General features: G+C 59.1%; 101 protein-coding genes and 4 tRNA genes (2 of these 105 cut by a window edge). 65 read left to right on the forward strand and 40 right to left on the reverse strand.

The features are described 5' to 3' along the window. The 6 genes in view from ACJ8KE_RS20940 to rbsK are tightly spaced (at most 31 nt apart) and all read left to right on the forward strand, a layout consistent with a single transcriptional unit that may run on beyond the window. Positions 1-1265 carry the 3' portion of a sugar ABC transporter ATP-binding protein gene (locus tag ACJ8KE_RS20940; RefSeq protein WP_097101427.1) on the forward strand. The gene continues 253 nt to the left of window position 1, outside the view, so only the last 1265 of its 1518 coding nucleotides appear in the window; its start codon lies beyond the left edge, outside the window; the stop codon is at positions 1263-1265. After that, positions 1258-2244 (forward strand): ABC transporter permease, encoded by a 987-nt coding sequence (locus tag ACJ8KE_RS20945; RefSeq protein ID WP_016929986.1) that lies wholly within the window; start codon positions 1258-1260, stop codon positions 2242-2244. The genes ACJ8KE_RS20940 and ACJ8KE_RS20945 overlap by 8 nt, the downstream gene beginning before the upstream one ends. Before the next feature lie 10 nt (positions 2245-2254). Next, positions 2255-3289, forward strand: a complete 1035-nt coding sequence (locus tag ACJ8KE_RS20950; RefSeq protein WP_097101428.1) for an ABC transporter permease — start codon at positions 2255-2257, stop codon at positions 3287-3289. 31 nt (positions 3290-3320) lie between these two features. Beyond that, the gene (gene alsE, locus ACJ8KE_RS20955; protein WP_097101430.1) at positions 3321-3992 is read left to right on the forward strand and encodes a D-allulose 6-phosphate 3-epimerase; all 672 of its coding nucleotides are present in this window, start codon (positions 3321-3323) and stop codon (positions 3990-3992) included. Positions 3993-4002: 10 nt separating this feature from the next. Continuing rightward, the gene (gene alsK, locus ACJ8KE_RS20960) at positions 4003-4911 is read left to right on the forward strand and encodes an allose kinase (RefSeq protein ID WP_016929983.1); all 909 of its coding nucleotides are present in this window, start codon (positions 4003-4005) and stop codon (positions 4909-4911) included. Next, positions 4908-5834, forward strand: coding sequence for a ribokinase (gene rbsK, locus ACJ8KE_RS20965; protein WP_033639466.1), 927 nt, complete (start codon positions 4908-4910; stop codon positions 5832-5834). Before alsK ends, rbsK begins: the two co-directional genes overlap by 4 nt. A gap of 323 nt (positions 5835-6157) precedes the next feature. Here rbsK and ACJ8KE_RS20970 read toward each other — a convergent pair whose 3' ends face one another. Together ACJ8KE_RS20970 and ACJ8KE_RS20975 are read right to left on the reverse strand one after the other, a co-directional pair. Next, on the reverse strand, positions 6158-9310 hold the full coding sequence (locus ACJ8KE_RS20970) for a DUF4214 domain-containing protein (RefSeq protein WP_097101432.1): 3153 nt from the start codon (positions 9308-9310) through the stop codon (positions 6158-6160). Between the two features lie 216 nt (positions 9311-9526). Next, positions 9527-10135 (reverse strand): HD domain-containing protein, encoded by a 609-nt coding sequence (locus ACJ8KE_RS20975; protein ID WP_028127691.1) that lies wholly within the window; start codon positions 10133-10135, stop codon positions 9527-9529. 183 nt (positions 10136-10318) lie between these two features. Between ACJ8KE_RS20975 and trhA the strand changes: the two genes are divergently transcribed. Both trhA and ACJ8KE_RS20985 read left to right on the forward strand, forming a co-directional pair. Continuing rightward, complete coding sequence (trhA, locus tag ACJ8KE_RS20980) at positions 10319-10993, forward strand: PAQR family membrane homeostasis protein TrhA (RefSeq protein WP_028127690.1); 675 nt, start codon at positions 10319-10321, stop codon at positions 10991-10993. Positions 10994-11143: 150 nt separating this feature from the next. Continuing rightward, a complete protein-coding gene (locus ACJ8KE_RS20985; protein ID WP_079452406.1) occupies positions 11144-11641 on the forward strand; it encodes a DUF2165 family protein in 498 nt (165 codons plus the stop codon). A 38-nt stretch (positions 11642-11679) separates the two neighbouring features. On the opposite strand, the gene ygfZ is transcribed toward ACJ8KE_RS20985, so the two are convergent. After that, the gene (gene ygfZ, locus ACJ8KE_RS20990; RefSeq protein WP_016929977.1) at positions 11680-12672 is read right to left on the reverse strand and encodes a tRNA-modifying protein YgfZ; all 993 of its coding nucleotides are present in this window, start codon (positions 12670-12672) and stop codon (positions 11680-11682) included. A gap of 320 nt (positions 12673-12992) precedes the next feature. On the opposite strand from ygfZ, the gene sdhE reads away from it, so the two are divergent. The 5 genes from sdhE (at position 12993) to creD (ending at position 17220) form a co-directional block, all read left to right on the forward strand. After that, positions 12993-13259, forward strand: a complete 267-nt coding sequence (gene sdhE / locus ACJ8KE_RS20995; protein WP_004931679.1) for an FAD assembly factor SdhE — start codon at positions 12993-12995, stop codon at positions 13257-13259. Then, positions 13240-13662 carry a protein YgfX gene (locus ACJ8KE_RS21000; RefSeq protein WP_016929976.1) on the forward strand — a complete coding sequence of 141 codons (423 nt, stop codon included), beginning with the start codon at positions 13240-13242 and terminating at the stop codon, positions 13660-13662. The genes sdhE and ACJ8KE_RS21000 overlap by 20 nt, the downstream gene beginning before the upstream one ends. Beyond that, positions 13662-14360, forward strand: coding sequence for a two-component system response regulator CreB (gene creB / locus ACJ8KE_RS21005; protein ID WP_016929975.1), 699 nt, complete (start codon positions 13662-13664; stop codon positions 14358-14360). Before ACJ8KE_RS21000 ends, creB begins: the two co-directional genes overlap by 1 nt. Beyond that, a complete protein-coding gene (gene creC / locus ACJ8KE_RS21010; RefSeq protein WP_016929974.1) occupies positions 14357-15775 on the forward strand; it encodes a two-component system sensor histidine kinase CreC in 1419 nt (472 codons plus the stop codon). The genes creB and creC overlap by 4 nt, the downstream gene beginning before the upstream one ends. Before the next feature lie 80 nt (positions 15776-15855). Further along, on the forward strand, positions 15856-17220 hold the full coding sequence (creD, locus tag ACJ8KE_RS21015) for a cell envelope integrity protein CreD (protein ID WP_016929973.1): 1365 nt from the start codon (positions 15856-15858) through the stop codon (positions 17218-17220). 37 nt (positions 17221-17257) lie between these two features. Here the strand turns inward: creD and fldB are convergent, their stop codons facing one another. Next, on the reverse strand, positions 17258-17776 hold the full coding sequence (gene fldB, locus ACJ8KE_RS21020) for a flavodoxin FldB (protein ID WP_004931683.1): 519 nt from the start codon (positions 17774-17776) through the stop codon (positions 17258-17260). Between the two features lie 106 nt (positions 17777-17882). Between fldB and xerD the strand changes: the two genes are divergently transcribed. The 6 genes from xerD to ACJ8KE_RS21050 all read left to right on the forward strand — a co-directional run bounded on the left by xerD (position 17883) and on the right by ACJ8KE_RS21050 (position 24278). After that, on the forward strand, positions 17883-18782 hold the full coding sequence (xerD, locus tag ACJ8KE_RS21025; RefSeq protein ID WP_004931685.1) for a site-specific tyrosine recombinase XerD: 900 nt from the start codon (positions 17883-17885) through the stop codon (positions 18780-18782). Between the two features lie 26 nt (positions 18783-18808). Beyond that, entirely contained in the window at positions 18809-19525 is a 717-nt protein-coding gene (gene dsbC, locus ACJ8KE_RS21030; RefSeq protein WP_004931688.1) for a bifunctional protein-disulfide isomerase/oxidoreductase DsbC, read from the forward strand. A gap of 6 nt (positions 19526-19531) precedes the next feature. Next, the gene (gene recJ, locus ACJ8KE_RS21035) at positions 19532-21265 is read left to right on the forward strand and encodes a single-stranded-DNA-specific exonuclease RecJ (protein WP_016929971.1); all 1734 of its coding nucleotides are present in this window, start codon (positions 19532-19534) and stop codon (positions 21263-21265) included. Positions 21266-21431: 166 nt separating this feature from the next. Further along, a protein-coding gene (prfB, locus tag ACJ8KE_RS21040) for a peptide chain release factor 2 (RefSeq protein WP_096242572.1) occupies positions 21432-22530 on the forward strand; the annotation gives its coding sequence in 2 pieces (ribosomal slippage) (positions 21432-21506 and positions 21508-22530; 1098 coding nt in all). A gap of 9 nt (positions 22531-22539) precedes the next feature. After that, positions 22540-24057: a lysine--tRNA ligase gene (lysS, locus tag ACJ8KE_RS21045; protein WP_004931697.1), complete on the forward strand. Its 1518-nt coding sequence runs from the start codon at positions 22540-22542 to the stop codon at positions 24055-24057. Between the two features lie 147 nt (positions 24058-24204). Further along, positions 24205-24278: transfer RNA gene (locus tag ACJ8KE_RS21050), tRNA-Gly, on the forward strand. Between the two features lie 445 nt (positions 24279-24723). Here the strand turns inward: ACJ8KE_RS21050 and ACJ8KE_RS21055 are convergent. After that, complete coding sequence (locus tag ACJ8KE_RS21055) at positions 24724-25545, reverse strand: DUF4393 domain-containing protein (RefSeq protein ID WP_306376939.1); 822 nt, start codon at positions 25543-25545, stop codon at positions 24724-24726. A gap of 585 nt (positions 25546-26130) precedes the next feature. On the opposite strand from ACJ8KE_RS21055, the gene ACJ8KE_RS21060 reads away from it, so the two are divergent. Beyond that, positions 26131-26625: a hypothetical protein gene (locus tag ACJ8KE_RS21060; RefSeq protein WP_261420330.1), complete on the forward strand. Its 495-nt coding sequence runs from the start codon at positions 26131-26133 to the stop codon at positions 26623-26625. On the opposite strand, the gene ACJ8KE_RS21065 is transcribed toward ACJ8KE_RS21060, so the two are convergent. The 5 genes from ACJ8KE_RS21065 to ACJ8KE_RS21085 form a co-directional block, all read right to left on the reverse strand. Then, a complete protein-coding gene (locus tag ACJ8KE_RS21065; RefSeq protein ID WP_261420331.1) occupies positions 26564-27415 on the reverse strand; it encodes a hypothetical protein in 852 nt (283 codons plus the stop codon). The genes ACJ8KE_RS21060 and ACJ8KE_RS21065 overlap by 62 nt on opposite strands. Before the next feature lie 3 nt (positions 27416-27418). Then, complete coding sequence (locus ACJ8KE_RS21070) at positions 27419-27640, reverse strand: hypothetical protein (protein WP_110147358.1); 222 nt, start codon at positions 27638-27640, stop codon at positions 27419-27421. Between the two features lie 322 nt (positions 27641-27962). Beyond that, the gene (locus tag ACJ8KE_RS21075; RefSeq protein ID WP_261420334.1) at positions 27963-28202 is read right to left on the reverse strand and encodes a helix-turn-helix transcriptional regulator; all 240 of its coding nucleotides are present in this window, start codon (positions 28200-28202) and stop codon (positions 27963-27965) included. A gap of 332 nt (positions 28203-28534) precedes the next feature. Continuing rightward, positions 28535-29845 carry an MFS transporter gene (locus ACJ8KE_RS21080; RefSeq protein WP_261420365.1) on the reverse strand — a complete coding sequence of 437 codons (1311 nt, stop codon included), beginning with the start codon at positions 29843-29845 and terminating at the stop codon, positions 28535-28537. An 84-nt stretch (positions 29846-29929) separates the two neighbouring features. Next, complete coding sequence (locus tag ACJ8KE_RS21085; protein ID WP_048795295.1) at positions 29930-30880, reverse strand: 2-hydroxyacid dehydrogenase; 951 nt, start codon at positions 30878-30880, stop codon at positions 29930-29932. 571 nt (positions 30881-31451) lie between these two features. Here ACJ8KE_RS21085 and ACJ8KE_RS21090 point away from each other — a divergent pair. The 4 genes from ACJ8KE_RS21090 (at position 31452) to ACJ8KE_RS21105 (ending at position 35928) form a co-directional block, all read left to right on the forward strand. Continuing rightward, on the forward strand, positions 31452-31922 hold the full coding sequence (locus tag ACJ8KE_RS21090) for a YhcH/YjgK/YiaL family protein (protein ID WP_016929962.1): 471 nt from the start codon (positions 31452-31454) through the stop codon (positions 31920-31922). Positions 31923-32297: 375 nt separating this feature from the next. Then, a complete protein-coding gene (locus ACJ8KE_RS21095; RefSeq protein ID WP_004931706.1) occupies positions 32298-32885 on the forward strand; it encodes a sugar dehydrogenase complex small subunit in 588 nt (195 codons plus the stop codon). Next, positions 32882-34534 carry a GMC family oxidoreductase gene (locus tag ACJ8KE_RS21100; protein ID WP_049300378.1) on the forward strand — a complete coding sequence of 551 codons (1653 nt, stop codon included), beginning with the start codon at positions 32882-32884 and terminating at the stop codon, positions 34532-34534. Before ACJ8KE_RS21095 ends, ACJ8KE_RS21100 begins: the two co-directional genes overlap by 4 nt. Further along, complete coding sequence (locus ACJ8KE_RS21105; RefSeq protein ID WP_016929959.1) at positions 34531-35928, forward strand: c-type cytochrome; 1398 nt, start codon at positions 34531-34533, stop codon at positions 35926-35928. The genes ACJ8KE_RS21100 and ACJ8KE_RS21105 overlap by 4 nt, the downstream gene beginning before the upstream one ends. Positions 35929-36047: 119 nt before the next feature. Here ACJ8KE_RS21105 and ACJ8KE_RS21110 read toward each other — a convergent pair whose 3' ends face one another. The 3 genes from ACJ8KE_RS21110 to ACJ8KE_RS21120 form a co-directional block, all read right to left on the reverse strand. Then, on the reverse strand, positions 36048-37040 hold the full coding sequence (locus ACJ8KE_RS21110; protein ID WP_004931713.1) for a LacI family DNA-binding transcriptional regulator: 993 nt from the start codon (positions 37038-37040) through the stop codon (positions 36048-36050). Between the two features lie 287 nt (positions 37041-37327). After that, positions 37328-38560, reverse strand: a complete 1233-nt coding sequence (locus ACJ8KE_RS21115; RefSeq protein WP_033639485.1) for a cysteine desulfurase-like protein — start codon at positions 38558-38560, stop codon at positions 37328-37330. Further along, entirely contained in the window at positions 38557-39171 is a 615-nt protein-coding gene (locus ACJ8KE_RS21120; protein ID WP_227944643.1) for a 2OG-Fe dioxygenase family protein, read from the reverse strand. The genes ACJ8KE_RS21115 and ACJ8KE_RS21120 overlap by 4 nt, the downstream gene beginning before the upstream one ends. 387 nt (positions 39172-39558) lie before the next feature. Here ACJ8KE_RS21120 and ACJ8KE_RS21125 point away from each other — a divergent pair, with 387 nt between their 5' ends. Together ACJ8KE_RS21125 and ACJ8KE_RS21130 are read left to right on the forward strand one after the other, a co-directional pair. After that, complete coding sequence (locus ACJ8KE_RS21125) at positions 39559-40035, forward strand: hypothetical protein (protein WP_004931717.1); 477 nt, start codon at positions 39559-39561, stop codon at positions 40033-40035. A gap of 3 nt (positions 40036-40038) precedes the next feature. Then, a complete protein-coding gene (locus ACJ8KE_RS21130; protein WP_016929955.1) occupies positions 40039-40647 on the forward strand; it encodes an OmpA family protein in 609 nt (202 codons plus the stop codon). Positions 40648-40835: 188 nt separating this feature from the next. On the opposite strand, the gene ACJ8KE_RS21135 is transcribed toward ACJ8KE_RS21130, so the two are convergent. The 3 genes from ACJ8KE_RS21135 to ACJ8KE_RS21145 form a co-directional block, all read right to left on the reverse strand. Further along, positions 40836-41174, reverse strand: coding sequence for a hypothetical protein (locus tag ACJ8KE_RS21135; RefSeq protein WP_015378954.1), 339 nt, complete (start codon positions 41172-41174; stop codon positions 40836-40838). A gap of 135 nt (positions 41175-41309) precedes the next feature. Continuing rightward, positions 41310-41879 carry an HdeD family acid-resistance protein gene (locus ACJ8KE_RS21140; protein WP_004931723.1) on the reverse strand — a complete coding sequence of 190 codons (570 nt, stop codon included), beginning with the start codon at positions 41877-41879 and terminating at the stop codon, positions 41310-41312. A 127-nt stretch (positions 41880-42006) separates the two neighbouring features. Beyond that, positions 42007-42897 (reverse strand): LysR substrate-binding domain-containing protein, encoded by an 891-nt coding sequence (locus ACJ8KE_RS21145; RefSeq protein ID WP_016929954.1) that lies wholly within the window; start codon positions 42895-42897, stop codon positions 42007-42009. A gap of 165 nt (positions 42898-43062) precedes the next feature. On the opposite strand from ACJ8KE_RS21145, the gene ycaC reads away from it, so the two are divergent. Both ycaC and actS read left to right on the forward strand, forming a co-directional pair. Beyond that, on the forward strand, positions 43063-43692 hold the full coding sequence (ycaC, locus tag ACJ8KE_RS21150) for an isochorismate family cysteine hydrolase YcaC (RefSeq protein ID WP_016929953.1): 630 nt from the start codon (positions 43063-43065) through the stop codon (positions 43690-43692). 187 nt (positions 43693-43879) lie between these two features. After that, positions 43880-44629: an amidase activator ActS gene (actS, locus tag ACJ8KE_RS21155; RefSeq protein WP_028127683.1), complete on the forward strand. Its 750-nt coding sequence runs from the start codon at positions 43880-43882 to the stop codon at positions 44627-44629. A 34-nt stretch (positions 44630-44663) separates the two neighbouring features. Here the strand turns inward: actS and ACJ8KE_RS21160 are convergent, their stop codons facing one another. After that, the gene (locus ACJ8KE_RS21160) at positions 44664-45521 is read right to left on the reverse strand and encodes an AraC family transcriptional regulator (protein WP_016929951.1); all 858 of its coding nucleotides are present in this window, start codon (positions 45519-45521) and stop codon (positions 44664-44666) included. Positions 45522-45700: 179 nt separating this feature from the next. Between ACJ8KE_RS21160 and ACJ8KE_RS21165 the strand changes: the two genes are divergently transcribed. Further along, positions 45701-47470 (forward strand): ABCB family ABC transporter ATP-binding protein/permease, encoded by a 1770-nt coding sequence (locus ACJ8KE_RS21165; protein ID WP_028127682.1) that lies wholly within the window; start codon positions 45701-45703, stop codon positions 47468-47470. A gap of 18 nt (positions 47471-47488) precedes the next feature. Here ACJ8KE_RS21165 and betI read toward each other — a convergent pair whose 3' ends face one another. Beyond that, positions 47489-48085, reverse strand: a complete 597-nt coding sequence (gene betI, locus ACJ8KE_RS21170; RefSeq protein ID WP_033639489.1) for a transcriptional regulator BetI — start codon at positions 48083-48085, stop codon at positions 47489-47491. A gap of 158 nt (positions 48086-48243) precedes the next feature. On the opposite strand from betI, the gene ACJ8KE_RS21175 reads away from it, so the two are divergent. Then, positions 48244-49788 carry a BCCT family transporter gene (locus tag ACJ8KE_RS21175; protein WP_442517366.1) on the forward strand — a complete coding sequence of 515 codons (1545 nt, stop codon included), beginning with the start codon at positions 48244-48246 and terminating at the stop codon, positions 49786-49788. A gap of 6 nt (positions 49789-49794) precedes the next feature. Here ACJ8KE_RS21175 and ACJ8KE_RS21180 read toward each other — a convergent pair whose 3' ends face one another. Both ACJ8KE_RS21180 and ACJ8KE_RS21185 read right to left on the reverse strand, forming a co-directional pair. Next, complete coding sequence (locus tag ACJ8KE_RS21180) at positions 49795-50226, reverse strand: VOC family protein (protein ID WP_016929947.1); 432 nt, start codon at positions 50224-50226, stop codon at positions 49795-49797. A gap of 158 nt (positions 50227-50384) precedes the next feature. Next, positions 50385-51302 carry a TIGR03571 family LLM class oxidoreductase gene (locus ACJ8KE_RS21185; protein WP_004931740.1) on the reverse strand — a complete coding sequence of 306 codons (918 nt, stop codon included), beginning with the start codon at positions 51300-51302 and terminating at the stop codon, positions 50385-50387. A 669-nt stretch (positions 51303-51971) separates the two neighbouring features. Between ACJ8KE_RS21185 and ACJ8KE_RS21190 the strand changes: the two genes are divergently transcribed. Continuing rightward, complete coding sequence (locus ACJ8KE_RS21190) at positions 51972-53237, forward strand: MFS transporter (RefSeq protein ID WP_170913155.1); 1266 nt, start codon at positions 51972-51974, stop codon at positions 53235-53237. Between the two features lie 36 nt (positions 53238-53273). Then, the gene (locus ACJ8KE_RS21195; RefSeq protein ID WP_016929945.1) at positions 53274-54083 is read left to right on the forward strand and encodes a MoaF C-terminal domain-containing protein; all 810 of its coding nucleotides are present in this window, start codon (positions 53274-53276) and stop codon (positions 54081-54083) included. Position 54084: 1 nt separating this feature from the next. On the opposite strand, the gene lldD is transcribed toward ACJ8KE_RS21195, so the two are convergent. The 3 genes from lldD to ACJ8KE_RS21210 form a co-directional block, all read right to left on the reverse strand. Next, entirely contained in the window at positions 54085-55224 is a 1140-nt protein-coding gene (lldD, locus tag ACJ8KE_RS21200) for an FMN-dependent L-lactate dehydrogenase LldD (RefSeq protein WP_033632193.1), read from the reverse strand. A gap of 42 nt (positions 55225-55266) precedes the next feature. Next, positions 55267-56850 carry an L-lactate permease gene (locus ACJ8KE_RS21205; RefSeq protein WP_049300384.1) on the reverse strand — a complete coding sequence of 528 codons (1584 nt, stop codon included), beginning with the start codon at positions 56848-56850 and terminating at the stop codon, positions 55267-55269. A gap of 323 nt (positions 56851-57173) precedes the next feature. Continuing rightward, a complete protein-coding gene (locus tag ACJ8KE_RS21210; RefSeq protein ID WP_016929942.1) occupies positions 57174-58094 on the reverse strand; it encodes a LysR family transcriptional regulator in 921 nt (306 codons plus the stop codon). A 178-nt stretch (positions 58095-58272) separates the two neighbouring features. On the opposite strand from ACJ8KE_RS21210, the gene ACJ8KE_RS21215 reads away from it, so the two are divergent. Together ACJ8KE_RS21215 and ACJ8KE_RS21220 are read left to right on the forward strand one after the other, a co-directional pair. Beyond that, a complete protein-coding gene (locus tag ACJ8KE_RS21215; RefSeq protein WP_028127677.1) occupies positions 58273-59925 on the forward strand; it encodes a multidrug ABC transporter permease/ATP-binding protein in 1653 nt (550 codons plus the stop codon). Between the two features lie 388 nt (positions 59926-60313). Beyond that, a complete protein-coding gene (locus tag ACJ8KE_RS21220; protein ID WP_049232362.1) occupies positions 60314-60427 on the forward strand; it encodes a YmiA family putative membrane protein in 114 nt (37 codons plus the stop codon). Between the two features lie 183 nt (positions 60428-60610). Here ACJ8KE_RS21220 and ACJ8KE_RS21225 read toward each other — a convergent pair whose 3' ends face one another. Beyond that, a complete protein-coding gene (locus tag ACJ8KE_RS21225) occupies positions 60611-61831 on the reverse strand; it encodes a CynX/NimT family MFS transporter (RefSeq protein ID WP_079450544.1) in 1221 nt (406 codons plus the stop codon). A 502-nt stretch (positions 61832-62333) separates the two neighbouring features. Here ACJ8KE_RS21225 and agaR point away from each other — a divergent pair. From agaR to agaF, 6 genes are read left to right on the forward strand one after another with little or no spacing between them, the layout of a single operon-like run. Further along, a complete protein-coding gene (gene agaR, locus ACJ8KE_RS21230) occupies positions 62334-63107 on the forward strand; it encodes a transcriptional repressor AgaR (RefSeq protein WP_004931804.1) in 774 nt (257 codons plus the stop codon). 23 nt (positions 63108-63130) lie between these two features. Then, entirely contained in the window at positions 63131-64414 is a 1284-nt protein-coding gene (locus tag ACJ8KE_RS21235) for a D-tagatose-bisphosphate aldolase, class II, non-catalytic subunit (protein WP_016929938.1), read from the forward strand. A 1-nt stretch (position 64415) separates the two neighbouring features. Next, a complete protein-coding gene (gene agaV / locus ACJ8KE_RS21240; RefSeq protein ID WP_004931808.1) occupies positions 64416-64892 on the forward strand; it encodes a PTS N-acetylgalactosamine transporter subunit IIB in 477 nt (158 codons plus the stop codon). Positions 64893-64906: 14 nt separating this feature from the next. Further along, positions 64907-65686 (forward strand): PTS N-acetylgalactosamine transporter subunit IIC, encoded by a 780-nt coding sequence (gene agaW / locus ACJ8KE_RS21245; protein ID WP_306376935.1) that lies wholly within the window; start codon positions 64907-64909, stop codon positions 65684-65686. Continuing rightward, positions 65676-66569: a PTS system mannose/fructose/sorbose family transporter subunit IID gene (locus ACJ8KE_RS21250; RefSeq protein WP_016929936.1), complete on the forward strand. Its 894-nt coding sequence runs from the start codon at positions 65676-65678 to the stop codon at positions 66567-66569. Before agaW ends, ACJ8KE_RS21250 begins: the two co-directional genes overlap by 11 nt. A gap of 10 nt (positions 66570-66579) precedes the next feature. Further along, entirely contained in the window at positions 66580-67014 is a 435-nt protein-coding gene (agaF, locus tag ACJ8KE_RS21255; protein ID WP_016929935.1) for a PTS galactosamine/N-acetylgalactosamine transporter subunit IIA, read from the forward strand. Between the two features lie 36 nt (positions 67015-67050). Here the strand turns inward: agaF and ACJ8KE_RS21260 are convergent, their stop codons facing one another. Beyond that, entirely contained in the window at positions 67051-68778 is a 1728-nt protein-coding gene (locus ACJ8KE_RS21260; protein ID WP_028127675.1) for an ABC transporter ATP-binding protein/permease, read from the reverse strand. Between the two features lie 205 nt (positions 68779-68983). Here ACJ8KE_RS21260 and ACJ8KE_RS21265 point away from each other — a divergent pair, with 205 nt between their 5' ends. After that, positions 68984-69691, forward strand: a complete 708-nt coding sequence (locus ACJ8KE_RS21265; RefSeq protein WP_033639498.1) for a hypothetical protein — start codon at positions 68984-68986, stop codon at positions 69689-69691. Between the two features lie 28 nt (positions 69692-69719). Here the strand turns inward: ACJ8KE_RS21265 and ACJ8KE_RS21270 are convergent, their stop codons facing one another. Together ACJ8KE_RS21270 and ACJ8KE_RS21275 are read right to left on the reverse strand one after the other, a co-directional pair. After that, positions 69720-70367 carry a DsbA family protein gene (locus tag ACJ8KE_RS21270; protein WP_048324783.1) on the reverse strand — a complete coding sequence of 216 codons (648 nt, stop codon included), beginning with the start codon at positions 70365-70367 and terminating at the stop codon, positions 69720-69722. A 68-nt stretch (positions 70368-70435) separates the two neighbouring features. Continuing rightward, entirely contained in the window at positions 70436-71320 is an 885-nt protein-coding gene (locus ACJ8KE_RS21275) for an MBL fold metallo-hydrolase (protein ID WP_016929931.1), read from the reverse strand. Positions 71321-71428: 108 nt separating this feature from the next. Between ACJ8KE_RS21275 and ACJ8KE_RS21280 the strand changes: the two genes are divergently transcribed. After that, positions 71429-72337: a LysR family transcriptional regulator gene (locus ACJ8KE_RS21280; protein ID WP_015378928.1), complete on the forward strand. Its 909-nt coding sequence runs from the start codon at positions 71429-71431 to the stop codon at positions 72335-72337. Between the two features lie 27 nt (positions 72338-72364). Here ACJ8KE_RS21280 and ACJ8KE_RS21285 read toward each other — a convergent pair whose 3' ends face one another. Beyond that, entirely contained in the window at positions 72365-73288 is a 924-nt protein-coding gene (locus ACJ8KE_RS21285) for a LysR family transcriptional regulator (protein WP_016929930.1), read from the reverse strand. A gap of 133 nt (positions 73289-73421) precedes the next feature. Here ACJ8KE_RS21285 and lysA point away from each other — a divergent pair, with 133 nt between their 5' ends. Further along, complete coding sequence (gene lysA / locus ACJ8KE_RS21290) at positions 73422-74684, forward strand: diaminopimelate decarboxylase (RefSeq protein ID WP_016929929.1); 1263 nt, start codon at positions 73422-73424, stop codon at positions 74682-74684. Between the two features lie 51 nt (positions 74685-74735). Here the strand turns inward: lysA and galR are convergent, their stop codons facing one another. Then, entirely contained in the window at positions 74736-75755 is a 1020-nt protein-coding gene (galR, locus tag ACJ8KE_RS21295) for an HTH-type transcriptional regulator GalR (protein ID WP_028127674.1), read from the reverse strand. Between the two features lie 220 nt (positions 75756-75975). Between galR and ACJ8KE_RS21300 the strand changes: the two genes are divergently transcribed. The 3 genes from ACJ8KE_RS21300 (at position 75976) to lplT (ending at position 81915) form a co-directional block, all read left to right on the forward strand. Beyond that, positions 75976-78234 carry a molybdopterin guanine dinucleotide-containing S/N-oxide reductase gene (locus ACJ8KE_RS21300; RefSeq protein WP_274985065.1) on the forward strand — a complete coding sequence of 753 codons (2259 nt, stop codon included), beginning with the start codon at positions 75976-75978 and terminating at the stop codon, positions 78232-78234. 343 nt (positions 78235-78577) lie between these two features. Beyond that, positions 78578-80731, forward strand: a complete 2154-nt coding sequence (gene aas, locus ACJ8KE_RS21305) for a bifunctional acyl-ACP--phospholipid O-acyltransferase/long-chain-fatty-acid--ACP ligase (RefSeq protein ID WP_016929926.1) — start codon at positions 78578-78580, stop codon at positions 80729-80731. Beyond that, entirely contained in the window at positions 80731-81915 is a 1185-nt protein-coding gene (gene lplT, locus ACJ8KE_RS21310; RefSeq protein WP_079452396.1) for a lysophospholipid transporter LplT, read from the forward strand. The genes aas and lplT overlap by 1 nt, the downstream gene beginning before the upstream one ends. 34 nt (positions 81916-81949) lie before the next feature. Here the strand turns inward: lplT and ACJ8KE_RS21315 are convergent, their stop codons facing one another. The 4 genes from ACJ8KE_RS21315 to mutH all read right to left on the reverse strand — a co-directional run bounded on the left by ACJ8KE_RS21315 (position 81950) and on the right by mutH (position 85066). Beyond that, positions 81950-82990: an NADP(H)-dependent aldo-keto reductase gene (locus tag ACJ8KE_RS21315; RefSeq protein ID WP_016929924.1), complete on the reverse strand. Its 1041-nt coding sequence runs from the start codon at positions 82988-82990 to the stop codon at positions 81950-81952. A gap of 205 nt (positions 82991-83195) precedes the next feature. Beyond that, positions 83196-83414 (reverse strand): YgdI/YgdR family lipoprotein, encoded by a 219-nt coding sequence (locus ACJ8KE_RS21320; RefSeq protein WP_016929923.1) that lies wholly within the window; start codon positions 83412-83414, stop codon positions 83196-83198. Between the two features lie 155 nt (positions 83415-83569). After that, entirely contained in the window at positions 83570-84286 is a 717-nt protein-coding gene (locus ACJ8KE_RS21325; RefSeq protein ID WP_016929922.1) for a TerC family protein, read from the reverse strand. A gap of 93 nt (positions 84287-84379) precedes the next feature. Next, positions 84380-85066, reverse strand: a complete 687-nt coding sequence (gene mutH, locus ACJ8KE_RS21330) for a DNA mismatch repair endonuclease MutH (protein WP_033632226.1) — start codon at positions 85064-85066, stop codon at positions 84380-84382. 696 nt (positions 85067-85762) lie between these two features. Here mutH and rppH point away from each other — a divergent pair. From rppH to recD, 12 genes are all read left to right on the forward strand, one after another. After that, on the forward strand, positions 85763-86290 hold the full coding sequence (gene rppH / locus ACJ8KE_RS21335) for an RNA pyrophosphohydrolase (RefSeq protein ID WP_004931849.1): 528 nt from the start codon (positions 85763-85765) through the stop codon (positions 86288-86290). A 12-nt stretch (positions 86291-86302) separates the two neighbouring features. After that, entirely contained in the window at positions 86303-88549 is a 2247-nt protein-coding gene (gene ptsP, locus ACJ8KE_RS21340; RefSeq protein ID WP_016929920.1) for a phosphoenolpyruvate--protein phosphotransferase, read from the forward strand. Positions 88550-88771: 222 nt separating this feature from the next. After that, positions 88772-89644 carry a prolipoprotein diacylglyceryl transferase gene (gene lgt, locus ACJ8KE_RS21345; RefSeq protein ID WP_016929919.1) on the forward strand — a complete coding sequence of 291 codons (873 nt, stop codon included), beginning with the start codon at positions 88772-88774 and terminating at the stop codon, positions 89642-89644. A gap of 7 nt (positions 89645-89651) precedes the next feature. Further along, the gene (gene thyA, locus ACJ8KE_RS21350; RefSeq protein WP_016929918.1) at positions 89652-90446 is read left to right on the forward strand and encodes a thymidylate synthase; all 795 of its coding nucleotides are present in this window, start codon (positions 89652-89654) and stop codon (positions 90444-90446) included. A 174-nt stretch (positions 90447-90620) separates the two neighbouring features. After that, the gene (locus ACJ8KE_RS21355) at positions 90621-91124 is read left to right on the forward strand and encodes a prepilin peptidase-dependent protein (protein ID WP_016929917.1); all 504 of its coding nucleotides are present in this window, start codon (positions 90621-90623) and stop codon (positions 91122-91124) included. Continuing rightward, positions 91118-91696, forward strand: a complete 579-nt coding sequence (locus tag ACJ8KE_RS21360) for a prepilin peptidase-dependent protein (RefSeq protein ID WP_016929916.1) — start codon at positions 91118-91120, stop codon at positions 91694-91696. The genes ACJ8KE_RS21355 and ACJ8KE_RS21360 overlap by 7 nt, the downstream gene beginning before the upstream one ends. Then, positions 91693-92139 carry a YgdB family protein gene (locus ACJ8KE_RS21365; RefSeq protein ID WP_028127672.1) on the forward strand — a complete coding sequence of 149 codons (447 nt, stop codon included), beginning with the start codon at positions 91693-91695 and terminating at the stop codon, positions 92137-92139. The genes ACJ8KE_RS21360 and ACJ8KE_RS21365 overlap by 4 nt, the downstream gene beginning before the upstream one ends. Continuing rightward, positions 92129-92485: a prepilin-type N-terminal cleavage/methylation domain-containing protein gene (locus tag ACJ8KE_RS21370; protein ID WP_049300394.1), complete on the forward strand. Its 357-nt coding sequence runs from the start codon at positions 92129-92131 to the stop codon at positions 92483-92485. Before ACJ8KE_RS21365 ends, ACJ8KE_RS21370 begins: the two co-directional genes overlap by 11 nt. Positions 92486-92516: 31 nt before the next feature. Further along, a complete protein-coding gene (gene recC / locus ACJ8KE_RS21375; RefSeq protein WP_117287467.1) occupies positions 92517-95888 on the forward strand; it encodes an exodeoxyribonuclease V subunit gamma in 3372 nt (1123 codons plus the stop codon). 232 nt (positions 95889-96120) lie between these two features. Continuing rightward, positions 96121-99009, forward strand: a complete 2889-nt coding sequence (gene ptrA / locus ACJ8KE_RS21380) for a pitrilysin (RefSeq protein ID WP_060445384.1) — start codon at positions 96121-96123, stop codon at positions 99007-99009. Further along, the gene (gene recB / locus ACJ8KE_RS21385; RefSeq protein ID WP_421086112.1) at positions 99006-102557 is read left to right on the forward strand and encodes an exodeoxyribonuclease V subunit beta; all 3552 of its coding nucleotides are present in this window, start codon (positions 99006-99008) and stop codon (positions 102555-102557) included. Before ptrA ends, recB begins: the two co-directional genes overlap by 4 nt. Next, on the forward strand, positions 102554-104404 hold the full coding sequence (recD, locus tag ACJ8KE_RS21390; protein ID WP_079452392.1) for an exodeoxyribonuclease V subunit alpha: 1851 nt from the start codon (positions 102554-102556) through the stop codon (positions 104402-104404). The genes recB and recD overlap by 4 nt, the downstream gene beginning before the upstream one ends. A gap of 38 nt (positions 104405-104442) precedes the next feature. Here the strand turns inward: recD and argA are convergent, their stop codons facing one another. Further along, a complete protein-coding gene (gene argA / locus ACJ8KE_RS21395) occupies positions 104443-105768 on the reverse strand; it encodes an amino-acid N-acetyltransferase (RefSeq protein ID WP_004931881.1) in 1326 nt (441 codons plus the stop codon). Positions 105769-106007: 239 nt separating this feature from the next. On the opposite strand from argA, the gene amiC reads away from it, so the two are divergent. Beyond that, a complete protein-coding gene (gene amiC / locus ACJ8KE_RS21400) occupies positions 106008-107261 on the forward strand; it encodes an N-acetylmuramoyl-L-alanine amidase AmiC (RefSeq protein WP_004931882.1) in 1254 nt (417 codons plus the stop codon). A gap of 90 nt (positions 107262-107351) precedes the next feature. Here the strand turns inward: amiC and ACJ8KE_RS21405 are convergent. The 3 genes from ACJ8KE_RS21405 to ACJ8KE_RS21415 form a co-directional block, all read right to left on the reverse strand. Further along, positions 107352-107428 (reverse strand) — tRNA-Met (locus ACJ8KE_RS21405). Between the two features lie 65 nt (positions 107429-107493). Continuing rightward, a tRNA-Met gene (locus tag ACJ8KE_RS21410) sits at positions 107494-107570 on the reverse strand. 57 nt (positions 107571-107627) lie between these two features. Continuing rightward, a tRNA-Met gene (locus ACJ8KE_RS21415) sits at positions 107628-107704 on the reverse strand. A 216-nt stretch (positions 107705-107920) separates the two neighbouring features. Between ACJ8KE_RS21415 and mltA the strand changes: the two genes are divergently transcribed. Further along, positions 107921-109057 carry a murein transglycosylase A gene (mltA, locus tag ACJ8KE_RS21420; RefSeq protein WP_016929908.1) on the forward strand — a complete coding sequence of 379 codons (1137 nt, stop codon included), beginning with the start codon at positions 107921-107923 and terminating at the stop codon, positions 109055-109057. Positions 109058-109141: 84 nt separating this feature from the next. After that, on the forward strand, positions 109142-109948 hold the full coding sequence (tcdA, locus tag ACJ8KE_RS21425) for a tRNA cyclic N6-threonylcarbamoyladenosine(37) synthase TcdA (protein WP_442517367.1): 807 nt from the start codon (positions 109142-109144) through the stop codon (positions 109946-109948). On the opposite strand, the gene csdE is transcribed toward tcdA, so the two are convergent. Then, complete coding sequence (csdE, locus tag ACJ8KE_RS21430) at positions 109939-110373, reverse strand: cysteine desulfurase sulfur acceptor subunit CsdE (protein WP_016929906.1); 435 nt, start codon at positions 110371-110373, stop codon at positions 109939-109941. The two genes, tcdA and csdE, sit on opposite strands and share 10 nt — an antisense overlap. 19 nt (positions 110374-110392) lie before the next feature. Next, positions 110393-111598: a cysteine desulfurase CsdA gene (gene csdA, locus ACJ8KE_RS21435; RefSeq protein ID WP_305179607.1), complete on the reverse strand. Its 1206-nt coding sequence runs from the start codon at positions 111596-111598 to the stop codon at positions 110393-110395. A 196-nt stretch (positions 111599-111794) separates the two neighbouring features. On the opposite strand from csdA, the gene ACJ8KE_RS21440 reads away from it, so the two are divergent. The 4 genes from ACJ8KE_RS21440 to rlmM all read left to right on the forward strand — a co-directional run bounded on the left by ACJ8KE_RS21440 (position 111795) and on the right by rlmM (position 114865). Then, the gene (locus ACJ8KE_RS21440; RefSeq protein ID WP_028127531.1) at positions 111795-112019 is read left to right on the forward strand and encodes a YgdI/YgdR family lipoprotein; all 225 of its coding nucleotides are present in this window, start codon (positions 111795-111797) and stop codon (positions 112017-112019) included. Positions 112020-112404: 385 nt separating this feature from the next. Continuing rightward, positions 112405-113322: a transcriptional regulator GcvA gene (locus ACJ8KE_RS21445; RefSeq protein WP_004931894.1), complete on the forward strand. Its 918-nt coding sequence runs from the start codon at positions 112405-112407 to the stop codon at positions 113320-113322. Positions 113323-113373: 51 nt separating this feature from the next. After that, positions 113374-113769 (forward strand): DUF423 domain-containing protein, encoded by a 396-nt coding sequence (locus tag ACJ8KE_RS21450; RefSeq protein WP_004931896.1) that lies wholly within the window; start codon positions 113374-113376, stop codon positions 113767-113769. Next, positions 113762-114865, forward strand: coding sequence for a 23S rRNA (cytidine(2498)-2'-O)-methyltransferase RlmM (rlmM, locus tag ACJ8KE_RS21455; RefSeq protein WP_004931897.1), 1104 nt, complete (start codon positions 113762-113764; stop codon positions 114863-114865). Before ACJ8KE_RS21450 ends, rlmM begins: the two co-directional genes overlap by 8 nt. Positions 114866-114905: 40 nt before the next feature. Here rlmM and xni read toward each other — a convergent pair whose 3' ends face one another. Next, positions 114906-114989, reverse strand: partial view of a flap endonuclease Xni gene (xni, locus tag ACJ8KE_RS21460; RefSeq protein ID WP_033639517.1) — the 3' end only. It continues 675 nt past the right edge of the window; only the last 84 of its 759 coding nucleotides appear in the window; the start codon falls outside the window, past its right edge — the gene reads right to left on this strand; it ends in the stop codon at positions 114906-114908.

Raw genomic sequence — 114989 nt, forward strand, 5'->3', positions numbered from 1 at the left:
ATCAGGCGCGCGCCTTCGGCATTCAGGTGATCTATCAGGATCTGTCGCTGTTTCCCAACCTGACGGTGGCGGAAAACATCGCCTTTGAGCACAACCTGCGCGGGCTGTTGGGGTGGCACCGCCCGACCAGGCTGCGGCGCGCCGCCGAGCGCCTGCTGCAGGCGCTGAGTTTTAATCTGGATCTCGACAAACGGGTGGCGGAGTTGCCGATCGCCCAGCGCCAGCAGGTGGCGATCTGCCGCGCGCTGGTGGCGGAAGCGCGGCTGGTGATCATGGATGAACCGACAGCCTCGCTGACCCGCACCGAAGTCAACCAGCTGCTGCGTACGGTGGACTATCTGAAAGCGCAGGGCATCTGCGTGGTGTTCGTCAGCCACCGGCTGGACGAAGTGCTGGAGATCTCGGATCGCGTCACGGTGATCCGCGACGGTAACAAAGTCGGCACCTGGCCGGCGGCGGAGATCACCGGCGATCGTCTGACCGAGCTGATGACCGGCTTGAAGCTGGATTATCGCCTGAAGTCACCGAGCATGAATAAGGATCGGGTGATGCTGGAGGCGGATCGTCTCAGCCGCGCCGGGCAGTATCAGGATGTGAGCTTCCGGCTGCATCAGGGGGAGGTGCTCGGGCTGTGCGGGTTGCTCGGCTCCGGGCGCACCGAGCTGGCGCTGAGCCTGTTCGGCATGACCCGGCCGGACAGCGGCAAGCTTTACCTCGACAGTAAACCGGTGCGCTTTCGCGGCCATGAGGACGCGATCAAGGCCGGCATCGGCTACGTCTCGGAGGATCGCCTGACGCTGGGGCTGGTGCAGCAACAGTCGGTGGCGGATAACGCGGTGCTGACCATTCTCGATAAGCTGCGCGGGCGCTTTCGCCTGATCGACGACTACCGCAAGAATCGCATCGTCGCGGAGTGGATCGCCAAGCTCGGCGTGCGGGTGGCGGATCCGGATCAGGCGGTTTCGACGCTGTCCGGCGGCAATCAGCAAAAGATCGTGCTGGCCAAGTGGGTGCTGACCCAGCCGCGGATCCTGATCCTCGATTCGCCGACCGTCGGCGTCGACGTCGGCGCCAAGGCCAGCATCTACCAACTGATCCATCTGCTGGCGCAGGAGGGGATCGCCATTTTGCTGATCTCCGACGAGGTGCCGGAGGTGTATTACAACTGCGATCGGGTGCTGCACTTCAGCGGCGGCAGCGTGATCGGCGAATACCTGCCGGGGCAGGTGAGCCAGCAACAGCTGGCGGAGGCGGTCAATGCGTAGATTCAGTTTGAAACCGCGCGGCAACGAAGGCTATCTGGCCTGGGTACTGCTGCTGACGGTCATCGTCTTTTCACTGCTTAGCGATCGTTTTTTGACGGTGCAAAACCTGCTCGATCTCAGCGAAAGCTACGCGGTGAGCGGCATATTCGCCCTCGGCCTGTTTGTGGTGCTGGTGACCGGCGGCATCGATATCTCCTTCGCCGCGGTCGCCTCGGTGGTGCAGTACCTGATCGCCACGCTGGCGACGCACTACGGCCTGGCCAACCCAGCGGGCAGCATTTTGCTGGCGTTGGCGTTCGGCGCCGCGCTCGGCATGGTCAACGCGCTGCTGATCTACTGCCTGCGTATCGTCTCGATCATTGTCACCATCAGCATGCAGGCGTTGTTGTTCGGCATGCTGATGTGGTTGACCAACGGCCGCAGCCTGTACGCATTGCCGGACTGGTGGACGTTGCCGCGCAGCGTGCTGCCGTTCCAACTGGGTGAACAGAGCTATCAGCTCGGTTTGCCGACGCTGGTGATGCTGGCGGTGGCGCTGTTGACCTGGCTGCTGCTGAACAAAACGCACCTCGGGCGCCAGCTGTTTGCCGTGGGCGGTGATGCGGAGTCGGCGCGGCGCATCGGCATCCGCGTTGGCCTGCTGCATCTGTTCGCCTATGGCTATCTGGGGGCGATGGCGGCGATCGGCGGCCTGGTGCAGGTGTATCGCATGGGGGAAGTGGTGCCCAACGCGCTGGTGGGCGGGGAGCTCGACGTGCTGGCGGCGGCGGTGCTGGGCGGCGCCAGCCTGAATGGCGGCAAGGGCAGCGTGGTCGGCACGCTGATGGGCGTCTTCCTGATCGGCGTGCTGAAAAACGGCCTCAACCTGATCGGCGTGTCCAGCTACTTCATGAACGTGGTGATCGGTCTGGTGATCGTCGCGGCGATCACCGTCACTCACTACAAGAAACGCAAAGAAACCGACGTTGGTTTCGCCTGAGGAGCGCCTGATGGGCAACAACCTGAAATTTCGTCCGGACGGGGTCGCCGTCGGTCTGCTGGCATTGCTGCTGGCGGTGGTGCTGGCCTTTAGCCTGCTGATGCCGGGGCGCTTCTTAAGCGGCGCCACCTTCACCAGCGTGGCCTTCCAGCTGCCGGAGCTGGGCCTGCTGACGCTGGCGATGTTCATTCCGATCCTCAGCGGCGGCCTGAACCTGTGCATTATCGCCAGCGCCAACCTGACCAGCCTGCTGATGGCCTGGCTGTTCATCAGCTATCTGCCGGCGGACGCCGGGCTGGGCTTGCAGGCGCTGTGGCTGGCGTTGGCGCTGGCGGCGGCGATGCTGCTGGCCGGGCTTATCGGCGCGGCGACCGGCGCACTGGTGGCGTACGTCGGCGCGCATCCGATTCTGGTGACGCTGGCCACCATGACCACGATCAACGGCATCGGCATCTACCTGACGCGCGGCGCGGCCCTGAGCGGCATGCCGGAGATCGTGCGGTTTATCGGCGCTGAGCGCGTGCTGGGCGTGCCGGTACCGCTGTGGATCTTCCTGGCGGTCGCCGCCTTGCTGGCGCTGTTCTTGCAGAAAACCCGGCTCGGCAAATGCATCTACATGAGCGGCAGCAACATCAACGCCACCCACTTCAGCGGCGTGAATACCCATCGGGTGCTGATCGCTATTTACACCCTCTCCAGCCTGCTGTGCGTCATTGCCGGGCTGGTGATGATGGCGCGCTTCAACTCGGCGCGCATGGGCTACGGCGACTCCTACCTGCTGCTCACGGTGCTGGCGATCATTCTGGGCGGCACCGATCCGTTCGGCGGCTTTGGCCGGGTCAGCGGCGTGGTGTTGGCGCTGATCGTGCTGCAGGTGATCGCGACCGGTTTGAACCTGATGAACGTCAGCCCGCATTTCAGTCTGGCGATGTGGGGCGCGGTGCTGATTGCGGTGCTGGCGATGAAGTTTTTCCGGCATCGCTATCGGCAGCGGCGGGCGATGCGCCGCAGCGCGGCCCAGGCCAGAACCGCGGCGGGCCACTGATCCCTTTTCCCTTTTGCGCAGGATAACGCTAATGAAATACCAGATTTCACCTTCACTGATGTGCATGAACCTGATGGATATCCGCCAGCAATTGGCGGTGCTGAATCGCCGCGCCGATATGCTGCATATCGACATCATGGACGGGCACTACGTTAAAAACATCACGCTGTCGCCGTTCTTTATCGAACAGATCCGCCCGCACACCTCGTTGTTGCTGGATGTGCATCTGATGGTGGAGAACCCGACCGATTTCATCGACCCGATCGCCCGCGCCGGCGCGGACTTTATCTGCCCGCACGCCGAAACCATCAACCGCGACGCGTTTCGGGTGATCAATCAAATCCGCGCGCTGGGCAAAAAAGTGGGGGTGGTGCTGAACCCGGCCACGCCGGTGGAGTTTATCCGCCACTACCTTCACCTGCTGGACAAGGTCACGGTGATGACCGTCGATCCCGGCTATGCCGGGCAGCCGTTCATTCCCGAAATGCTGGACAAGATCCGCCAGTTGCGCGATCTGAAAAGCCAACAAAATCTGCGCTATCTGATCGAGATCGACGGATCCTGCAATCAGCGCACCTACCGCGATCTGATGGGCGCTGGCGCGGAGGTGTTGATCGTCGGCAGCTCTGGGTTGTTCAACCTCGATCCGGATCTGGAGACGGCATGGGAAAAAATGCTGGAACAGATGCGGCAGGCGGCCTGAGGCGGGGGATATGATGCGGCATTTTCTTGGCGTTGACGTTGGCGGCACCAATACCCGCCTGCTGTTGATGGATGATGACGGCGAGTTTAGCGCTTACCGCAAGATAGCGACCGCCGACTGGGCGCGGCAGGCCGATCCGCTGGCGGCGTTGGGCCGCCTGATCGCCGGGCATAGCCAGGATCGTCAGGTGGCGCAGGTGATGCTTGGGTTGCCGGGGATCCTCAGCCGCGATCGCTCGCGGGTGCTGTCGCTGCCGTTCATTCCGGCGCTGGACGCCCAGCCGGTGGCGGCGCTGTTGGCCGATTTGCTGGCGCTGCCGGTGCGAATGGACAAGGACGTCAACCATCTGCTGTGGTGGGATTTGCAGCAGTTGCCGGCGCTGCCGCAGGTGGCGGTGGGGCTGTATCTGGGCACCGGCATGGGCAACAGCCTGTGGCTTAACGGCGACTTTTACCACGGGGCGCACGGCGCCGCCGGCGAGTTGGGGCACATTCCCTGGCCGGGCCATCTGGGCGAGTGCCCGTGCGGCAAACGGGGCTGCGTCGAGAGTTTGACCTCCGGCCATTGGCTGACCGGCTGGGCGCGCGCCAACGCGGCGCAAACGCCGTTCGACCGGCTGTTCGAGCGCCACGGCGATCATCCGGATTTGCAGCGTTTCGTCGAACGATTGGCGCAGACCATCGCCATCGAAATGAACGTGATCGACCCCCAACGGCTGATCCTGGGCGGCGGCGTGATCGCCATGCGCGGTTTTCCGTTGGCGCGGCTGGAGCAAGAGATCCGCCGTCATCTGCGCGGGCCGCAGCCGGCACAGGGGCTGGCGATCTCCATCAGCCGCCTGACCGATGAAACCGGCAGCAAAGGCGCCTGTCTGGCCGCACGGCGCCACTTCCAATTAAGCAGGGAGTACCAGCAATGAAAGGCAAAGTCTGCGTGTTCGGTTCGTTCAACCTGGATATCGTCGCCGGCATGGCGCGGTTTCCGCAGCCCGGCGAATCGCTGATCGCCCGTAACAGCATGATGGGCGCGGGCGGCAAGGGCGCCAACCAGGCCACCGCCGCCCTGCGCGCCGGGGCGCGGGTACATTATATCGGCAAGGTGGGGCGCGACGACTTCGGCACCTTCGCCCGGCGCCATCTCGCCGCGGCCGGTTTCGATGCGGTGACGCTGTTCTCGACCGGCGATTGCCCGACCGGCAATGCGCTTATCTACGTTGCCGGCGAGGATGCGGAGAACATGATCGCCGTCGATCCCGGTGCCAACCTGACGGTCAGCGAGGACGAGGTGCGCCAGTGCCGCCCGGCGATCGCCGCGGCGGATATTCTGTTGACCCAACTGGAGAACAACCTGCCGGCGATCGAACAAGTGATCGCCATCGCCCGCGAGGCGCGGACGTTCATCATTCTCAACCCGGCGCCGTTTCAACCGGTGCCGGACAGCCTGTTGGCGCAGGTCGATCTGCTGACGCCCAACGCCACCGAATGCACATTGCTGACCGGCGTGCCGGTGCGGGATGTGGCTTCGGCGCGGCAGGCGGCGCAGGTGCTGCACGCCAAGGGCATTCGTTTGCTGATCGTGACCTTGGGCACGCAGGGGGCGTTGTTCTCTGATGGGGAACACAGTGAGCTGATCCCGGCGTTTCCGGCGCAGCCGAAAGACACCACCGGCGCGGGGGATGCGTTTAACGGCGCCCTGGCGGCGCAGTTGGCGAATCAGGTGCCGTTAGCCGATGCGGTGCGCTTCGCCGCCGCCTACGCGGCGGTCTGCGTGGAACGCGCCGGGGCGGCGGGGTCGATGCCGAGCTATGAGGAAGCGTTGGAACGCCAGCAGGCGTTCGCGTGACAAAGACGGGCTGCGGCCAAGAGGCGGCAGCCCGGTTCCCTTACTTCAACCAGCCTTTGCGCTGCGCGTCCCGCAGATGTTGCTCCGTGTTCCTGCCATAAAGCGGTGAAATACTCATACAGTGCGCCTGGCAGCATGCCCAATAGATGGCGCGCCACCGCTACTCATCACTGAACCGTTTCTGTCCCGGGTACGTTATGCCGGGCCGTCGCTGGCCTGCATTCGGGGGGCGGTGATTGCCGCGAAGGAGAGGGCGCACAAACCGTAGTAACTTTCACGCCGGGTTAAAGCCCGGCGTGAAAGTTACGCATGATAAATAACAGCTATGCAGCGACGGCATCGTGAGTAAAACTGCCAATGCCATTAACTTCCAGAACAGGTGAATCGTAATGGGCCATTTTGAAGGCATTGTCGTTTGTGAGACCAAAAATAATGTCATCGTTGTCCAAACTGTGATTCAGGTTCTTATCCACCATCACAAAATAGGATCCATTCAACGATAAGGCGCTGACTTCGCTCAATGTATTCTGACTGTGGCCTTGAGTGACTTTAGAGACCAATTCAATGAACAACTGTTGCGGAGTCGTATTCGTCTGAACATTCATTCCGGAGAGTAGCACTGTCAGGTCATTCAGGGATAAACTGCCGACGAGATCGATAGTCTTGCTGCCACCTGCGGAAAAGAGCCACTGCCGATCGACATCACCGACGACAATGTTGTCGCCTTCGACCCATGATGCATTTTGCGCGCTGCTGTTTTCGTAATCGTTAAAGGTGACCATGTTATCAATGGTACTGTGGCTGAATACCACCGTATCCGCGCCTTGGCCGGTTGCCAGACTCGTATTGCCCATTACGTTGTAGAGATGATTAGCCTGGATGCCGTTGGTCGTGGGGGCGTCGTTAGCGATCGACAGTTGGTAACCGGCCATTTGGGACATGATGGTAGCGTATCCCGTCAGTCCGTCTAATTGTTTTAGCACCTGATAGAACAACCCGCCGCCGGTCCCCCCTTGTTCCAGGGTCAAATTCAGTGGTGTGCTATTAGCCATGTGACTGGTGATAGATTTCAATTCTTCGCTGAAATTGTTTTTGATAGTGAGGTTAAGCGCCTTATCGCCAGTAATGTTAATTTCACTGATATGGTTGTCATGGCCCTCAAGGCGTAGGGTATTTTCCGCATCCCCTTTAGATGATATTTCCAAAAACTCTCTGACCTCCGGAATGTCAGAGTCAATATAGACAGTATCGGTTTTGAACGATAAGGTACCGGCATCAGCGTGAGTGATATTCTTTGCATCAAAAGTGATGGTCATCACTGGCGAAAAGTTTTTATAGCGGTAATCGGGAGCGTACTCAAAGGTAATATGGCTGTTTTCACCGGCATTACCGGTGATTTCCAGGGCGCGTTGGCTAAAAGGGGCATCCATAAATGAATCTACCGGCACATTAATCACCGTAACGTTATCGGCAAAGCCAGACAGCGTAAAACCGTATGAACCCGTAAAGCCGTTTGGCATTCCCCACGCAGGATCCCAAAGTTCGGGGGCTTTCAGGTCGGTGACATGCGTATAATCCTTGTTGTGTATATTAGCGATAGAGGGATCGGCCAAGAGACCTATATCAAATACGTGCCTGCCCTCGTTGCCGACTAATTGTCCGTCAACGTAGATAGAACCCGTACCTCGATAGCCCGCCAAATCGAGCTGGGGAAAAAGCGTAAAGTTACCTACATTGGTGGCAATCGTGCCGGAAAGCGCACCATCGACACCCGTAGTGAGATAAACATTCTTGGTGATAAGGTTAGCCGCTAATACCGAGCCTTGGTCATACCCCTTAATTTTGAACGTATCGCTGACGCTATTGGCGCCGTCATTGATGCTATTGCCTTGCCATTGCACATTGATATTTTTTGCAAAATTGAATCGAAGCTCACCGGTGGCATGCGCCATATCTGCATCTGCTGTGATGATGATATTTTGATTGTTTCCAGTAATAGGGTTTACCAAGGTGACATTCGGGTTTTTCAGGAATATATCAATATTATTGAGCGCTTGAGCGAACAACTTCAGCAAAACACTTTCAGTACCGTCGATGGTAAGAGTATGCCACCCATTCAATTGACTAATATCGATAGTGCCTGATGTTACGACGTTCAACGTAATGTCATTCAGCATGGATAACTCAGCGTTGGAGATAATATGTTCGACGCCATGATTATTTATTATCCCCGTTAACTCTCCGTTTTCACCACTTTTTGTCAGTACGCCCTGTTTGACATAGTTTAAGTTGGCCCCGATCTTTTGTTCGAATTGTTGGACTGCATAACTGCCTGGTGCTCCGCCATTGCCTGCAATAATACTCTCATTAGCACGGAAGTGCGCCAATACAGCCAGTGTCGCCTTCAGTGCATCGTTGCCACTTTCGTTCATAATTGCGACAGACTCGGCTGTCGTCATGGGTCTTCCCCATAGGTTATTGAATATTATCTGGTACGAGGCGGCTTTGGCGAAAGCAGGTTGCTTAGAGAACATGGCGAGGATGTCACTCTCGGATCGCCCAGCGGCTAATTGCTTACTGTAGGTATCCAATGCATTGGCATCAATATAATAACCGGCAATGCTCAAGTATATTGCAGTGATGGCTTCCTGATACTCCGGTGCGGGTAACTCTCCAGCAGCATAAACATGCGTGTTAGCCAAAAAAATTGCTTTGGCATCAGCATGAACGCTGGTTTCATCATTGCGGATATCATTAATCATGCGTACTATGACATCACCACGGCTTTCTGTATTGGTATTTAACCCGGTAGTATATTTTTGTAGTTGGTCGTTATCGGGGGCTGATCCAAAAATATTTTCATAGATTTTGAGGACGAAATCCTTGTCGCTAAGGTTCGACAATGTTTTTTTACCTTCGACAAACTTTTGTGCAATCAAATTCAACTTTTCAGGGTGACTATTTATCACATTACCCCAATAGTTTATCCCATCGGACGTCATCGTGGATTTCACTGCATAATAAAAACCTTGCACCCATTCAGCCCCGTCTGATACTGAGCTGTTAAAAGAGGGAAATAGCGTTTGATTAACGGTTTCAATCAACGCAGCTTGTTGTTCTTGCAAGAGGGCATCTTGCCCGGAGTAGTGCAGAAGATCGTTGCTCATGTAAGCGGCAAGGCTACCGAGATCACCGCTCTTCTCCAATCGACTGAGAAGATAAGTGAGAGTTTCTTCCGATGCGTCGGCACCATGAATATTGTGGTAAATAAACTGTATTTTCTCACGTTCATTTAACTCTGACAGGCGTGCTTGACCTAATTCAGAATTGATTAATTTATTTGCTAATGTAGAAAAGGAGAAATTTTCTTGCGTTGATTTTTTTGAAAAATAATCAATGTCCTTGATGTCGGCTTTTTTCCCTATGATGGCATAAAATAATGCGGCGACATCGCGTTGAACGAAGATTGAGCTCATGACTTTTCCCAGAGAAATAGATTCGCAAAAGGTAAGTAAAGAAGAGAATTTGGGCTTAAGCAAGTATGAGACAGGCTACGTGTCTGGCTAGGGAGCAGTGGCTTTGCCTTGAACTGACCGCTACGATGGCGGCTAAAAGCAAGCTATGGCGCCTCTGGAGATGAGGCGGCACTGTGAAATCAATAGGCTGCAGTGTACTCACTGCAGCAGATACAATTACTTCAACCAGCCTTTGCGCTGCGCGTCCCGCAGATGTTGCTCCATATGGTGCCACAGCTCGGGGTGTACGTCGGCGATCGACGCATTGCGCGCCAGCACCTGCTCCAGGCTGATGCCGTTTTCCACCCAGCTCTGGCCTTCGTTGTGCAGATTCATCAGCATCGGCATGGTGCGATCCAGCAGCAAGGCGAAGCGCGCATCGGCGCTTTCGCCATCTTCATACTCCTGCCATAAAGCGGTGAAATACTCGCGCTGAGCCTCCGGCAACATGCCGAACAGACGGCGAGCCGCCGCCACTTCCTGATCGTGGATCGCCGCGCGGGCCGCCAGATCGTAGACCAGCACGTCGCCGGCGTCGATTTCCACGATGTCATGCAGCAGCGCCATCTGGATCACGCGCTGAATGTCTACGTCATCACCGGCGTAGGGCGCCAGGCTCATGGCGGCGATGGCGAAGTGCCAGCTGTGTTCGGCGGAGTTTTCCTGGCGTTGGGTGCCCAGTACCTTGGTGCGGCGTTGTACGCCTTTCAACTTATCGATTTCCATCAGGAACTGGATGGTCTGGGTCATTGAACCGAAATCTAACGCGGGTACAGCGGATGACATGGTGTAAACCTCAAGATGGGTGGGTTGAAGCCTGACGATTGTAGACCAGCGGGCGGGGGATTTCGATGGTTACACGCGTTCACATTTTTATTTTAGCGTACACGTGTACACTGGAATTATTCTCAGTTAAGCTGCTTTGCGTTAATTTCGCACAAAGCAGGGCATTTTGAGGGGTTGCGCGTTATGGGGAAAACGGACGTAGTGAAAGCCGGAAGCAATAAGATGGTCGCCGCGGCTTATCCGTGGGCGGAAGAGATCGCCAACAGCATCAGTCACGGTATCGGGCTGGTGTTCGGCATCGTCGGCCTGGTATTGCTGTTGGTGCAGGCGGTGAATACCGGCGCCGATGCGACGGCCATCACCAGTTACAGCCTGTACGGCGGCAGCATGATCCTGCTGTTTCTCGCTTCCACGCTCTACCATGCGATCCCGCATCAGAAGGCCAAGCATTGGCTGAAAAAATTTGACCACTGCGCCATTTATCTCCTGATTGCCGGCACTTACACCCCATTTTTACTCGTGGGACTGGATTCGCCGCTGGCGAAGGGCCTGATGGCGGTAATCTGGGGATTGGCGCTGCTCGGCGTGCTGTTCAAACTGGCCTTCGCCCACCGTTTTGAAGCCCTGTCGTTGGTGACCTACCTGACGATGGGCTGGCTGTCGCTGATCGTGATTTATCAGCTGGTTACGCGGCTGGAGGCCGGCGGCGTCACGCTGCTGGCGATCGGCGGGGTGGTCTATACCCTGGGCGTGATTTTCTACGCCTCCAAGCGCATTCGCTTTGGCCACGCCATTTGGCACGCCTTCGTGCTCGGCGGCAGCGCCTGCCATTTCATGGCGATCTACCTCTACGTCTAAGCGTTCACGCTACGTCTGAATGCGTATTGAACTGGCGCCTCTTTTGTTTTAAAAAAGAGGCGCTTGCTTCTTTCGGGTATCCAGCAAGCCCGTTCCTTCATTTCTGAGCCCGCATACCGTTTCTTTAACCTCTGTTCAGGACTCACCAAGATGATCGTTCGCTTATCCAAAGCGCTGCTGGTCTGCGCTATCGCCTTGTTCGCTTCGCTGGTCGCCTTCGGCAACATCACCGACTACGGTTCCAACTTCGCCTTCGTGCGCCACGTCTTTATGATGGACACGATTTTCCCCGACGCCACCATCGGCTACCGCTCGATACAGACGCCGTGGCTGCATCACGCCGGTTATATTTTCATCATTGCGCTGGAGAGCCTGACCGCGCTGCTGTGCTGGATTGGCGGCCTGCGCCTGCTGTGTGGCCTGAAACTGCCTGCGCACGCCTTTAACGGCCGGAAAAAGCTGGCGGTAGTGGGGCTGACGCTGGGCTTCCTCACCTGGCAGGTCGGCTTTATGTCGATTGGGGGCGAGTGGTTTGGCATGTGGATGTCGAAGCAGTGGAACGGCGTGCCGGATGCGTTTCGCTTCTTCGTCACCATCATTCTGGTGCTGATTTATCTGGTGCAGCGCGACGGGGAATTGGACGAGTAATGAAGATGGCCGCAGGCAGGGGGCCTGCGGCCGACGGATTATTTCTCTTCGGCCAGCGAGTAGGGCAACGGTTTGATCGCCAACTGGCTGGCGGCATCGTCGCGCACCCGCAGCTGGCTGTCGGCATCCAGATCGTTGTTCATCACCACCTGCACCCACAGCGTGCCGTCGGCCAACTGACTCGACGCCAGTACGGTGCCGGTGCGGCGCCAGTTTTCCCCCAGCTGCAGCTCCAGATCCTCCGCCGCCTGCGGGGCGCGGGCCGCTTTACCTTCCAGCCAGTAGAGCGCACGCTTGTTGGCGCCGCGGAATTTGGCGCGCGCCACCATCTCCTGACCGGTATAGCAACCCTTGCTGAAGCTGATGCCTTCCAGCGCCTGCAGGTTGGTGGCCTGCGGGATCAGCTGCGCGCTGTTGGCGGCGTCGATAACCGGATAACCGGCTTCGATCTCCAGCGCCAGCCATTGGCTGCTGTCATTCAGTTCCGCCTGGTCATGCAGTTTGCCGATCAGCTGTTCGGCTACGGCGGGGCGGGTCACCAGCAGAAAACGTTCCGCCGGCGCAGCGAAGTGCAGAATCGTGGTCTCGCCGTCCTGCACCACCGGGTGCTCGGCGCTCGGCAGCGTGGCGAACAGGCCCGTCAGCGCGGCGCGCGCCTGGAAACCGGCGACGCCCAGCAATACCGCGTCATTATCGGCGGCGATAGTGACTTTGGAGAACACCGCGTATTTTTTGATTTCCGCCAGTTGGCTGTCCAGCACGCTGCGACGTTCCAGATAGGCGAAGCCTTCGCCTCGGTGGAACAGACGCAGGTTGCTCCACATTTTGCCCTTGGCGTCGCAGTGGGCGCACAGCACGTGTTGATCGGCCGCAAGCGCGTCGATGTCCGCCGTCACCTGGCCCTGGAGATATTTCACCGTGTCCGGCCCGTTCAGCGTCACCAGCGCCCAATCTTCCAGCGAGATCAGCGTCAGGGGAAGATGGGTGGAAGCGGAGGGCTGACGGGGTGGGAATGGAATGTTATGCGCCATAGTAAGTTCCTGCTCAACGTTTAGCTTACCTGAAGGGTATTGAGCCCATGGTAAAAGAGGCGGCGGGCTTTGCAAACTGTTATTCGCGCCGTGGCGCCGGGGTGCGCTTTTTTTGGCATTTTGCGCTTTATTGCGTTTTCCGCAGCAAAGCGCCTTCCCGGCGTGTATGTCAAATTGTTACTCTATAGGCTTGCGGCCAGGGTACCCTTGCAGACAGATCCCCGGCTGATGGAATTATATTGCGACGGCGTTGCCATACAGTGTGTCATTTGAACCCTGCGCTGGCGCTGCCGCGCTGAAAAGAGGTGAGTCATAACAACATGGATATTAACAACAAAGCACGTATTCACTGGGCTTGCCGTCGTGGCATGCGCGAGCTGGACATCTCCATCATGCCGTTCTTCGAATACGAATACGACAGCCTGAATGACGCGGACAAGGCGCTGTTTATCCGCCTGCTGGAGTGTGACGATCCCGATTTGTTCAACTGGCTGATGAATCATGGCGCGCCGCAGGACGGCGAGCTGCAGAGAATGGTGACCCTGATCCAAACGCGAAATAAAGACCGTGGCCCAGTGGCGATGTGATATCCGCATTTCCTGGCGCACCCAGCTGTTTTCACTGTTGACCCACGGCGTTCTGATCCTGCTGATCCTGATTTCGCCCTGGCCGGAGGGCTTTGGCCCGCTCTGGCTGGTGCTGCTGACGCTGGTGGTGTTTCAGTGCATTCGCAGCCAGAAGCGCATCGCCGCGGTGCAGGGCGAGCTGCGGCTGCTGGCGGACAGGCGTTTCAGCTGGCACGGCCGCGAGTGGCGGCTGGCGAAAAAACCGTGGATGCCGGGTTACGGCATGCTGTTGACGCTGCAGCCGATGGAGGGCAAAAAGCGCCGCCGGCTGTGGCTGGCTTCCGACTGCATGAGCAAAGAGGAGTGGCGCCACCTGCGGCAGCTGTTGCTGCATCCGCCGGCGGGTAACGGCGAGGAACCCTGATGAAACCCGTACTCTGGTTGGTGGAGGATGAACCCAGCATTGCCGATACGCTGGTTTACACGCTGGAGAGCGAAGGCTTCGAAGTACGCTGGTTCGAACGCGCGGAGCCGGCGTTGCAGGCGCTGGCGCAAGAAGGCGCGCCAGCGCTCGCTATCCTCGATGTCGGTTTGCCGGATATCAACGGCTTTGAATTGTGTCGCCGCCTGCTGGCTCAGGCGGCCGACCTGCCGATTCTGTTTCTTACCGCCCGCAGTGATGAAGTGGATCGCCTGATCGGGCTGGAGATCGGCGCCGACGACTATGTCGCCAAGCCGTTCTCCCCTCGCGAGGTCAGCGCCCGGGTGCGCACCATTTTGCGCCGCCTGCATAAGCAGCAGCGCCTGCAACAGAGCGCGCGCTACCATTTCGGCGCTTTCGCCCTCGACGAAGACGCGGCCACCATCTCCTACCATCAGCGGCCGCTGCCGCTGACCCGTTACGAATACCTGCTGCTGAAGACGCTGTTGTTGGCGCCTGGACGGGTGTTCTCGCGGCAGCAACTGATGGAAAGCGTTTGGGCGCAGGCGGAAGAAAGCCTGGATCGCACCGTCGATACCCACATCAAAACCCTGCGCGCCAAACTGCGTGCGGTGGATCCCGGTGAGCCGCCGATCCACACCCACCGCGGATTGGGCTACAGCGTGAGCCGCCAGCCATGAAAATTGGCCTGCGCCTGCTGCTGGGATATTTTCTGATCGTGGCGGTGGCCGGGTACTTCGTGCTGAGCATTTTCGTCCAGGAAGTGAAGCCCGGCGTGCGGCGCGCTACCGAAGGCACACTGGTGGACACCGCCAACCTGCTGGCGCAGATCGCCCGTCAGGACATGCAGCGCGGCGATGCGGCGCATGGCCAACTGGCGCAGGCGTTTACGCAGCTGAACCAGCGGCCGATCGGCGCCAATATCTCCGGCATCCGCAAGGATCGCAGCGAATACCACGTCTATCTTACCGATGCGCGAGGCAAGGTCATCTTCGATTCCGCCGGCCGCGCGCAGGGGCAGGATTATTCGCGCTGGAATGACGTTTATCGGACGCTGCGCGGCCAGTACGGCGCCCGCAGCACCCGCAGCGACCCGCAGGATGAAAACAGTTCGGTGATGTATGTGGCCGCGCCGGTGATAGAACAAGGGCGCATTATCGGCGTGCTTACCGTGGGCAAACCCAACAGCACCATGGCGCCGGTGATCAAACGCAGCGAACGGCGCATTTTGTGGGCCGGCGCATTGCTGCTGGGGATCGCGCTGCTGATCGGGGCGGCGTTCGTCTGGTGGATCAACCGTTCCATAGGCCGTCTGGTGCGTTATGCCGACGGGGTGGCGCAGGGAGAAAACGCGCCGTTGCCCAAAGTGGGCGGCCGGGAATTGACGCAGCTGGCGCAGGCGTTGGAGAGCATGCGTCTGAAGCTGGAAGGCAAAGCTTATATCGAACAGTATGCTCATACCCTGACGCATGAGCTGAAAAGCCCGCTGGCGGCGATCCGGGGGGCGGCGGAACTGTTGCAGGAGCTGCCACCGCCGGAGACCGCCCGGCGTTTTCTCACCAATATCGAACAGCAAAGCGCACGCATCCAGCAACTGGTGGATAAACTGCTGGTGCAGGCGCGGCTGGAGAGTCGGCCAGAAATGGAGACCGCGCCCATCGCGATCGCGGCGCTGATCGGCCAGACGATGGCGGGCAAAGAGGCGCAGGCGACGCAGCGCGGCGTCAGATTGCAACTGGAGGCGTTGGCGGAGGTGACGCTGAACGGCGATGCATTGCTGATCAGCCAGGCGCTGACCAACCTGCTGGACAACGCGATCGACTTTACCCCGCCGGGCGGTTGCGTCAGCGTGCGAGGCGAACGGCGGGAACAGCATTACTGCATCAGTGTCTGTGACGACGGCAGCGGCATTCCGGACTATGCGCTCGATAAGGTGTTCGAGCGTTTTTATTCGCTGCCGCGCGCCGAACGGCCTAAAAGCAGCGGGCTGGGCCTGAACTTCGTGCAGGAGGTCGCCCGTCTGCATCATGGCGGCATTCGCCTGCGCAACCGCCGGCCGCACGGGGTGGAAGCGACTTTCATGTTATCGCTGTGACTTCACCTTCCCTTCACATAACCACATTCTGATTTCACCTGCGGGTTTTATCGTGGCCTCATTACCTACGAGGAGCGAGCATGATGAAATCGGTACTTTTCTGGAAAATAACCACGTTGCTGGGATTGATGGTGGTGATGTTGATCCCCATCGCCCAACTGATGAGCGTGATCGACGAACGCAGCGGCTATCGGCAAAGCGTGGTCGGGCAGGTGAGCGAAAGCACCAGCGGGGCGCAGCGCGTGCTCGGCCCGTTGATTGTCATTCCCTATATCGAACGCGAAGAGAAGAAAGACGAGAAAGGGCAAACGGTGGTGCAGCGGGTGCAGCATTACCGCTATTTGCTGCCGGAGTCGCTTCAGGTGCAGGGCGCGCCGAAGGTGGAAGTGCGCAAGCTGGGCATCTATCAGACGCAGGTTTATCAGGGGCCGCTGAACTTCAAGGTGCGTTTCGGCCAGCCGGAGCTGACGGATTTGCAGCGCGCCAACGTGGCCGTCGGCCAGCCGTTCCTGCTGGTGGCGCTGAGCGACTCTCGCGGCATCAAGCGCATTTCCCCGCTGGCAACACCGCAGCCGGTGGCGTTTGAGCCGGGCACCGGCGTGGGTTCGTTGCGCCAGGGGATCCACGCACCGCTGACGCTGGCGGCGTTGCAACAAAAAGAGGGGCTGAACGCTGACTTCACCCTGACGCTGGCGGGCACCAGCAGCCTATCGCTGGTGCCGCTGGGGCGCAGCAGCGAGCTGCAACTGCAAAGCAACTGGCCACACCCGAATTTTCTCGGCAACTTCCTGCCGGACGAACGTAAGGTGACGGATCAAGGGTTTAGCGCTCGCTGGCGCAGCACCTGGTTCGCCAACAACATTAACAGTGCGTTCCATTACGACGATGGCATTATCGACGAGGACAAGCTGCCGGCCTTCAGCGCCAGCCTGGTCGAACCGGTCGATCACTATCAGCTGACCGAGCGTGCGGTCAAATACGCGCTGCTGTTTATCGGGCTGACGTTTATGGCGTTTTTCCTGTTCGAAACCCTGACCGGGCTGCGGGTGCACCCGATTCAGTACCTGCTGGTCGGTGCGGCGCTGGTGTTGTTCTACCTGATTCTGCTGGCCTTCTCCGAACACCTGGGATTCGCTCTCGCTTACCTGGCGGCCAGCATCGCCTGCAGCGGACTGATCGGCTTCTATCTGAGCGCCGTGCTGCGCGGCAAGCTGCGCGGTGCGCTGTTCGCCGCGAGCCTATTGCTGTTGTACGGCGTGCTCTATTTGCTGTTGCAGTCGGAGGACAATGCGTTGGTGCTGGGGGCGGGGCTGCTGTTCGCCATTCTGGCGGGCATTATGCTATTGACGCGCAAGCTGGACTGGTATCAGGTGGCCGATCCGGCGCGTTTGACCAAGGAAACGCCGGCCGGGGAAGACGAGCCACGCTTTCGTCTGTGGAAATAAGTGAGGGAAATCGGGCGCGTTACGCGCCCGATAGCGGCTACAGCAGCGGCTCCATCTCCAACAGGATCTGTTCGCACCATTGCTGCAGGCGCTCTTCGCTCAGATCGTATTGGTTGACCTCATCGAGCGCCAGGCCGACGAAATGTTTGCCGTCGGCGCTCAGCGGTTTGGGGCTGGTGAACTCGAAGCCCTCAGTTGGCCAGAAGCCGATGAACTGTACGCCCAGCGGCGCGATGTGATCGTGCAGCATGCCCAGCGCGTCGAGGAACCACTCACCGTAACCGAGCTGATCGCCCATGCCGTACATGGCGACGATTTTGCCTTTCAGATCCAGCGCCGCCAGCTGCGGCCAGATCGCTTCCCAGTCTTCCTGCAGTTCGCCGAAATCCCAGGTCGGGATGCCGAGGATCAGAATGGAATAGTCCTCCATCAGCTTGGGCGAGACGTCTTTCAGGTTGTGCAGGTCGACCAGGTCTTCACCCAGAATCTCACGGATTTTTTCTGCCGCCATTTCGGTGTAGCAGGTGCTGGAGCCGTAAAACAGACCAATCTTCATGTGTAAACCGTTACGTTGCTGTTTAGAGAATTGCAGCGAGTATACCTGATTTGCTCCGGCTTAAGGCATAATGGCGCGGGTGGAAATGCAACAAAGAGAGGACCGCGTGCAACAGCAAGACAATGCGCTGATTGAACAATTCCTGGATGCGCTGTGGCTTGAGCGCAATCTGGCGGAAAATACGCTGGCCTCCTACCGGCTGGATTTGCAGGCCCTGGGCGCCTGGCTTGGCCAGCAGAAGACCGATTTGCTGCAGGCGCAGGCGTTGGATCTGCAGGCGTTTCTCGCCGAGCGGGTGGATGGCGGTTACAAGGCCACCAGCTCCGCGCGTTTGCTGAGCGCCATGAGGCGCCTGTTTCAATATCTGTACCGCGAAAAGCTGCGCGCCGACGATCCCACCGCGCAGCTGGCGTCCCCCAAACTGCCGCAGCGCTTGCCGAAGGATCTGAGCGAGGCGCAGGTCGATGCGTTGCTGCAGGCGCCCTGCGTCGATCAGCCGCTGGAGCTGCGCGACAAGGCGATGCTCGAAGTGTTGTACGCCACCGGGCTGCGGGTTTCCGAGCTGGTGGGGCTGAACATCAGCGACGTCAGCCTGCGTCAGGGCGTGGTGCGGGTGATCGGCAAGGGCAACAAGGAGCGGCTGGTGCCGCTGGGCGAAGAGGCGGTCTACTGGATCGAAAATTATCTGGAGCACGGCCGCCCATGGCTTGTCAACGGTCAGACGCTGGATGTGCTGTTCCCCAGCACCCGCTGCCAGCAAATGACCCGACAGACGTTCTGGCATCGCATCAAACACTATGCCATCCTTGCGGGCATCGACAGCGAGCGTCTGTCGCCGCACGTGTTGCGGCACGCGTTCGCTACTCATTTGCTGAACCATGGAGCCGATCTCCGTGTCGTACAGATGTTGTTAGGGCACAGCGATCTCTCGACCACGCAAATTTATACACATGTAGCGACCGAACGACTGAAACAGCTACATCAACAGCATCACCCGCGCGCCTGAGCGGCGGGTTCGAAAGGATTGGAACAATGAAAAAAGGTTTAATGCTGCTCTCTCTGCTGGTGGCTTCGGTGGCCGGCGCCGCCCATGCCGATGACGCGGCGATCAAAAAAGCGCTCGCCAGCCTGGGCATCCAGCAGGCGGACGTGCAGCCTTCGCCGGTCAACGGCCTGAAAACCGTGCTGACCGACAGCGGCGTGCTGTACGCCTCCGAAGACGGCAAGCATATCCTGCAGGGCCCGCTGTTCGACGTCAGCGGCAAAGAGCCGGTCAACGTGACCAACCAACTGCTGAGCAGCAAGATGGACGCGCTGAAAGATCAGATGATCGTTTACAAAGCGCCGAAAGAGAAACACGTGATCACCGTGTTCACCGATATCACCTGCGGTTACTGCCACAAACTGCATCAGCAGATGAAAGAGTACAACGATCTGGGTATTACCGTGCGTTATCTGGCATTCCCGCGCCAGGGGCTGGCTTCCCAGGCTGAAAAAGACATGCAGTCGATCTGGTGCACCGCCGACAAGGCCAAGGCGTTTGACGCCGCCATGAAGGGCGACGCCGTTTCTCCGGCGACCTGCAAAACCGACATCAGCAAGCATTACGAGCTGGGCGTGCAGTTCGGCATTCAGGGCACGCCGGCCATCATCCTGGAGAACGGCATGATGATCCCGGGCTATCAGGGGCCGAAAGAGATGGCCGCCATGCTGGATGCGCACCAGGCCGCCACCAAAGCCGGTGGTTAATCGCCGGTGAGTATCAAAACGCAACTACGCCGCCGCCCGGCGGCGGACGACACGCATCTGCCCGCCAGTTTGCCGCCGCTGCTGCGTCGGCTTTACGCCCTGCGCGGCGTGCAGGCTGAGCAAGAGCTGGAACGCGGCGTCAAAGGCATGCTGCCCTGGCAACAGCTGGACGGCATCGACGACGCCGTCGGCCTGCTGCAGCAGGCGCTGGCCGACGGCCGCCGCATCATGGTGGTGGGCGATTTCGACGCCGATGGCGCCACCAGCACCGCGCTGACGGTGTTGGCGCTGCGCAGCATGGGCGGCGCAGCCGTCGATTATCTGGTGCCTAACCGTTTCGAAGACGGTTATGGCCTGAGCCCCGAAGTGGTGGAGCAGGCGGCGGCGCGCGGCGCAGAACTCATTGTCACCGTCGATAACGGCATCTCCTCCCACGCCGGCGTCGACGTGGCGCACGCCAAGGGCATGCAGGTGCTGGTGACCGATCACCACCTGCCGGGCGAGACCCTGCCGGCGGCCGAAGCGATCGTTAACCCCAACCTGCGCGGCTGCGCCTTCCCGTCCAAATCGCTGGCGGGGGTAGGCGTCGCGTTCTACCTGATGCTGGCGCTGCGCGCCCGCCTGCGGGACAGCGGCTGGTTCGAGCAGCGCGCGCTGGCGATGCCCAATCTGGCGGAGCTGCTGGACCTGGTGGCGCTCGGCACCGTGGCCGACGTGGTGCCGCTGGACGCCAACAACCGCATTTTGGTGTATCAGGGATTAAACCGCATCCGCGCCGGCAAATGCCGACCGGGCATCCGCGCGCTGCTTGAGGTGGCCAACCGCGACGCCCGTCAACTGGCGGCCAACGATCTCGGTTTTGCGCTCGGGCCGCGGCTCAACGCCGCCGGCCGGCTGGACGACATGTCGATCGGCGTGGCGCTGCTGCTGAGCGACGACATCGCGCAGGCGCGCATGCTGGCCAACGATCTCGATGCGCTGAACCAGACGCGACGCGAGATAGAGCAGGGCATGCAGGTGGAAGCCCTGCAGCTGTGCGATCAGCTGGAGCGCACCAGCACCGAGCTGCCTTACGGATTGGCGATGTATCACCCGGAATGGCACCAGGGCGTGGTGGGCATCCTCGCTTCGCGCATCAAAGAGCGTTTCCACCGCCCGGTGATCGCGTTCGCGCCGGCGGGTGACGGCATCCTGAAAGGCTCCGGCCGTTCGGTGCCCGGCCTGCACATGCGCGACGCGCTGGAGCGGCTGGATATGCTGAACCCCGGGCTGATGATGAAGTTCGGCGGCCACGCGATGGCGGCCGGGCTGTCGCTGGAAGAAGCCAAATTCGACGAGTTCCGCCAGCGTTTCGGCGAGCTGGTGGGCGAATGGCTCGATCCGGCGATGCTGGAAGGGGTGATCTGGTCCGACGGCGAACTGGCGATGCAGGAGCTGTCGCTGACCACGGCGGAGCTGCTGCGCGAGGGCGGCCCGTGGGGCCAGGCGTTCCCTGAACCGACCTTCGACGGCAAGTTCCGCATCCTGCAGCAGCGGCTGGTGGGCGAGAAACACCTGAAGCTGATGGTGGAGCCGCTCGGCGGCGGCCCGCTGCTCGACGGCATCGCGTTCAACGTGGATACCACGCTGTGGCCGGACAGCAGCGTGCGCGAAGTGGAACTGGCCTACAAGCTCGACGTCAACGAGTTTCGCGGCAACCGCAACGTGCAGCTGCTGATCCAGCATCTTTGGCCGCGCTGAGGCGAAATTGAACACAATTCGGGGATTGGGCTCTCCAATCCCCGGCATCCTTCTCGATCGCCACAAAAACTGACCAACTCGCTATAAACTGCCGCCCGGATCCGTTAGAATTAGCGGTTCCAATGGCATTCCGCCATCGACGACATCAACGTAAAAGAACGAAACCATGTTTGAAATTAACCCGGTAAAAAACCGAATTCAGGACCTGTCCGAGCGGACTGCGGTTCTTAGGGGGTATCTTTGACTATGATGCCAAGAAGGAACGCCTAGAAGAAGTCAACGCCGAGCTGGAGCAGCCGGACGTTTGGAACGAGCCGGAGCGCGCACAGGCGCTCGGTAAAGAGCGCGCCGCGCTGGAAGCCATCGTTGAAACCATCGATCAGCTGGAGCAGGGCGGCGAAGACGTCGGCGGGCTGCTGGAACTGGCGGTGGAAGCCGACGATGAAGAGACCTTCAACGAAGCGGTCGCCGAGCTGGATCAACTGATGAGCAAACTGGATCAGTTGGAATTCCGCCGCATGTTCTCCGGCGAATACGACAGCGCCGACTGCTACCTGGATATCCAGGCCGGTTCCGGCGGCACTGAAGCGCAGGACTGGGCCAGCATGCTGCTGCGCATGTACCTGCGCTGGGCCGAAGCCAAGGGCTTCAAGACCGAAGTGATCGAAGAGTCCGACGGCGACGTCGCGGGCCTGAAATCGGCCACCATCAAGATCATCGGCGACTACGCGTTCGGCTGGTTGCGCACTGAAACCGGCGTGCATCGCCTGGTGCGCAAGAGCCCGTTCGACTCCGGCGGCCGTCGCCACACCTCGTTCAGCTCGGTGTTCATCTACCCGGAAGTGGACGACGATATCGATATCGAAATCAACCCGGCGGATCTGCGTATCGACGTGTACCGCGCCTCCGGTGCGGGCGGTCAGCACGTCAACAAAACCGAATCCGCCGTACGTATTACTCACCTGCCAACCAACATCGTGGTGCAGTGCCAGAACGATCGTTCTCAGCATAAGAACAAGGATCAAGCGTTTAAACAGCTGCGAGCCAAGCTGTACGAGTTTGAGATGCAAAAGAAAAATGCTGATAAGCAGACGATGGAAGACAACAAGTCCGACATCGGCTGGGGCAGCCAAATCCGTTCTTACGTGCTGGATGACTCCCGCATCAAGGATTTGCGCACCAACGTCGAAACGCGTAACACGCAGGCCGTACTGGATGGCGACCTGGATAAATTCATTGAGGCAAGTTTGAAAGCCGGGTTATGAGGAATAGAAATGTCTGAACAACAAGTACAGGGCGCCGATCAGGCGCTGGATCTCAATAACGAACTGCAGTCCCGCCGCGAGAAACTGGCCGGCCTGCGTGAGAACGGCATTGCGTTCCCGAACGACTTCCGTCGCGATTCCACCTCCGACAAACTGCACGCTGCGTACGGCGATAAAGACAACGAAGAGCTGGAAGCGCTGGGCGTAGAAGTGACCGTCGCCGGCCGCATGATGACCCGCCGCATTATGGGCAAGGCATCCTTCGTCACGCTGCAGGACGTGGGCGGCCGCATTCAGCTGTACGTCGCGCGCGACGATCTGGCTGAAGGCGTGTACAACGAGCAGTTCAAGAAGTGGGACCTGGGCGATATCCTCGGCGCGCGCGGCAAGCTGTTCAAAACCAAGACCGGCGAACTGTCGATCCACTGCACCGAACTGCGTCTGTTGACCAAAGCGCTGCGTCCGCTGCCGGATAAATTCCACGGCCTGGCGGATCAGGAAACCCGTTACCGCCAGCGTTACCTGGATCTGATCGCCAACGAAGAATCGCGCAACACTTTCAAAGTGCGTTCGCAGGTGATGTCGGCTATCCGCAACTTCATGGTGGAACGCGGCTTCATGGAAGTCGAAACCCCGATGATGCAGGTGATCCCGGGCGGCGCGTCCGCGCGTCCATTCATCACTCACCACAATGCGCTGGATATCGACATGTACCTGCGCATCGCGCCGGAACTGTATCTGAAGCGTCTGGTGGTCGGCGGCTTTGAGCGCGTGTTCGAAATCAACCGCAACTTCCGCAACGAAGGCGTTTCTCCGCGTCATAACCCAGAGTTCACCATGATGGAACTCTACATGGCTTACGCGGATTACAAAGACCTGATCGAGCTGACCGAGACCCTGTTCCGCACCCTGACCGAGAAAGTGCTGGGCACCTCTCAGGTGCAGTACGGCGATGAAGTGTTCGACTTCGGCAAGCCGTTCGAGAAGCTGACCATGACCGAGGCGATCAAGAAATACCGTCCGGAAACCGATCTGGCTGACCTGGCCGACATGGGCAAAGCGGTGGCCATCGCCGAATCCATCGGCATCAAGGTTGAGAAGAGCTGGGGCCTGGGCCGCGTCGTGACCGAGATCTTCGAAGAAGTGGCGGAAAGCCATCTGATTCAGCCGACCTTCATCACCGAGTACCCGGCTGAAGTGTCGCCGCTGGCGCGCCGCAACGACGTGAACCCGGAAATCACCGACCGCTTCGAGTTCTTCATCGGCGGCCGTGAAATCGGCAACGGCTTCTCCGAGCTGAACGACGCCGAAGACCAGGCGCAGCGCTTCGCCGATCAGGTGAATGCTAAAGACGCCGGCGACGACGAAGCGATGTTCTACGACGAAGACTACGTCACCGCGCTGGAGCACGGCCTGCCGCCGACCGCCGGTCTGGGCATCGGCATCGACCGCATGGTGATGCTGTTCACCAACAGTCACACCATCCGCGACGTGATTCTGTTCCCGGCGATGCGCCCACAGAAATAATTCCGTTTAGCGTGAAACAACCGGTGCAGGCAACTGCGCCGGTTTTTTTTCGCCCACTGAACTTAACCGCTTAAAACATCGGCAGTTACGCGCCATCTCCGCTTGCCCGCCGCCGATAACCGGTTATAATGCCTGTCGCACACCGATGCGGGTGTAGTTCAATGGTAGAACGGCAGCTTCCCAAGCTGCATACGAGGGTTCGATTCCCTTCACCCGCTCCAATCCTTTCTGTTAGTACCTTCTCGGTAAAAATCAGCAAGTTAAGAAGTGGTTGAATGTTCAGGTACCTACAAAGGTATCCCAAGGAATTGCCCATCGCTGTTGCGGCTTGGTGTGTGGCTCTGGGAGCATATCAAACCGCTGGCGGTCGTTCTACTGTCTTACCGCGATAGCTCAACAAGAACAGCATGCCGTGCCATCGGCTCTAAACTCTCCCAAAACATAGTACATCGCAGCATTCAGCCCCGATGCCCCTTCACAGGGATAAACAGGCTAAAGTGATACGCACCGGCAGCGAAAGACCCGGCTCTATCTCCGGCTGGCCCACGGTTCCGTTTGGATGCACGGGCGACCTGATAACGATGATGCGCTATGATAATCTGATGATGTCGCTGACGCTCCGTTGCTTAGGTATCACTAACCGGGGCTTTATGGCTAGTATTGTGTTTATTTTTCTTCGTTGATACCAACAGCCTTTGCAAATTGAGCACCAAAAGATGTTCTATAAAGCGCCCCTTTTTGGATGCTTACAACCCTTCCCGAATTTTCCTCTTCTTCCTGAGCTTGAAGAAATTCAGGTCTTTCTATAAAACTATTATAAACATCATCTCCACGAAGACTTTTCTCATAATTAACACCCACTAAACCTAATCTAATCCAGTTATCTACATATGAGGATATTTTACTGTCAACATGTACTTCATCCCCTTTGTAAAGGTTTAATAAATTCCTATATAGTGTTCTAACACCACCATTTTCTGACTTTGATGTAATATTTACTATAGCAGCATTCAAACTATGTTTAATGTACAAATTTAAAATTGGAACTTCATCCGCAGATAGTTGTTTTATGATCTCGACAAAGGCTGGATGTGTTTCTTTTTCCATTGACTTGTTCATCGACGAAGCAATTAGTTGCAAATATAGCTCTTTTAAATCATCCTCATCATGACTAAATGCTAATCCTTGTAGCGCTGGGCCAACAATAGATGCCTTTGGTTCAATTATATCGTCTTTAGAGATGTTTTCCGTTTTCTTTGATATATCAGTTTGGAATTTTTCTGAAAAATAACATCTTGCCTTTTCAAATCCAAAGTTTAGTGCGGCAAGAGGTAGCAAACAGTTCTTAACCGTGCTTGTTACAATTAACGCAGATTCACCAAGATTTTTAGCAGATCTCTTGACGCTATCATCATCACCTGCAAGCCGCATTAGCTCACCAATGACGTGAACACCTTGCGATGCCTTACTATTATCTTGCTCACTCATCTTTAATCCTTCGAAGTCGTAATCTATGTTGAATTAAACCGAAAAGTTAAATAAATCAACGTGAGTTTAACATACGCTCGATTTTTTTTTCACCTATGCAATTCCCTCCCTCCACCGACTCACGCTTATCAGCCCCCGTACCCTCTCGATATCCTTCTGAGAACTTAGGGGGGGAGGGAGGGGGCATTTCATCACATCTCAAGCATCCTGTACTAACCTGTAAGCCTCTCAATATTTTGTAATGGTATGAAATCTAAAGGCGAAACAATCGAATAATACCGGAAGCTAAACCCCAGACAATGATCGAAGATACAAAAATAACTCCGACAGTATACTGAATGTAGACCCCTACATACTTACTGCTGAAAAGTAAAACCATCAAGCCAATAAAAGCTAGCAAAGATGTAAGTGCTGCCTTCTCTTTTAGTTCATACCAAAACATAAAGACACCTAAAATATCTCATTAAGTTAGATGGCTATTCTCTTTCAAAGTAAGCGAAGAATAAAGATAATTTAGAGGAATTTTTATAATTCAAGTGGTTGTGTGCGACTAAACGACAATTTTCTATGTGAACGGCGTTAATTGTGTTGTCTCATTTGAGCATACAGCCATCCTACAGTGAGGCATTCACCGCTTCATTATCATCTGGATGGCATGATAGGGCTTTAGTTTCATACTTTAGAAATTTAAAGTTAGATGGGGTAGCAGCAAAAAGTAGCTCTGAATTTATTGACAAAAGTATAGCTGACCAAGCTTTTATGAACTATGGGGTTGGCCATGTTAATGCACCAGAACATGGCATTAAGAAAGATGTTTTTAATGCAATTATAGATGATAGAATATCACAAATTTATAATGAAAAAATTCTTTGTGGTGTTGTAGATGGAATTCCGATATCCTATCTATCTGCTACAGCTGGATTTATATCATTCCCTGTGACTTTGATTGTAATCATACTAATTGCATTAATTTTATTAAGGGTGAAAAGTAATAAAAAAGCTCCAAAACCAAGCCCCGCTAGGGGGTTATTTTTTTGTACTTCGGCAATCCAAGTCCTATTTGCTTTTCTGGCTTTTTGACCGCTGACCCATTCGTTTCCATGAATAAATCAAAATCGAACCAAGATATACTTGATACTTCCTCGGATGAAATTATCAAATCCATATCATTTATCTGTGTTTTCTTCATCGTTCTTGTTGAAGGTGCAGAGCGAGTTTTAAATTCAGTAGGGTAGTTGTTTGTGAACTCTATTGATAACGTTGAGTTATCTCGGTAACCAGACATAATCGGGAACAGTGATATGTATTGATTTGGCTTTTCACTTTCAGTTGGCTCGTCAAGGCCATTAACTATACCGACATAAACCTTTCTGGACGATAAGCTTATCAGTACCGGTCGCTTAGGTGTTTCTTCCATTGCGTCAAGCAGCATGGCATCGAAGGTTCCATGGTTAACTGTCTTTCTTAGAACCCGCAGTTTCATTGCATGCATTATGCTGTAATGACACTCCTTCTCATACATAAATCCTTTAAGTAGATTCTTTATGAAAACGAAAGAAATCCATGCGATAGATATTGCAATTGCCCCAACAGACAACATAATTAGCCATGCATATATTCTATCTGTATCTTTTTTTTTTGTTACTTGGAAGCTTCCTGCAACGTCTGTGATTAGGTGGAAGTCAGGAAAAAAGTATTTTATTACTGCAGCTGAAATTGCTGCACCTATAACACAAAAAGCACCATATGTGGCGACTTTTAAATAAAGAAGCTGCCCATCATATCTATGCAGTTTGTAATAATGAAATAAATCAGCGGTTACAATAATGTAACCGCTGACTAAAATTGGAATTAATAGCAGAGCAATCAATCGTCATTTCCTAGCGGCAGCAGCCTTACTGTTGACTATCATTGCAGCCATTCGCTGCATTTCTTTCACTTCAGGAAGTTGTGCGATCTCCTCGGATGGTATGTAGGCAGCTCCGCGACCAACAATGCGCATCTGAGCGACTTGGCGCTCATCGTTTTTGGACGAAGCTTTTTCCTGTCCATAGCGCTTTGGCTTGACTCTTAAGTCACCCCAGAACCATTTCATACACCCTCCTTTCGATTACCAAACTGGTAATCAGCACAGTCAGTATACAACTTCTCCCACTTTTTTATCAAATGTGAGCATCGTTTTTAGATGCAAAACAGAACCGAAATTTTTTCGTTTTTTTATCGGATTTTTCAATGTGTAAATATTCTTTTTTAAATCATTAACATAATTCAATGGGGTGGGGCTTGCGCCCCGTTTTTTCACATCTTCCCGATTGCGTGGTCGATGATTAGTGCACCTTCATCTGCTGCGCGATGCATGCTGCGTGCGTGGCGATCGCCGCCATGTTCTTGGCGCACTGTAGGATGTAGTAGTCAACTTAGCGTACTGGCCTGCGTTTGCGCTGGCGGACGTCAGGGGAATAATCCAGCGTGCGTCCGGTGTTCTCGGCCTGTTGCTTATCGAGCCACGCTTCTACTTCATCCAGGTTCCAGGCCACGGTGCGGTTGGTCAGTGCGAAACGTTGCGGAAACTCCCCTGCCTTTTCCAGTTTGGTTATCTGCGACTCCGACATGGGAACCATCGCCAGGAGTTGAGTTTTTCGAATTGCTGCTTTCATTGTGCTATCTCCTCACTTGCGGTTAATTCCGCAGTGGTATAGACAGCGGCAAGTTACAGTATTCTGATGAATTGACGGGCCTTATGGTATCGCTTGAGTGAAACGTTGCATGGGCACTGAACCCGCTCCAAAATCTCCCTATGCATCACCCCCATTGAGTTATAACCGTTTTCAGAAAAGCTGATTCTCAACGATGCATCACCGTTTGGTGCGGGTTGACGTGTGAGTCGCTCAAGCCATTGGCCTGGCATTTAACCGCGATAACACAACGCGCCGCCCAATCCTGATGCGGGTGTGAGCCGCCGTCGCTGCCCACACCGCGTTATTGCCGCTTAACTCCATTTCTGTTTGGCCCCGGATGGCAGGCGGTTATCCGTTTCTTCGCAGGTGCGATCGCATTCTTTCGGCAGCAGGAAGGTGATACTTCCCGCCAGCAGCAGCGATGCCGCCAGCGCGCAAACCGCGACGTTCTGTCCGTACAGATAAATCATGACGCCGACCAGATAGGGGCCGCAAAACCCACCGAGGTTGCCCAGCCCGTTGATCACCCCGCGTGCGCTGCCCGCCACTTCTGCCGCCGCAATGCGTCCGGGAATTGACCAGAAGGGGCTGGTCGCCGCTTTAAGGAAGAAGCCGCACACCACCAACGCGATATAGGCGGCCACCACGTGCTCATGCAGGATCACCGAGGCTATCAGCGCCGCCGCAAAACAGTACAGGGAAATCCTGACCCACAAACGGCGTTTACCGCTGCGATCGCTGAACATCGAAATCACATAAATTCCCGCCAGAGTGGCAACAAACGGCAGGATCGCCAATACCCCAACATTGGCCATGCTGCCACCGGTCAGGTTTTTCAAGATGGTGGGTAGCCACAACGTATACCCATAGTCCCCGGTCTGGTAAAAGAAATTCAGCACGACCAGGCGCATCAATCCCTTGTTGCGAAACACCGCTTTTAACGGCGCTTTGGCCGCCGGCGCCATCCCTTCCCGCGCTTTGCGCTCCCGGGCCAGTTCGGTCAATAAATAGTCGCGTTCCTTCGCCGGCAGCCAACGCGCTTCTTCCGGACGGTCACTGATCACCAGCCACCAAATGGTCAACACCACGACCGACAACAAGCCTTCGATAATGAACAGCCAGCGCCAGTCGAGAGTGGCAATAATCGCGCCGGAAACCGGGGCGGTCAGCATCCCTCCTAGTGGGGCAAACATCATGACAAAGGCATTGGCCCGGCCCAGTTCTTTTTCCGGGAACCAATTGCTGACCATGGTCAGCACGACGGGCAACATTCCCCCTTCGGAGATCCCGAGAATAAAACGCAGCACGAGCAGTTGATATTCATGGGTGACGAACCCGGTGGCGATAGAGACAACCGCCCAGGCCACGAGCGACCAGGCGATAAAACGTTTCCCGCTACCGTAAACCGCAAGTCGTCCGCCAGGGATTTGCAGAAATAAATAACCAATAAAAAAGATACCGCTGGCCACGCCAGCCATCTGGCTGGTAATGCCTAAATCCTGTTCCATGCCGCCCGGCAGAGCAAAGCTGATATTAACGCGATCCATAAATGAAATAATGCAGGTGATAAGGATCGGCGCGATAACCCGCAGCCAGCGAGTTCCTGGTATTTTATCGGTCATAATAGCGTCTCGATGATATCCGCCATTCACAAAGGATATTGTGTCGGCGGATAAAATGATCATTCGTAACTCATACGATCATTTTTATTTAATTAACCCAGGAATATCCTGATGTGAAAAATAACCTGCCAGATTATCCAAAACGGATTGGCTCATTCCCTGACGAGTTTCTACGGTAGCGCTGGCCACATGGGGTTGAAGCAGAACATTCTCGAGCGCAAAGAACGCTGTCGGGACATGGGGTTCGTTTTCAAAGACGTCCAGAGCGGCCCCGGCGATAACATGATTTTGTAACGCCTTTATCAGCGCCGCCTCATCGACCAGGCTGCCGCGGGCGATATTGATAAGCCAGGCGCGTTCGGGCATGGCGTTAAATACGCTGGCATCAACAATCCCGCGGTTTTCCGCACTGCCGGATGCCGCGATCACCAGGAAATCACTCTGTGCTGCGAGCGTGTGCAGATCGGCGCACCACTGGTAATCCAGGCCGTCTTTGCGCTGGCGGTCAGTATACAGGATGGTCATATCGAAGCCTTTCGCCCGGCGGGCGATGGCTTGGCCAATATTCCCCATGCCGAAAATACCGATGCGTTTACCGCTCACTTTGGTCGCCAGCGGTGGCGGCGTCGTTTCCCAGCGGCCTTCGCGTACAAATCGGTCCCCTTGGCAGAGGCGGCGGCTGGCGGACAGCATTAGCCCCAGAGCCAGATCTGCCACATCATCGGTCAGCACGCCGGCGGTGATCCCGACGCTGATATGGCGTTCCCGGGTGTAGTTGAGATCGATAGCGTCAGTCCCCACGCCAAAGACGGCAATCATGCCCACCTGCGGCAGCTGTTCCAGCGTCTCCCGGGTTACCCCCACATCACCACGGGTGACCACCGCCTGAACGTCTGCGCCATGGCGAACCAGGAAGGCTGGAATATCTGATTGTTCATAGAGACGGAATACCCGGTAACGGGCGTCCAACGCGGCCTGTAAAGCATCCATCACCGGTGCGATAAGCAAAATGGTAGGTTGAGTGTCAGTGTGCATCGTTGCGATCCTGTCTGAAAAATAGGGGATACCCTGTATCAGACGTTTTTTTACCGCTTATTTTTGCGATCTGCATCACGCCAAAGAGTGTTAAAAAAGCATGTTACTGCTGGCGTGATCTCGTGTGCAATTTCATGGCTTCTGTCAGTGGCTATCGGGGCAAATGACCCATTATGCCCGTAGGAGGAGAATGCGAAATCGATCGGTTTTGGCGAGAGCGGTGAATAACCAGTGATTTTCTGCCGTGGATCACAGGATAAGTAACGTTGTTTCGTAACACTTAATTAAGTGACTTTTGTCACAGTTTTAAGCGGCTAAAAACCGTGAGATAGGCCATGACTTATTTCACCATGCCGAATAGCCTTTCAGGTGGAGTTTACTCACAGTGGAGATAGGTTGTAAATATTAGAAACAAAGCGGTTTGCTTTGTTGCTTATTCATAGTGGCGCCCGTAGAGCGAACTAATAGCGATTCTACCGTAATTACGCCGAGATTGCGTGTTGCCATAAAACTACCCAGTCATTGTTTTTGTCGGTGAAATACCGAGCCGATATTGACCAGAGAAAATATTATGATAATTGATGCCTTAACCACTGCCGTAAATAATAGATTCTATCCGGCAGCCATTCGAAAAATGCTGGCCAGCATTATTGAAAGTGAGCCGTACAATTTACCTATCGGCCACTATCAGGTGCAGGGTAAACAGATGTTCTTTAACGTCGTTGAAGGGGAAACCAAACTATTGTCCGACCAGAAGCCGGAGTTTCATCGCCAGTATCTGGATATCCATCTTGTCCTGGAAGGGAGAGAAGTGATTGGCGCCGGGGTTCTGGGGCTGCCTTTGCCCCTGAGTGAGCCATTTAACGAGGCGCACGACCTTGGGTTTAGCCCGGCGATCCCCGGTGAGACTCTCATCCACCTGCAACCCGGTGAACTTGCCGTTATCTTTCCGGGGGAGCTGCATCGCCCGATGAGTACCTGCACAACACCGGCAGTTCTGCGCAAAATTGTGGCGAAAATCGACGGCGCCCTGCTGACGTAGCAAGACGTTCAGCGGCGGCTGGTATCGCTACTTCAGGCTGCCGGCGGAAAGCCTCGCTCATCCGCCGTCTGCCGCGATTCCGAAGAATACGCCTTTCCCGTCAACGCCATAGCCCCTAACTTTTAAAAATTGAGTTGGGTTGAATAAATTTACGGCAGAGATTACGCCGTATTATTTACAGGGATATTTGCTTCAGGTTCAGATTACATCATTAAAGGCCGTGAGTTTACCTCTGTCGTAGATGTAGCCAATCTCATAACGCCTTGATCTTTTAATGCGATTCCTCCCCATTAGCACAATTTTTTATTTTGGTTTGCCTGCGTTCTGATAGATATTAAAAAAACTATATAAAAATAAATTATTTCGGAGCTAATAATGTCGTTGCAAATCGTGCTTACCCGCAGGGAGGCGCTGGGGAAAATGGTGGGCGTCATCGTCGCCGCCAGCCTGTTGCCTTATTCAAATATAACCTATGCCGAACGGGCGCAAATTGCCGCCTCGCCCGTTGAATACGCGCAATTTTTACAAATTTCGAGAAAAATTACCGAGTTTGATGATTTGGACGTCACACTCTCCGCCCGCTATTTTTCCGCACTGCGCGAACATTTTCCTCAGTTGAACTCGCAACTCAACGCCCTGTTCATCCTGAGCCAGCAAGCCACCGATGCGGAAACCTTGAACCGACATGCGATTGAACAGGGGCAAAGGGAGCTTATCCAGGCGATCGTGACCGCGTGGTATACCGGAACCGTAGATCCTTCAAGCGCCGAGCAGGGGCAGTTGATTAGTTATAAAGAAGCGCTGATGTATCGCACGGTTCAGGATGCCCTGATTGTGCCGACCTGGTGCAATTTTGGCCCGCTGTGGTGGACCGGCTTGCCGCCGGGCGTTACCCGCCAACCTTCCATTCCCGCAACAGATTTGCCTGCCGTAGCCGATAAAAAATATGAGGATCGCGTGTGAAAAGCCCAATAATTAATGCTTCCGGCGATGCAGAGGCCGATGTCGTCATTGTCGGTTCCGGTATTGTGGGCGGTCTGATGGCGGATGCTTTGGTGAGCCAGGGCTACTCGGTGCTGGTACTTGAGGCAGGCCCGCGCATTGAGCGCGCACAGGCTGTGGAAAACTGGCGCAATATGCCACTGCACAATCGTGCGGGGTCGGATTTTCAGGGGCTTTACCCGCAATCGGAGTACGCCACCGCGCCGCTCTATTTCCCGGAGAACGACTATATCAAACTGACCGGCCCCAATGGCTCAGGCTTTAAACAGGGCTATTTGCGTGTGGTGGGGGGAACCACCTGGCACTGGGCCGCTTCTTGCTGGCGCAACCATCCCAATGATTTTCGCATGAAATCCCTCTATGGCGTGGGGAGAGACTGGCCTATTTCCTACGAAGATATCGAACCGTGGTACGCGAAAGCCGAAGAGGAAATAGGCGTTGCCGGCCCGAATAATCCGGAGTGGCAGTCCCCTGCGGAACGCAGCGGGCCTTACCCGATGGACATGGTGCCCTGGGCCTACGGCGACAGACGCATTGCTGAGATTGTTAATCCTCACGGCTTTAAATCGGTGCCCATTCCGCAAGGCCGCAGCACCCGGCCCTGGAATGGACGGCCCACCTGCTGCGGCAATAACAATTGCCAGCCGATTTGCCCGATCGGAGCCATGTACAACGGCATTCACCACGTTGAACGGGCCGAACACAAGGGGGCGAAGGTGATCCCCGAGGCGGTGGTGTACAAAATTGACACCGACGACAATAACCGCGTCACCGCCGTTCACTGGTACGACACGGCGCATAACTCCCATCGGGCGATCGGTAAAGCGTTCGTTCTGGCCTGCAATGGGATTGAAAACCCGCGCTTACTGCTGCTGGCGGCCAACGAAAAGAACCCGAACGGCATCGCGAACAGCTCGGATCAGGTGGGGCGCAACATGATGGATCACTCTGGCCTGCACTGCTCCTTCCTGGCGCGAGAGGCCCTGTGGGTTGGCCGCGGCCCGGCGCAGAGCAGCTGCATGGTGGGGTATCGTGACGGCGCGTTCCGCAGCGACCACTCCGCCAACAAGATCATCATCAACAACATCAACCGGGTGATCCCCTCCGCCCTTGAAGTACTGAAATCGGGCAAGGTCGGCAAGGCGCTGCAGGATGAAGTGCGCGATCGCGCCAGCCGCTCGGTGGATCTCTCCATTAGCCTGGAACCGCTGCCGGATCCGAACAACCGTCTTACTCTGAGCTCCACCCGCAAAGACAAGCATGGCCTGGCCTGCCCGGACATCCACTACGACGTCGGCGAGTACGTGCGCAAAGGGCTGGAAGTGGTCAAAACCCAGCTACGGCAGATTGGCGACTTGTTCGATGCGCAAGAATTTGTGATTAACGACAAGCTGAATGCCAACAACCACATTATGGGCGGCACGATCATGGGCAGCGATCCCACGAACTCGGTGGTGAACGGCAATTGCCGCGCCCACGATCATGACAACCTTTGGATCCCGGGTGGAGGCGCCATGGTTTCAGCCAGCGTTGTCAACACCACGTTGACGATGGCGGCGCTTGGACTCAAGGCGGCCAATGACGTACTGCGCGCCCTGGAGAGCAAATGAATAAAATCACCCATTCGTTGGCAGCGACGCTGCTGCTGGGAAGCGGCTTCGCGGCGCATGCCCAGGACGGCGATCTGATCGCTAAAGGGCAAGCGCTGGCTATCGCCTCGGACTGCATGGCCTGCCATACGAATACGCAGCAGCAGGGCAAGCCTTTTGCCGGGGGGTACGGCATTGCTTCTCCCATGGGCACTATCTACGCCACCAATATAACCCCATCGGTAAAATACGGCATCGGCGGCTATTCCGAAGCGGCGTTTGCCGACGTTCTGCGCTCGGGGATCCGGCAAGATGGGACGTATCTCTATCCGGCAATGCCCTACACCGCCTACACCCGTCTGAGTGATGACGAGATCCACGCGTTGTATACCTATTTCATGCATGGCGTTGCCCCGGTCGATGAGCCAGCCAAGCGCCAAACCGATCTGCCGTTTCCGTTTAACATCCGCCTCTCCATGGCGGTATGGAACATGCTTTATTTGGATAATCGGCGTTTCACCCCGGATGTGACGAAAGGTGAGGCGTGGAACGAGGGGGCCGCGCTGGTGCAGGGGCCGGCTCACTGCGGAACCTGTCATACGCCGCGTAATGTGCTGATGGCGGAAGACAATTCGCGCTTCCTGATGGGGGCATCGTTGGGTTCTTGGTACGCGCCGAATATCACCGCCGATCGCCAGGAAGGGATCGGCGACTGGAGCGAGCAGGAGTTAGTGAACTATCTGAAAACCGGTCGGGCGGAAGGGCGCGCACAAGCTGCGGGGCCAATGGCTGAAGCCGTTGAGCACAGCTTCCAATACCTGACCGACCGGCAGCTGCAGGCGATTGCAACTTACCTGAAGACCGTGCCGTCACAGGGCGAGGGGCGCCAGGGCAATGGCCTCAGTCAGGCGCACTACGACGTTGAGCACCATCTCCGCGGCATGAATTCGCCCAACGCCAACCACACGCTCAATAGCGGCGAGGCGCTCTACAGCGGCTACTGCGCCAGTTGCCATCAGCCGGACGGCAGCGGCAGTTTGAACCAGGCTTACCCTTCGCTATTCAACAACTCCACCACGGCCGCGAACAACCCGTCAAACCTGATTGCCGCCATTTTGCAGGGGGTTGATCGCCGGGTTGACGGTAAGCACGTCCTGATGCCGAGCTTTGGCGCCGGTTCCTATGTCGGAGAACTGACGGATAAGCAGGTTGCCGATATCGCTAACTTCGTGCTGCAGAAATACGGCAACAGCACGCTGAGCGTGAGCGAGGCCGACGTGAGTGAGGTGCGCGCCGGGGGTCCGAAACCGCTGTTGGCGCGCGCACAGCCGATGATTCTGCCTGGCATGGCCACCACGGCGGTCGTCATTATTCTGCTGATCCTATTCTGGCTCCGGCGCCGCAAGGCACGTTGAGGGGGCATTCGGTCAGGTGGGTGACGCCATCTGGCCGAATTTCTGGCCGGGATAGCGAGTGATGTTCTTCTGACGACGCGGGCAGCTATGGCCAGTGATGAAGTCACTGGCGGGGAACGCTATATTGTCTCCCCCATTGACAGGCGGAAGTGGAGATCGACATGTTCAATGGTCGGCAGCCCTTTAATTTTTTTTATTATGATCTCTGTCGCCACTTTCCCCATCTCATACCGTGGCGTCAGTACGCTGGCTAACCGGGGGGTAATGATCTGCCCGATCTCAAGACCGTGAAATCCGGCAATGGCAATTTGCGCTGGAACGCCGATACCGTTTGCCAGGCATTCCTGTAACACTCCCACGGCCAGATCGTCGTTGGTACAGAGAATACCGTCCATATCCGGATACATTTGGCTCGCAAGCGTCATCATGCCTGTCCCAATCGAAATGGAAGAGATCTTATTGGGGGAAATGCGACCGGTAGGCAAATCATGGTTAGCCATTGCCTGACAGTATCCCGTGTAACGCTGTTCATCGCGGATATCAGACATTGAACCAAAATAGATAATGCGTTTTTTACCGCTGGCCAGCAACATGGTGGTCATATCGTAGCCGGCTTTCACATTATCAAAACCCACGTTAATTCGATCTGCATTGCCTGACAGCCCCATGATTTCAGCAACGGGTATTTTTGCCGCCTTCAGGAGTTTTTCCGCCCGCAGGCTATGGACCGACTCGGTCAGCAGCAGCCCTTTAATCTTAAAAGCCAGGATCGCGGCGATTTGCTCCTCTTCGCGTTTGCTGTTGTAGTCATAATTGACGACCAGCGTCTGATAACCCTGTATAGACGTCACGGATTCAATGCCGGCGAGGACATCAGCAAATATCAGATTGTTAAAAGAAGGAACCAGAACGCCGATGAGGGGAGGGCTATTGGAATAGAGGGCGGGATTGTCGGGATCGGCCTGATAGCCGACTTCCTCGATCACGGCGGCGATGCGCGCAGCCGTTTCCGGTTTAACCCTGTCCGGCGTGCGCAGATAGCGACTGACCGTCATTTTGGTGACACCAGCCAGTACAGCAATGTCATTTAACGTAATTCGCTGCGACTTCACCATTCATACTCATCTGACCCAGACCGTGTTTGTCATTATGCCCACTGCTGAGCCAAAAGAGAATGCGCGCAATGCGCTGCCCCGGCCGTATCCGGTGACAACCGCACGATGCGCCGATCCCGGCCTCTTTTCCCGTTCCGGCATTATATGTCCGTTATCTCCGCATTTCGTAACGCGGGGAAAGAAAGGCACGCATCTGCGTGCCGTGGACGCGGTGGAAGAAAAGACGGGCAGTTTGATACCTTATTCGGCCTGCCCAATAAGATGAACGGGCCGATATGGCCGGGTTAACTGAGAATATCTTCGGCGATCACGTTGAACAGCGTATCGATCTCGCCCTGAGTGTTGTAGTGCATCATGCCGATGCGCAGCACGCCGCCGTCCTGCAGCCCCAGCTGTTGCACCAAGCCCAACGCATAGAAATGCCCGCTGCCGGCGCAGATGTTGTGCTGCCCCAGGCGGCGGGCGATCGCGTCAGGCGTATGGCCGCTGAAGGTCAGGGCGAAGGTTGGCGTGCGGCGCGCGCTGTCCGCCTGGGGATTGCCGTAGAGCCGCACGCCGTCGAGTTGCTGCAGCCGTTGCAAAAAGTGACTGCACAGCGCCTCTTCATGCCGGTGGTAGGCGGCGAAGCTCTCCTGCAAGCGCTGCCTTAACGGCGCTCCGGGCGCGCCCCACTGCGCCAGATACTCGATAGCGGCCGCGACGCCGGCCAGCGCCTCGAAGCTTTGCGTGCCGGTCTCGAAACGGCCGGGGCCGACGTCGGTGGCCGGCTCGACTTTGTACGGCCGCAGGCGCTGCAGCCACTGCGGCGCGATGTAGGCCATGCCGACGTGCGGGCCAAAGAACTTGTAGGCGGAGCACACCAGGAAGTCACAGCCCAGCGCCTGCACGTCGATCAGGTTATGCGGCGCGTAATGAACGGCGTCGACATACACCTGCGCGCCGACCCGATGCGCGGCTTCAACGATGGTTTTGATATCGACGATGCCGCCGGTGACGTTGGAGGCGTAGCTGACCGCCACCAGACGGGTGTTGGCGTTGATGCGCTCACACACTTTCGCGGCATCCAATGCGCAGTCGGCGCTCTCCAGCGGTATCTGATGTACCGTGGCCCCTTTGTCGGCGGCGGCCTGCTGCCAGCTGGAGACGTTGGCGTAGTGATCCAGCGCGGTGACGATGACTTCATCGCCGGCCTGCCAGTCGCGGCTGATGATGCGGCTGAGATGAAAAGTCAGCGTGGTCATGTTCATGCCGAAGACGATGTTGTCGGGCGACGGCGCATTTAACAAGGCGCGCACCGATTCCCGCGCCTGGCCCATCACCTCGCCGGTGACCCGGCTCGAGAAATAGTGGCCGCCCAGGTTGGCGTTGTACCTTCCCAGGTAGTCGGTCATTTTTTCCAGCACGCCCCGTGAAACTTGCGCACCGCCGGGGCCGTCGAAAAAGATGGCCGGTTTGCCGTCGATCTGCTGTGACAGGGCGCTGAACTGGGCGCGGGCGAGCTCGGGGGTAAAGGTCATGCTTTCTCCCCCCGCGCGGTGAGGACAAAGAGATCCAAATGACCTTCTTCTTCCGGGCTCACGGCGTTGATCGGCGTGGCGTTGTGCCACAGTTTGCTGTCCGCCAGCAGCACGGCCTCACCGTCCGCCAGCGCTTTTTTAAAGAAAGGATCGTGGCGGCTGTCGTCATACAGCATGATTTCACCGCCGACGATGTTGTGCCGGTGAATGGCGATCATCGCGATATGGTCGAAACCGTCCTGGTGTATGCCTTCCGGCGCCACCTGGGTGTCTTTCTCGATAGCGACCACGCGCATCTGGTGGATCTCTATCTCGGCGCCTTCCGGCAGGTCGTTGCTCTCTGCAAACAGGTTGCACATCTCTGCCATGCCGGCGCTCTGCAACACGGCGCTGTCGATAGGTTCGAAGCGGCGCACCACATTGCCCTGGAAGTGGTTGATCTGATCCGACTGCATGAAAGTGCGCGGCCCTACTTCGGCGACGTTGGGGTTGAGGTATTTAACGACCGAATAACGGCGCAGGCGATATTTGCCGTCGGCGTGTTGCGTGTGGGGCAAGAAGGAGAACGATGGCATCAGCTGTTGGGTGGCTTGCGGGCTTAGTACAGTCATACTTATTACGTTTTCGTGTTTCTGTAACATAATCACCTCTAATAATAATAATTTCTGATGTTGTAGGGGGTAATTCGATTGAATTGTAGACGACTCTATAACCAACGCAATTTAGCGGTGGCGAGGTGTGACGGCGGTCGTAAAGTGGGATGAACAGCAGAGAGGATGAGCGGAAGGGAATGCTGGTATGAAGCCGTCATTCAGCAAAATAAGCGCTAACGGGGGAGAATTCATGCGCAAGCATAACGTGACCAAGGTTACGCTTTCAGGGATAACTCTCATGAATATGAGGTGCTTTACTATAATTCCGGGACAGAGTGACCGCAGTGGCATTGCCTGGTTGTTGAAAGAACAATCTTCAATTCCCCCTGAATAAGGACTCCGATCATGCAGCATGTCAGAAAATTCGTCATTTCCTGCCTGTTTGCGTCGATAATGTTCCCCGGCATGGCCTTCGCGGAAGATCCCCCCGTGACACCGTTGGCTACCGGGATCGTCAGCAGCGGCGTAGCCGAAGCGCAAGTGACCGAGGCCGTGCGCCACGGTGAAATCCTGACCATCAAAGTGCGTTTCAAAGGGTTGAAAGACAACCTTAATGGACAAGGCTTGTATAGCAGTCTGGATAAAAGCAGTCTTGAGAAATCCTTCTATATTCTGGTGGGTAATAAAAAATACCTGCTGCTTACCGATAGCAATAATGTCCCACTGGCCTCTCCCAGCGTGTCATTCAGCTCAAGTTCAGGCATTCCCTATGTCGCCACCTGGTTTGGCAGCTTCCCTGCGCCTCCACCTGATGTGAAAGAGGTGTACCTGACGATCGCCAATGTCGAGCCGCTCGGGCCGATAGCCATTACGGATCGTTGAGCGATGAACGGCCTCAGGAAAGCCGCCTGTGTGGGGGGGATGTTAGCCTTTGGGTTGGTGTCATTGGGTTCATGGGCTGACAGCGGAGAGCCGGCATCCGTGGGGAAACCGGTGATACTCGATCTTAAGGCCACCCGGCTGGATTTGGTTGGTTTGCCTTCGGGGCTGAATGCCGGCGTCCTTGATCTGCAGAGTAAGGCAGCGGATTTGGCTAAACAATCCGCCGACATTTCCGTCAGAGACAGCAAAAATGCCGTAACGTTATCGATGCGCAGCGATGTGCTGTTCGCCTTCGACAGCGATGCGATTGCTGCTAAAGCGGAGCCTGCGCTGCAACAGGTGGCGCAATTTATCGCGGCCGAACCGGTAGGGAACGTGGTGATCGAGGGGCATACCGATGCGGTGGGCAGCGATAAATATAATCGGGATCTGTCGCTGCGACGCGCACGTGCGGTGGCTGTTTGGCTGATCGCACATGGGGTAGAAAAATCTCGTCTGAGTGAACGGGGAAAAGGGGAGGCTGAACCGGTGGCTTCCAACGACACGCCGACGGGCCGGGCCAAGAATCGGCGGGTTGACTTCGTGTTGCCGAAAACCGCTGCCGCCGGTTAACCCCGCGCCGGTGGACGTTTCCTTTGCCAGAGCCGCTTTTAAACGGGCTCCTCCCGCTGACTGCTCGCGGAGTTCAGGCTGTATGGCGTGGAGCCGGTGACGTTAATGATTGATGAACATAATCGCGTCGCCAAAAGCCTGTATCTCGCTTTCGGTTTTCGCTTTAGCGGCCCCGATAAAATGCGGGGTCAGAACGTCTCGAAATACAGCTCGCGCAACAGCCAGGATATTTCGTTATTGGTGCGGTTCAGGACGTCTATTCTGTGAACCCCTATCGCTTCTGCGCGCAGATCGAGCAGCAAGTTGCGAATCTGCCGGAATAACGGGGTTTGCGGGTTGGGTTTGGCCAACTGCTGGCCGCACAGTTTGATACCGGCGTCGCAACCGGTGGCGATGTCCGTCAGGCAGCACGGGCAGGTGGTATTTTGGCGCGCCATATTGCGGCATTGTTGCCCGATTACCTGATTGAAATGGCGTAATTGCAGGCAGACTTCCCGCGAGTTCAACGGGTTGGAATGGGTTGTCATCGGTTTCAGCTCCCTTGTCTGCGCCTATATTGGCACTTACCGATGAAGATAACCACGGACAAGCCGAGGGGGTATCGCCTTGTTGTGTCTGGAAGCGACGAAATCGATGAGGCCCGCGATGGCGGGCCGGTAGAGTCAGGCGCGTTTAAACAGATTCGCCGCCTGGAACAGCGCAAAGGAGCTGACCAGCATTTCGATGCCGACGATCGCCGTCACCAGCGTGACCGACGCCGCCGGGCCTGAACCGATCAGCATCCAGGCGATGATCAAATCGAGCACGCCGATAACGAACTGCAGCCAGTTGCCCGGCAATCCGCGGCGCATATAGCCGGCCGCCAGGCGCGCGATGCCGCCGAGCGCGAACAGCACGGCAAGGTACACCGCCAGCGCCAGAATGCCCGCCAGTGGGCTGGTGATGAACACATAGCCGATAATCAGGTAAGCCACGCCCAGCAGAATGCCGCCGATCATCGGCCAGGTATTCTGCGCCCGGTTGGCGATCATGGCGATAATCAGCCCGGCGCCGCTCAACAGCAGCAGGACGCCGACCACGATGCTCAGCGCCGCGCCGGAGGCGAAAGGGTTGACCAGGCACAGTATGCCGCCCGCCAGCAGCAGGAAGGCGATGATCAGCAGGGTGGTGCGTTGCTTTTTGAGCAGTTCTTCGCTCAGGAGGGGCAGATTATTGCGATCAAGGTTTAGCATGTTACAGCTCCATTCTCTTTGTTGCGATCCTCGGGGGCACTCTATTTTTCCGAGCGCTCTATTATAGTAGTCACTTTTTAATCGCTGCGGTAAATCCGGCGTGGCGTTTATGCTTGGAAGCGGCGTGTTATTCGGCCAGTTCATCAACGATGAAATCAATCAGCGCCCTTACCGAAGGGGGGAGTCCTTGTCTGGAAGGGTAAAACGCGACAATCTTGTGTTGTTCCAATGTCCAGTCGTCGAGCAGCGTTTTCAGGCTGCCGTCGAGCAGTTCCTGGCGGGCTAATTTCAGCGGCAGACAGCCAACGCCGACGCCTTTTACGATCGATTCCTTGATCAGGCGAATGTCATCGCACACCATGCGCGACTCGTTGTTTATTTTGACTTCGCGATCGGCTTGTTGAAACGTCCAGGCGGCCTGAAGATGGGTCGATAACCACCCGACCGTTGGCAAACTGGAGAGATCTTCGGGCGTATTTATACTTTGGTACTGAATAGCTGCAGAGGGGGCGACCATAAATGCGGTGGGCACAGCGCAAATTCGACGCATCACCAAATTGCTGTTTTTGGGCTCATCGGCGATGAGTTTTAATGAGAGGTCATACCCTTCAGAAATAATATCCACGTTGCGATTAAATATTTTCACATGCAAATTGACCTTGGGATATTGCAGCATGAATCTCGCCAGCACTTCCGTTAGGCCAAGATCCAGGAGAATGTTTGAGCAGGTCAGTTTTATTTTTCCAGTGGGTTTTTCGCTTTTGTTAATAATAAGGCATTCCGCTTTCTCTGCGGTGCTAATCATCTGCAGGCAGTACTGAAAATATTCTTTTCCTATATCGGTGACCATGAGGTTTCGCGTTGAGCGCTGAATAAGCCTGACATTAAGCCTTTTTTCCAAATTGGATATTCGTCTTGATAGCGTCGATTTGGGTATACCAAACTTCTTACTGGCGGAAAGAAATCCACCGCATTCAACTACTCTGGCAAACATAACCATCTCATTGAAATCTATCATATAAAATTAACCTTCCCAGTGGTGAAACACTCATTCCCAATAATCGTGCTATTTACCCGGCTGGTTCATTGCTAGCCTGATGTCGGAGCGTTTGAAAGCATGCTACATGCTTGGAATGCATGGGGCGATCGGAATTTGATGATTTTGATGATAAAGGAGAAGGGAATGACTTTTAAATATAACCGATTAGATAAGACACAGGCCGCCGTTTTATTAGTCGATCATCAGACGGGGCTACTGTCCCTGGTTAGAGATCAGGATCCGGATAAATTCAAAAATAATGTTTTGGCGCTGGCCGATCTGGCTAAATACTTCAATTTACCGACGATACTGACCACGAGTTTTGAAAACGGACCGAACGGCCCTTTGGTACCAGAGCTAAAGCAAACTTTCCCTGACGCCCCCTATATTGCTCGTCCCGGCAATATCAATGCCTGGGATAATGAAGATTTCGTCAAGGCGGTAAAGGCCACGGGCAAGAAACAACTGATCATCGCCGGCGTGGTGACCGAGGTTTGCGTGGCGTTTCCTGCGCTCTCTGCGCTGGAAGAGGGGTATGAGGTTTTCGTCATCACCGACGCATCCGGCACGTTCAATGCGATTACGCGCGATGCGGCTTGGGATCGCATGTCCCAGGCCGGCGCGCAGCTGATGAGTTGGTTTGGCGCGGCGTGCGAATTGCACCGCGATTGGCGAAATGATATCGAAGGGTTGGGGAACCTGTTCTCTCAACATATTCCTGACTATCGCAATCTGATGACCAGCTTCAGTTTGCTGACCTCAGGTAAACAGTAATCCCGACATCGCTGCATGGTTTGGCGCCTTATGGCGCCATTTTCCTCCCGCCGATCGCGCCGCAGCGGCCTCCGTGCCCGCTGTTTTCCGATAGTTGCCTCTTTCCCGCTTTTTGACTGACCCGGCGCAAATGTTACACTGTGCGGCTGAGGCGTATCAGAACCGAAAAGACGATTGGGGACAGGATTTGAGCACAGGAAGCAAGCTGGCGAGGTGGCGCCGCATCGCGGTGTGTCTGACATTGGGGCTATTGTTGGCCGGGTGTTCGGGTAAAAATACCTACAACCGCGACTACGACAAACTGCCGAAGGGCAGCTACACCGGCAAGTCCTACACCGTCAAACGGGGCGATACGCTGTACTACATCGCCTGGATCACCGACAGCGAAGTCAGCGATCTGGCCAGAATCAACAAGATACGCCCGCCTTATAGCCTGGAAGTGGGGCAAAAGCTGCGGCTGAGCGGCAGCGCGCCGACCAAAACCGCCGCCACGCGCCGTAAAACGTCTTCCTCCGCGATCGCCAAGCAAACGCCGCCGCCGGGCGCCGCCCGCTGTTGGCGCTGGCCGGCCAGCGGCCGGATCGCGCAGGCGTATTCCAATGCCGATGGCGGCAACAAGGGCATCGATATCGCCGGTAAACGCGGCCAGCCGATCTATGCTTCCGCCAAGGGCAAAGTGGTGTACGTCGGCAACCAACTGCGCGGCTACGGCAACCTGATCATGATTAAGCACGGCGAAGACTTTATTACCGCCTACGCGCACAACGACACTACGTTGGTGCGCAACGGCCAGGATGTGAAAGCGGGGCAGAAGATTGGCACTATGGGCAGCACCGGCACCGATTCGGTGTTCCTGCATTTCCAGATCCGCTATCGCGCCACCGCGCTCGATCCGCAGCGCTATCTGCCGCCGCAGGGATCGTCGCCGTCCTGTTAACGTCAATCCGGCTCCTTGCGGAGCCGGATGTCAGCTATTTCAGCGGCAGATAAAGATCGGTCACCAGTTCATATTCCGCCACCTCGTGCACGAAGTTGTGGTAGTGGAAATAGAGCGGAAAATCGCGCAGCTCCTCGCCGCTGGCCGGCAACCACTCGCTGTAAAGATAGCGGGCGCTTTCCGAAAGCCCATCCAGCGATCCGAGATGGCGCAGCACCGCACAGCGCCCGGCCGGCAGCGTGCCGTTCACCACGCCGAAGGCGTTGTCCTCCGGGATCGGCGCAGTGACCTCGCCGCAAATGAAGAAGCGGAAGTCCTGCGCTTCGGTGGTGGCCGGATCGTGCGGTGCGATACCGTAAGTGCGGCTGCTTCTGACCGGCGACAGGCCACTGGTTTTGCGCCACTCGATAAAGCGTGCGGCGGTTTCGTTGACCAGCGCGGACGGGCCGCGATGTTCGATCATCGCCACCGGCGTGGCCGGGAAGTCGACAATGTCTACTTTCATGGGTTGTTTCCTTTTGTGTTTCGGCTCGGGAAAGCGCTGCTGCCAATCGATCCAGGCCGGCCGTTTGCGAAACTGGCTTGGCGTTTGGCTGAACGCCTGTTTGAAGGCGCGGCTGAAGGACTCCGGGTTTTGAAAACCGGCGTCCAGCGCGATGTCAATCACCGGCTCCAGCGGGTTATACGCCAGGCGGTACGAGGCGCGTTTGAGCCTCATCCACTGGATATAACGCCACACCGAGATGCCACAATACGCGCTAAACTGGCGTTGAAAGTGAAAGCGCGAAAAGTGGGCCACTTCGCTCAGTTTTTCGACGGTGAGCGCCTCGTCCAGGTGGCGGTCGATATAGTCAAAGACCAGCGCAAAGCGCTTTGCATACGTCTGGGTCATGTGATTGTCTCCTCCATGCCTGAACTTTGCCCGAGCCGCCGCCGCTTCTCCTGACGGATGATGCTGAGTTGTCGCCGCAGGAAAATGGGAGGGTGCGGCGTTCGCCGTCGGCCAGGCCAAACTCATAACCCCGCGCGGCTGTGCGCCGCGATCCCGATCGAGAAGATGAATATTACATGATGGATCGTTCCCGTTTGCTGAAATTCCTGCTGCCCTATCTGTGGCCGAAAGACAACCCGCGGCTGCGGGGGTATCTGGTGGTGGCCTTCGTGTTCATGGTGGCGGCCAAGGTCAGCACCACGCTGGTGCCGCTGGCTTATAAAGCGATGGTCGATGCGCTGAGCGGCGAGACGGCGAAAATGCTGGCGGTGCCGCTTGGGCTGATCGTCGCCTACGGCGTGGCGCGGGTGGGCGGCGCGCTGTTTGAGGAACTGCGCAACGTAATGTTTATCCACGTCAGCCAGAACGCCACGCGCCTGTTGGGCGTGCGGGTGTTCCGCCAGCTGCATGCGCTGAGCCTGCGTTTCCATCTGGAGCGCCAGACCGGCGGGTTGTCGCTGTCCATCGAACGCGGCACTCAGGCGGTGTCCACGGTGCTGTCGCGGCTGCTGTTCTCCATCGTGCCGATCCTGTTCGAGCTCTCGCTGGTCACGGCGATCATGTGGCATATGCTGAACGGCTGGTTCGCGCTGGCGATCCTGACGACGGTCGGCTGCTACATCCTGTTCACCGTGTTGGCGGTCAGCTGGCGCACTCGCTTTCGCCGTGAGCTCAACAAGGCCAACGCCGACGCCAACAGCAAATCCATCGACAGCCTGCTGAACTATGAAACCGTGAAGTACTTCGGCAATGAAGAGTTCGAGGCCGAGCGTTTCGACCTCTCGCGCCGGCTGTACGAATACGCCGCCATCAAGAACCAATTCAGTTTTACGGCGATCAACCTGGGGCAAACCGCCATTATTTCGATCGGACTGATCGTGATGATGACCATGGCGGCGCAGGGCATTACGCAGGGGACGATGACGGTCGGCGACTTCGTGCTGGTCAATGCCTATCTGCTGCAGCTGTATCAGCCGCTGAACTTCTTCGGCTTTATTTATTCCGAGGTGCGCCAGGCGCTGATCGACATGGAGAACATGTTCGATCTGCTGCAGGAACCGCGTGAGATCGTCGATAGCCCGGATGCGCAGCCGCTGCGCCTCGATCGCGGAGAAGTGAAGTTCGACGCGGTCAGCTTCGGTTACGACACGCGTCGGCCGATCCTCAAGCAGGTGAGCTTTACCATTCCGGCGGGCCACACGGTGGCGGTGGTCGGCGCCTCCGGCGCGGGCAAGTCCACGCTGTCGCGCCTGCTGTTTCGCTTTTACGACGTGCAGGGGGGCGCCATTACCCTCGACGGCCAGGACATTCGCCAACTGACCCAGGCCAGCCTGCGGCAGGCGATCGGCATCGTGCCGCAGGATACGGTGCTGTTCAACGATACGTTGCGTTATAACATCGGTTACGGCAAAACCGGCTCCAGCGATGAAGAAATCGAGCGGGCGGCGCGGCTGGCGCATATCCATGATTTTATCGTCGGTCTGCCCGACGGTTACGACACCCGGGTGGGTGAGCGCGGGCTGAAGCTGTCGGGCGGGGAAAAGCAGCGGGTGGCGATTGCGCGCACCATTCTGAAAAATCCGGCCATCCTGGTGTTTGACGAGGCGACCAGCGCGTTGGATACCCAGACCGAGCGCGAAATCCAGGGGCACCTGCGCGAGGTGAGCCGCAACCACACCACGCTGGTGATCGCTCATCGGCTCTCCACCGTGGTGGACGCCGATGAAATTATCGTGCTGGAGGCGGGGGAGATCGTCGAGCGCGGGGGGCACGAGGCGTTGCTGGCCGCGAACGGCCGCTACGCCGCCATGTGGCAAACCCAGTACAGTGAAGAGCAGGAACCGCACTGATGGAGCCGCCGTTCACGTTCACCCCTGCTGCTGGGCGGCGTTGAGCCGCTGCGCCACGTAGTCGCAGGCGATGCGGCAGTCCTGTTTTAGGTCTGTCTCGTCGCCGGCCAGGCTGCCGCGCAGCCAAAGCCCATCGATCATCGCCGCCAGCCCGCGCGCCGCGTCGCGCGCCTGCTGCAGCGGCAGCTCGCGGCGGAACTGGCTGCAAATATTGGAATAGAGCCGCCGATCGTTGGCGCGCTGCAGGCGGCGCAGCACCGGCTGATGCATGCTGGCGGCCCAGAAGTCGAGCCAGGCGCGCATGGACACGGCGTTGGTTTGGCTGGGGTGGAAGTTGCCCTGGATAATGGCGAACAGCTGTGACTGGCTGTCGCTCGCCGCTTGCGCGCGGCACTCGGCCACCGCGTCGCGCAGATCGCGCAGGATCTTGCGCATGGTGGCGCTCAGCAACCCCTCTTTATCGCCAAAATAGTGGCTGACGATGCCGGTCGACAGCCCGGCTTCTTTCGCCACCTGAGACAGGGTGACGCCGGCCAGCCCGACGACGTTTATGGTCTCGAAGGCGGCGTTAATCAACTGCTCCTTGCGCTGCTCAGGAATGTCTCTGCGGTACATATTTTCCCCAACTGATAGGCAAATCACACTTTGAATTTGATTGATTGAACGGTCAATCAATACTCTATATGCTGCGAAAATGTCAAATAAATGACGATAGAATGTTAATTAAAAGTTGCATTTAAATCGTCTGTCTTTCGCATCATGGAAGCCTGCCAATGACAACAAAAACTCCTCCATCGCTTGACGAAGAACCTGTCAGATTGAATGTTCCGGTATTTTTCGGCTCGGCGGCGGTGATCCTGCTGCTGGGATCGCTGGTCGTGCTGTTTCCCGCCGCCAGCAAACAGTGGTTGAACGCCGCGCAAAGCTGGGTCGCCGACGTGTTCGGCTGGTACTACATGCTGTTGATGGTCGCCTGCATGGTGTTCGTCTTCTGGCTGGCGCTGTCGCGCTTCGGCCATATTCGCCTCAGCCAGGATGACGAACCGCCGCAGTTCAGCTATCCCTCGTGGGTGGCGATGCTGTTCTCGTCGGGCATCGGCATTGCGCTGGTGTACTACGGCGCCTACGAACCGCTGGATCACTTCTTGTCGCCACCGGAAGGCAGCGGCGGCACCGTGCAGGCGGCGCGGCAGGCGATGGCGCTGACCTTTTTGCACTGGGGGCTGCACGGTTGGGCGCTGTATGCGCTGATCGCCACCGCGCTGGCCTATTTCGCCTATTGCCGCGGCCTGCCGTTGGCGCTGTGCTCTGCGTTATACCCGATCTTCGGCGAGCGTATCCACGGCGGCGCCGGCCATCTGGTGGACAGTTTCGGCATTCTGGTGACGGTGATTTCGATGGTGACCAACCTGGGGATCGGCGCGCTGCTGGTGAACTCGGGGCTGTTTTATCTGTTCGACATTCCGCAAAGCACCGGCGTGCTGCTGGCGCTGATCGTGGTGATGATGGTGGTGGCCACGCTGGCGGCGGTCACCGGCGTCGAGAAGGGCATTGCCATGCTGTCGAACATCAACGTCGGCTTCCTGTGCCTGTTGCTGCTGTTCGTGTTTCTGGCCGGCCCGACGCTGAATCTGCTCAACGGCATGTTGCAGAACCTTGGCGATTATCTCACTTCGCTGGTCAGCCGCAGCTTCGATATGTATCTGTACGGCAAGGCGCGCCAGTGGCAGGGCGCCTGGACGTTGTTCTATTGGGCCTGGTGGGTGGCGTGGGCGCCGTTTGTCGGGCTGTTCATCGCGCGCATTTCCAAAGGGCGCACCATTCGTGAACTGATCTTCGGCGTGTTGCTGATCCCGTTGGGCTTCACGCTGGCGTGGCTGTCGATCTTCGGCAATACCGCCATCAGCCTGGTGTTGGAAGGCGGGCAGGCGATCCTCGGGCAGGTGGCGCAAAGCGATCCGCCGATGGCGGTGTTCAAGCTGTTCGAATACCTGCCCTATACCCAGCTGACCGCCGGTTTTGTGGTGGCGATCAGTTTCGTGCTGTTCCTGACGCCGGTCGATTCCGGCACGCTGATGATAGCGAACCTCTCCTGCCAGGGCGGTTCCGCCCACGATGACGCGCCGGCCTGGCTGCGGGTATTTTGGGCGGCGGTCACCACGTTGATCTGCGCCGGGTTGCTGTACGCCGGCAGTTTCAGCGCGATGCAGACTGCGGTGGTACTGTGCGGCCTGCCGTTCTCGGCGGTGATCGTGTTGTACATGGTCAGCCTGCGCAAGGATCTGCGCGGTTACGCCATGACGCCGGCGCTCCCCTGAGGCGGTTTATTCGTCCGCGCGCGGCCGGTGATGCACGTATTCGATAATCGTGCCGTCCGGCAGGCGGGCATTGAAACAGGCGCCGGTGGGCACTTCCACCGGGCCAAAGAAGATATCGGCTCCGGCGGCCAGCAGCCGCTGATGGTAGGGATAAATGTCATCGACCAGCAATGTGCCGACGGTGCTGCGGAAAGGGCGCAGGCTTTCTTCCGAGCCTTCCAGGATCAGAAACGGCCCCACCGCCGCCAGCACCAGCCGATGCGCGGGAAAGTCGAAACGCATATCCGCTTCCACGCCGTGCAGCTGCTCGTAAAACGCGATGGCGCGGTCGATCTCGCCTTCGTCGACGTAGACCCGGATCAGCACGCGCGGCACGCGCAGCGATGAAGAGTCGGCGGTTTTGCGCCAAAAGCCCGCTTCTGTCAGTTTTGCCGTCATTGCTCATTCCCCATGGTGGCTCGTTTCCCCGTCATCATGCCGCAGTTTGGCCGCAGGGATTAGACTGAGTTGTTATGAACCAGCAGCGGCGGAAATAAAAAAGCCCCGGTAACGGGGCAAAGACCAGCTCAGGTCGGAATAGCGGGCTAAAGCGGGCGTCAGGCGCGATGGAATTCCGGCAACACCAGTTGACCTATCTCCTGCATCGTCTCTTCCAGCGGCCGCTGGTTACGGCGGAAATGCAGGCCGATGTGGTTGACCCCGGCGTCACGCATGGCGCTCAGTTCCTGAATCAATCCATTACGGCCGCTCTTGATGCCGAAGCGATGGCGCTGAATCGGCGCGTCGGCGTTATCGGTGAGGTCGAGATGAATAAAGCTGACGTAGGGCTTGTCACCGGCTACGTTACGCCAGAGTTTGACTCGCGAAACGTGGTCCGCAGGCGTGCCGGGATACGACAGCCAGCCATCCATATTTTTGCCCACCCACTCGGGCGTTTGCTGCGCCAACCCGGCGACCAGCAGCGGCGGCGGCGGCGTGGCCGGCAGCAGGCGCAATCCAGGCTGGAGCGCGCTGTCGGCTTCCCCTTTGAGAATGCCGACGCTGGTGCGGAAGTTTTCACCGCGCGCGGCGTAATCGGCGCCGAACAGCGGGTACTCTACGGGGCGATCGCCGCTGGCGACGCCGAGCAGCAGACGATCGCCGCTCAGCGTTTGCAGCGTGGAAGCCGCTTTGCGCACCAGCCACGGCTGGCGCAGCGGCAGCACCACGGCCGCGGTGCCCAGCAGAATATTGCGCGTCAGGCTGGACAGGTAGCCGAGGTAGGTAAAGGTCTCAAACACCTGCGCGGCGTCGCCGAAGTCCGGATCGTACAGCGGCACGTCGCGAACCCAGGCGGCGCGAAAGCCGAGCTCATCGGCCAGCTTGATGCGCGCAGCATGTTCGCTCATGTCCGGCACGCCGAACGGTCGCCCGTCCTGCTGGCGTTTCAGCTGCCCGCTGGTGGACCAATCGTTGTCCAGCGGCAACTCGATGCCGATGGAAAGCGGCTCCCGGGTTAGTCTTTCGATGCTCATGTGTCACTCCGTCTCAGGCCTTGCGGCGCGGTGTCGAACGATGGCCCGAAGTGTTGCATGGCGCTAAATTGAGATAAACAGCCCTAATCGCAATAGATAATTGCTGTTGCGAGCATAATTGCTTTGCAGGATACGGCATGATTGCCGTGATTTACGTCACGCTCTGCGCTTTTGCTATTGTCCAGATGAAATTATGTAACCCTGCCAATAGCCTTTCCCTCATAAGAGTTAGTTTGTTGTGCGGAAATAAAATAAAACTAAATGATTCAATAGATAAAAGTAAAACTGAATATTCCCCAGGGTTCATTCAATACGGATAAAAAATTAATAAGCCTGAAGAGTGATCGTTGAGATTATTCGGGAATGGCGTGGAAATAGGCATTTTTAACCGAAGAAAAATACCCGTTATTATTTTATTGTCTGTAAAAACAGAGGGGTAAAATATCTTTTTGTGATAATGCGATTTTGAAATAGTACCGAATAAAAACTTCATTCGTCTCTAAGAAAGCGCCGGTTGACAGACCGCCGGCTTACGATAATTTTATGTCATTAACATGTTAATGAGTTGTTGTCGTGACGGGGGGCCAATATCTCTCTTGGCCGTGCGCTTAACACACTTATGCCATGGCGGCTTGCCATTCATAAGTTAACTTATGGACACATGACGCTATGAATACATCGCCAGAGCCTCGCAGCGCATTAAGTGAAGAGAACCGGTTGCTGATTATTTTATTTTTCGTTTTCGGCTGTGTGTTCGTCGATCGTCTGACCATCTCGTTTCTGTTTCCGATGATTGCCGCCGACCTCAAGCTCAGCAACGTGCATCTCGGCACCCTGTCGGCGGTGCTGGCGTTAACCTGGGCGCTGTCTGGCGCCGGGCTGGGGGCGATAGCCGATCGTTTTAATATCCGTAAACCGATGCTGATCTTGTCGATCCTGGTGTTTTCGCTGTTCTCCGCGCTGTCGGGGTTGGTCAGCGGCTTTGCCATGCTATTGATCTTCCGAGCGTTGATGGGGATCGCCGAAGGGCCGGTATTGCCGATCGCACAGTCGTTGATGGTGGAAAAATCGCAGCCGCAGCGCCGCGGTTTCAACATGGGATTGATCCAGGGCGCGGCGCCGGGGCTGCTGGGCGGCATTATCGCGCCGCCGCTGATCATCTATCTGGCGCAGAAGTGGGGCTGGAGCATGGCGTTTCACCTGACCGCCGTGCCGGGCATCATTCTGGCGTGGCTGATCTATCGCTATGTGAACGGCAAGAAGGATCCCGCTTTCAGCGCCCCGCCGGCGGTCGACAAGGCGGCGAACAAAGGTGCTTACGGCGAGCTGTTCAAAATCAAGAACGTGGCGCTGTGCATTCTGATCTCCTGCGTGTTCGTCACCTGGTTCATGATCATCATTACCTTCACCCCCAACTTTTTGGTGACCGACCGCGGCTTCGGCGAAGGCACGATGGGCGGCATCATGAGCGCCATCGGCGCCGCCTGGGTCTTCTGGGGCGTGGCGGTGCCGGCGATTTCCGATCGCTTCGGCCGCAAGCCGACGCTGATCTTCTTTTCGCTGCTGGCGGTGTGCTGCCCGCTGTTCCTGAGCTACGTCGATAACCCGTGGCTGCTGGGCGTGCTGGTGTTCCTGTCTTATACCGGCCTTGGCTGTTTCACGCTGTTTATGGCCACCATCCCGTCTGAAACGGTGTCGCCGGCCCGCATCGCTACCGCGTTGGGGCTGGTGATGGGGATTGGCGAGGTGATTGGCGGCTGCCTGGCGCCGTTTATCGCCGGGCTGATCGCCGATCGCTACGGGCTGGTCAGCGTGATGTGGCTGGCGGCCGCCGGCGCCGTGTGCGCCGGCGTACTGAGTTGTTTTCTCGATGAAACCGCCCCTGCCGTGGTGAACCGCCGAGCGGTGAAACCGGCGGGCGTCGCCGACGTCTGAGGCGGTTTTCATCCCATTCAATCAAGGAGAGCGAAGATGTCAGCAGAACCATCCGTACTGAATCAAAATGCCGAACCGGACTGGAAGAATTACGACGATTTCGCGCGCGGCATCGACACCAACCGGCTGCCGGGCACTCAGGACTGGCGCGGCAAAACGTTGCAGATCGCCTTTGAAGGCGGCGGGGAAATCACGCTGCGTTTCAGCGCCGATCGGCAGCGGGTGCTGTGGGCCTGGGGCGGGGAGAGCGGCGAGGACGCTTACGAAGAGGTGCAAACCTCCGCCGCGCGCTATTTCTTCAATATTCCGCTGCAGACGCCGGGCAACGAATGCCTGACGCTGGTGCTCAACCGCGACAGCGGCCGGGCGCTGCTGGTGCGCAGCACGTTGCTGCCCGAGCAAACGGTGGAAAAGGGATCCCGCCTCAAGCAAAGCTTCCACGTTGGGCAGATTGCCGGCGTCACGCCGGGCGGCGTCGCGCCGCATCTGACCCGCGAGCTTATCGGTTATCGCACGCTGAATGTCTACAGCCCCAACCACTATTACGAACACTTCTACGTCAACACCGAGCGCTACGCCTGGCAAAACCTGCGCGGCGAACAATTCGGCCACGGCGACATGGACTACGCCACTTACTACAAGTTTGAGGACGAGATGTTCCTGTTCACCTTCCGGGAAAAGATTATCCCGGTGTGCTCGGTGTTCTTCTTCGACTTTGTCTCCGGGCGCTGTACCGGCACCTTCCTCGGGTTGGACGCCGCCGGCCGGGTGTTGGTGTCACCGGCCGGGGCGTTCATCAGCAAGATGAGCTACAACGCCTACCCGGAAGGGGTACAGCCGCTTTGATTCAGGCGTTTCTGACCAGCGATCCGGCGTTGATCTCCGCAATGGTTTTCGCGCCGGTAAGCGTCATGGCGACGCGCATCTCTTTGTCGATCAGATCCAGCAAGTTAGCCACCCCGGCTTCGCCGGCCGCCGCCAGCGCATAGACGAAGGCGCGCCCCAGCAGCACGCTGTCGGCGCCCAGCGCGATCATGCGCACCACGTCCAGGCCGCTGCGGATGCCGGAGTCGGCCAGCAGGGTGATGTCGCCTTTCACCGCGTCGGCGATCGCCGGCATGGCGCGCGCGGTCGACAGCACGCCGTCCAGTTGGCGGCCGCCGTGGTTGGAGACGATGATGCCGTCGGCGCCGAAGCGCACCGCGTCTTTGGCGTCTTCCGGATCCAGAATGCCTTTGATGATCATCGGGCCGTCCCAGAACTCGCGGATCCACTCCAGATCTTTCCAGGAAATCGACGGATCGAAGTTGGCGCCCAGCCAGCCGATGTAATCTTCCAGGCTGGTCGGTTTACCGCGGTAGGCCGAGACGTTGCCCAGGTCGTGCGGCTTGCCGAACAGGCCGACATCCCAGGCCCACTGCGGATGGGTAAACGCCTGCAGCACGCGGCGCAGGGCGGCGTTGGGGCCGCTCATCCCTGAGTGGGCGTCGCGGTAACGGGCGCCGGGCACCGGCATGTCGACGGTAAACACCAGCGTTTTCACGCCGGCGGCTTTGGCGCGCTCCAGCGCGTTGCGCATAAAGCCGCGATCTTTCAGCACGTAGAGCTGGAACCACATCGGCCGATCGATCGCCGGCGCCACCTCTTCGATCGGGCAGACCGACACGGTGGACAGCGTGAACGGGATGCCTTTTTTGGCCGCGGCGCGCGCGGCCTGCACTTCGCCGCGGCGGGCGTACATGCCGGTCAGCCCCACCGGCCCCAGCGCCACCGGCATCGCCAGCTGCTCGCCGAACAACGTAGTCTCCAGGCTGAGTTCGGACATATTGCGCAGCACGCGCTGGCGCAAGGCAATATCGGCCAGATCTGCGGTATTGCGCTTCAGCGTATGCTCCGCGTAGGCCCCGCCGTCGATATAGTGAAACAGAAACGGCGGCAGTTTGGCCTGGGCGGCGGCCCGGTAGTCGGTTGACGCGGAGATGATCATAGTGTTTACCTTCTTGTCTTGCTTGCGATAACGAGTGTTCGGTCAGAGCGTGAGGATCGTTGCCATACCGGCCGCAATCCCGCCGTACGCCAGCATCGGCAGTACGGTCTTTCTGATGATTTTGCCTTCGGCGTTGCCGATCCCGAGGATCGAACAGACCGCGATAATGTTGTTCAGGCACACCATGTTGCCCATGGCGCCGCCGACGGACTGCAAGGCCAGCGTCAGGTTGACATCAAGACCGCTGCTCTGGGCGATCGACTGCTGAATGCCGCCGAACGTCAGGTTCGAAACGGTATTGGAGCCGGAGAAGAACGAGCCCAGCGCGCCGAGGAACGACGAGAACAGCAGCCAGCTGTCGCCGGTCAGCGCCGCCAGCGCTTTACCGATCAGGATCACCGGCGCGTTGTCGCCGCCCTGCATCATCAGGTTAACCATCACCAGCGCGCCGAACAGGGCGATAAAGGGCCGCGCGATGCGCCCGCCGGTTTCGCTGAACATTTGCCGCACCTGGCCGCCATTCAGACGGAACAGCGGAATACACAGCAGCACCACCAACAGGAACGGGATCAGCGCCGGGACATACAGCGTTTTGTAGCCGGCGGCGGCGGCGGTGCCCAGCACCTGCTGCAGTTCGACGATCAGCGCCCGGCTGATGCGCAGCTCCCCGAGCCAGCCGAGGTTTTCCTGCCACAGCAGCGCGGTGTTGTTGAGCAGCGCCTTGAGGCCCAACTGGTGGACGCGCGTCACTATCAGAATAGCAATCAGCAGCAGGGTCGGGGTCATGGCCTTGACCACCTGCATGAACGGCACCGCCTGCGCGGCACTCTGCGGTTTGTCGCCGCGGGCGAGGCCGATGCCACCGCGCGCCAGCAGCACCGACAGTGCCAGGCCGATCGCGCCGCCGACCAGCGCCGGGAACTCATAGTTCACCTGGGCCAACAGCAGATAGGGCAGGGTGCAGCTCAGCACGCTGAGCAGGATAAACGGCAGGTTGCGGCGGATATCCTGCCAGGAAACGATAAAGCGCAGCGCCAGCAGAGGAATGACGAAGCCGGCGACAACGTGGATCAGCGCGGTTTGCCGGCCGATATCCAGCAGGCTGGCGTCCGACAGGCCGAGGTTGGCAAAGCCGAACCAGGTGGGGGTGCCTACGGCGCCGAAGGAGACCGGCACCGAGTTCATCACCAGCGTCAGCAGGGCGACGCGCAGCGGGTTGAAGCCCAGCCCGACCAGAATCGGCGCGGCGATGGCGGCCGGTGTGCCGAAGCCGCTGGCGCCCTCGATCATAAAGGCGAACGCCCAGCCGATAATCATCAGTTGGGCCACGGGATTGGGGCTGATGGTTTCCAGCCAGCGGCGCACCACGTTTTCCGCGCCGCTTACCTGCATCAGTTTGTTGAGCAGGATGGCGCCGGCAATGATGGTGATCGGCGTCAGCGTCGACACCAGCGCGGTGATGATATTGGCATGCAGCAGCCGCAGCGAGGCATCGAACCACAGGAGCTGTACGGCATACACCACGGCGGCCGTCAGCGGCAGGGCGAGGTAAGAGGGCACGCCATTCCTTTTAGTCATCATCCAAATCAGCAGGATGATGGGCGCAATACTGAAAAGCAGGGGCATAAGATCCTCAGGGTTATTATTTTTATGGGCAGAGAGATGTAGCTGAAAGGTTAATTGCCGCAACATTTTCATTCTAATCACAACGTTGGCGATGATGCCATGCGGTAATTTTTTAACATCGGCGAACGGCGTCGGCGCAGGGAAAAACGCCGGTAGAAGGGGTTAAATTAATTGATTTAAAATCAGCATGATAGGGAGTGTTGATGTGCGATAAGTGCGCGAGCTCACATTAATTAGGCGGTAATGTTCAATAGATTATGTCCAAAAATGCCGTAATCCCCGCGGTCTTTTGCGGTAGCGGGGAAATAATCCGAGAGGAAAACTCAAAAATAATGGCTGATATTTTGGTAGGAACCGATGATATGTTCGATCAGCAGACGGGTTTTTAACGGCAGATTGCGGGTGTAAGGATAAACGGCGTAAATGCCCAGCACTTTGCCGCAGTGGCCGGCCAGGATCTCCGTCAGTTTACCGTCCTGCAAATCTTCATACACCATGCAGCGCGGCACCATGGCGATGCCGTGGCCGCCGATCACCGCTTTGCGGATCGCCCGCGCATTGTTGGCCGACAGGTTGCCGTTAACCTGCAGCTCGTAGATGTCGTTGCGCCCCGGCCGCTTCATCAGCCAGTTGGCGGTGCCGCTCTCTTGGTAGGTGTAGGTCAGGCAGTTGTGGCTCAGCAGATCGTCGGCGCTGCGCGGTTCCGGGTGGCTTTCCAGGTAGCCCGGCGAGCAGACGATCACCCAGCGGGAATCGAAGATCGGCCGGGCAATCAGGCTGGAGTCCGGCATGGTCCCGGTACGGATCGCCAGATCGATGCCTTCTTCCACCAGATCGACGAAGCGGTTTTCCAGCCGCATTTCGACCTTCAGGCTGGGATGCAGGGCGCAAAATTCCGCCACGCTTTCGCTCAGCAGCAGCTCGCCCGAAATGGTCGGCACCGACATGCGGATGGTGCCGGTCAACTCTTCGCTCTTTTCGCTGACGGCGTACAGCGCCTCCTGCACTTTGGCGCCGATCTCTTTGGCCTGCTGGTAGAGCGCCTGGCCGCTTTCGGTCAGCGTCAGGCTGCGGGTGGTGCGGTACAACAGGCGGGCGCCCAGCGATTTTTCCAACCGCCCGATGCGTTTGCTGACCACCGAGCTGGTGATGCCGGCGCTCTCCGCGGCTTTGCTGAACGAGCCGCAGTCGACAATCAGGGCAAACAGAATCAGGTCGTTGGCGTATTCGTGAGTCGCGAGCATAATCGGCTGTTCCCTTCAGCGGCAAGTGGCGCCAGTGTAAGTCTCTCGTTTCAATAAGCAATCATCAAAATGCCCTTGGCGTCGAAATCAGAGGCTGCGCGAGCAATGAGAATTCGTCTTGATCTCATTCTCGCGCCGCTTACAATGCCTGCCAGATCGCGACTTCAGAGGTTTTTTCATGGAACTGCTACGGGTGGTTTATCACCAGTATCGTTGGCCATTTCTGGCGGTTATGGCATTGACCATGACCAGCGCCGGCTTGGGCATCGGTATCATTGCGTTTATCAATCAATACCTGATGGACGCCGGCGGCGATGCATTGGCTGTGCTGCCGATGTTTCTCGCCCTGCTGGCATTGCTGATGGCGGTCACGCTGGGATCGCAATTGGCGCTGACGACATTGGGCCATTACTTCGTCTACCGCCTGCGCGGGCAGTTAGTGAAACGCATCCTGGATACCGATATTGAACGCCTTGAACAGTTAGGCAGCGCCTCATTGTTGGCCAGCCTCTCCAGCGATGTCCGCAATATCACCGTCGCCTTCGTGCGCTTGCCCGAACTGGTGCAAGGGGTGATTTTAACCCTGGGGTCGGCGGCCTATCTGGGGTGGCTATCGCCGAAAATGCTGGCGGTGACGGCGGTGTGGGTCGCCGTCACCGTGGTGGGCAGCGGCTGCCTGGTCTCGCGGGTTTATCGCCATATGGCCAGTTTGCGCGAGTCGGAAGAGCGCCTCTATCATCATTACGAATCGGTGATTGACGGTCGCAAGGAACTGACGTTAAACCGCAAGCGAGCGCAGGCGCTGTACGAACAGACCTATCAACCCGATGCGCAAGCTTACCGCCACCATATCATTCGCGCCGATACCTTCCATTTGAGTGCGCTCAACTGGTCAAATATCATGATGTTGGGGGCGATCGGACTGGTGTTCTTTATGGCTAACAGCCTGGGATGGGCGGACTCGGCGGTGGCCGCCACGTATTCCCTGACGCTGCTGTTCTTGCGCACGCCATTACTGCAGGCGGTCGGGGCGTTTCCGACGCTGGTCAGCGCCGAAGTCGCCTTCAACAAGCTGAAGACGCTGCGCCTGGCCGAGTACCAACCGGCGTTTCCTGCCGCCGCAGGCCGTTCCTGGCAGACGCTGGAGCTGCGCGACGTGGTTTTTCACTATGCCGATACGGCGCAACAGCCCGGTTTTGCCGTCGGGCCGCTTAATCTGACGCTGCGGCGTGGCGAGCTGGTCTTTTTGATCGGCGGCAACGGCAGCGGCAAGTCAACGCTGGCGATGCTGTTGACCGGGTTGTACCGGCCGGTGAGCGGGCACATCGTTCTGGATGGCGTCGCACAGACCGCGGCGGATATGCCGGGCTATCGTCGGCTGTTTTCGGCGATTTTCACCGATTTTCATCAGTTCGATCGTTTGCAAGGGCCGGAAGGCGGCGAGCCCGATGCGGAACTGGTCGCCGGCTGGCTCGAGCGGTTGAATATGAAAAGCAAACTGCAGTTCGACGGCGCCAGGGTGACCAACCCGCAACTGTCGCAGGGGCAGCGCAAGCGTCTGGCTTTGCTGCTGGCCGTGGCGGAACAGCGCGATATCTTGCTGTTGGATGAATGGGCCGCGGATCAGGATCCGCAATTCCGGCGCATTTTCTATCGCGAGCTGTTGCCAGAACTGCGCGCGCTGGGCAAAACGGTGTTTGCCATCAGCCATGACGATCACTATTTCGAACACGCCGATCGGCTGCTTGAGATGCGCTCGGGTCATTTACGTGAGCTGACCGGCAGCGAGCGTGAACACGCCAGCCGGGATTCCGTCAGCAGAATCGGTTAACTCACACCGGCCCGAGCGAGACTAAAGCGGGCCGGTGCTTCTCTCCGCATGATCCCAGTACGTCGCTTCATTTTATCCCCCACCTTCAGCGCTGTCTGTTGCCGATTTGGCTTATGGCCAGTCAAGTAATTGATAGTTGAATTATTTACCAGTGGTTTAATTTTGACCTTTAAAGATATGGCACACTGCACGTTCGTTCGCCTATCAATTCAAGTTATCGCCTGCCGATAACAGTGATATCCACGGTGCCGTTCTTACTGAGGCGGTGATGCAGGTCTATGGCTAGCAGCTGTTTTTTAAATTTCCATAGGAAAAAACGACTTTATCGATCGTTAAAACAGATCGATAATTGTGGTTTGAATGGTTTAATCTATTGGTTGAGGGCGCTGTGGTGAGCAAGGATGGATCTGATATCAAACGTAGAGCATGGCTGTGTGTGTTTATCGGTAGCGGGCTGTTCTGGCTGTTAACCGCCGCCGTGATTTATTGGTTACTGAGTTAGCAGGTTAAGCAGGAAGGCGATTCGTGAACAAAAAGCAGGCTAAAAACCGTGAGGGCGCTGAGCGTCGCGCACAGTCCAAAATTCCGCCGTCATGGGTGCTGAGCGATGAGCAGCGCGCCTTTATTGAAGATTTATGGCAGGACACCGACTCTGAGCCGGCGCGGCCCCCATTGCGCCGCAGCGTTAGCTGATCACGCGGCTGCGGCCGGCCAGCGCGCCGAACAGCATTTGCAAGACGGTCAGGCCCAGCAGGGCGATCAACGGCAAGCGCCAGCCTTCCGTCAGATCGTGCAGCAGGCCGAATAGGGTGGGCCCCAGCGCCGCCAACAGATAACCGACGGATTGCGCCATACCCGACAGCAGCGTCGCCTGATGATGATGCTGACTGCGCAATCCAAAGAACGACAGCGCCAGCACCAGCGAACTCCCCGCCCCCAACCCGGCAAACGTCAGCCACACCAGTGAACTGGCGGGTTGCACCAATAATCCCCCGACGCCGATGAAGATCAGCAGCGAGCTGCCCAACGCTATCGCCCGCTGATCGCGCGCCCGCGGCAAAATCACCACCATGACAAAGTTGGCGACGATCGCCACCACCTGGTAAACGAACAGTTCGAAACCCGCCTGCTGAGCGGAGGTGCCGTGGCTGGCGGCAAAAGCGCTGAACCAGCCGATGATGGTGTAGAAGGCGATCGATTGCAGCCCCATGAACATCGCCACTTGCCAGCCCAGCGCGCTGCCCCAGGGAGAGCGATAGCGTTGCGGCTCCGTCGGCTGCGGCTCTCTAGTGGCGGGAGTGGCGGAGCGCCGCAGTTGCGGCAACCACACCAGCAGCGCCAACAGCGCAGGCAAGCCCCAGCATAATAAGGAGAACCGCCAGCCAAGGTCGGCCAGCGAAGCCAGCGGCACGGCCAGACCGGAAGCGATGGCGGCAACCAGCGACATCACCGCCGCATAGGCGGCGATCATCGCGGCGGCGCGATGTGGGAAATCTCTTTTCACCAGCGTCGGTAGCACTACGTTGGCGAAGGCGATGGCGGCGCCGATCAGGATGCTGCCCGGCCATAGCATGGCGTCTTGCGGCAGGGAGCGCAGGGCGATGCCGCAGATCAGCAGCGCGAGGGCGAGGCCCAGGGTGCGCTCAATACCGATGCGTTTCGCCAGCGCCGGGGTCAACGGCGAGAGGATGGCGAACAGGATCAGCGGCAGCGAATTGATCAGGCCGGCGGCGGTGGCGGATAACGCCAGCTGTTGCTGGATCTGCTCCAGCAGCGGGCCGACGCTGGTCAGGGCGGCGCGCAAATTGGCCGCGATCAGCATAATGCCGACGATAAGCAGAATAGGGCGGTGTAACTGGCGACGCGGGGTCGCGGTGGACGCTGGGGGTGAAGCGGGTTGCGGCATGGGTTCCTCGCACCAAGGCATGCAGTCAATCAGTGCTGCATGGCGTGATGCGTTGATTGACGTTAACGCTTACGTACCGAAAATCGACGGTATCCGATCGCCAGTGTAGGGAAGATGGCTCGTGCTGACAAGGGTACGGCCCGGCGGGATGGCGGCGGTTAATCCCCGCCGGCCGCCGGATAATTGCCATTATGTGATCTTGGTCACTGAGTGAACTAAAAGTCATGGCGCGGAGCGCACCATGCGCCGCTTTCGCTTTCCGTGCAGCCCACGCCTCAGCGCTCCGGGGGTATCGCCCGTCATGGCATTTCACTTTTTCCCCCTTCCGCTTTTGGGCTTTTCGATCCGTTTCGATTCGAAAGGTTTTTTGGCGGTTTTTTTGCTAAAACGGGGCTGTAATCCCGATCACAATTTCATTGCTTTCGCTTTGCTGTAATGCGAGCGCAGTAGAGCGAAAGCCATCTTCTCCCCGGCGATGCCGGAAACCTGAGGACCGCAGCTCATGCCAGTGAATACCGCAAAGCGACGTGAACACATTATCGATCTGTTATGCGAGCACGGCAGCGTGCGCGTGGAACAGCTCAGCAAACAGTTTGCGGTATCCACGGTGACGATCCGCAACGATCTGCGCTTTCTGGAACGAAAAGGGTGTGCGCTGCGCGCTTACGGCGGCGCGATGCTCAATCAGCAATTCGCTTTCGATCGGCCGCTGCGGGACAAAGGGCGGTTGAATCGCGACGTCAAAACGCTGATCGCCAACGCGGCGGCCGGCTATGTGCGCGACGGCGATGCGCTGATCCTCGATTCCGGTTCAACCACCGCGCAGATCGTGCCGTTCCTGAAGGGGCGGCGCGATCTGGTGGTGATGACCAATGCGCTGAACATTGCCTACGAGCTTTCGGGAAACGACGGGGTGGAAGTCATGGTGCTGGGGGGCAGCGTGCGCCGCAACTCTTACTCGCTCTACGGTCCGGCTGCCGAGCAGCAATTGCGTCAGTACCGCTTCGACAAGCTGTTTTTGGGCGTCGACGGGTTCGATCTGAGCGCCGGCATCACCACGCCTCACCCCGGTGAAGCGCACCTCAATCGCGTGATGTGCGAGGTGGCGCGCGAGATTATCGCGGTGGCGGATGCCAGCAAATTTGGTCGCAAGAGCTTTTGCATGATTCGCGAAGCCGGACAAATCCATCGGCTGATCACCGACAGCCGTCTTCCGGACGATTACGAGCGGGCGTTAACCGAGCTGGGCGTGGAGGTCATCATCGCCGATCGGTAGCAGGGCGCCTGCATGGGGGCTTCATGCAGCAGTTGTTACAGCTTGTCGAGCAGCACAAGGCCGGTATGCCGGTCGGGATCTTTTCCGTCTGTTCCGCCCATCCCTGGGTTCTGAAGGCCGCGCTGCGGCAGGCCAAAGCCCGCGGTACGCCGGTGTTGGTGGAGGCGACGTCCAACCAGGTCAATCAATTCGGCGGCTATACCGGCCAAACGGCGGCCCAGTTCCGCGATGGGTTGTGGCGTCTGGCGGATGAAGTAGGCCTGGCGCGCGAGCGCGTGTGGCTGGGTGGCGATCATCTGGGGCCAAACGCCTGGCAAGATCGCCCGGCTCAGGAAGCGATGGCGCTGGCGGAAATCTTGATAGACGATTACGTTCGCGCCGGATTTCGCAAAATTCACCTCGATTGTTCCATGTCGTGCGCCGATGATCCCTCGCCCCTGGGGGATGCCACGGTTGCCGAGCGGGCGGCGCGTTTGTGCGCGGTGGCGGAACGCGCCTGGGCGCAGAGCGGCGGCGAAGCGCCGGTCTATGTGATCGGCACCGAGGTGCCGGTGCCGGGCGGCGCGCAGGAGGCGCTGGCGGGTCTGCAGGTCACCACGCCGCAGGCGGTGGCGCAAACGCTGGAAACGCATCGTATCGCCTGGCAAAAAGCCGAGCTGAACGATGCCTGGCAGCGAACTATCGCGCTGGTGGTGCAGCCGGGCGTCGAGTTCGATCACCACAGCGTTGAGCATTACCAACCGCAGCGCGCCGACGCATTGAGCCATTTCATCGAACGGCAGCCGGGCATGATCTATGAAGCGCACTCTACGGATTACCAACCGCCGCAGGCCTACCGCCAACTGGTGCGCGATCACTTCGCCATCCTGAAGGTGGGGCCGGCGCTGACCTTCGCGCTGCGCGAAGCGCTGTTCGCCCTCGATCGCATCGAACGCGAATGGCTGGGGGAACGCCAGTCGGCGCAGCTGTGCGCCACGCTGGAGCAGGTGATGCGCGAGCAGCCGCAGCAGTGGAGCCGCTATTACCACGGCACGCCGCACCAACAGTATCTCGATCGCCACTACAGCCTGAGCGATCGGGTGCGTTACTACTGGCCGCAGCCGCAGGTGCAGCAGGCGGTCGACGGTTTGCTGGACAACCTGCGCCGCAGCCCGGCGCCGCTGGCGCTGCTCAGCCAGTACCTGCCGGATCAGGCGCGGGCGCTGAACGCCGGCGAATTGAGCGCCGATCCGCAGGAGTGGGTGCTGCATAAAGTGACGCAGGTGCTCGACGATTACCACGCCGCCTGTTACCCGGAGGGCCGCTGACATGCCGAACATTTTAATGACTCGCATCGACAATCGTCTGGTGCACGGCCAGGTGGGCGTGACCTGGACCAATACCCTCGGCGCCAACCTGGTGGTGGTGGCCAACGACGAGGCCGCCGCCGATCCGGTGCAGCAGAACCTGATGGACATGGTGGTGGCGGAAGGGGTGCAGACCCGTTATTTCACGCTGCAGAAAACCATCGACGTGATCCACAAGGCGGCGGATCGGCAGAAGATCTTCCTGGTGTGCAAAACGCCGCAGGATGTATTGACGCTGGTGCGCGGCGGGGTGCCGATCCGTTTCGTCAACGTCGGCAACATGCACTTCGCCGAGGGGAAGCGGCAGGTGCACAAAACGGTGTCGCTGGACGACGGCGACGTGGCCGCGTTCCGCGCGCTGGCGGAACTGGGCGTGGAGTGCGAAGTGCGCCGGGTGCCGGATGAAGCGGGCGAGGCGATCGGCAAACTGCTCTTTTGAGCCAGGGGGGAAGCATGTTGACGGATGCGCTATTGATTGCGTTGTTGGCCGGATTGGCCGGGGTTGACCTGTTCGACGGTCTGACCCATTTCCACCGGCCGGTGGTGATGGGGCCGCTGGTGGGGCTGATTTTGGGCGACATCTACACCGGGTTGCTGGTGGGCGGCACGTTGGAGCTGGTGTGGATGGGCATGGTGCCGCTGGCGGGCGCCCAACCGCCGAACGTGGTGATCGGCGGAGTGATCGGCACCGCGTTCGCCATTCTGACCAAGGCCGACCCTAAAGTGGCGATCGGCGTGGCGGTGCCGTTCTCGATTGCGGTGCAGGGCTGCATCACGCTGCTGTTTACGCTGTACTCACCGATGATGCACCGCTGCGATCGCATGGTGAAAGCGCTGAACTGGCGCGGCATCGAACGGGTGAATTACCTGGGCATCAGCATTCTGTTCATCTTCTATTTCGTGGTGGCGTTCCTGCCGATTTACTTCGGCGCCGATGCGGCCAGCGCCATGGTGCAGAAGGCGCCGGGCTGGCTGCTGGACGGGCTGGCGGTGGCGGGCGGCATGATGCCGGCGATCGGCTTCTCGCTGCTGATGAAGGTGATGATGAAAAAAACCTACGTGGCCTATTTTATCCTCGGTTTCATCTCGGTCACGTTTCTCAAGCTGCCGATCCTGGCGGTGGCGCTGGGCGCCCTGGCGATCGCCCTGATCGATTTCTTCAACACGCAACGCGGCACGGCAGAGGCGACCGCCCGGCCCGCTCCGCAGGAGGACGCCGAAGATGGCATTTAACGATTCCGACGATCTGCTGGCGCAAAAGGCCGAGCAGCGCATGGCGCAGGCGCTGGCCACCAGCCAGGTGGAGCAGGACGATTATCTGGACAGCCAGCCCGCCGAAGCGCTGACGCGCGGCGACATCAACCGCATGGCCTGGCGTTCGCTGCTGTTGCAGGCGTCGTTCAACTACGAGCGCATGCAGGCGGGCGGCTGGCTGTATCAGTTGATCCCCGGGCTGCGCAAGATCCACCGCAACCCGCAGGATCTGGCCAACTCGATGAAGATGCACATGGAATTTATCAACGTGCACCCGTTCGACGTCACCTTCCTGTCCGGTTTGGTGCTGGCGATGGAGCAGAACAAGGAGAAGATCTCCACCATTCGTGCGGTGAAAGTGGCGCTGATGGGGCCGCTCGGCGGCATCGGCGACGCGCTGTTTTGGCTGACGCTGCTGCCGATCTGCGCTGGCATAGGCGCTTCGCTGGCATTGGAGGGCAGCCTGTTCGGGCCGATCGTCTTCCTGCTGCTGTTCAACCTGTTCCACTTCGGCCTGCGTTTTGGGCTGGCGCACTACGGTTATCAGGCCGGCACCAGCGCGCTGGCGCTGCTGAAGACCCACACCCGGCGCATTTCTCACGCCGCGTCGATCGTCGGCATGACGGTGATCGGCGCGCTGGTGGCCTCGTATGTGCACCTGTCCACGCCGCTGGTGATGCACGCCGGCAAGGCCAGCGTGGCGCTGCAGACCGACGTGCTGGACAAGCTGATGCCCAACTTGTTGCCGCTGTGCTTCACGCTGCTCATTTTCTTCCTGATGAAGCGCGGTTTCTCGCCGGTGAAGCTGATTGGCGTCACCGTAGCGATCGGTGTGGCGGGCAAATTTATCGGTATTTTGTGAGGAGCGGGCTATGCCAGGCATTGTGATTACCGGCCACGGCGGCTTTGCCACCGGGCTGTTGCAGGCGGTGGAACAAGTGGTGGGGCCGCAGCGGCACTGTGCGGCGGTCGATTTCCCTGAACAGATGAGCACCGCGCAGCTCAACGACGCCCTACGCTCGGCGCTGGCGGCGGTTGCGCAGCCGGACGGTGTGGTGTTCCTGACCGATATGCTCGGCGGTTCGCCGTTTCGCAGCGCCTGCGAACTGGCGGATGCGCAGGGCGATTGCGAAGTGCTCACCGGCGTCAACATGCAGTTGGCGGCGGAAATGATGCTGGAGCGCGATGGGCTGAATCTGGATGAATTTCGCGAGATGGCTTTGGCGTGCGGTAAACGCGGCCTGACCAGCCTGTGGCATGAACGCCGCCGGGTGAAGTGCGAAGATGCGCAGGCCGATGGCATCTGAACGAAAACCGGGCGCGCCCGCGCCCGGCTTCGTGAGTTATGCCGGCAACGGGCTCAGCGCCAGGCGCGCCGGTTGGTCTTCGCCGCGGCTGAAGCGCCAGCAGGTCTGATGGTACTTCGCCACGCTGTTGCGGTGCGCTACGCTGATCAGCGTCATGTCCGGCAGTTCATCCACCAGCAGGCAGTACATCAGTTGCTCGGTTTCGTCGTCCAGCGCGCTGGTGGCCTCATCGAGGAACAGGATGCTCGGGCGAATCAACAGGGCGCGGGCGAACGCCAGCCGCTGTTGCTCACCCGGCGACAGGCGATGGCTCCAGTTGGCGGAGGTATCCAGCCAGCGCTGCAGGTGTTTCAGACGGCAGTTTTCCAGCACCCGCATCAGCTGTTCGTCGCTGTATTCTGACGCCAGGCTCGGGTAGCTCAGCGCCTCGCGCAGCGTGCCGATCGGAATGTAGCTGCGCTGGGGCAGGAACAGCGTGTTGGCGTTGGCCGCCACCCCGATGGCGCCCGCGCCGTAAGGCCAGATACCGGCGATGGCCCGCAGCAGCGTCGACTTGCCGCAGCCGGAAGGGCCGACGATCAGCAGGCGATCGCCGCGTTGCAGCGTCATCTCTGCGCCGGCCAGCAGCGGTTGGCCGTCGGGCAAGTTCAGGCTGAGGTTATCCAGCGTCAACGGATGGGCGGTCTCTTCCCGCAGCTGAATGCCGCGCGGCTGATGGTGAACCTGATCGACGGCGGCGTTGAAGCCGGCCAAACGGTTAACGCAGGCTTTCCAGGTCGCCAAGTCGTTAAACGCGTCGATAAACCACGACAGCGCACCCTGCACCTGGCCGAAGGCCGAGGCGATCTGCATCAGGCCGCCCATCTGAATGGCGCCGGAGAAGTAGCGCGGCGCCGCCACCAGCAGGGGAAACACGATGGCGAACTGGCCGTAGAAGTTGGTGGCGATGTTCAGCCGCCGGGTGATGCGCATGATCGCCCACCAGTTGCTGCGAATGGTGTCGAAACGGTCACCCAACTGTTGCGCCTCGCGCGGTTCGCCGTGGTATAGCGCAATGGCGTCGTTGTTTTCGCGGATGCGGATCAGGCCGAAACGGAAGTTCGCCTCATACCGCTCCTGGTTAAAGCCCAGCATGACCAGCGGTTTGCCGACCCACCAGATCAGCAGCGATCCCAGCACCGCATACAGCAGCGCGAACCACACCATATAGCCGGGCAAGGTGATGGCGTGTTGACCGAGCGCGAAGGTCATCGGCCCGCTGACGTGCCATAAAATGTCGATAAAGGAAAACAGCGTCACCAGGCTGGAGAGCAGCCCGAGCGACAGTGACAGGGTATATTGAGTCAGTACGTTGAGATCTTCAGCGATACGCTGATCGGGGTTATCGACGATCTGCTGCTGCTCGGTATGGTAATACGCCTGGTGCGCCAGCCATTTTCCCATGAACTTTTCCGTCATCCAGCGCCGCCAGCGCATCTGCAGCCCCTGAGTCAGGTAGATCTTGTAGACCGCCAGCACGATGAAGATCAGCGCCAGATAGGTGAAGCGCCACAGCTGCGCCTTGAACACCGGGTAGTTTTTGTTCTGCAACGCATCGTAGAACACCTGGTTCCACTGGTTGATCTGCACGCTGATATAGACCAGACCAAGCGACAGGACGACGATGGCTGTTAGCATCATCCAGGCGCGCCATCGCTCCTCAGACACCCAAAAGGGTTTGATCAACTGCCACACGGCGTGTTTCTGCAAGGGGGTTGCGTTCATAACGGCTCGATAATTGCGGTGTTTTGTTCAGCATGGGCTGCGGGCCGGTAACAAACAAACCGCGACTGTAAGCAGTTTTGACTCCGCTAACCGTTTGAAATAAGGCGGCTGAATCGTCAGCGGCGCGCTGGCGGGCGCAATTGCGGCATACACTCCGGCGCAGGGCGGTTATACTGGCGCCGAATTTTTGCAGAAAGGATAAACGATGAAGGCTTGGTTTCCCCTGTTGCTGACCTGCGGCGTCTTCGCCAGCGCCCGGGCCTGGGCGCACATTGACGAGCCGGACATCGCCGCCGACTGTCAAAAGGTGGCGAGCTACGCCGAACTGGGAAAAAAGGCCTATCAGCGGCAGGATTACGCCAAAGCCGCCGACATCTTTCGCGATCAGGCGGCCTGGAGCGAGTTTTGCGGCCTGAGCGAGCAGGCTGTCGCCACGGCTTACAACAACGTGGCGCTGTCGCTGATGCACGCCGGGGAATTGCTCAAGGCGCAGGCCTATCTGGCGCTGGCGCCGCACGACGACAAATCGCAGCACAACATGAGCCTGTTGCGCCAACGCCTGGCGCAGCAGCCGCAGCCCAAGGGGCCGGGCGGCGTGTATTGGCAATACGCCGGGCGCGGCGTGTGGAGCGAAGTGGCGGTGAAGCCGCAGGGCGAGCGCTGGTTGATCGCGTTTTCCGGCTACGCCATGCCGCAGATGGGGCTGTATTACGGGCCGAACATGGGCGACTTCACCGCCGAGCTGCCGATCGAACACGGCAAGGCTGTCTACCACCAGCATGAAGCGGAAAGCGCGCAGGTCTGCGACGTGACGATGGCGTTTGGCGAACAAGCGCTGGAGATGCATACGCGGGGGGATTGCGGGTTCGGTCACAACGTGCGGGCGGAAGGGCGGTTCGTGCGGGTCGAATGACTCGCCCCGGCGATCGGGGCGAGAAGGGTTACGCCAGCGCGGCGGCGCCCAGCAGGTTCTTCCAGGCTTCCACATTGCCCAGATAGTTCCCGGCCGGCAGCAGATGCAGGTGGCCTTCGCTGTCCTGCAGCGCAAAGGTCGGGAAGCCCTGGCCTTGCACTTTGGCGAGCAGCGCCCGGCTTTCCGCGATGTGTTGCGCGGTCGGTGCGCCGCTGTTGAAGCGCATTTCGGCGATAAACGCCGCCGAAGGCAACCCCAGCTCTTTCGCCAACGCTTCCAGCACCGGCGTGTCGGCGATGCGCCGGCCTTCCTTATAGTGCGCCTGCTGAATGCGATGCAACATGTCCAGCCCGCGTCCAGACAGCTTTTCCGCCGCCAGGATAGCGGTGATCGGCGGTTCGGAATCCATCACTGCCGTGGTGTCGCGCAGTAGGCCGTTGAAATAGGCTTCGCCGAACGGCTGGCCCGTCATTTCGGCGATGCGTTTGTCGTGCGGAATGACATAGTTGCGCCACTCGTCGGTGATCTGGCGGCGATTGTTGCCGGTCATCATGCCGCCGGCGTGCGGCACGATCTTCAGCCCGGGGAGGCTCTGAGCCGCTTTCACCAGCGGCGCGGCGCCATAGCACCAGCCACACAGCGGATCGAAAATGTAATGTAACGTGGTTTCGGTCATCTTTACTCCTCGCTTGGCGCGCGGCAACTCGCCGCGGCGCCGGGGCTGGTTCAATCACGCAGGGGCGCTTATTGCGGCCACTTCATCTCGCCTTTCAGCACTTTTGCGCTCAGTTCCAGGCTCGATTCGTCTTTCAGCGTCGGGTAGTGCTTTTTCATCGCTTCAATCAGCGCGGCGGAGTCCTTGGCCTTCGGCAGTTCGGCTTCCAGCGTGGTCAGGTATTTCTGGGTAAAGTGCACCGATGCCAGCGTTTGCGCGGCGCCTGGCAGGAAGTGGCCCGGCACGACGACCTGCGGCTTCAGCGCTTCGATGTTTTTCAGCGTCTGCTGCCAGTGCTGGCGCGATTCCTCGGTCTGGTTGTCGGCGATCCACGGATGGATATTGTCACCGGCGACCGCGACGCCGCCCACGACCGCTTTCAGCGCCGGGATCCAGACGAAGGTGCGATCGGGGGTCGGGCCGTTCAGGCCTTTCACTTCCACTTTCTGGCCGTCGATGGTGAAGCTGTCGCCCTGCAGCGGCTGTGGCACGATCACGGTTTTCGGCGCGTTGTCTTTCAGGATCGGGCCCCAATAGGCGACTTTGCCGTCTTTGGTGGCGTTGATGTCCTTGATGGTGCCTGGCGAAGCGATGATTTTCGCCTCCGGGAAGGCCGCCTTAATCACGTCCAGACCGAAATAGAAATCCGGGTCTGAGTGGCTGATATAAACGGTGGTCAGCTTCTTGCCGGTCGCCTTGATCTTTTTCACCAGCTCTTCGGCATCGTTACGCTGGAACTGAGCGTCAATCAGCGCCACTTCGTGTTGGCCGCTGACGATTTCGGAAGACACCGGGAACACGCTTTTCTCGCCCGGGTTATACACTTCCATGGTCAGGGTATCGGCAGCGGTGGCGTAAGTGCTCAGTGTGGCGACGCCGGTGAAGGCCAGAGTTAACAGTGATTTCTTAAACATGGGCAGAGGTCCTTAGGTATCGGTTAATGTTGTAACGATGTTAGGTTGCATAAAGCGATAGAAAAACTGGATAATAAGCAATTATTCGTTGCATAAATCGGACTAATCATGGATCGCATTACCGCCGCTGAGGTTTTTGTCACCATCGTCGATCGCGGCAGCATGATCGCCGCCGCGGAAACGCTGGAGATGTCGCGTGCGATGGTGACGCGCTACCTGGCGCAGATGGAGCAATGGGCCGGGGCGCGTTTACTGCACCGCACTACCCGTAAGCTTAGTCTGACCGACGCCGGTGAGCGTACTCTGGAACGTTGCCGACAAATGTTGGCGCTGGCGGGGGAAATCGATCTGGTGGAGGAAGGGCAGAGCGACGAACTGCGCGGCCTGCTGCGCATCACCTGTTCGCAGTCGCTCGGGCAAACGGCGTTGGTGGGGGCGGTCGCTCAGTATCTGAAGCGTCACCCGCAGGTGGCGGTCGATCTGCAGATGAACAACCGGGCGGTGAACCTGGTGGAAGAGCGCATCGATCTGGCGCTGCGCATCACCAACGAGCTGGATCCCAACCTGATCGCCCGTCCGCTGTCCACCTGCGCATCGGTGGTGTGCGCCGCGCCGGCGTATCTGGCGGCACACGGCACCCCGCGCCAACCGCAGGATCTGGCGTTGCACAACTGCCTGACCTACTCCTATTTCGGCAAAAGCCTGTGGCACTTCGATGCTCAGGGCGTGAAATCGGCGGTGGCGGTCAGCGGCAACCTGAGCGCCAATGAGTCGGTGGTGTTGATGGCCGGCACGGTGCAGGGCGCGGGCATTTCCATGCAGCCCTATTATTCGGCGGCCCCGCTGCTGGCCAGCGGCGAACTGGTCGAATTGTTGCCGGATTACCGGCCGCAGTCGATGGGCATCTACGGCATCTACACCTCGCGTCGCCAGATGCCCGCCACCTTGCGCACCATGCTGGACTTTCTGGTGGAGTGGTTTGCCACCGATCCGCAGTGGCAGGCGACGCTGCGCTAAGGCCTCGGCAATATTCCCACGCCGCTTTCAGCGCCTGACAGCGGCGGCCAGCCGGGCGGAGAAGCGTGCCGCCTGCTGATGCAAATGGTCGATAAAGGCCGTGACCAGCGCTGATGAAGGGCGGTGCAGCGGCCGGATCAGGCTGACGGTGAACGGCACGTCGATGCTGAACGGCCGCACGTGCACGCCGCTGCCGGCATAGTCGAGCGCCGTCAGCGGGTTAACGATCGACACCCCCACGCCGGCTCTCACCATGGCGCACACTGACGCCGCACTGTGCGTTTCCATCACCATGCGGCGCTCGACGCCTTGCTCGGCGAACAGCGCATCCAGCAAGTGACGATAGCTGTCGGTGCTCGACAGGCTGATGAAGTTCTGCCCGGCGAAGTCCTGCGGCGTCAGCTGGTCTTTTACCAGCAGCGGGTGGCCCGTCGGCAGCACGCACACTTCGTTCAACGTCATCAGCGTCACCCGTTCGGTGCCCGCCGGCGTGAGGGTGGTTTCCGTCAGCCCGAGATCGTGGCGCTGGGCAGACAGCCACTCTTCCAGCAGCGGCGACTCTTGCGGGATCACGCTGAAGCTGACTTCCGGATAACGTTCGATAAAGGGCTGGCACACCGCCGGCAGCAGCGATTGGGAAAATACCGGCAGGCACACGATCGACAGCTGCGCCTGCTGAAACTGGCGGATGCCGGCGGCGGCGTTGACGATGCGATCGAGGCCGTAATAGGAGCGTTGCACCTCTTCGAACAACCGTAACCCTTGCACGGTAGGGGACAAACGCCCGCGCACCCGGTCGAACAATTGCAGCCGAATCAGCTTTTCAAAGCGCGCCAGCTCGCGGCTGACGGTCGGTTGCGAGGTTTGCAGCAGGGCCGCCGCCTCGGTCAGGTTGCCGGTGGTCATCACCGCCCGAAAGATTTCGATCTGCCGCAAAGAGATACTGTGCATGGCGAGGCCGCTCGACTGTAGAGAAAGCCATATCATAAATGAATAGACTACGGCTAAATAGATATTTTTCACTCGATTCAGCGTGCGGCACTATGGCTTTATCTGCCGTCATTTTCGAATTGGGAATATCGCCATGCCACGCCCGTTGCACGACACCTCCACCGCGTTGAACGCCGCTAACCTGCTGGCTTTGCCGCAGCGTTTCGGCTGCCCGGTCTGGGCTTATGATGCGGACATCATCAGCCAGCGCATCGCTCAGCTGCGCCACTTCGACACCATTCGTTTCGCGCAGAAGGCCTGTTCGAACATTCATATTTTGCGCTTGATGCGCGAGCAGGGCGTGAAGGTGGATTCGGTGTCGCTGGGCGAGATCGAACGGGCGCTGCAGGCCGGTTTTCAGCCGGGCGGCGAACCGAGCGAGATCGTGTTTACCGCGGACGTGTTGGATCACGCCACGCTGGCGCGCGTCAGCGAATTGAAGATCCCGGTTAACGCCGGTTCCATCGACATGCTGGATCAGCTCGGCCAGGTTTCCGCAGGGCATCCGGTGTGGCTGCGCGTTAACCCGGGATTTGGCCACGGCCACAGCCAGAAAACCAACACCGGCGGCGAGAACAGCAAGCACGGCATCTGGTATGCCGACCTGCCGCAGGCGGTGGAGAAGATCCGCCGCTATGGCCTGCAACTGATCGGCGTGCACATGCACATCGGTTCCGGCGTCGATTACCAGCATCTGGAGCGCGTCTGTGATGCGATGGTGCAGCAGGTGATCGATCTCGGTCATGACATCAGCGCCATTTCCGCCGGCGGCGGCCTGTCTATCCCGTATCAGTACGGCGAAGAAGCGATCGATACCGAACACTATTTCGGTTTGTGGAATCGGGCGCGTGAACGCATCGCCGCGCATCTGGGGCATCCGGTGCAGTTGGAGATTGAACCCGGGCGTTTCCTGATGGCGGAAGCGGGCGTCTTGGTGGCCGAGGTGCGGGCGGTGAAAGACATGGGCAGCCGCCACTTCGTGCTGGTGGACGCCGGTTTTAACGATCTGATGCGCCCGGCGATGTACGGCAGTTACCACCATATTTCGCTGTTGCCGGCCGATGGGCGCGATACCTCGGGGCAAGCGCTGCGCGAAACGGTGATCGCCGGGCCGCTGTGCGAATCCGGCGACGTGTTCACCCAGCAGGCGGGCGGCGGCGTGGAAACCCGAGAGCTGCCGCCGGTGCAGATCGGCGATTATCTGGTGTTTCACGATACCGGCGCCTACGGCGCGTCGATGTCCTCCAACTACAACAGCCGTCCGCTGTTGCCTGAAGTGCTGTTCGAAAACGGCGAGCCGCGATTGATCCGCCGCCGCCAAACCATCGAAGAACTGATCGCGCTGGAACTTATCTGATCAGCCGGCGGGCGCCTGGCGCCCGCTTCACAGCGTTATGCGGCGGCATGATTACGGCTGTTCGTGCGCGTTGTTGAGGGTGGCGACCGAGTGGCGGCGCACCAGCGTTGGGCTGAACATGTTGGTGATTTCCGGCAACGGTTGCCGGTTGGCCAGCGCCAGCGCCAGCTCCGCCGCCTGGGTCGCCATCGCCACGATCGGGTAGCGAATGGTGGTCAGGCGTGGGCGCAGGTAGCGCGAAATCAGCACGTCGTCGAAACCGATCAGCGAAATCTCCCCCGGTACGTCGACGCTGTTATCGCTCAGCACCGACAGCGCGCCGGCGGCCATCGGATCGTTGTAGCAGGTAATGGCGGAGAACGAACGGCCGCGGCCGAGCAATTCTGTCATCGCCTGTTCGCCGCCGATCTCGTCCGGTTCGCCATAGGCGATCAGCTTTTCATCCACCGCGATGCCGTGTTCCCGCAGCGCGTCGAGATAGCCCTGCAGCCGGTCGGTGGCGTCGGAAATCTGGTGGGTGGAGCAGATGATGGCAATGCGCTGATGCCCTTGCTGGATCAGATGACGGGTCGCCAGCCAGGCGCCGTAGCGATCGTCGAGCGCCACGCAGCGCGTTTCGAAGCCCGGCAGCGTGCGGTTGATCAGCACCATGCCCGGGATCTGTTGCATCCAGCCGCAAAGTTCCTGATCGCTCAGCCTTTTGGCGTGCACCACCAGCGCTTCGCAGCGGTGCCGCACCAGCTGTTCAATCGCCTGACGCTCTTTTTCGGCGTCGTGGTAACCGTTGCCAATCAGCAGAAAATTGTGGGTGGCGTAGGCCACCTGCTCGACCGCCTTGACCATCGCGCCGAAGAAGGGATCGGAAACGTCGGAGACGATCAGGCCCAGCGTCTCGGTGGATTGCTGCGCCAGCGCTCGTGCGTTGGCGTTAGGGTGATACTGCAGCTGTTCCATGGCGGCCAGCACCGCGGTGCGCGACCCTTCGCTGGCCTTGGGGGAATTGTTTATCACGCGGGATACCGTGGCCACGGAAACCCCCGCCAGCCTGGCAACATCCTTTATCGTAGCCATATCAGTCAACACATCCTGGGTAATCGCTTACATCCCCCAGTTTTGCGGAAAAAAACCGGGGCTGCAAGCGGTCTCGTGCGCAACTTGTGGCGGCCGTTGCAGAATCTCTTCGAGTCTGTACGCATAACCATCGACGACCGAACGATAGCGCAATTTGTACGTTGGCACTGGCGGCGGGCTGAGGTAACGTCTGTGCATTCCGATTTGCGCCGAGAACGCCATGTCCATTAAACGCTATCCGCAGCTCGCCCATTGGGGCGCTTATACCGCCGTGGTTGAAGACGGCCGGCTTATCCGTTGTGAACCCTTCGTTGACGATCCCGATCCTTCGCCGCTGCTCGATTCCATTGTACCGATGGTCTACTCCGACAAACGCATCCGCAAGCCGGCGGTGCGCCGCTCGTGGCTGCAAAAGCGCGAGGGCAGCGACCGTACGCTGCGCGGCAGGGAAGATTTCGTCGAGGTGGATTGGGAGTTAGCGCTCGATTTGGTGGCGCAGGAGAATCGCCGGGTGCGCGATCGCTACGGTGCCTCCGGGCTGTTTACCGGCTCTTATGGCTGGTCGTCGGCAGGGCGGCTGCACCATGCCCGCTCGCTGGTGCGGCGGTTCTACTTCAGCGGCGGCGGCGGCGTCGATCAGCAGGGCAACTACAGCTGGGGCGCGGCGCAGTTTTTCCTGCCGTATGTGATCGGCACTTTCTCGCCGTTGACCGGGCGCGTCACCAGTTGGCCAAGCGTGGTGGAGCACTGCGAACTGTTTGTGGCGTTTGGCGGGTTGGCGCTGAAAAACGCCCAGGTGTCTTCCGGCGGCGCGGCGGAGCATGCGCTCAAGCCCTGGCTGCAAAAGCTGGCGCGCAAGGGCACGCCGGTGATCAACATCAGCCCGATGCGCGACGACTGCCCCGAGTTCGTCAATGCGGAATGGATCCCGATCCGGCCGAATACCGACGTGGCGCTGATGCTGGCGCTGGCTTACGAAATCCAGCGGCTGGGCGCGCAGGATGAAGCCTTCCTGCACAGCCACTGCGTGGGTTATCAACAGTTGGCGGATTACCTGAACGGCGTGAGCGACGGCGTGGCGAAAACGCCGGCCTGGGCCAGCGACATTACCGGCATTCCGACGGCGCGCATCGCGCTGCTGGCGCGGCAGCTGATCGGCGTGCGCAGTTTTATCACCTGTTCCTACTCCGTGCAGCGCGCGCATCGTGGCGAGCAACCGTACTGGATGATGATCGCGCTGTCGGCGATGTTGGGCCAGGTGGGGCTGCCGGGCGGCGGGTTCTCGTTCGGCCACGGCTCAATGAACGGCGTCGGCAACCCGCGCGTGGATACCCCCGCACCGACCATGCCGGTAGGCGATAACCCGGCCGGGCTGGCGATCCCGGTGGCGCGCATCTGCGACATGCTGCTGCGCCCTGGCGAAGCCTATCAATTTTGCGGCGAGACGCGGCATTATCCGGATATCCATCTGGTGCACTGGGCCGGCGGCAACCCGTTCCATCACCATCAGCAGTTGAACCGACTGGTGGAAGGCTGGCAGAAGCCGGATACGGTGATCGTCCAAGATATCTGGTGGACCGCGGCAGCCAAAATGGCGGATATCGTGTTGCCGGTCACCAGTTCGCTGGAGCGCAACGACATCGGCGGCTCGTCGCGCGATCGTTACGTGCTGGCGATGCATCAGGCGATTGCGCCGCAGCATCAGGCGCGCAACGATTTCGATATCTTCGCCGATCTGGCGGAGCGCCTGGGCTATCGCGAGCGCTTTACCGAAAACCGCGACGAGCGGGCCTGGATCGACGCTATCTACCGGCAATGCGGCGCTGCGCAGCAGCGCGCCGGCGTCGCCTGGCCCGAGTTTGAGGCGTTCTGGCAACGGGGCTATGTCGAGCTGCCCGCGCCGGCCAAAGAGTTTGTATTTTTTGACGCGTTCCGCGCCGATCCCCAGGTTAACCCGCTGCAAACGCCCAGCGGCAAGATCGAGTTGTTCAGCGAGCGGATCGCCGGCTATCGCTACGAAGATTTCGCTCCGCATCCGCAGTGGCGGCCGCCGGTGGAGTGGCTGGGCGCGCCGCAGGCCAAGAATTGGCCGCTGCACCTGATCTCCATTCAACCGAGCGATCGCCTGCATAGCCAGATGGATCCGGCGCCGCTGGCGCAGGGCAACAAGACCGCCGGGCGCGAAACCCTGTATATGCATCCGGACGATGCGGCGCCGCGCGGGGTGGCGGACGGCGCCGAAGTGCTGGTCAGCAATGCGCGCGGCAGCTGTCTGGCGGGGGTATCGCTCACCGATGGTGTGACGCGCGGCGTGGTGTTGATGGCGACCGGTGCCTGGTTCGAGCCGGGTTTCGACGCACAGCGCCGGCCGCTCGAGCAGGCGGGCAACCCGAATGTGCTGACGCTGGATATTGGCACCTCGCCGCTGACGCAGGGGCCGAACGCCATGAGCTGCCTGGTCGAGGTCAGCGCGCGATGAGTGAAGATTTCACGTCTGGGTCACTGGCTCGTCGTTGTTATATTTATTTTCGTCGCTGCGGGAAGGTTTAAGTTTCATTGAGTTATTACAGCAGATCGCGGGAAATTTACAGCTGGTTGCATTTGGAGCAGAACTCTTGCGATTCGGCGGTAGTTTCCTGCACGCCATCTCTCTAGAGTAGGTGATCCCAGAGGTATTGATTGGTGAGAAATCAGCATACTCTGTATGTTGAAGCCATTTTCAATTGCACCAACCTACGCGGATGCGTAGGTTTTTTTTTGCCTGCCATATAGTATTCTTTTCCCTACAACGATTTACGCCTCCATGGCCAAGGGAGAAGGGCATGATCTTTTCACTGCTGCGCGCGCTGTTTCGCCTGTTGTTTCGGGTTCGGGTCGAAGGGGGCGTCCAGCACTTCGAACGGCAAAAACTGCTGATTACGCCGAACCACGTCTCTTTCCTCGACGGCGTGCTGTTGGCGCTGTTCCTGCCGATAAAACCGGTGTTTGCGGTTTACGCCAGCATCGGCGAGAGCTGGTTCATGCGCTGGCTTCGGCCCTACATCGATTTCGTCTCGCTCGATCCCACCAAGCCGATGGCCATCAAGCAGCTGGTGCGCATGGTCGAACAGGGGCGGCCGATCGTCGTGTTCCCTGAAGGGCGCATCACCGTGACCGGCGCGCTGATGAAAATCTACGACGGCGCGGCGTTTATCGCCGCCAAATCGGGCGCCACCGTGGTGCCGGTGCGGATCGACGGCCCCGAATTCAGTCCGTTCGGCCGCATGGCCGGGGTGTTCAAGATCCGCTGGTTTCCGCAAATCAGCATCCGCATCTTGCCGCCGACCACGCTGCCGATGCCGGAGGCGCCGCGTGCGCGCGAGCGTCGGGCGCTGGCGGGCGATCGGCTGATGCAGATCATGATGCGGGCGCGCATGGAGACGCGCGAACCGCAGACGCTGTTCCATGCCTTGCTGGCGGCGCAGCGCCGCTATGGGCGTCGCAAGCCGTGTATCGAAGACATCGCTTTCAAAGAGGACAGCTACCAAACGCTGATCAAGAAATCGCTGGGCGTCAGCCGCATTCTGCAGCGCTTTACCGCCGAAGGGGAACACGTCGGGCTGCTGTTGCCGAACGCCACCATCACCGCGGCGGCGATCTTCGGCGCTTCGCTGCGCAACCGCATTCCGGCGATGCTCAACTACACTGCCGGCGCCAACGGCCTGAACAGCGCGATGACCGCCGCCGGCATCAAGACCATCGTCACCTCGCGCCAGTTCCTGGAGAAGGGCAAACTGACCCACCTGCCGGAGCAGGTGACGCAGGCCAACTGGGTGTATCTGGAGGATCTGAAAGACACCGTTACGCTGGCGGACAAGCTGTGGATCCTGCGGCACTTGCTGCAACCGCAGCGCGCGGCGTTGCCGCAACGCCCGGAGGACGCGGCGCTGATCTTGTTCACTTCCGGCTCCGAAGGCCACCCCAAGGGCGTGGTGCATTCGCATGCCAGCCTGCTGGCCAACGTAGAACAAATTCGCACCATCGCCGATTTCACGCCGCGCGACCGTTTCATGTCATCGCTGCCATTGTTCCACTCGTTCGGCCTGACGGTGGGGTTGCTTACGCCGCTGATCACCGGCAGCCGCATTTTCCTCTACCCCAGCCCACTTCACTATCGCGTGGTGCCGGAGTTGGTGTATGACCGTAACTGCACGGTGCTGTTCGGCACGGCGACCTTCCTCAACAACTATGCGCGCTTCGCGCATCCGTATGATTTCGCCCGCCTGCGCTATGTGGTGGCCGGCGCGGAGAAACTGGCGGACAGCACCAAACAGATCTATCAGGATAAATACGGCATCCGCATTCTGGAAGGCTATGGCGTGACCGAGTGCGCGCCGGTAGTGTCGATCAACGTGCCGCTGGCGACCAAGGTGGGCACCGTTGGCCGCATCATGCCGCAGATGGAGGCGCGCTTGATCGCGGTGCCGGGCATCGATAACGGTGGCCGTCTGCAGCTGAAGGGGCCGAATATCATGAAAGGCTATCTGCGGGTTGAACGTCCCGGCGAGCTGGAACCGCCGGCGGCGGAAGATGCGAACGGCGTGCTGCAGCCGGGTTGGTATGATACCGGCGATATCGTCAGCCTGGATGAGCAGGGTTACTGCACCATTCGCGGGCGCGTGAAGCGCTTCGCCAAGCTGGCGGGCGAGATGGTGTCGCTGGAGAGCGTCGAATTGCTGGCGCAACGGCTGTCGCCGGAAAAGCTGCATGCCGCCACGGTCAAAAGCGACAGCAGCAAAGGCGAGGCGCTGGTGCTGTTCACCACCGATCCCGCCATTACCCGCGAGGCATTGCTGCGGGTGGCGCGCGAGCTGGGCAGCCCGGAGCTGGCGGTGCCGCGCGATATTCGCCTGTTGAAAACGCTGCCGGTGCTCGGCAGCGGCAAACCTGATTTCGTCACCCTGCGTCATATGGCCGAACAGCCGGAGAGTGCCTGATGAATCCTTCGACCGAATCCCCTTTGTTGTCACGCGGCATGATCGCGGTGATCAGCGCGCAGTTCCTCTCGGCGTTCGGCGACAATGCGTTGCTGTTCGCCACGCTGGCGCTGATCAAGCAGCAGCTGTATCCGGACTGGAGCCAGCCGATCCTGCAGATGGCCTTTGTCGCCACCTACATCATCCTGGCGCCGTTTGTCGGCCAGGTGGCCGACAGCTTCGCCAAAGGGCGGGTGATGATGTTCGCCAACGCCCTGAAGCTGGCGGGGGCGTTGATGATCTGTTTTGGGGGGAACCCGTTTTGGGGTTACAGCCTGGTCGGCGTGGGTGCCGCCGCGTATTCTCCAGCCAAATACGGCATTCTGGGCGAGATCACCAGCGGCGAGAAGCTGGTCAAGGCTAACGGCCTGATGGAGGCCTCGACCATCGCCGCCATTCTCACCGGTTCGGTGGCCGGCGGTATTCTGGCGGACTGGCACGTGGTAGCGGCGCTGGCGGCCTGCGCGTTGGTTTACGCAGGGGCGGTGGTCGCCAACCTGTATATTCCACGTCTGGCGGCGGCGCGCCCAGGGGCTTCATGGCGGCCGCGGGCCATGACGAACAGCTTTCTTACCGCCTGCGTCACATTATGGCGCGATGGGCAGACGCGTTTCTCTTTGATCGGCACCAGCCTGTTTTGGGGGGCCGGCGTGACGCTGCGTTTTCTGTTGGTGCTGTGGGTGCCGGTGGCGCTTGGCATTGCCGATAACGCCACGCCGACGCTGCTGAACGCCATGGTGGCCGTCGGCATCGTGGTCGGCGCCGGCGCCGCCGCGCGCTTCGTCACGCTGAAGACGGTGAAGCGCTGCATGCCGGCCGGGATCCTGATCGGCGTCGCGGTCGCGGTGTTTGCGTTGCAAACGACCATGCTCAATGCCTACGTCTTGCTGGCGATCATCGGCATACTGGGGGGCTTCTTCGTGGTGCCGCTCAATGCGTTGCTGCAGGAGCGGGGCAAGCATTCGGTCGGCGCTGGCAATGCGATCGCGGTGCAAAACCTGGGTGAAAACGCCGCCATGTTGCTGATGCTGGGCCTGTATTCTTTGGTCGTGAAGCTGGGGGTGCCGGTGGTGGGCGTCGGCGTAGGGTTTGGCGTGGTGTTTGCGCTGGCGATTAGCGCATTGTGGTGGTCTCAGCGGCGGTGAAACGGGGCGCAGCCTGGCTGCGCCCTCAGAGGAATTAAGGCGCCGGAATGGTAAACCGGGTGTGGATTTCTTCGAGCGCCTGCAGCACGTCCTCATCCAGAATCACGTCAAGGCTGTCGAGGTTGATTTTCAACTGATCCACCGAGGTGGCGCCCAACAGGGTGCTGGCGACGAACGGCTGCTGACGCACGAAGGCCAAGGCCATCTGCGAAGGATCCAGTCCGTGTTTTTTGGCCAGCGCCACGTATTCGGCGATCGCCAACTGGGTTTGCTGCCCTGAATAACGGTTGAAGCGGGTGAACAGCGTATTGCGCGCGCCGGCTGGTTTTGCGCCGTTGAGGTATTTACCGCTCAGGGTGCCGAACGCCAGGCTGGAATAGGCCAGCAGTTCCACCCCTTCGTGCTGGCTGATCTCGGCCAGGCCAATCTCAAAGCTGCGGTTCAGCAGGCTGTACGGGTTTTGAATAGACACGATACGCGGCAGCTCATGTTTCTCCGCCAGCTGCAGGTAGCGCATCACGCCCCAGGGCGTTTCATTGGAAACCCCGATATAGCGGATCTTGCCGGCGCGCACCTGCTCGGTCAGCGCCTCCAGCGTTTCCAACAGCGTGACCGTAGCTTTGTCGTCGGTGTATTGATAGTTGAGTTTGCCAAAGCAGTTGGTGGCGCGCTGCGGCCAGTGCAATTGATAAAGATCGAGATAATCGGTGTTCAGCCGTTTGAGGCTGGCGTCCAGCGCGGCGCGGATGTTCTTGCGATCGAGCGCCTGCTGCGGGCGGATGCTGCTGTCGGTGCCGCGCACCGGCCCCGAAACTTTGCTGGCCAGGACGATTTTTTCGCGATTGCCGCGCGCCTTGATCCAACTGCCGATATAGCTCTCGGTTAGGCCCTGGGTTTCCGGGCGGGGCGGCACCGGGTACAGTTCGGCGGTGTCTATCAGGTTCACGCCTGCGGCCAATGCATAGTCCAGTTGCGCATGGGCGTCGGCTTCGCTGTTCTGTTCGCCAAAGGTCATGGTGCCCAGTCCCAGCACGCTCACTTCTAAAGAACTGTGGGGAATACGGTGGTATTGCATTAACGGCCTTCCTTTCTTGTTAGCGCTGACGGGCCGCGCGGCCCGGTGAAACAGGAGCCCAATTCAGAAGACGGCGCAAAGTCCGTCGGGCGGCGATGTCGCCTTTCCTGACTATAACCAAGCGGTGAAGATGGGGGAAGCGGATTCAGTGCGCAGACGAATGAGGGCTACCGCGCTTGAATGGGCGATAGCCGGCGAGCGGTAATTAGCGTTCGATAACCTGGGAAACCTGATCGCCGTTGATCTGGCGGTGGTTGCCTTTCTCGTCTTTATAACTGATGAGTCCGGTGTCTGTGTCGATCTCCGGTTTTCCTTGCGTCAGGATCATGTTGCCGTCTTTAGTCGCCATGACGTAGTCGCTGGAACATCCCGCCAAACCGGCGGCCATAACCAGCGCAGACACTGCCATTACCCACTTTTTCATCCTGCGGATCCTCGATTATGCAGAAAACAATGTTCTTTCAAGATTAGCAAACTCTCGGCCGGGGGCGTCTCAGATAAGTCTTTATCTGATAAGAAAAAGTGAAATGAGGGGGCAATGAAACGGCGGAAGCCGCCGGTGGCGGCTTCCATATCGCGTTATTCCGGCGCGTGATTTTTTTTGCTGCGCATCAGATTGAGCGCTTCTACCGACATGGAGAAGAACATGGCGAAATAGATGTAGCCTTTCGGCACGTGCACCTGGAAGCTTTCCAGCATCAACGTGAAGCCCACCAGGATCAGGAACGCCAGCGCCAGCATTTTTACCGACGGATGGCGGTTAACGAACTCGCCGATCGGCCGGGCGGCGAACATCATCACGCCGACGGCGATCACCACCGCCGCCATCATGATGAACAGATGGTCGGAAAGGCCCACGGCGGTAATCACCGAATCCAGACTGAAGATGATATCCAACAGCATGATTTGCACGATCGCGCCGAAGAAGCTGTGCACCTTGGTGTGGTGCTCTTCTTCCGAACCTTCGATGGTTTCGTGGATCTCTTTGCTGGCTTTCCAGATCAGGAACAATCCCCCCAGCAGCAGGATTAAATCGCGGGCGGAAATGGCATGATCCAGCACGGTGAACAGCGGGTGCGTCAAGCGGATCACCCAGGCGATGGAGGCCAGCAGCGCCAGGCGCATCAGCATGGCGGCGGCCAGCCCGAGCCGGCGAGCTTTGTTCTGTTGCGCTTTGGGCAGCTTGGCTACCACCAGCGACAGAAAAATGATGTTATCAATACCCAGTACGATCTCAAGAATGGTTAGCGTACCTAACGCTAACCAGGCATTGGGATCCATAATCCATTCGAACATTGCCCGACACACCTTAATAAATGCAAAGCGTGAATTATACGCGTTTATCGCGGCGCTGACAGGGTTAGCTAAACCAGAGTTAAACGAAATCGCTTAGATTGAGAAATGTCTTGCCAGCAGCGCGCCGGTAAAGCCCTTTTTCAGATAGAAACCGCGCGGCAGCGTCATGATAGGTTGCCCCTGTTCGCCGATGGCTTCGGTGAGCGCCTTGTTGTTGGCCGCTTTGGGGCGCAGTTGCAGCACTTCGCCGTGGCGTGCGGTGATGCGTTCTACGTGACCGAGCACGATCAGATCCATCAGTTCTTCCCAATCGCGGCGCAACCTCTCTTCTTCTGCAAGGCTCGGGCTCCACAGCAGCGGCGAACCGACGCGGCGCTGGGCCAGCGGGATTTGCCGTTCGCCTTCTACCGGTATCCACAACACGCGCGCCAGCTTGTGGCGAACGTGGCTGCTGGCCCAGGTGACGCCGCTGTTGCCGGTGAGCGGGGCGACGCAGACGAAAGTGGTTTCCAGCGGTTTGCCGGCGGCGTCGACAGGAATGGTTTTCAGCTCAATGCCCAACTCGGGAAAATCCTGTTCCGGTTTGCTGCCGGCCATGGCGCCGAGATACAGCTCCAGCAGCATGCCCACCCAGCCTTTATCGCGTTTCAGATCCTTGGGGATCGGCAATTGCGCACGGGCGGCCAGTTCGCCAAAGCTGAAGCCGGCCAGCGCCTGAGCGCGCTCGAACAGCTGCCGTTCATTTTCCGGCGGGGGCGGCAAAGGGGATAAAAATGCCATAAATCAAGCCTGTCGAATTTGGTTGAAAAACGTACTGCAATTATACACGGCGAGCGATAACCGCTATCGCCTGGGGAAAAGAATAATAGTAGCATGATTTTACATGACTTTTTTTCTTTCTTTACGCGGGCGACAATGCACTCGCGGGGCTTGTTCACCTGAAGCCACCGACAATAAACAGGATCTTACACCTATTTATCCACAGATTTATGGGATAACCCAAATTTTTACCGATCACTGGTTCAATTTACAGCCTTGACTCAGGCGGGTTTTTACGAATTTGTCCGTTTTGTGCGTAACTTGCCCGGATAATCTGTGGATAAAAACGGCGTTGGTGGATCTTTCGCCAGGGTAAGATCCTTACCGTGCATAGATCACATTTTTGTCCTGTGCATCACTGCGAGATATTGGTTAACTATATGTTTTTAAGTTTAATATTTGTTTTTAGGTATGAGGGCGGATTTTAGGGGACGAGAGTTTTACCGGCTTATCCCTCGAGTTCTGCACACACCTATCCACAGAAAAAGTGAATAAAACCGGTCTGAAAGGCTGGGGTATGTTTATAACTTTGCCAATATCTGTGAGTTATCCCAATGTTATCCGGCCCGCAGCGCCGTAAAGCAGTGGTTTACCGCCTGTAGCTTGTGTGAAACAATCAGGACATCTATGCGAATTTAAGCTTATCGAGGTAGTCCGGTGATCGATGATGATGGCTACCGCCCGAATGTTGGTATCGTAATCTGTAATCGTCAGGGGCAGGTCTTATGGGCCCGCCGTTACGGTCAGCACTCCTGGCAGTTTCCCCAAGGTGGGATTAACCCTGGCGAAACTGCGGAGCAGGCGATGTACCGTGAGCTGTTCGAAGAAGTGGGGCTGAGTAAAAAGGATGTGCGCATCCTAGCTTCGACCCGCAACTGGTTGCGCTATAAATTGCCGAAACGTTTGGTGCGTTGGGACACAAAGCCGGTTTGTATCGGCCAAAAGCAAAAATGGTTTTTGTTGCAGCTACTGTGCAATGACGCTGATATCAATATGCAGCGCAGCAGCACGCCGGAGTTCGACGGTTGGCGCTGGGTGAGCTTCTGGTATCCGGTGCGCCAGGTGGTGTCGTTCAAACGCGACGTCTACCGCCGGGTGATGAAAGAATTCGCCGTGACCGTGATGCCGATGCAAGAGCAGGCGGCGCCGCGGCAGGCTCCCGCTTATCGCCGAAAGAGAGGTTAAGTTAAGCCGACTATGCTCACGCGCTTGCGAGAAATTGTAGAGAAGGTGGCCGCGGCGGCCAGTCTGACGGATGCGCTGGATCTGCTGGTCAATGAAACCTGTCTGGCGATGGACACCGAAGTGTGTTCCATCTACCTGGCGGACAACGATCGCCGCTGCTACTACCTGATGGCCACGCGCGGGCTGAAAAAGCCGCGTGGGCGCACTATCGCATTGGCGTTTGACGAGGGCGTCGTCGGGTTGGTCGGCCGCCGAGCCGAGCCTATCAACCTGGCCGATGCCCAAAGCCACCCCAGTTTCAAATACGTTCCGCAGGTGAAAGAGGATCGTTTCCGATCCTTCCTCGGGGTGCCGATCATTCATCGGCGCCAACTGCTGGGGGTGCTGGTGGTGCAGCAGCGCGAGCTGCGCCAGTTCGATGAAAGCGAAGAGTCTTTCATGGTCACTCTGGCCACGCAGATGGCCGGGATCTTGTCACAGTCGCAGCTCAACGCCATTTTCGGCCAGTATCGCCAAACGCGCGTGCGCGCACTGGCGGCCTCGCCCGGCGTGGCGGTGGCTGAAGGGTGGCAGGACAGTAGCCAGCCTTCGCTCGATCAGGTTTACCGCGCGTCGACGCTGGACACCGCCAGCGAGCGCGAGCGCCTGACGCTGGCGCTGGAAGAGGCCGGCGCGGAGTTTCGCCGCTTCAGCAAGCGTTTTGCCGCCAGCTCGCAAAAAGAGAGCGCGGCGATCTTCGATCTTTATTCTCACCTGTTAAACGACGCCCGCCTCAAGCGCGAACTGTTCGCCGAAATCGACAACGGCTCGGTGGCGGAGTGGGCGGTGAAACAGGTGATAGAAGCCTTTGCCGAACAGTTCGCCAAACTGCAGGACACCTACATGCGCGAGCGCGGCAGCGATCTGCGCGCGCTGGGCCAGCGCCTGCTGTTCCACCTCGATGACACCACCCAGGGCGCCACCCAGTGGCCGGCGCGTTTTGTGCTGGTGGCGGATGAGCTGACCGCGACATTGCTGGCCGAAGTGCCGCAGGATCGCCTGGTCGGCGTGGTGGTGCGCGACGGTGCCGCCAACTCGCATGCGGCGATTTTGGTGCGGGCGATGGGGGTGCCGACGGTGATGGGCGCCGACATCCAGCCTTCTCTGCTCAGCCAGCGGTTGCTGATCGTTGATGGGTATCGCGGTGAACTGTTGGTCGATCCTGAACCGGTGCTGGTGCAGGAATATCAACGGCTGATCAGCGAAGAGCTGGAGTTGAGCAAGCTGGCGGAAGACGACGTCGAGCAACCGGCGCAGTTGAAAAGCGGCGAGCGTATCCAGGTGATGCTGAACGCCGGCCTCAGCCCGGAACATGAACAACTGTTGGGCGGCCGAGTGGATGGCGTGGGGTTGTACCGCACCGAAATCCCGTTCATGTTGCAAAGCGGTTTCCCCTCCGAAGAAGAACAGGTCGCGCAGTATCAAGGCATGCTGCAGCTTTATCCGAGCAAGCCGGTTACGCTGCGCACCCTGGATATCGGCGCCGACAAGCAACTGCCCTATATGCCGATCAGCGAAGAGAACCCTTGCCTGGGGTGGCGCGGCATCCGCATCACTCTGGATCAGCCGGAGATCTTTTTGATTCAGGTACGCGCCATGCTGCGCGCCAATGCCGGCACCGGCAACCTGGGTATTTTGCTGCCGATGATCACCAGCCTTGAAGAGGTCGACGAAGCTAAACGCCTGATTGACCGAGCCGGGCGCGAGGTGGAAGAGGTGCTCGGCTACGCGATCCCGAAACCGAAAATCGGCGTGATGCTGGAAGTGCCATCGATGATTTTCCTGATCCCGCATTTGGCCGGGCGCGTTGATTTCATCTCGGTCGGCACCAACGACTTGACCCAGTACCTGCTGGCGGTGGATCGCAACAACACGCGGGTCGCCGCGCTGTATGACAGTTTGCATCCCGCGATGTTGCAGGTGCTGAACTTGATCGCCGAGCAGGGGAAAGCGGCCGGGCTGCAGCTTAGCCTCTGCGGTGAGTTGGCCGGCGATCCCATGGGCGCGCTGTTGCTGGTGGGCATGGGCTATCGCAATCTGAGCATGAATGGCCGCAGCGTGGCGCGCATCAAATACCTGCTGCGACATATTGACCTGGCCGACGCCGAAATGCTGGCTCACCGGGTGTTGAATACCCAGATGACCACCGAAGTGCGCCATCTGGTGGCGGCGTTTATGGAGCGGCGCGGCATGGGTGGGCTGATCCGCGGGGGCCGATAACCGCCGCGCGGTGTGATTTTTTTACAGAACTTTTCCCGCCCTGCCGGACCGGACTGCGCTAAGCCTATGTTATGATGCGCAACCTCAGCGCGGCGCATGCTCGTCGCCTTGCAGACCGCAGCGGCCAATGCCGCCGTTTGCAAGGCGCGGGATAATCTCCGTCGCCGCTTGGCACCTGCCGCCCCCGCATGGGGAAAAATAACAGACATGTTGTGGTGATAGATGAGCAATAGCTATCTGGCGTTTCCTAAATTTGATCCGGTCATTTTCTCCATTGGCCCGGTTTCTCTGCATTGGTACGGCCTGATGTACCTGGTCGGCTTCGTTTTTGCCATGTGGCTGGCGGTGCGTCGCGCCAACAAGCCGGGCAGCGGCTGGACCAAAGACGAAGTGGAAAACCTGCTCTACGCCGGCTTCCTGGGCGTATTCGTCGGCGGCCGCGTCGGCTATGTGCTGTTCTACAACCTGCCGCTGTTCCTGGATAACCCGCTCTATCTGTTCAAGGTCTGGGATGGCGGCATGTCGTTCCACGGCGGCTTGATGGGGGTGATTCTGGTGATGTTCTGGTTCGCTCGCCGCACCAAACGCACCTTCTTCCAGGTTTCCGATTTTATCGCGCCATTGATCCCATTCGGCCTAGGCGCCGGCCGCCTCGGCAACTTTATCAACGGCGAACTGTGGGGCCGCGTGACCACCGATACCCCTTGGGCGATGTTGTTCCCAAGTTCGCGCAGCGAAGACGTGGCCCTCGCCGCCGCCGATCCCTCTTTGTTGCCGTTGCTGAATCAGTACGGCGTACTGCCGCGCCACCCGTCGCAGCTGTATGAACTGCTGCTGGAAGGCGTGGTGCTGTTTATCATTCTGAACCTGTTTATTCGCAAGCCGCGGCCGATGGGCGCCGTATCAGGCCTGTTCCTGATCGGGTATGGCGCATTCCGCATCATCGTTGAAGCGTTCCGCCAGCCGGATGCCCAGCTCGGCCTGTTCGACGGCGTGATCAGCATGGGGCAGATCCTGTCCATCCCGATGGTGGTGGCCGGTATTATTATGATGATTTGGGCGTACCGTCGTCGCCCACAGCAACAACTGTCGTGAGGAACAAATGAAACAGTATCTGGATTTGATGAATAAGGTGCTCGCCGAGGGCACCCCTAAAGCCGACCGTACCGGCACTGGCACATTGTCGATTTTCGGCCACCAGATGCGTTTCAACTTGCAGGAAGGTTTCCCATTGGTGACCACCAAGAAATGTCATCTGCGTTCGATCATTCATGAGCTGTTATGGTTCCTGAACGGCGATACCAACATCGCCTACCTGCGTGACAACAAGGTCACCATTTGGGACGAGTGGGCCGATGAAAACGGCGATCTCGGCCCGGTGTACGGCAAACAGTGGCGCGCCTGGGGAGCAGCGGACGGCCGTCAGATCGATCAGCTGAGCAACGTGCTCCAACAGCTGAAGCAAGATCCGGATTCGCGTCGCATCATTGTTTCCGCCTGGAACGTCGGCGAGCTGGATCAGATGGCGTTGGCGCCGTGCCACGCGTTCTTCCAGTTCTACGTGGCGGACGGCAAGCTCTCTTGCCAGCTGTACCAGCGTTCCTGCGACGTTTTCCTCGGCCTGCCGTTCAACATCGCCAGCTACGCGCTGTTGGTGCACATGATGGCGCAGCAGTGCGATCTGGAAGTGGGCGACTTCGTCTGGACCGGCGGCGATACCCACCTGTACAGCAACCACATGGAACAGACTCAGCTGCAGCTGACGCGTGAACCGCGTCCGTTGCCGAAACTGGTGATCAAACGCAAACCGGCTTCACTGTTCGATTACCGTTTCGAAGACTTCGAGATCGAAGGTTACGATCCGCACCCGGCCATCAAGGCGCCGGTCGCGATCTGACCTTAACCGCATCACACCAGGGGCGCAGCGATTGCGCCCCTTTTTTTATCCGCATTGCGTACCGCACCGCATTTTTTTGTCGCCGTCTGCCATCGTAGAGAAAACATTGCGCAGCTTGCCGCAGCGCTTGCGCATGCGGCTTTACCGCGTTGTTACGGCCCTTACACTGGCGGCATGAACGACAATACTCTCTCGAACATCGATGATCGCCAACGGGGCATGACGCTGATTGAGCTAATGGCGGCGATCCTGATCGCCGCCATGCTCACCGGCTGGGGCGTCGGGCAATGGCGCTATCATCAGCAAGCGCTGCGGCTGGAACACACGGCCCAACAACTGCTGGCGTTTTTGCTGCGATTACAGGCGGACGCCAACTGGCGTAACCGCACGGCGCTGCTGTGGTTCAAGAATGGCACGCCCTGGTGCCTGGGCGGCGGTGTGCCACCGACGGATTGCATTTCCGCCGAAGGCTCCGTTTTCTTGCCGCCTTATCGCGACGTTGTGCTGAGTGGCTACTCCGGCAAAGAGATTGGGTTTTATGGTTTGCGCAATACTGCGCAGGCGGGGCACATCCTTCTCAGCAACGACGCAGGCAGCCTGCGGCTGGTGCTGTCCGCCCGTGGGCGGCTGCGTTTGTGCAGCGAAGGGCTCCGGATAAGGGGGATCGCGCCATGCTGACTGTCGAACGCGGTTTTACCTTGCCGGAGGTGATGTTGGCGCTGGTGTTCGGCAGCGTGATCGCGCTCGGCGCGGCGAAAACTTACCCGCTGTTACGCCAGCAGAACGTGGCCGTCGGTCAGCACTTTCGGCTGGAGTCAACGCTGCGACAGTTGGCGTTCGGCATTGAGAAAGATCTGCGCCGCGCCGGTTTTTGCGCCGGGCAATGCGCTGGCCGGCCGCTGCTGATAGGCCAGGCATCGGGGGAAACGGCTGGCAGCTGCGTTATCGTTGCCTACGACATTGCTCGCAGCGGGCAATGGCTCACTTCGGGTGAGGATGCAGGCTATTTCGGTTATCGACTACGTAATGGCGGCTTGGAAGGGCAGCGCGGCGTGAGCCAATGCGAGGGCGGTGGCTGGGAGCGGCTGCTCGATCATGACGAAGTGCGCATTGAGCGGTTTCATGTGGCGATAGAGCGGGGCGATCACGGCGCGGCATTGGCTCGCCTGACGCTGACGGGGCGCTCCGCCAGCGATACGCGTATCAGGCGCAGCCTGAGCGGGAGCGTCGAAATGGCGGCGCTGCCATGAAGCGGCGAACCCAGCGAGGTGGTAGCACCCTGGCGGCGGTGATGTTGCTGCTGGCGCTGGGGCTGATGTTGCTCAATGCTCAACAGCGGCAATTGGATAACGCGCTGTTACTGGCCGCCGATCAGCAGCGTTACCTTCAGGCTTACAATCAGGCCGCTTCGGCGCTGAGTTGGGGCATGAGCCAGCGTTGGCCGCGCGCCGAGCTGAGTGCAGCGGCCTGGCTATGCAGGCAGCGCGTGGAACTGACGGCTTGCGCTCGGCTGTCAGCCAGAGCGGGAGTGGTGACGGTTCGCGGCCTTGGTGAGATGCGCGGCGGTGAACCGGTATGGCTGTATCAATGGGGCACCTTTAACGGCGCGGAGGCTGCTGGCAAGTTGCAAGCACAGCCGGGCGGTCGGCTGGATTTTTGTCCCGAGAAAAGGTTGGCCGACTGTGAAGGCTAACGCTCGGGCAGCGTGGATATCCCGCAACGGCTTCAGTCTGCCGGAAGTGTTGGTGGCGGCCTTGCTGTTCTCGGTGTCGCTGCTTGGCTTGTTACAGTATCATCAGGTGCTGTTGCAGTCGTTCCAGCGCCAGTGGCACTACCGGCAAGCCTGGGGGCTGGCGCACCAGCAGTTGGAGGCGTTCGCCGTCATCGGCCGGCTCGAGGCTGAACCGCTGCCGGAAGGGTGGCGGCGCGAGACGGCACTTGACGATGCGGGGAGCGATTGTCGCCGATTGACGGTCAGGATCCAAACGCCGCAGCGGCAGTGGGCAACGCTGAGCCGCTGGTATTGCGCCCGTTTTTGAGCCGTATGTCTTTTGTTTTAAAGGAGTCTTCATGTTCACTGTTTATCATTCCAATCAGCTGGATTTGTTGAAAACGCTGACCAGCGCGCTGATAGCCAGAGATCCGTTGACCGATCCTTTTCAACAGGAGGTGGTGCTGGTGCAAAGCCCCGGCATGGCGCAATGGCTGCAGATGCAGCTGGCGGAACAGTTCGGTATCGCAGCCAATGTCGCGTTTCCGCTGCCGGCGACCTTCATTTGGGACATGTTCACCCGGGTGTTGCCGGATATTCCGAAAGAGAGCGCCTTCAGCAAGGATGCCATGACCTGGAAGCTGATGTGGTTGTTGCCGGAGATGCTGACTCAGCCGGCATTTGCGCCACTGCAGCACTATCTCACCGATGACGGCGACAAGCGCAAAATCCACCAATTAGCCGGCCGGGTTGCCGACCTGTTCGACCAGTATTTGGTTTATCGCCCGCAGTGGCTGGAGAGCTGGCAGCGCGGCGAGCGCATCGACGGTCTGCCCGAGGCTCAGCAGTGGCAGGCGCCGCTCTGGGCGCGGCTGGTGGAGTACACGCGCGAATTGGGGCAGCCGGAATGGCACCGCGCCAATCTGTACAGCCGCTTTATCCACGCGCTCGAGCAGGCAACAACGTGCCCGCCCGGTTTGCCGCCGCGGGTGTTTATCTGCGGCATCTCGGCGTTGCCGCCGGTCTATCTGGAAGCGTTGCAGGCGCTGGGGCGGCATATCGACATCCACCTGATGTTCACCAACCCTTGTCGCTACTATTGGGGCGACATTCAGGATTATGCTTTCCTGGCCCGCTTGCAGAGCCGCAAGCGTCGTCATTACCACCAGGCTCGCGAGCAAGGGCTGTTTCGCGAGCCGGCCGACGCGGCGCGCCTGTTTGACGCCGAAGGGCAGCAGCAACTCAGCAACCCGCTGCTGGCCTCTTGGGGCAAGCTGGGGCGCGATCACCTCTATTTGCTGTCGCAGATGGAAGGGGCGCAAGAGGTCGACGCCTTTGTCGATATCCCGGCGGATACCATGCTGCACGCCGTTCAGCGCGACATGCTGGAGTTGGAAGATCATGCGGTGATCGGTATTACCGCGGAAACGCTGGAAAGCAGCTTCAGCAAACGCCCGCTTGATGAGAACGACCGCTCCCTCAGCCTGCACGCCTGCCACAGCCCGCAGCGGGAAGTGGAGGTGCTGCACGATCAACTGCTGACCATGCTGGCGCAGGATCCCGCGTTGACGCCGCGCGATATCATCGTGATGGTGGCGGATATCGACAGCTACACGCCTTATATTCAGGCGGTGTTCGGCAATGCCCCCGCCGAGCGCTACCTGCCGTTCGCCATTTCTGACCGCAAAGCGCGGCAGGCGCATCCGGCGCTGCAGGCGTTCATTTCACTGCTCGATCTGCCGCAAAGCCGCTTTACCTCGGAACAGGTGCTGGCGCTGCTGGAGGTGCCTGCCCTGGCCGCCCGTTTCGCCATTGGCGAAGAGGGGCTGCGTCTGTTGCGCCACTGGGTCGGTGAATCCGGCGTGCGCTGGGGCCTGGACGACGATAACGTGCGCGAACTGGATCTGCCCGCCACCGGTCAGCATACCTGGCGCTTCGGTATTACGCGCATGCTGCTCGGCTACGCGATGGACAGCAATGCCGGCGATTGGCAGGGCATTTTACCTTACGACGAATCGAGCGGGTTGGTCGCCGAACTGGCGGGGCAGTTGGCAGACCTGCTGGCGCAGCTCAGCCACTGGCGGCAAATTTTGAGCGAAGCGCGCCCGCTCGAGGCGTGGCTACCGCTGTGCCGGCAACTGCTGGATGCCTTCTTCGAAGCGGAGAGCGACACCGAAGTGGTGCTGGCATTGATCGAGCAGCAGTGGCAGCAGGCCATCAATTTTGGCCTAGCGGCGCGCTATCCCGATGAGGTGCCGTTGACCATTCTGCGCGACGATCTGGCGGCGCGCCTCGATCAGGAGCGCATCAGCCAGCGCTTCCTTGCCGGGCAAATCAACTTCTGCACGCTGATGCCGATGCGCTCCATTCCGTTCAAGGTGGTGTGCCTGCTGGGCATGAACGACGGCGTGTATCCGCGCACGCTGCCGCCGCTGGGTTTCGATCTGATGGCGCAGCAGGTCAAACGCGGCGACCGCAGCCGGCGCGATGACGACCGCTATCTGTTCCTGGAAGCGATTTTGTCCGCGCAACAGCGGCTGTATATCAGTTTCATCGGCCGTTCCATCCAGGACAACAGCCCGCGCTACCCTTCGGTGCTGGTCACCGAGCTGCTGGAGTACCTGGAACAAAGCTATTGCCTGCCGGGAGATGAAGAGCTCAGCGCAGATGACAGTGCTCGGCGGGTTGGTGAGCATTTGCTTAAGTGGCACGCGCGCATGCCGTTCGCCGCCGAGAATTTCTTGTCGGGCTCGGAGGAGCAAAGTTATGCCGCCGAGTGGCTGCCTGCCGCCGATGGTCGCGGTGCGGCGCACCCGGCCTTCAACCAACCGCTGCCCGCCGAAGCGCTGCAGCAAATATCGTTGGATGAGCTGCTGCGGTTTTACCGCCATCCTATCCGCGCCTTCTTCCAGCTGCGGCTGGGCGTCAGTTTTATCCTGGAAGAGACTGAGCTGCCGGACGAAGAGCCCTTCACGCTGGATAACCTCAGCCGTTACCAGTTCAACAGCCAACTGCTGAATACCCTGATCGACGGCGACGATCCCGAACGGTTGTTTCAACGGGTGCGTGCCGCCGGCGGCTTGCCCTATGGCGCCTTCGGCGAGATCTATTGGCAAAAGCAGCAGGAAGAGATGAGCGAACTGGCCGAGCAGGTGCGTGCGGAACGCGCAGAGAGCCATAGCCTGGAGCTGGATATCGATATCGCCGGCGTACGTCTCAGCGGCTGGCTGCATCAGGTGCAGGATGACGGCCTGTTGCGCTGGCGGCCCGCCACGTTGTCGGCGGTGGACGGCATATTGCTGTGGCTGGAGCACCTGGTGTACTGCTGCGCCGGCGGCACCGGCGAGAGCCGCATCTACGGTCGCAAGAACTCCGCCTGGCGCTTTGCCGCGCTGGCGCCTGAAGAGGCGCAGGCGCAGCTGGCGGAACTGCTGGCGGGCTATCAGCGCGGTTTGTGTCAGCCGCTGCTGTTGCTGAACAAGAGCGGCTGGGCGTGGCTGAGTCAGTGCTATCAGCCGGAAACGCAGCAAATCGACTGGGAGGAAGAAGCGCAAATTAAGGCACGCGCCAAATTGCTGCAGGCTTGGCAGGGCGATCAGCGCATTCCCGGAGAAGGGGAAGATCCCTACGTGCAGCGAGTATTCCGCCAATTGGATAATGAATACTTAGCGCAAATACTGGCCGAAACAGAGCGTTATCTGCTGCCGGTGGCGCGACATAACCTGGGGTAACAATCCCCCGGTGGTGCTGTACGGCGGGAGGTGGTAAAAATAACGAAGGTTATATTCAACCATTGGGGTTATTCCCGGTCTTACATAACGTACAGGCATATACCCGCCGTGTTTCGGGCCGCCACATTGGCGAAGATCCCGGCGAGTACAGATTTGGTTATGTGGTTTTGATGCACGTCGCCAACGTCAGGGAGTGGGCGTAGCGACGTCAGAATAGGGGTTTATTTTGGATATGCGCAGACAGTTGGTCCGTATCACCGGGCTGGTACTATTGGCTATGTGTTGGGCACCGTTGAGTTGGGCCGCGCAAGGATGGCAACCGCTGACCGAGAAGATCAACAAGAGCGAACACGATCCGCGTCAGTATGAAGCGATCAAGTTGGCTAATGGCATGACGGTGTTGCTGGTGTCTGATGCCCAAGCGCCGAAATCGCTGGCGGCGCTGGCATTGCCGGTTGGATCGCTCGAAGATCCGAACAGCCAACTGGGATTGGCGCACTATCTGGAACATATGGTGCTGATGGGCTCCAAACGCTATCCAGAGCCGGAAAACCTGTCCGAATTCCTGAAAAAGCACGGCGGCAGCCACAACGCCAGCACGGCCTCTTATCGCACCGCCTTCTATCTGGAAGTGGAAAATGACGCGCTGGAGCCGGCGGTCGACCGCATGGCCGACGCTATTGCCGAGCCGCTGCTGGATCCGGGCAATGCCGATCGCGAGCGCAATGCGGTGAACGCCGAGTTGACGATGGCGCGTTCGCGCGACGGCATGCGCATGGCGCAGGTCGGCGCGGAAACCCTTAACCCGGCGCACCCGAGCGCGCGCTTCTCCGGCGGCAATCTCGATACGTTGAAAGACAAGCCGGACAGCAAGTTGCACGATGAACTGACCGGCTTCTATAAGCGCTACTATTCCGCCAATCTGATGATGGGCGTTTTGTACGGCAATCAGCCGCTGCCGCAGCTGGCTGACATTGCGGCGAAAACCTTTGGCCGCGTGCCGAATCATGACGCCAGCGTGCCGCCGATCACCGTGCCGGCCGTGACGCCGGAACAGCAGGGCATCATCATTCACTATGTGCCGGCGCAGCCGCGCAAGCAGCTGAAGGTCGAGTTCCGCATCGATAACAACAGCGCCGCGTTTCGCAGCAAAACCGATACCTACATCAGCTACCTGATCGGCAACCGCAGCAAAAACACCTTGTCTGACTGGTTGCAGAAGCAGGGGCTGGCGGACGCCATCAATGCCGGCGCCGATCCGATGGTGGATCGCAACGGCGGCGTCTTCGCTATCAGCGTCTCGCTGACCGACAAAGGCCTGGCCCAGCGCGACCAAGTCGTCGCCGCCATTTTCAACTACCTGAAAATGCTGCGCAGCGAAGGCATCAAGCAGAGCTACTTCGATGAAATCTCGCATGTTCTGAACCTGGACTTCCGTTATCCGTCGATCACGCGCGACATGGACTATATCGAATGGCTGGTGGACACCATGCTGCGCGTTCCGGTTGAGCATGCGCTGGACGCGCCTTATCTGGCCGACCGTTATGATCCTAAGGCGATCGCCGAACGCCTGGACGCCATGACGCCGCAAAACGCGCGCATCTGGTTCGTCAGCCCGGATGAACCGCACAATAAGACGGCCTATTTCGTCAACGCGCCTTACCAGGTCGACAAAATCACGCCGCAGCGCTTTACGCAGTGGCAGCAGTTGGAGAGCGGCATTTCCCTGTCGCTGCCGGCGCTCAACCCGTACATCCCGGATGACTTTACCCTGACCAAGCCATCGCACGAGTTCAAAAAACCGGAAAGGGTGGTGGATAAACCCGGCCTGCGCGTGCTGTACATGCCGAGTCGTTACTTCGCCGACGAGCCGAAGGCCGACGTCACCGTCGCTTTCCGCAACGCCAAAACCATGGATTCCGCGCGCAATCAGGTGCTGTTCTCGCTGACGGATTATCTGGCCGGCCTCGCGCTGGATCAGTTGAGCTATCAGGCGTCGGTCGGCGGGTTGAGCTTCTCGACCTCGCCGAACAACGGTCTGATGTTTAACGCCAACGGCTTCACCCAGCGTTTGCCGCAGTTGCTGACGGCGCTGATCGAGGGTTATTCCAGCTTCACGCCGACGGAAGATCAGTTGGCGCAAGCCAAATCCTGGTATCTGGAGCAGTTGGACGCCGCCGAGAAGGGCAAGGCGTTTGAGCTGGCCATTCAGCCGGTGCAGATGGTTTCCCGCGTGCCGTATTCCGAACGCAGCGAGCGCCGCGAGGTGCTGAAGACGTTAACGCTGAAAGACGTGCTGGCCTATCGCGACAGCCTGCTGGCCGAGGCCACGCCGGAGCTGCTGGTAGTGGGCAACATGAGCAAGCAGCAGGTCGACACGTTGGCGTCGACGTTAAAACATCGTCTGGGCTGTACCGGTAGCGAATGGTGGCACGGCGAAGACGTGGTGGTGGACAAGAATCATCTGGCCAACCTGCAACAGGTGGGCAGCAGTACTGACTCGGCGCTGGCGGCGGTTTATGTGCCGACCGGCTACGACGAAGTGACCGGCATGGCCTACAGTTCGCTGCTGGGGCAGATTATTCAGCCGTGGTTTTACAGCCAGCTGCGCACGCAGGAGCAATTGGGGTACGCGGTCTTCGCCTTCCCGATGTCGGTAGGGCGCCAGTGGGGCGTGGGCTTCCTGTTGCAGAGCAACAGCAAACAGCCGGCCTACCTGTACCAGCGCTATCAGGATTTCTACCCGAAAACCGAGAAACGCCTGCGCGACATGAGCGAGGCGGACTTTGAACAGTACAAACAGGCGCTGATCAATGAGCTGAAACAGCGGCCGCAAACCCTGAGCGAGGAGGCCAGCCGGTTCGCCAACGATTTCGATCGCGGCAACTTCGCCTTTGATACCCGTCAGAAGCTGATCGCGCAGGTGCAACAGCTGACGCCGGCCAAACTGGCGGATTATTTCCACCAGGCGGTGATCCAGCCACAGGGGCTGGCGGTGCTGTCGCAGGTCAGCGGCAGCGGGCAAGACAAGGCGGATTACGCGGCGCCTAAGGACTGGGTCACCTATCCGAACGCGTCGGCATTGCAGCAGATTTTGCCGCGTAAAGTGGCGACGCCATGACGGAAATTGCCCCGCAGAGGTTGGAGCCTCTGTCACTGCCGCTGTTCGGCGAACGCCTGATAGAAGCGTCGGCGGGCACCGGCAAAACTTTTACCATCGGCGCGCTGTACCTGCGTTTGCTGCTGGGGTTGGGCGGTGAAGCAGCGTTTCCCCGCCCGCTGACGGTCGAAGAAATCCTGGTGGTGACCTTTACCGAGGCCGCCACCGAGGAGCTGCGCGGGCGTATCCGCGACAATATTCACGGATTACGCATCGCCTGCGTGCGCGGTGTCAGCGCCAACCCGCTGTTTTCGGCGCTGATGGCTGAAATTGACGATTTGACCGACGCCGCCTCGCAGCTGCTGGCGGCGGAGCGGCAGATGGACGAAGCGGCGATCTACACCATTCACGGCTTTTGCCAACGAATGCTGACGCACAACGCCTTCGAGTCCGGCATGCTGTTTGAACAAACGCTGGTGCAGGACGAGCTGCCGCTGCGGCGGCAAGCCTGCGCCGATTTCTGGCGTCGCCACTGCTATCCGTTGCCGCTGGGCGTGGCGCGTGCGGTCAGCCAGGAGTGGAGCGGCCCGGAAGCGTTGCTGGCCGATCTCTCCGGTTATCTGCACGGTGAAGCGCCGGCGCTGCGTCGGCCGCCGAAGGATGAAGAAACCGTCCTGATGCGCCACGAGCAGATCGTCGCGCGCATCGACGCCATCAAGGCGCAATGGCGGGCGGAGGCGGGCGATCTGGAAGCGTTGATCGCTCAGTCCGGCGTCGATAAGCGCAGCTACAGCAGTAAACACCTGCCGAACTGGCTGAACAAGGTCGGCGAATGGAGCGGGCAGGAGACTCAGGACTACCAGTTGCCGAAGGAACTGGATAAATTTCGCCAGTCGGTGCTGCTGGAGAAGACCAAGAAAGGTGAGCCGCCGCGGCATACGCTGTTCACGGCGATAGATGAGTTGTTCGCTGAACCCTTGACGCTGCGCGACCTGATCATGGCGCGTGCGCTCAGCGAGATCCGCACCTCCATTCAGCAGGAAAAGCGCCAGCGCGCCGAACTGGGATTTGATGACCTGCTCAGCCGGCTGGACGGCGCCCTGCAAAGCGGCGGCGGCGAACAGCTGGCGCAGGCGATCCGCCAGCGATACCCGGTGGCGATGATCGATGAATTCCAGGATACCGATCCGCAGCAATACCGTATTTTCCAAAAACTTTACGTCGGCCGGCCTGATTGCGGCCTGCTGTTGATCGGCGATCCCAAGCAGGCGATTTACGCCTTTCGCGGCGCCGACATCTTTACCTACATGCGCGCGCGTTCAGAGGTGAGCGCCCACTATACGCTGGAGACCAACTGGCGCTCGTCGCCGTCGATGGTCGCCAGCGTCAATCACCTGTTTTCTCAGGTAGAAAAGCCTTTCCTGTTCGGCCAAATCCCCTTTATTGAAGTTAACGCGGCGGAAAAGAACCAAGGGCTGGCGTTTGAATTGCACGGCAAGCCGCAGCCAGCGATGCAGTTCTGGCTGCAGCAGGGAGAAGGCGCGGGTGTAAGTGATTACCAACAGCTGATGGCGCGCCTGTGCGCCACGCAAATTCGCGACTGGCTCAGCGCCGGGCAGCAGGGCCAGGCGCGGCTGCAGAGCGGCAAGGAGTCACGGCCGGTACAAGCCTCCGATATCACGGTGCTGGTGCGCAGCCGCAATGAGGCGGCGTTGGTGCGCGATGCGCTGAGCGCGCTGTCTATTCCGTCGGTCTACCTGTCCAACCGCGACAGCGTGTTTGACACCCCGGAGGCCAAAGACATGCTGTGGTTACTGCAGGCGGTGTTGGCGCCGGAGCAGGAGCGCACGCTGCGCAGCGCCATGGCCACCGGGTTGATGGGGTTGGACGCGCCGACGCTGGACGGCCTGAGCCGCGATGAGCGCGCCTGGGACGCGCTGGTTAACGAGTTCGACAATTACCGCACGCTCTGGCTGCGCCGCGGCGTGTTGCCGATGCTGAGCGAGGTGATGAAAGCGCGCCAGCTGGCGGAGAACCTGTTGGCCAGCGCCGGCGGCGAGCGTCGCTTGACCGACGTGCTGCATCTGGGGGAACTGTTGCAAGAGGCGGCGGTGCAGCTCGACAGCGAGCATGCGCTGGTGCGCTGGCTGGCGCAGCAGATCGCCCAGCCCAATCGTCAGTCCGATAATCAGCAGCTGCGGCTGGAGAGCGACCGGCATCTGGTGCAGGTGATCACGATCCACAAATCCAAGGGGCTGGAGTTCGATCTGGTGTGGTTGCCATTCATCGGCAACTTCCGCCAGCAGCAACAGGCGCTGTATCACGATCGCCACAGTTTCCAGGCGTTGCTGGATCTCGACGCCAATGAAGAGAGCCAGGCCTGGGCGGAGGAGGAGCGGTTGGCGGAAGATCTGCGTCTGCTGTACGTGGCGCTGACCCGCTCGGTGTACCACTGCAGCATCGGCATCGCGCCGTTGTTCCAGGGCACGCGCAAGAAACAGGGCGATACCGATCTGCACCGCAGTGCATTGGGTTATCTGGTGCAGGGCGGGCAGGCCGGCGACGCCGTGTATCTGCAGGAACGTCTGCAGCAATTGGCGGGCGGGGGTATCGCACTGTCGCTGGTTGAACCGCCGGACGAAGAACCCTGGCAACCCCAGGCGGCACTGGCCGAAGCGCTGGCGGCGAAAAGCTTTACCCGGCGGATCCAGGATTTTTGGCGGGTGACCAGCTATACCGGTTTGCAACAGCACGGCGCGAGCCTGATGCAGGATCTGCTGCCGCGTCTGGATGTCGACGCGGCGGGCGAGCGGAGTGAGGAGAGTGAGCCAGCGCTCACACCGCATACCTTCCCGCGCGGCGCGGCGCCCGGCACCTTCTTGCACAGCCTGTTCGAAACGCTGGACTTCACCCAGCCGTTGGATGAACAGTGGCTGCTGGCACAGCTGCAACAGCAAGGATTTGCCGAACACTGGCAGCCGATTTTGCTGGCGTGGATGCAGGTATTGCTCAACACGCCGCTCGCCGACAGCGGCGTGACGCTGGCGGCGCTAACGCCGCAGCACAAGCAGGCCGAGCTGCAGTTCTATTTGCCGATCAACCGGCTGTTGCAGGCGAAGGAGCTCGATGCCCTGGTGAAGCGTTACGATCCGCTTTCCGCCCGCTGTCCGGCGCTGGATTTCCATCAGGTGCAAGGCATGCTGAAAGGCTTTATCGACCTGGTGTTCTGTTGGCAGGGCAAATACTACCTGCTGGACTACAAGTCCAACTGGTTGGGGGAAGACAGCAGCGCCTATACCCGGCCGGCGATGGAGCAGGCGATGGCGGAGCATCGTTACGATCTGCAATATCAGCTGTATACGCTGGCGCTGCACCGTTATCTGCGTCATCGGCTGCCGGATTACGATTACCGGCGTCATTTCGGCGGGGTGATTTATCTGTTCCTGCGCGGCGTGGATGCGGCGCACCCGGGCAACGGCATTTTCACCTGTCTTCCCGAGTTTGAGCTGGTGGCGGGGATGGATCGTTTGTTCAGCGGCGAGGCTGCTGCGACGGAGGATGGATCATGATCGCACTGCTGGAGCAGGCGGTGGCGCTTGGCGTGTTGCGCCCGCTGGACGTGCAGTTCGCCCGCGTGGTGGCGAACGAAGACGAGCCCGATATTTTGCTGGCCGCCGCCTGCCTGAGCGCAGAGGCGGGGGCCGGTCACGTCTGCCTGATGCTGGAGCAGCTGCAGGCGGATACGCTGTTTGAAGGGCGCCAACCGGCGCTGGCGCTGGCGGTGTGGGAGGCGGCCGGGCGGCCGGATGGCGTGCGTTGGCAGCAGCGCCTGGCGGCCAGCGCGGCGGTCGGGGACGGCAGCGAGGCTACACCGCTGGTGCTGCGCGGGCCGCGCTTGTATCTGCAGCGCATGTGGCAAAACGAAGGTGAAGTGGCGGCGTTTATCGGCGGCGAAGGCGACTCGCTGGCGGTGCCGGAGGCTGAACTGCGCACTATTCTTGACCGTTTGTTCGGCTCGGCGAGCGATGAACCCGATTGGCAGAAGATCGCCGCCGCGGTGGCCGCCACGCGGCGCATTGCGGTCATTTCCGGCGGGCCGGGCACCGGTAAAACCACCACCGTCGCCAAGCTGTTGGCGGCGCTGGTGCAGTTGGATGAAAGCGCGCGCTTGCGCATTCAGCTGGCGGCGCCGACTGGGAAGGCGGCGGCGCGCCTGACGGAGTCGCTTGGCAGCGCCAGCCGTCAGCTGGCGTTGACCCCGGCGCAGCAGGCGCTGTTCCCGACGGAGGCGGCGACGTTGCACCGCCTGTTGGGGGCGCAACCGAACAGTCAGCGCATGCGCTATCACCGCGGCAACCGGCTGCATTTGGATGTGCTGGTGGTGGATGAGGCCTCGATGGTCGATCTGCCGATGATGGCGCGCCTGATTGCTGCGTTGCCCGATCGGGCCCGGGTGATTTTCCTTGGCGACCGCGATCAGCTGGCCTCGGTGGAGGCCGGCGCGGTGCTGGGGGATATTTGCCGTTTTGCCGAGCAGGGATACAGCGATGCGCGCGCTGCAGAGCTGAGCCGCCTGACCGGCTGTTCGATCGAAGGACAGCTGGCCGTTGCGGAAGCGGCGGTGCGCGACAGCCTGTGCCTGCTGCGCAAGAGCTATCGCTTCGACGCCCGTTCCGGCATCGGTCAACTGGCGTTGGCGGTCAACGCCGGAGCGGGGGATCGCGCGCTGGCGGCACTAAACGGCAGTTTCGGCGATGTCATGGGTTATGCGTTGGCGACGAGCGAAGAGTATCAGACGCTGTTGGATGCCTGCGTGGCGGGCTATCGCGACTATTTGCGGCTGACCGCCGAAGGCGCAGACGCGGCGGCGGTGCTGGCGGCCTTTGGCCGCTTCCAGGTGCTGTGCGCGCTGCGTGAAGGGCCGTTTGGCGTCGCCGGCCTGAACGAGCGCATTGAGATCGGGTTGCAGCGCGCCGGTCTGATCGACCGTAAACCGGGCGTGCTCGGCCGTTGGTATCGGGGGCGGCCGGTGATGATCGGCCGCAACGACAGCGCGCTGGGGCTATTCAATGGGGATATCGGCATTACGCTGCCGGATGAGCGCGGCGAGCTGCGCGTGCATTTCCAATTGCCGGATGGAAGCATCAAGTCGGTGCAGCCGAGCCGTTTGCCGGCGCATGAAACCGCCTATGCCATGACGGTGCACAAATCTCAGGGATCGGAATTTGACCATACGGTTCTGGTGTTGCCGAATCACTTCCTGCCGGTGCTGACGCGTGAATTGGTCTATACCGCGATCACTCGCGCGCGTAAGCAGCTCTCGCTGTATGCCACGGAGGCGGTGTTGCTGCGGGCCATTCGCACGCCGACCCAGCGCCGCAGCGGATTGGCTGAACGATTACAGGCAACGGAATAAACGATGAACGGGCGCGGCAACGGCCGCGCCCACTGGGATTACAGATCCGCCAGCAGAATTTTGGAGCGGCGCTGGTAGTTGTACAACGCCTGTTTCTGCATCGGCAGCACGTCGACCTCCGCCGGGGTAAAGCCACGTTCCTGGAACCAGTGGATGCTGCGGGTGGTCAGCACGAACAGCTTCTTCAGCCCCATCTGTCGCGCCTGGTTTTCTACCCGCTGCAGCAGCATCTCGCCGCGCGAAGAGCTGCGGTAATCGGGATGCACCGCCACGCAGGCCATCTCACCGATTTTTTCCTCCAGGAACGGGTACAGCGCCGCACAGGCGATGGTCAGGTTATCGCGTTCGATGATGGTGAATTTGTCGATCTCCATCTCCAGCTGTTCACGCGAACGGCGCACCAGAATGCCCTGCTGCTCGAGCGGCCGGATCAGCTCCAGGATGCCGCCGATGTCGTTGATTGTCGCCCGGCGCACCTGTTCGGCGCTCTCCATCACGATTTGGGTGCCGATGCCGTCGCGCGAGAACAGTTCCTGCACCAGCGCACCGTCTTCCTGGTAGCTGATCAGGTGGCTGCGGCGCACGCCGCTGCGGCAGCCTTTCACCGCGCCGCGCAGGAAACGCACGGTGCCGGAATGGTAATCGCCGCCTTCCTCCAGCTCTTCAAGGCGCTTTTGCGCGTCGTTGGGGAACAGCTCGGAAAGGATGTTGCCTTCCGCGTCGGTCACGCCCTGCGAGGAGCAGAAACCGATCATTTTTTCCGCCTTCAGCTTGATCGCCAACTGGGTGGCCACTTCTTCCGAGGTCAGGTTGAAGCTCTCGCCGGTGACCGAAACCGCGACCGGGCCAATCAGCACGATGGCGTTGCTGTCGAGCTGGCGGTGGATCGCTTCTTCATCGATGCGGCGAATGCGGCCGCTGTGGCAGTAGTCGATGCCGTCATCCACGCCCAGCGGCTGCGCGATGATGAAGTTGCCGCTGACCACGTTAATGTGCGCGCCTTGCAGTGGCGTGTTGTTGAGGCTCATCGACAGCCGAGCGGTGATGTCGAGCTGCAGCAGGCCGGCGGCCTGCTTGACCAGCTCGAGCGTATGGGCGTCGGTCACGCGAGTGTGTTTGTGGTAGATCGGCTCATAGTTGTGCTGCGCCAGATTGGCGTCGATCTGCGGCCGTGCGCCGTAAACCACCACCAGGCGAATACCCAGGCTATGCAGTAGCCCGATATCGTTGACGATGTTGGAGAAATTCTCGTGTTCGATGGCTTCCCCGCCGAGCATGATGACGAACGTCTTGCCGCGGTGGGCGTTGATATAGGGGACTGAGTGACGGAATCCTTGCACCAGCTCTGTACTACGTTCCTTCACGGCCAAACCTCTTTGCATATTTATACGATATTTTTGTATTTTTATTCTTTTATTGCGCCGATGGCAAGTGGGAAATCGTCATGAAGCGTGCGCTAAGGGCGCTAAATCGTTAATAAATTGAAAAACCATAAAAAGATTTTCTGATGACAGGGCTGGAATGATTGGTTAAAGTTTTCGGCATCCCCATTTCATTGGTGTTTTTTTCATCTATTGTAAACAGCTATTACTGCCGGAGCCGCATGCCAAACGCTAATCACAATCTGGGCCGCCGTCGTTTATTACAGGGCGTTGCCGCCAGCTGGTTGCTGAGTGTGAGTCGTACGGGCTTCGCCGCATCATCGCACGTGATCGCCGTGCGCGTCTGGCCATCCTCCACCTATACCCGCGTCACGCTGGAATCCAACGTCGAACTGAAATACAAGCAGTTCGCCCTGACCAATCCCGATCGCGTGGTGGTGGACATCGAAGGTGTTCACCTCAACAGCGTGCTGAAAGGCATCGCCGGGCAGGTGCGCGCCGACGATCCTTATCTCAAGCAGGCGCGCGTCGGCCAGTTTGATCAGAATACCGTGCGGCTGGTGCTGGAGCTCAAACAAAGCGTCAGCCCGCATATTTTCACGCTGGCGCCGGTGCCGGAGTATCGCAACCGTCTGGTGATGGATCTCTATCCGACGAAGGGCGGCAGCGGGGGTGAGGAGTATGATCCGCTACTGGCGTTACTGGAAGATTACAACAAGGGCGATCTGGAGCGCACGCTGCCGCCGGAAGCGCCGCAGGCCGGCAAAGCGGGGCGCGATCGGCCGATCGTCATCATGCTGGATCCCGGCCACGGCGGCGAAGATCCCGGCGCTATCGGCAAGTACAAGACGCGCGAGAAAGACATCGTGCTGCAGATTGCCCGCAAGCTGAGCGCCATGATCAAGCGCGAGCCAAACATGAAAGTGTTCATGACGCGCAATGAAGACGTGTTTATTCCGCTCAAGGTGCGCGTCGCCAAGGCGCGCAAGCAGCGCGCCGATCTGTTCGTTTCGATTCACGCCGACGCCTTCACCAGCCGCGCCGCGCGCGGTTCATCGGTGTTCGCGTTGTCCACCAAGGGCGCCACCAGCTCGGCGGCCAAGTTCCTGGCGCAGACGCAGAACGCGTCGGACCAAATCGGCGGTGTCAGCAAGAGTGGCGACCGTTATCTCGATCACACCATGTTCGATCTGATCCAAACCGCGACCATCAACGACAGCCTGAAGTTTGGCAAGGAAGTGTTGAATCGGATGGGGAAAATCAACCGGTTGCACAAGAATCGTGTCGATCAGGCCGGTTTTGCGGTGTTGAAGGCGCCGGATATCCCGTCGATCCTGGTGGAAACGGCGTTTATCAGCAACATTGAAGAGGAGCGCAAGCTGCGCACCAGCCACTTCCAGCAGCAGGTGGCGGAGTCGATTCTGGCGGGCATCAAGGCTTATTTCGCCAACGGCGGCGCGCTGGCGAGCCGATAAAAGCAGGGCCGGGCGCGAGTCCGGCTATTTTTGCGGATTGCAGATACAAAAAAACACCCGGAAGGGTGCTTATCTGTTGTCATCAAGAGTTGGTTGCGGAGGCCGGATTTGAACCGACGACCTTCGGGTTATGAGCCCGACGAGCTACCAGGCTGCTCCACCCCGCGTCCGTCTTGATGCTGTATTACGACGAAACCACCGTTCATGTTATGCCGCTGGTACGACATTCGGTTGGTTGCGGGGGCCGGATTTGAACCGACGACCTTCGGGTTATGAGCCCGACGAGCTACCAGGCTGCTCCACCCCGCGTCCGTATAATACTTTGTTATCGAAGCCAAACGCAAATACCGCCAATGCGGCATCGGTTGGTTGCGGGGGCCGGATTTGAACCGACGACCTTCGGGTTATGAGCCCGACGAGCTACCAGGCTGCTCCACCCCGCGTCCGATGGATGCGCACTATACTCTCCATGCGTTTTGTTGCAAACCCTTTTTGCATTTTATTGGCCTAAACCCGTTTTTCTGCTGGATTTGCCCGCAATTTGCCTTCTTTTTCATCACCATCCTCCGGGCGGCTTTTTTTATTTGCAGCGATTCCTTTATCAATGAGCGTTTGTTATCGTTCAGCCGGTAGATCATATCAGTTTGAGAGTGTGCGCGATGAAAGGACGTTGGGGCAAATACCTGCTGGGCGGGTTGATGGTGGCGGTGTTGGCGGGCTGTTCGTCCAAGCCGACCGATCGGGGTCAGCAATATAAGGACGGCCGTCTGGATCAATCGCTGGAGCTGGTCAATCAGCCCAACGCCAAAGGTTCGCCGGTCAACGCCAAGGATTACTCGGATCAGCTGATGGAGATCAAGTACGCGTCGCCTTCGCTGTTTAACCGCAACAACAGCACCTATCAGGCGGTGCAAAGCTGGATGGCGTCTGGCGCCGACACGCGCATGCTGAGCCAGTACGGCCTCAGCGCTTACCAGATGGAAGGCGTCGACAATTACGGCAACGTGCAGTTTACCGGCTACTATACGCCGGTGGTGCAGGCGCGCTATACCCAACAGGGCGAGTTCCGCTATCCGCTGTACCGCATGCCGCCGAAGGGCAGGGGGCGCTTGCCGGATCGCGCGGGCATCTATTCCGGCGCGCTCGACGATCGCTATATCATCGCTTACACCAACTCGCTGATGGACAACTTCATGATGGAAGTCCAGGGCAGCGGCTATGTCGACTACGGCAACGGCCAGCCGCTGGTGTTCTTCGGCTACGGCGGCAAGAACGGCCATGCCTATCGCAGCATCGGCAAGGTGCTGATCGATCGTGGCGAAGTGGCCAAGGCGGACATGTCGATGCAGGCGATCCGTCAGTGGGCGGATACCCACAGCGCCGCAGAGGTGCGTGAGCTGCTGGAGCAGAACCCGTCGTTCGTGTTCTTCCGTCCGGAAGCTTTTGCGCCGGTGAAGGGCGCCAGCGCGGTGCCGCTGATCGCCAAAGCTTCGGTGGCTTCCGACCGTTCACTGATCCCGGCGGGCACTACGCTGCTGGCCGAAGTGCCGCTGCTGGACAACAAGGGTAAATTCACGGGAAAATACGAGATGCGTCTGATGGTCGCGCTCGACGTGGGCGGCGCCATCAAGGGCCAGCATTTTGACATGTATCAGGGCATCGGGCCGGAAGCCGGCCACTCGGCGGGGTATTACAACCACTACGGCCGCGTCTGGGTGCTGAAGAACAACGGCGGTGGCCAGCTGTTCAGCGCCAATCAGTCAAACCGCGGCGGTTCGTTGCTGGCCACCCGCTAAACGCATACGGCGTGAAAAGATTGACCCGCAAGGGCCGGATTTTCCGGCCCTTATCATTTGCATTATGAAGGTAATTAAAGCGTTATGAGTACAGCTTATTCGGAAGCCTATCTGCAGCGTTTCGGCGGCACGGCGCGGTTGTACGGCCAGCAGGCGCTGGCGGTGTTCGCGCAGGCGCACGTCTGCGTGATCGGCATCGGCGGCGTGGGTTCCTGGGCGGCTGAGGCGCTGGCGCGCACCGGCATCGGCGCCATTACCCTGATCGACATGGATGATGTTTGCGTCACCAATACCAACCGCCAGATCCACGCGCTGCGCCAGCACGTCGGGCAATCGAAAACCGAGGTGATGGCGGAGCGTATCCTGGCGATTAATCCGGAATGCCGGGTGACCTGCATCGACGATTTCATCACCCCGGACAATGTCGCCGGGCTGCTGGACCATAACTTCAGCTACGTCATCGACGCGATCGATAGCGTGCGGCCGAAGGCGGCGCTGCTGTCATACTGCCGCCGATTCAAGATCCCGGTGGTGACCACCGGCGGCGCCGGCGGGCAGATTGACCCGACCAAAATTGAAGTGGCCGATCTGGCCAAAACCATCCAGGATCCGCTGGCCGCCAAGCTGCGCGAGCGGCTGAAGCACGATTTCAACGTGGTGAAAAACGGCAAGGGCAAGCTGGGCATCGACTGCGTCTTCTCCAGCGAGCCGCTGGTTTATCCGCAGCCGGACGGCTCGGTATGCGCTTCGCGCAGCACGGCGGAAGGGCCAAAAAGAATGGATTGCAGCGCGGGGTTCGGCGCAGCGACCATGGTCACCGCCACCTTCGGCTTCGTCGCCGTGTCGCACGCGCTGAAAAAGATGCTGGCGAAGGCGGCGCGTCAGGCGTAACGGGCGGCGATCGCCTGCACGGCGGCGGCCAACGCCGCCAGGCCGCTGGCGCGGGTGGCGCTCAGCTGCGCGCGCAATGCCAGGCGGTCGAACAACGCCAGCGGATCCAATGCGGCGATCTGCGGCGGCGTTTTCCCTTCCACTTCGGTCAGCAGCACCGCCAGCAGGCCGCGCACGATGCGGCCTTCGCTGTCGCCATAGAAATGCAGCGTGCCGTCTTCCAGTAACTGGTGCCCCAGCCAGACGCGGTTTTCACAACCGCTCAATTCCATTTCTTCACTGCGCAAGGCCTCCGGCAGCGGCGGCAGCCGTTTTGCGAGCATAATCAGCTGGCGGTAGCGGTCTTCCCACTGTTTCAGCGCGCTGAAGGTGGCGATCAAGGCTTCGGCGGTGATCTCTCGGCCAAAAGGATGGGGGGCGAGCATAGCGTCTCCGGGAGTCAAGTCAGTCGGCCAGCAGATCGAGGGCGTGAGTCAACGCGCTGACCAGCGTATCGACGTCCTGTTGCGTATTGTAGGGGGCGAACGACGCGCGCAGCGTGCCGCTGACGCCTAACGCCGCCATCAGCGGCTGCGCGCAGTGCTGGCCGGCGCGCAGCGCAATGCCTTGCTCCGCCAGCAGCGTGACGATGTCGCTGTGGTGTACGCCGGCGATGTCGAACGCCAGCAGGCTGGAGCCGGAGCTGCGGAAGCTGCGAAAGCCCGGCAGCTGCGCCAACCGTTGTTCCGCTTGGTCCGCCAGCTCGCGGCTGTAGCGCTCCGCCGCCGCCATGTCCTGTTCGCTGAGCCAGGTGAGCGCGGCGGCCAGCCCCAGCACGCCGGCGATGTTTGGCGTGCCGGCTTCGAAGCAGTGCGGCGGCTTTTGCGGGGTAAAGCCGTCGAACGATGCCTGGGTCAGCATCTTGCCGCCGCCTTGCCACGGGGCCATCTGCGCCAGCAGCTCGGCTTTGCCGTACAGCGCGCCGATGCCGGTCGGGCCATACAGCTTGTGGCCGGAGAAGGCGTAGAAATCGATGTCGAGTCGCTGTACGTCGGCCGGGCCGTGAACCACGCCCTGGGCGCCGTCGATCATCACGCGCGCGCCGGCGGCATGGGCCAGCGCGATAGCCGGCGCCAGATCCGGGCAACCGCCGGTGACGTTGGACATTTGCCCCAGCGCCAACAGGCGGGTTTTGTCGTTGAGCAGGGCGGGCAGCTGCGTCAAATCCGGCAACCGATCGGCGCCGATCGGCAGTTTCACCACCCGCGCGCCGGTTTGTTCCGCCACCATCAGCCAGGGGATCAGGTTGGCGTGGTGTTCCGCTTCGCTCACCAGAATTTCGTCGCCTGGCTGCAGATGCGGGCGCAGGTAGCTCTGCGCCACCAGGTTGATCGCCTCGGTGGTGCCGCGCGTCCAGACGATGTCGTCGGCCGACGGTGCATGGATCAGTTGCGCCACCTGGCCGCGCGCCTGCTCGAAGCGGGCGGTCAGATCCTGCGCCGCCCGATGCTGGCTGCGGTGCACGGTGGCGGCGTCATCGCGATAAAATTGCTGCGTGGCGTCGATCACCGCCTGCGGTTTCAACGCGGTGGCGGCGCTGTCCAGATAGATACCGTCCTGCGCGAGCGCGGGAAACTGTTGGCGAAAAAGGCTGGGATTAAAAGGCGTCATACCCTGATTGTCACTGGCTTGAGTCGATGGGTGATCCTGTCCTATTTTGCCGCCGGAGACAAGCGATCCTGCCTATTAGGACTTATCGCCTGGCAAAACTGAGAAAGTTTGTTATGCTATTAAATGTGCGCTTATTAATCGCATTTATACACACAAAAGGTATTTATCAGCATTTAAAACTACAAAGGAGTCCTCAATGAAGAAAACAGCCGCAGTTCTCTCTGCCCTGATGCTTACGTTCACCCTGGCCGCCTGTTCCAGCAACTACGTGATGCATACCAATGACGGACGCACCATTGTTGCTGACGGCAAGCCTAAAGTGGATAACGATACCGGCATGATCAGCTATAAAGACGCCAACGGCGTCGAGCAACAGATCAACCGCGCCGATGTGAAAGAGATGGTTGAAAGCGACCAATAAGCGTCAGGCAAAAAAAAGCACCGCAAGTTTTGCGGTGCTGCATAAAATCACTATGGACAGACAGGGTAAATGTACAGGAAGTGAAAAAACAGTAGCCTAGCTACCATGTCCGGAATCGCCGGACAATTTGCAAACACAACATCACAACCACAAGCCAAAAGTTCATCGGCGTCCTCGACACCCACTCCCTTTTCGTTCCGGCCCGGGAAGTGCCGCCACTATAGGTATTTGCTGGCGCATCCTCAACGGACAAATTATAATGGCTCGGATAAAAAAAACTAATGGCAATACGCCGTTAGCGTTTACCGATGGCTTGCCACGCAAAGCCGCCCGATTTTCGGCGCCGAATCATTCGGATTAATGTTACACAAAAGTAGCTAATTTAATGTCTAAACGCTTACCTCCCCTCAATGCGCTGCGCGTGTTCGATGCGGCCGCTCGCCACCTGAGTTTCACCAAGGCGGCGGAAGAGCTGTTCGTGACCCAGGCCGCGGTGAGCCACCAGATCAAGTCGCTGGAGGACTTCCTCGGGCTGAAGCTGTTTCGTCGGCGCAACCGCTCGCTGCTGCTGACCGAAGAGGGGCAAAGTTACTACCTCGATATCAAGGAGATCTTCTCTTCGATCAACGAGGCGACGCGCAAGCTGCAGGCGCGCAGCGCCAAGGGGGCATTAACCGTCAGTCTGCCGCCGAGCTTCGCCATTCAGTGGTTGGTGCCGCGCCTTTCCGGCTTTAACTCAGCTTATCCGGGGATCGATGTGCGCATCCAGGCGGTGGACCGCGAAGAAGACAAGCTGGCAGACGACGTCGATGTGGCGATTTTCTACGGCCGCGGCAATTGGCCGGGGCTGCGCGCCGAGCGCCTGTATGCGGAATATCTGCTGCCGGTTTGTTCGCCGAGCCTGTTGACCGGCGATCATCCGCTGAAAACCGCAGACGATCTGGCTTATCATACGTTGCTGCATGACGTTTCACGCCGCGACTGGCTGGCCTATACGCGCCAGCTGGGGTTGCAACACATCAATGTGCAGCAGGGGCCGATCTTCAGCCACAGCGCCATGGTGGTGCAGGCGGCGGTGCACGGCCAGGGCGTGGCGCTGGTGAATAACGTGATGGCGCAAACCGAGATCGAAGCCGGTCGTCTGGTATGCCCGTTCAACGATGTGCTGGTCAGTAAAAACGCTTTTTATCTGGTATGTCATGACAGCCAGGCAGAACTGGGTAAAATAGCCGCCTTCCGGCAGTGGATCCTGGCGCGCGCCGCCAGCGAACAAGAGAAGTTCCGCTTCCGCTACGAACAATAAGGCCGGCCGCCGCCTTGCCGCGGCCGGTGATTTTTAATGGGATAGATCACGATGAGCAGCCGTTCCATGCTGGTTTTCGCCGCTATCAGCGGCTTTGTGTTTGTCGCGTTGGGCGCATTCGGCGCGCATGTGTTAAGCGGCACGCTAGGCGCCAACGAAATGGCCTGGATCCGCACCGGGCTGGAATATCAGGGGTTCCACACCCTGGCCATCCTGGCGCTGGCGGTCGCGATGCAGCGCCGCGTGAGCCTGTGGTTTTACTGGAGCGGAGCGCTGTTGGCGTTCGGCACCGTGTTGTTCAGCGGCAGCCTCTATTGCCTGGCGCTGTCGCACCTGAAGGTCTGGGTATATATCACGCCGGTTGGCGGCGTGTGCTTCTTGATCGGCTGGATATTGATGTTGATTGGCGCTTTGCGTCTGAGGAAAAAGGCCGAGCGCCATGAATAAGATTGCGTTGTATTGCCGCCCCGGCTTCGAAAAAGAGTGTGCGGCGGAGATCACCGATAAAGCCGCCCAGCTGGAGATTTACGGCTTTGCGCGGGTAAAAGAGCACAGCGGTTACGTGCTGTTCGAATGCTACCAGCCGGACGATGCCGATCGCCTGGCGCGGGAGATTCCGTTCCGCGAACTGATTTTCGCCCGCCAGATGATCGTGGTGGGTGAGCTGCTGCGCGATCTGCCGCCGGAAGATCGGGTATCGCCGATCGTCGGCATGCTGATCGGCGTAGTCGATCGCGGCGGCGAGCTGCGGGTGGAAGTGCCGGACACCAACGAAAGCAAAGAGCTGATGAAATTCTGCCGCAAGCTGACGGTGCCGCTGCGCGCCGCGATGCGCGAGCAGAAGGTGCTGATGGCGCGCGAGAACCCGACTCGCCCGGTGGTGCATGTGTTTTTCATCGCGCCGGGCTGCTGCTATGTCGGTTACTCCTACAGCAACAACAACTCGCCGTTCTACATGGGCATTCCGCGTCTGCGCTTCCCGGCCGATGCGCCGAGCCGCTCGACGCTGAAGCTGGAGGAAGCGTTCCACGTGTTCATCCCCGCCGACGAGTGGGACGAGCGCCTGGCCAGCGGCATGCACGCGGTCGATCTGGGCGCCTGCCCGGGCGGCTGGACCTATCAGTTGGTGAAACGCAGCATGATGGTGCATTCGGTGGATAACGGCCCGATGGCGCCAAGCCTGATGGAAACCGGCCAGGTGACGCACCACCGCGCCGACGGCTTCAAGTTCGAGCCGAACAGCAGCAAGATCTATTGGCTGGTGTGCGACATGGTGGAGAAACCGGCGAAGGTGACCAGCCTGATGATTCAGTGGCTGGTGAAAGGCTGGTGCCGTGAAGCGATCTTTAATCTCAAGCTGCCGATGAAAAAGCGCTACGAGGAAGTGTCGCAAAACCTGATGAGCATCCGCGAAGCGCTGGGCGCCGCCGGCATCAGCGCTGAAGTGCACGCCAAGCAGCTCTATCACGATCGCGAAGAGATCACCGTACACGTGCGCCGCATGTGGTCGGCGGTGCCGGGCCGCCGCGACGAGCGCGATTAACCGCGTGAAGCCTTAATGAAGGGCGCTGCTTGCAGCGCCCTTATTGTATCGGCAGGCGCAGCTGCTGCAGGTTGCCGTCCAGCGACAGATCGGTGCGCAGCGTGGCGACCCGTTTGCTGATGTA

Origin of the sequence: Serratia sp. CY56464 (assembly GCF_052168435.1) — a bacterium.
Taxonomy (GTDB): domain Bacteria; phylum Pseudomonadota; class Gammaproteobacteria; order Enterobacterales; family Enterobacteriaceae; genus Serratia; species Serratia marcescens.

Bases quoted from the DNA above. Each gene is read 5' to 3' on its own strand.
- ACJ8KE_RS20945 (WP_016929986.1), top strand. From the start codon at position 1,258: ATGCGTAGATTCAGTTTGAAACCGCGCGGCAACGAAGGCTATCTGGCC.
- ACJ8KE_RS20950 (WP_097101428.1), top strand. From the start codon at position 2,255: ATGGGCAACAACCTGAAATTTCGTCCGGACGGGGTCGCCGTCGGTCTG.
- alsE (WP_097101430.1), top strand. From the start codon at position 3,321: ATGAAATACCAGATTTCACCTTCACTGATGTGCATGAACCTGATGGAT.
- alsK (WP_016929983.1), top strand. From the start codon at position 4,003: ATGATGCGGCATTTTCTTGGCGTTGACGTTGGCGGCACCAATACCCGC.
- rbsK (WP_033639466.1), top strand. From the start codon at position 4,908: ATGAAAGGCAAAGTCTGCGTGTTCGGTTCGTTCAACCTGGATATCGTC.
- ACJ8KE_RS20970 (WP_097101432.1), bottom strand. From the start codon at position 9,310: ATGAGCTCAATCTTCGTTCAACGCGATGTCGCCGCATTATTTTATGCC.
- ACJ8KE_RS20975 (WP_028127691.1), bottom strand. From the start codon at position 10,135: ATGTCATCCGCTGTACCCGCGTTAGATTTCGGTTCAATGACCCAGACC.
- trhA (WP_028127690.1), top strand. From the start codon at position 10,319: ATGGGGAAAACGGACGTAGTGAAAGCCGGAAGCAATAAGATGGTCGCC.
- ACJ8KE_RS20985 (WP_079452406.1), top strand. From the start codon at position 11,144: ATGATCGTTCGCTTATCCAAAGCGCTGCTGGTCTGCGCTATCGCCTTG.
- ygfZ (WP_016929977.1), bottom strand. From the start codon at position 12,672: ATGGCGCATAACATTCCATTCCCACCCCGTCAGCCCTCCGCTTCCACC.
- sdhE (WP_004931679.1), top strand. From the start codon at position 12,993: ATGGATATTAACAACAAAGCACGTATTCACTGGGCTTGCCGTCGTGGC.
- creB (WP_016929975.1), top strand. From the start codon at position 13,662: ATGAAACCCGTACTCTGGTTGGTGGAGGATGAACCCAGCATTGCCGAT.
- creC (WP_016929974.1), top strand. From the start codon at position 14,357: ATGAAAATTGGCCTGCGCCTGCTGCTGGGATATTTTCTGATCGTGGCG.
- creD (WP_016929973.1), top strand. From the start codon at position 15,856: ATGATGAAATCGGTACTTTTCTGGAAAATAACCACGTTGCTGGGATTG.
- fldB (WP_004931683.1), bottom strand. From the start codon at position 17,776: ATGAAGATTGGTCTGTTTTACGGCTCCAGCACCTGCTACACCGAAATG.
- dsbC (WP_004931688.1), top strand. From the start codon at position 18,809: ATGAAAAAAGGTTTAATGCTGCTCTCTCTGCTGGTGGCTTCGGTGGCC.
- lysS (WP_004931697.1), top strand. From the start codon at position 22,540: ATGTCTGAACAACAAGTACAGGGCGCCGATCAGGCGCTGGATCTCAAT.
- ACJ8KE_RS21055 (WP_306376939.1), bottom strand. From the start codon at position 25,545: ATGAGTGAGCAAGATAATAGTAAGGCATCGCAAGGTGTTCACGTCATT.
- ACJ8KE_RS21070 (WP_110147358.1), bottom strand. From the start codon at position 27,640: ATGAAATGGTTCTGGGGTGACTTAAGAGTCAAGCCAAAGCGCTATGGA.
- ACJ8KE_RS21075 (WP_261420334.1), bottom strand. From the start codon at position 28,202: ATGAAAGCAGCAATTCGAAAAACTCAACTCCTGGCGATGGTTCCCATG.
- ACJ8KE_RS21080 (WP_261420365.1), bottom strand. From the start codon at position 29,845: ATGACCGATAAAATACCAGGAACTCGCTGGCTGCGGGTTATCGCGCCG.
- ACJ8KE_RS21085 (WP_048795295.1), bottom strand. From the start codon at position 30,880: ATGCACACTGACACTCAACCTACCATTTTGCTTATCGCACCGGTGATG.
- ACJ8KE_RS21090 (WP_016929962.1), top strand. From the start codon at position 31,452: ATGATAATTGATGCCTTAACCACTGCCGTAAATAATAGATTCTATCCG.
- ACJ8KE_RS21095 (WP_004931706.1), top strand. From the start codon at position 32,298: ATGTCGTTGCAAATCGTGCTTACCCGCAGGGAGGCGCTGGGGAAAATG.
- ACJ8KE_RS21105 (WP_016929959.1), top strand. From the start codon at position 34,531: ATGAATAAAATCACCCATTCGTTGGCAGCGACGCTGCTGCTGGGAAGC.
- ACJ8KE_RS21115 (WP_033639485.1), bottom strand. From the start codon at position 38,560: ATGACCTTTACCCCCGAGCTCGCCCGCGCCCAGTTCAGCGCCCTGTCA.
- ACJ8KE_RS21120 (WP_227944643.1), bottom strand. From the start codon at position 39,171: ATGACTGTACTAAGCCCGCAAGCCACCCAACAGCTGATGCCATCGTTC.
- ACJ8KE_RS21125 (WP_004931717.1), top strand. From the start codon at position 39,559: ATGCAGCATGTCAGAAAATTCGTCATTTCCTGCCTGTTTGCGTCGATA.
- ACJ8KE_RS21130 (WP_016929955.1), top strand. From the start codon at position 40,039: ATGAACGGCCTCAGGAAAGCCGCCTGTGTGGGGGGGATGTTAGCCTTT.
- ACJ8KE_RS21135 (WP_015378954.1), bottom strand. From the start codon at position 41,174: ATGACAACCCATTCCAACCCGTTGAACTCGCGGGAAGTCTGCCTGCAA.
- ACJ8KE_RS21140 (WP_004931723.1), bottom strand. From the start codon at position 41,879: ATGCTAAACCTTGATCGCAATAATCTGCCCCTCCTGAGCGAAGAACTG.
- ACJ8KE_RS21145 (WP_016929954.1), bottom strand. From the start codon at position 42,897: ATGATAGATTTCAATGAGATGGTTATGTTTGCCAGAGTAGTTGAATGC.
- ycaC (WP_016929953.1), top strand. From the start codon at position 43,063: ATGACTTTTAAATATAACCGATTAGATAAGACACAGGCCGCCGTTTTA.
- ACJ8KE_RS21160 (WP_016929951.1), bottom strand. From the start codon at position 45,521: ATGACCCAGACGTATGCAAAGCGCTTTGCGCTGGTCTTTGACTATATC.
- ACJ8KE_RS21165 (WP_028127682.1), top strand. From the start codon at position 45,701: ATGGATCGTTCCCGTTTGCTGAAATTCCTGCTGCCCTATCTGTGGCCG.
- betI (WP_033639489.1), bottom strand. From the start codon at position 48,085: ATGTACCGCAGAGACATTCCTGAGCAGCGCAAGGAGCAGTTGATTAAC.
- ACJ8KE_RS21175 (WP_442517366.1), top strand. From the start codon at position 48,244: ATGACAACAAAAACTCCTCCATCGCTTGACGAAGAACCTGTCAGATTG.
- ACJ8KE_RS21180 (WP_016929947.1), bottom strand. From the start codon at position 50,226: ATGACGGCAAAACTGACAGAAGCGGGCTTTTGGCGCAAAACCGCCGAC.
- ACJ8KE_RS21185 (WP_004931740.1), bottom strand. From the start codon at position 51,302: ATGAGCATCGAAAGACTAACCCGGGAGCCGCTTTCCATCGGCATCGAG.
- ACJ8KE_RS21190 (WP_170913155.1), top strand. From the start codon at position 51,972: ATGAATACATCGCCAGAGCCTCGCAGCGCATTAAGTGAAGAGAACCGG.
- ACJ8KE_RS21195 (WP_016929945.1), top strand. From the start codon at position 53,274: ATGTCAGCAGAACCATCCGTACTGAATCAAAATGCCGAACCGGACTGG.
- lldD (WP_033632193.1), bottom strand. From the start codon at position 55,224: ATGATCATCTCCGCGTCAACCGACTACCGGGCCGCCGCCCAGGCCAAA.
- ACJ8KE_RS21205 (WP_049300384.1), bottom strand. From the start codon at position 56,850: ATGCCCCTGCTTTTCAGTATTGCGCCCATCATCCTGCTGATTTGGATG.
- ACJ8KE_RS21210 (WP_016929942.1), bottom strand. From the start codon at position 58,094: ATGCTCGCGACTCACGAATACGCCAACGACCTGATTCTGTTTGCCCTG.
- ACJ8KE_RS21215 (WP_028127677.1), top strand. From the start codon at position 58,273: ATGGAACTGCTACGGGTGGTTTATCACCAGTATCGTTGGCCATTTCTG.
- ACJ8KE_RS21225 (WP_079450544.1), bottom strand. From the start codon at position 61,831: ATGCCGCAACCCGCTTCACCCCCAGCGTCCACCGCGACCCCGCGTCGC.
- agaR (WP_004931804.1), top strand. From the start codon at position 62,334: ATGCCAGTGAATACCGCAAAGCGACGTGAACACATTATCGATCTGTTA.
- ACJ8KE_RS21235 (WP_016929938.1), top strand. From the start codon at position 63,131: ATGCAGCAGTTGTTACAGCTTGTCGAGCAGCACAAGGCCGGTATGCCG.
- agaV (WP_004931808.1), top strand. From the start codon at position 64,416: ATGCCGAACATTTTAATGACTCGCATCGACAATCGTCTGGTGCACGGC.
- agaW (WP_306376935.1), top strand. From the start codon at position 64,907: ATGTTGACGGATGCGCTATTGATTGCGTTGTTGGCCGGATTGGCCGGG.
- ACJ8KE_RS21250 (WP_016929936.1), top strand. From the start codon at position 65,676: ATGGCATTTAACGATTCCGACGATCTGCTGGCGCAAAAGGCCGAGCAG.
- agaF (WP_016929935.1), top strand. From the start codon at position 66,580: ATGCCAGGCATTGTGATTACCGGCCACGGCGGCTTTGCCACCGGGCTG.
- ACJ8KE_RS21260 (WP_028127675.1), bottom strand. From the start codon at position 68,778: ATGAACGCAACCCCCTTGCAGAAACACGCCGTGTGGCAGTTGATCAAA.
- ACJ8KE_RS21265 (WP_033639498.1), top strand. From the start codon at position 68,984: ATGAAGGCTTGGTTTCCCCTGTTGCTGACCTGCGGCGTCTTCGCCAGC.
- ACJ8KE_RS21270 (WP_048324783.1), bottom strand. From the start codon at position 70,367: ATGACCGAAACCACGTTACATTACATTTTCGATCCGCTGTGTGGCTGG.
- ACJ8KE_RS21275 (WP_016929931.1), bottom strand. From the start codon at position 71,320: ATGTTTAAGAAATCACTGTTAACTCTGGCCTTCACCGGCGTCGCCACA.
- ACJ8KE_RS21280 (WP_015378928.1), top strand. From the start codon at position 71,429: ATGGATCGCATTACCGCCGCTGAGGTTTTTGTCACCATCGTCGATCGC.
- ACJ8KE_RS21285 (WP_016929930.1), bottom strand. From the start codon at position 73,288: ATGCACAGTATCTCTTTGCGGCAGATCGAAATCTTTCGGGCGGTGATG.
- lysA (WP_016929929.1), top strand. From the start codon at position 73,422: ATGCCACGCCCGTTGCACGACACCTCCACCGCGTTGAACGCCGCTAAC.
- galR (WP_028127674.1), bottom strand. From the start codon at position 75,755: ATGGCTACGATAAAGGATGTTGCCAGGCTGGCGGGGGTTTCCGTGGCC.
- ACJ8KE_RS21300 (WP_274985065.1), top strand. From the start codon at position 75,976: ATGTCCATTAAACGCTATCCGCAGCTCGCCCATTGGGGCGCTTATACC.
- aas (WP_016929926.1), top strand. From the start codon at position 78,578: ATGATCTTTTCACTGCTGCGCGCGCTGTTTCGCCTGTTGTTTCGGGTT.
- lplT (WP_079452396.1), top strand. From the start codon at position 80,731: ATGAATCCTTCGACCGAATCCCCTTTGTTGTCACGCGGCATGATCGCG.
- ACJ8KE_RS21315 (WP_016929924.1), bottom strand. From the start codon at position 82,990: ATGCAATACCACCGTATTCCCCACAGTTCTTTAGAAGTGAGCGTGCTG.
- ACJ8KE_RS21320 (WP_016929923.1), bottom strand. From the start codon at position 83,414: ATGAAAAAGTGGGTAATGGCAGTGTCTGCGCTGGTTATGGCCGCCGGT.
- ACJ8KE_RS21325 (WP_016929922.1), bottom strand. From the start codon at position 84,286: ATGTTCGAATGGATTATGGATCCCAATGCCTGGTTAGCGTTAGGTACG.
- mutH (WP_033632226.1), bottom strand. From the start codon at position 85,066: ATGGCATTTTTATCCCCTTTGCCGCCCCCGCCGGAAAATGAACGGCAG.
- ptsP (WP_016929920.1), top strand. From the start codon at position 86,303: ATGCTCACGCGCTTGCGAGAAATTGTAGAGAAGGTGGCCGCGGCGGCC.
- lgt (WP_016929919.1), top strand. From the start codon at position 88,772: ATGAGCAATAGCTATCTGGCGTTTCCTAAATTTGATCCGGTCATTTTC.
- thyA (WP_016929918.1), top strand. From the start codon at position 89,652: ATGAAACAGTATCTGGATTTGATGAATAAGGTGCTCGCCGAGGGCACC.
- ACJ8KE_RS21355 (WP_016929917.1), top strand. From the start codon at position 90,621: ATGAACGACAATACTCTCTCGAACATCGATGATCGCCAACGGGGCATG.
- ACJ8KE_RS21360 (WP_016929916.1), top strand. From the start codon at position 91,118: ATGCTGACTGTCGAACGCGGTTTTACCTTGCCGGAGGTGATGTTGGCG.
- ACJ8KE_RS21365 (WP_028127672.1), top strand. From the start codon at position 91,693: ATGAAGCGGCGAACCCAGCGAGGTGGTAGCACCCTGGCGGCGGTGATG.
- recC (WP_117287467.1), top strand. From the start codon at position 92,517: ATGTTCACTGTTTATCATTCCAATCAGCTGGATTTGTTGAAAACGCTG.
- ptrA (WP_060445384.1), top strand. From the start codon at position 96,121: ATGCGCAGACAGTTGGTCCGTATCACCGGGCTGGTACTATTGGCTATG.
- recB (WP_421086112.1), top strand. From the start codon at position 99,006: ATGACGGAAATTGCCCCGCAGAGGTTGGAGCCTCTGTCACTGCCGCTG.
- recD (WP_079452392.1), top strand. From the start codon at position 102,554: ATGATCGCACTGCTGGAGCAGGCGGTGGCGCTTGGCGTGTTGCGCCCG.
- amiC (WP_004931882.1), top strand. From the start codon at position 106,008: ATGCCAAACGCTAATCACAATCTGGGCCGCCGTCGTTTATTACAGGGC.
- mltA (WP_016929908.1), top strand. From the start codon at position 107,921: ATGAAAGGACGTTGGGGCAAATACCTGCTGGGCGGGTTGATGGTGGCG.
- tcdA (WP_442517367.1), top strand. From the start codon at position 109,142: ATGAGTACAGCTTATTCGGAAGCCTATCTGCAGCGTTTCGGCGGCACG.
- csdE (WP_016929906.1), bottom strand. From the start codon at position 110,373: ATGCTCGCCCCCCATCCTTTTGGCCGAGAGATCACCGCCGAAGCCTTG.
- csdA (WP_305179607.1), bottom strand. From the start codon at position 111,598: ATGACGCCTTTTAATCCCAGCCTTTTTCGCCAACAGTTTCCCGCGCTC.
- ACJ8KE_RS21440 (WP_028127531.1), top strand. From the start codon at position 111,795: ATGAAGAAAACAGCCGCAGTTCTCTCTGCCCTGATGCTTACGTTCACC.
- ACJ8KE_RS21445 (WP_004931894.1), top strand. From the start codon at position 112,405: ATGTCTAAACGCTTACCTCCCCTCAATGCGCTGCGCGTGTTCGATGCG.
- ACJ8KE_RS21450 (WP_004931896.1), top strand. From the start codon at position 113,374: ATGAGCAGCCGTTCCATGCTGGTTTTCGCCGCTATCAGCGGCTTTGTG.
- rlmM (WP_004931897.1), top strand. From the start codon at position 113,762: ATGAATAAGATTGCGTTGTATTGCCGCCCCGGCTTCGAAAAAGAGTGT.